Raw genomic sequence first — 115,343 nt, 5'->3', positions numbered from 1 at the left:
AAAGATTTGCATCAAAATAAGCCCAAGCCAGAAACTTGGAATACTTGCGGCAAACATGGCGAGCGTTGTGGCTGCCTGATCAACAAAAGAACCGCGCTTGTATGCTGCATAAATGCCAATCGGCAAGGCAATGACGCAAGCAATGATGATGGAAAATAATGTGAGGAAAAAAGTGGGTTCCGAGCGTTCACTCAAAGCGCTCAAAACCGGTTGATTGAGGAAAATTGACTGGCCGAGATCGCCGCGCATGAGCTGCTCGACATAATAGATATATTGCATGACAAGTGGTTGATCTAACCCCAATTGCGCCCGCAAATCAGCAATATCTGTTTGGGTCGCTTCGGGGCCGAGCATGACGGCTGCCGGATCACCGGGGGTGACGCGCACAATGACAAAAACAATCGTGACGACAAGAAACATCACAATAATCATGCCGATGAAACGCTGGATAATATATCGTATCATATTGGCCTAGCTTAAAATGTACCGGCTGTTTTGATGGTTGCGGGCATTCCGCTAAACCTGAAAAGCCGTTTCAGTGATGAAGTGCAGAAGACACAGAATAAAGTGTTTTTATCCTGTGTCTTTTTATTTGTCGCAGCCGCTAGAGCGCGCGGCTAACAGGCTTCAGCCGTTATTTTTTAAGCGAGACGTTCCAGAAATATGGCCATGGAGCAGGCTCCACGCCTTCCAGCTTTTTCGATTTGGCTGCAACCGCATTGAAGTCTCCGATTTTAATGAACGGTACTTCATCCATCACCACTTTTTGCACATCAGCCCAGAGCTTGATGCGTTTTTCCGGATCGGATTCGGTGTTGAAGGCATTGACCACTTCGCTACGGGCGGGCGTATCCCAATTGCCCGGTGCGCTGGTCGACATCATGCCGATCAGTGACGGCTCCGGCAGGAACGGGCTATGGGTGATATAAATATCCCACAAAGACGGATCACCACGACGCTGTGTCAGGGTTGCCCAATCCACCACTTGCAGATCAACTTTGAAGCCCGCAGCTTTCAGATATTCTGCAGCAACCTGTGCCATTTTATAATGGAATTCATATTGGCGGCTGGTGAGAATACGGACCGGCTCGTCGTTGTAATTAGCCGCTTTCATCAGCTCTGCAGCTTTTTCAGGATTGGCCACATTATAATGACCTTCTACACCGGCATCGGTTGCCCATGCAAAGCTTTCCGGATAGAGCGAGCCGTCCAGCGCATAAAAATCCGTCGAGCCGAAGGCCGCAGCCATCATGTCTTCTTGACCAAGCGATTGTTGGATAGCTTGGCGCAATTCCTTGGACTGGGTGATGCCGTGACCGGAATTAAGCACAAAAACCGGCCAGCCGAATGGCTCAAGCATCACAGGCTCTGATGCAGAAGAGGTTTTCAGCCGGTCATAAGATTCAACCGGAATGGAATCCACATAGTCATATTGACCTGAAATAGCCGCTTCAACACGGGTATTGGCATCAGGCACCGGCACAAAGCGGATTTCATCAACATATTGATGGCGTGCGCCACCATAACCGTCACTCTCACCAGCAGGTGAGGTGTAATCGGCAAAACGTTCCAGCTGGATATACTGGTCGGCTTTACGCTCTTTTAGCTTGTAAGGGCCGGTGCCGATTATGTCTGTCATCGGTTCGGCCTGATGGTCGGCTGGCAAAATGATGGCGGCAGAATTATTGAAAGCGAGCAATGAGACAAGTGGCGCATAGGGATCGCTTAAAGTTATGGTCACAGTCAGCGGATCGGTTACTTCGATGGATTTGATCATGGTGGCGGTCTGCTTGCCGCGTGAAGCGACTTTCGTCCAGCGATCAAGCGAGGCGGCAACATCCTTTGATGTCATATCCGCGCCATTATGAAACTTGACGCCTTCTCGCAATTTGATCGTATAAACTTTACCGTCTTCGCTGATTTCGGGCAAGCTGGCGGCCAGCAATGGCGTGGTTTTCCAGGATTCATCAAAGGTATAAAGCGTTTCAAAAATATGCTGGCTGACAATACCGACGAGATCGGCAGTTGATACCATCGGATCAAGGGTCGGCGGTTCGCCGATAGTAGCAACATTAATAATGCCACCCTTTTCCTGCGCGTAAGAATATGACAGATTTAAAGTGGCGGCACCAATGAATGCGGTACCTACCATTAGTAATGTTTTGAAATTTCGCATGTCCCCTCCCGCTTATTCCATTATTGGAGAATAATTATCTTTATAGTGGAATAATACGATAGGGAAAAAACTTGTCAAGCTGGCTTGTACGCCAAGAAGCGGTGATTTTCGTATCAATCTCATTGCCGAGTAGTGAAAAAAGCCTTGTTTTTCATGCTTTGCGCACTAAAAAACAGTCAAAAATAAACCCTGCTTTTAGTGGATAAAAGCAGGGTTTGTCTTATTTTAAGGTGATTTTTGTCTGATTTTTAAACGCTGATTAGGCGACCTTCCGCGAAGAAAGCATCAAGTTGCCGAAGGTAAGGCGCTATGTCAAAACCGTTTTGTTCAACCCATTCATCATTAAAATAAGTAGAGCGATAGCGGTCGCCATGATCGCAAAGCAGGGTGACAATTGAACCTTTTTCGCCCTTTTTCACCATTTCAGAAATGAGCAATGCACAAGCCCAGATATTGGTGCCGGTGGAGCCACCACAAGCGCGACCAATAATATTGCTGATGGTGCGTTGCGCTGCCAAACTTGCGGCATCGGGGACAGTCACCATGCAATCGACGACATCCGGTATAAAGGATGGCTCGACGCGCGGGCGGCCGATGCCTTCGATAATGGATGAGCAACGGTCGATTTCCATGATGGAGCGGTCGGTAAAATGCTGGTGGAAAATGGAAGCCTCTGGATCAGCTACGCAAAGACGAGTGTCAAGCTGGCGATAGCGGATATAGCGCCCCAAAGTGGCCGATGTGCCACCTGTACCAGCGCCTGTTACAATCCAGCGCGGATTTGGATATTCTTCATGGCTCATCTGATTAAAGATGGATTCAGCAATATTATTATTGCCGCGCCAATCGGTTGCGCGTTCCGCATAAGTGAATTGGTCGATATAATAACCGCCGGTTTCTTCTGCCACTTGTCGTGCTGCATCATAAACGGTTTTGGGATCATCAACCAGATGCGGACGGCCACCGTAAAATTCAATCGCGGCGATTTTTTCTTTTGAGGTGGTGCGCGGCATAACCGCTACAAAAGGCAGGTTGATCATACGCGCAAAATAGGCTTCCGACACAGCCGTGGAGCCGCTTGAGGCTTCAACAATCGTTGTAGTGGGTCCGATTTTTCCGTTGCAGATGGCATAAAGAAACAGCGAGCGTGCCAAACGGTGTTTAAGGCTGCCGGTCGGGTGGCTGGATTCATCTTTTAAATAGAGCGTAATGTCATTGAATTTCGGCAAATCAATACGGATCAGATGTGTGTCGGCTGATCGGTTGAAATCCGCTTCAATTGTTGCAATTGCGCGGTTGCGCCATTCCATACTGCATGGTTGCGGACGGTTACATTGAATGATCTGTCCCAATTCTTATTGCCTCTATATCCAAAATACGGGTTACTTGACGTGAATTGAAATAGATATAATTCAATTTATACGAATTTGTCAAAAATAATAAAATATGAGGTAAATTTTTATCATTTATCTCATGAAGTTAGAAAATTGTATTCGTTTTATGTTTAATAAATAGATTATCATTTCCCGTGGTTGAGCGTTTTTAATACATGGTCGATATCAATCATATTGTTATAAACATGTAAGCCAAAACGAAGCTGGCCGCGCCGCAATGTATGGATGATATTGGCGTTCAACAGTGTCTGGTGGATGTCGTTGATACGCGGATCATGCGAGAAGCCGTGGCCACCTGCATCCAATTCACCACAGGTGATGATGTGGCTTTCTTCGTGATTTTTCTGCGGCATGGAAACCAGCAAGCCTTGCTCAGCCAGTCCTTCACGCAATGTGCGCGCCAAATGAAGGACATGGGCTTCAATTGCCTTGGTGCCGATTTCGTTAAGGAGATTGAGTGAGGCATCGGCTGCATAAGAGGCGGCAAGATTATAACTGCCGACTTCAAAGCGCTTGGCACTGGCATAGAGGTGATATTGATGCTCACCCATGGCAGATGCATCATCGCTGCCAAGATCAACACCTGTGCGTGAGAGATAGGCAGGATTTAAACGATCAAGCCAGTTTTCATTGATATACATGAAGCCGGAACCGTAAAGACCGAGCAGGCCTTTGCTGGTGGAGGTGGCAAAAGCATCTACCGGCTCCTGCGCTAAATCATGGTGCAGAATGCCGGCAGATTGCACACCGTCGATCAGCAGAAAAATATTTCTCTTTTGGCAATATTCTCCAAGCTTTGTAGTATCTGTGCGGTAGCCCGGTGCAAAGCTGACAGAGGCAACTGTTGCAAGGCGGGTGTGCTGATCCATCGCCGCGATCATGGCATCAATATCAATACGCCCGTTGATAGCCGGTACAATCCGCACATCAATGTCGCGTTCGCGCAGACGCAGCCACGGATAAATATTGTTTGGGTGTTCGGCATCGGCGCAGATCACGATATTGTCGCCTGTTTTGAACGGAAATGCCCAGGCAATGGCATTAACCCCATCGGAAACATTGCGGGTGACGGCAACTTCTTCAGTTTTAACCGACATCATTTGCGCAAATTGTATACGGCTGCTTTCGACATAATCCTCATGGTCGGTACGATTGGCGCTGGCCATGGCGAGCTTGTCGAGAAAATTGTCGACTGACTGGCGCACCGGATCGGCCAAAATCATTTTGTCACAAATCGACATATAGGTTTGAGTAGTGAGTGCCGGAAATAAGGCGCGGATTTCTTCGATTTTGGTTGCAGGCATTTTAGACACAGGCATGGGAACGCTCCTGAAGCGGCAATAAGATGTAAAAGCAGACAATCGGCTGGTGTGACGATTAAGGTCGGTTGAAATAGTCCAGTGCCATGGCAACCATTTTGGCGTGATGGGTTAAATGATTGCCGCGGGTGATCGGAAAATAGGCGTCGGGCATAGCAGGATTGCTTTCCAGTACCTCACCATTGGGACGGATTGTGTTGCCGCAACTCCATGCGAAAGAGGCAATTTTCTGCCCCGTACGCGGAAAGGTCAGCACTTCTTCATGGGTCCATGTTTTGGAAAAACCACCAAGAGGCATACCGATATGATGGCACATTTTGTTGTCGCAAAGTTGTGCTGCTACCTGATCAATATGCGAGCCTGCATAAGGCACAGTGAGCATGACGATTTTGCCGGTGAAATGCACTGGAGCAGGCGGTAAAATGCCTGAACCACTTTCGGGTTGATGCGCACATTTGAATGGGATGGCGGCAGTTTTTGCTTTGCCCGCTTTCAGATCATTAAGCACCGTGCCAAGCAACCAGTCGCGTCGCCATCGGCAAGCATTGAGCTGCGCTAGATTAAGATTACCTTCCGCAATGGCGGCATCATCTTCACCCAAAACCGTTGCAATGACGGCTTCGATCGCATCGGAAAGGCGTAAATCGCCAAAGTTGATGCGAATGGGTTGCGAGGATAAATGCTGCAATAAATAGCCGCCGAAATCACCGCCACGCGAACGGGTCGCATCGTAAATGATATTATGTCCCAGATGTTGATGCGTCTGAGCATAAGCCATCAACGCATCAACATCTGTGGTCAGACTTTTGCCGAAACCATGCCATTGGATGATGATTGTATCTTTGGCTTTATCTGTATGAAGCGTGAAGGATGGTGTATCGAGCACTTGCTCGAAACCGTTATAAGGAGATAGCGTTTCTGCCCATTGCCAATGATTGGCGGGCTGATAATCAAGTGTGAGGTTTTGAACCGTACCGATTTTGTCTTCGAATTCTAACGCAAGTGTTGCTGGTTGCAGCCATTCAGGGATCAATCCTGTGCGCCGGATGATTTCATTCGGCATATGGTACCAGTAGAAATGCGGTGTTGAGTAACAAAAATAAGGCTCTGTTAGCGCTACATACTCATCAAAAGAGCGACCATTAATACTGATGAGACGCGCACCGAGTTCTGCACTTTTGTCGGCTTCAAAATTCAAGGCATAGCCGCTTAAGAACACAAATGGCTGATTTGAGGAAAAATCTGTTTTTAACTCGATGCCAACACGCGGTGCATGGTCGGCACGTTTGTCGGTATGGTTGAAGCGTATTCTTGCTTGCAATTCGGCTGGCAGTGGCAGACCGCCCTCAACCGGTTCTACTGACAGATGGCGGTCATGGCGGGTATTGGACAGTTTGGCCAAGGCATACCAAAGCTCCGCCGGTGTGGAAGCGTTGAGAATATCATTGCGATGATGCGCCATATCACGCGCTACATTGATGTCAAACAGCTTGTTTTTTGCCGGTGAGATAGCCTGACGGTGCAGTGTTTTTTCCACCAGATAATCATAAAGATCAGCGCGGTCTTTAATGGTGCCGATGAGATCTTCGGCATGGGTATCGTTCCAACGGGTCATGGAAATCGCCTCCATTTTCATGCCATCACCGGACAGGCAAATTGATGTTCTTCTTGCCCTATCAGTGGCGGAATTGTCTGGGCGCAAGCCGGAACTGCATGGGTGCAGCGAGTGTGGAATGTGCATCCCGACGGCAGATTAAGCGGCGAGGGTACTTCACCTTCAACCGGTTCAAACTGCTGATCGCGGCGGTCGAGTGTCAGCACATTATCAAGCAGCACTTGTGTGTAAGGATGACGCGGATCGGCGAATATTTCTGCGGCATTCCCTTGTTCGACGACACGACCGAGATACATCACAGCCAGACGATCGGCTATATGTTTCAAAACACCCAAATCATGGCTGATGAAAACGTAAGTGAGATCCAGCTTGTCTTTCAGATCAAGAAACAGATTGATGATCTGTGCCTGAATGGAAACATCGAGCGCGGCAATGGATTCATCGCATATTATCATGTCCGGTTGCAGGGCAAGTGCGCGGGCAATGTTGATGCGCTGACGCTGACCACCGGAAAACTGGTGCGGATAGCGGGTCATTGCATCGGCATTAAGGCCGACAATTTCGAGTTGGTTGACGATGAAGTCTTTCAACTCACGCTTTTTCACCAAGCCATGCAAGAGCGGGCCTTCGCCGATCAGGTCTTTGACCTGCATACGTGGATTAAGGGCTGCACCTGAATCCTGAAAAATCATTTGCAGTTTCAGATTGGCAGGCTTGTCGCCGCGCATTACTGGTTTGCCGTGATAGGCAATTTGCCCTTCTGTTGGCTTGATCAAGCCAGCCATGATGCGGCCAAGGGTGCTTTTACCACAGCCGGATTCACCGGCAATGCCGAAAATTTCGCCTTTCCTGACGTGGATATCAACGCCATTGATGGCGCGTACCACTGGACGAGGGCCGCTTTTACGTAATTTGGCACCGATCTTGTCAATCCAGTCTTCCTTGCGGCCAAATTGATGGCACAGGGATTGTACTTCCAAAATCGTTTCGCTTTCAGGTGCGGATTTTATAAAATTCATAATGCAGCTCCTGTTTCCACAGGGTGCCAGCAACGATAAAAACGGCTTTCAGAAAGCCTGGTATCTGCTGGTGTTTCAAGGCATGTGTTATCGGCATATTCGCAGCGCGGACGGAATGGACAACCACGGGGCAAAGCCAGCATAGAAGGGGCATTGCCTGGTATTTGATAAAGACGTTTATTGGCCAAAGTGCTGCTGTGACCCGGTATTGAAGCAATCAAACCCTTGGTGTAAGGATGCAGGGGGCGATCAAGAATGGATGAGACTGAGCCGTATTCGACAATTCTTCCTGCATACATCACGGCAACATTTTGTGCGAGTGCAGCAACAACGGTCAGGTCGTGCGTAATCCATATCCATGCGGTGCCAAATTCACGCGATAGTTTTTGCACTTCAAAAAGAATTTGCGCCTGTGTGGTGACATCCAAAGCGGTGGTCGGTTCATCGGCGATGATCACATCAGGCTCATTGATAAGCGCAATGGCGATAGCAATGCGCTGACGCATACCACCGGAAAACTCATGCGGATAAGCGCTTAAACGACGCTCGGCATCAGGAATGCCAACACGTTGCATCACATTGATGGCACGTTCACGAGCTTCCTGTTTGCTGACTTTTTTATGCGCCAGATAGGTTTCGGTAAGCTGCGTTCCGATGCGCAGGCTCGGATTGAGCGACATCATCGGATCCTGCAAAATCATTGCTACACGGTTACCGCGTAAGTTCCGCATTTGTCGTTCCGACAGGCTGACCAGATCAACGATTTTGTTGTCACGGCCGCAATACTTGATGCTGCCATCAGTAATGCGTCCAGGTTTGTCGATAGCGCGCATGATTGAATAGCCGGTGATGGATTTGCCAGAGCCGGATTCACCGACCAATCCCATCACTTCACCACGCTTGAGCGAAAAGCTGATGCCGTCGACAGCGCGCACTACTCCGGCGCTGGTATCAAACTGGGTTTTAAGATTTTTCACCTGAAGCACAAAGGGTGATGCAGCAGGGGATGCTGAAACTGCTGTCGTCATTTTTTAAGCCTCGGATTGAACATATCGCGCAACTGGTCGGCAATCAGGTTGATTGCAAAAACCGTAATGAGAAGCAGCACACCCGGAAAAACACTGATCCAGTATTTGCCACCCATCAGATAGCCAAATCCATTGGAAATCAGCAGGCCTAATGAAGGCTGCGTAACCGGCATACCAAGCCCAAGGAAGGACAATGAGGCTTCAATGGAAATAGCAGATGCAAGCTGCACCGAGGCAATAACCAGCAATGGCGGCAGACAATTGGGCAGGATATGACGCCAGAGAATGCGGAAGGTCGGGATATGAGCCAGACGTGCCGCCAGCACATATTCGCGGTTGCGTTCCGATAATGCGGTGCCACGCACATTACGGGCAAAATAAGCCCATTGCACAAGAGTGAGCGCCAGTATGGTTTTATCCAGCCCGCGCCCAAAAACAGCCAATAACAGGAGCGCGATCAAAATGGTCGGGAAGCTCATTTGCACATCAACAATGCGCATGATAACCGCATCAACTTTACCGCCGGCATAGGCCGAAATAAGGCCGAGCAACACCCCAATAACAAGCGCCATGGCAAGGCTGCTCCATGCCACCATGAAACTGGAGCGCAAGCCATAGAACATGGCGCTCAGCATATCACGACCATTGGCATCGGTGCCAAGCAGATAATATTGCCCCATGCCACCAACTGAACCGGGGGGCAATTCGGAATCCATAAAATCGACCTGCATTAAATCATAAGGATTTTGCGGCGAAATCAGTGGGGCGAAAATGGCGATAAACAGCAAAATAATAGTGACGACCAAGCCCAGGAGCGCCGTATTGCTGGTGCTGAATTCGCGGAAGAAATTATAAAAGCGTGTGCTTTTGCGCCATTGCTGAAAACGTGACAAAGCGGAACTCGTCATGATGCACGTCCTGTTCCCGCGCGCGGATCAAGCACGATGTAAAGTATATCAACGATGAGATTGATGGTGACGAACATGAAGGTGAAAATCATCATATAGGCAATGACCACAGGACGATCGAGCATATTGATCGAGTCAATCAACAGCTTGCCGATGCCAGGCCATGCAAAAACAGTTTCTGTAATAATCGCACCGGAAACCAGACCGCCGATTTCAAGGCCGATAATGGTGACAATCGGTATCATCACATTGCGCAGAGCATGCACAGTAACGACGCGCCAAGGCGACAGACCTTTGATGCGGGCAAGTTTGACATAATCAAGCAGCATCACTTCCTGCATTCCGGCGCGCCCTAAGCGTAGCATTAGCGCCAGATTACCTGTTGCCAGTGTGACGGCTGGCAAAATGAGGTGGGTGAGCCCGTCCCATGTGAGAAAGCTCCATGCAACACCGTTGATCTCTACCGTTTGGCCGCGTCCGATGGCCGGAAAGACCGCCAATTGCACGGCAAAAACCAACAGCAACATCAGGCCAAGCCAGAAGTTTGGCAGGCTGAAGCCGAAAATCGAGCTGATGGACGCAAATTTACTAAAGCGGCTATCCGGAAATGTTCCTGCCAGAATACCGAGCGGCAAACCGATGCCAACAGAAATGATGATCGAAATCAGTGCCATTTCAAGCGTTGCCGGCAGACGTTGCAGCAGCATAGTGGAAACCGGCAAAGCGGTGACAAAAGATGTACCGAAATCGCCACTGAGCAGACGCCCCATATAGCGCATATATTGAATGTAAAGTGGCTGATCCAGCCCCAGCCGCTCACTGATTTGCTGGATTTCCAGCGCTGTGGTGGATTCATCAGCCAGAACTTCCATCGGGTTCCCGATCATGTAAAGTCCGGCAAATGTGATAAAGCTCAAAGCCAAAAGCGTGATGAGCGACTGTATCAGTCGCCGCGCGATCATCTCGGCCATATTTCCCCCCTGACTGTCGCAGGTATTATTCCCTTATACGGCTTTGTAACCGTATAAGGGATCAGTATTGAAGTCGGATTATTCAGCAGGTGTTGCGAAAATTGCCGACGTCACATTGGCCTTCGACGGAATATATTTCACATTCTTGGACGAAGCCCATGTCGCTTTCGGGCTGTAGAGCGGCAGAATACCGTAATCGCTGATGGTCATCGCCATTGCTTTTTGCAGCATAGCTTCACGCTCTGCGTCATCCATGGTTTCGGAGGCTTTGTTGACCAGCGCATCCATTTCCGGATTCGAATAACGACCACGATTTGACGTGCCGATGCCTTTTTCATGATCACGGGTGCCTGCAATGCCGCGCAATGTATAAGCGGCTTCACCGGTTGAAGTACCCCATGAATGGATCATCTGTGCAAACTGGAAGTCATTGGTTTTTGGAATGAAAACTGCATGTGGCATGGTTTCAATTTCGGTGCGTACACCAATACGTGTCCACATCTGGCCGATAGCCTGTGAGGCGCGCACACGTGATGTGTCGTCGTTGGAGGTGGTGAGTACCACACGGAAACCTTCCGGATAGCCCGCTTCTTTCAAAAGCTCCTTGGCGGCAGCCGGATCATAAGGCTCAATCGGAATTTCCGGATTATAGCCAAAGAGACCTTCAGGCACGAGCTGGCTTGCTGGTAATGCATCGCCGGAAAGGCCACGCTCTACCAAGCTTTTGCGGTCAAGCGCCATGGAAAGCGCCTTACGTACCCGCACGTCAAGCATCGGATTTTTGTCTAAAGGTTTGCCGTTATTATCGCTTACCTGACCTGCAATCGGCTTTTCGTGTTCAACATCAAGTGCCACAAAAACAATACGGTTGGTAGCGGTTGACCAAAGCGCGATATTGGGTGCTTTTTCCAAATTCGCAATGTCGCTGGTCGGAACACTGGTGATAAGATCAACGTCACCGGCAAGAAGTGCGGCAATGCGTGCCGGATCAGAGCTGATAATGCGCTGTGTTACCTTGTCCCAAGCAGGCTTGCCGCCCCAATAATCGTCATAGCTTTCAAACTCGTAAATCTCGCCGATACGGGCATTTTTGAATTTATATGGGCCGGTGCCGATCATGGCTTTACCGGTTACATAGTCCTGTGTGGTTTGGTTTTCGCCGTTTTTACGCGAAATAATCTGCACATCGGCCAGATTGATCGGCAGGTTTGGTGCTGCACCTTTGGTGACGATTTCAAGGGTGTGATCATCAAGCGCTTTATAAGAAACCACATCGGCCAGACGTGCAGTAAAAGGGCTAGGGCTGTCGACGATGGTTGGAATACGCTCAAAGGTGAAGATCACATCATCGACAGTAAATGGTGTGCCGTCATGAAATTTGACGTTTTTACGCAAATTGAAATGCCAGATATTGTCTCCCATATACTCCCAACTTTCGGCCAGAGCCGGAATAGGGCGCATATTCTCGTCTTTCCAGGTCAGCCCCTCAAAAACCTGACCTGTCATCGAGATGTTGGAGCTATTGGCATGAAAATGCGGATCAATCGAGGTTGGTGCGGAGCTCATCCCCATCCGCAAATCCGCAGCCCACGCTGATGCTGTCAACGCACAGCAAGCTACTCCCGCCAATGAGACAGCGCGCATAAAGCGTGTTGCCTTTGTGGTTTGAAGGCGAATTTCGTGATTTTCTATCATGATTTTCTTTCGTTCGCTAGATTCCAACCAGTTTAGTCGTGTTTTTGCAGCACAGGACGTAATGCGCGAATATCGGATAATGTTTCGATATTGAGCACGGTTTCGATAAATTTATCAGTCTCTTGTTTAAGAAGCGGCGACAATAAATCCTGCGCCTTGCGGATAACGTCATTACGATCCATTGGATTTTCAACTACGCCCTTTACTGCATAAGTGCGGCGGCTGACGGTGCGTCCATCTGACAAAACCGCAGTGACAATAGCTTGCCGGATAGGCATCGCAGTTGCCAGTTCATCGCTCGGCAGTAACGACATTTTGCTCTTCATGGCCAGAATAGCCGGATCCAGCAAGCGAGCATAATCATGCGACGTATGGAAGCCAAAACGGCCATCCACCAGCATTAATGCAAGACAATGTTTGCAGTTGATATCCGGCACGCCACGGTCTTCCACGACATCAACCACATGAGACGGTAATTCGATGGTTAGGCTCTCGATGTTACTTAAACGAACACCTTCATGTTCCATCAAATATTCAAGAGAATCGAGTGCAGATTGAATAGGTGAACCCACGCACCATTTTTTGATATTGGTGAGCATCACCTCAAAACGGGTGCCCAATTCACCAATTAGAAAATCGCGATCCGGATTGTCCGAATAGGCATCCATGAAATTGCCGCGGCCTTCAATCACATCGTCGGTGCCGGAAAAACCATGAGCGATCATTGCGGCTGCACTCACGCCATTGCGGGCTGGAAGGCCTGCAAAATGGAAAGCTTTTTCCATATGGTCTTTATCGCGCATCCATACGGCAATACCACCGGTTTGATGCGCAACATTGGAGAAAACATAAGCCATGCGCTTTGCATCAATTTTATAAAGAGCGCCGGCTGCGGCTGCGGCTCCCCATGCGCCTCCAATACTATAAGGGCCATGTCCGCGCGCATAAATATGGTTTGAGCCAAGTGCGATATTCATGCGGGCATAATAATCATAGCCAAGCACCACAGCTTTCAAAAAGTCGCTGCCACTTGATGCATTGGCTTCTGCTGCCGCGAGTGCTGCCGGTACAATGGCACAGCCCGGATGACCGATCGCGGCCGGATGACTGTCGTCGGTTTCATTGGCATGAGCCATGATGCCGTTGACAAGTGCTGCATCAGCCGGATGCAAAAAGCCGTCGGAAGCGACAATGCAGGCAGCTTTATCTGCTGCCTGTGACAGGGTTTTGGAATAAGACAAAGCCATTTCACCCACCGTCAAACGGGCGCCGGTGATCATGGCACAGAATGTATCCAAGATATGATATTTGGCTTTTTCTGCCACTTCGTCAGGGAGCGTATCGCTCAAAGCATTGGCGGCATAGGCACTCATGCGATTGATATAAAAATGCTCGCGATTTTTATCACTGTGTGTCATTAATTCCGGCTTCATATTATACCTGTTATGCTTCACTTGGGTTGGCTTGAGTTTAAGTTCGTAGGCAGAAGCGGAGCAAACGGATTTTTGGAATAGTTATAGTCCGGTTTGGACATCTGGCCGCAGCCGGATGTCAGGGCAGGCATGGTGGGAAGAAAGTAAGGGTGTGGATTTAAGTTGGATTGAAGATTTTCTGGCCGTGGTTGAATGCAAAGGTTTTGCGCGTGCTGCACGTCAACGCAATATTACCCAGTCAGCTTTTTCCAAACGCATTCGATCCCTTGAAAATCATCTGGGCGGCGAGTTGATTGCCCGTAATCGCCAGCCTTTGGAACTCACTGAATTAGGTGAGCAATTCCTCAATGATTGCAAGCCTATCATCATCAGCGTGCGTCGCGCCGAGGAAAACGCGCGTCAATTGCTTGGTCATGATCGCTATTTGCTGAAATTTTCTGGCGCTACCACGCTGGTGCAATCTTTTTATCCGTCATGGATAACCCGCAAAAAAGCGCTGATGCCGGAGATTGTGCCCAATGTTTTATCATCGCGCACCACACCGGAAGATGTGCAGGCACTTGATAGCGGTGAATATGACTTTTTCCTCACCTATCATTCGTCGGGACAGGTTTCTTCGTTTGATTTGGAGCAGTTTGAATATAAGATTTTAGGACCTGAACAAGTGGTGCCGGTTTGTGTGCCTGATAAAGACGGCATAACACCAAGCATCAATTTGGATGATTTGAATGGTGTGGTGCCTTATGTGGCGCGGTTGCCGGGTTCTTATATTGGTAATATTGTTGAAAGCCGCATTGCTGAAAATCATTTGCAGGTCTTGAAAACTTGTCAAGGTACCAATGGCGAAAATCTGCTCGGGCTGGTGTTGGAAGGCAACGGCATTACATGGATGCCTTATGACCGGATTAAAAATTTACTGAGTGATAAGAAACTCGTTCTTGCAGGTGGTGCAAGTTGGACCGTCCCGATTGAAGTTCGCATTTACAAGCGCCTTGGTCGCAGTCGCACTGTGGTGAACAGGTTCTGGGCAAGTATTTCGGAAAACGGTAAAGAATTTCCGATCCAAATTTAAAAATATCTTGTGTGCTACTTTTAAATAAGCAATTTTCGTGCCAAATATGCTTTTGAGTGAAAATATTTTTCAGGAAAGCCGGAGGTTCGATTGTGATTGTATGAAAGCCGGAGTGAAGCTTTATACGAGCCAGCAGCAGACACAGACCCTTGCACCGCAGATGATCCAGTCGGTGCAGGTGTTGCAATACGGCTACGACGAGCTTCAATCTTATATAATCGATCAGGTCGAACGTAATCCACTGCTGGAATTGGCTCCATCAAAGTCTGCAATGCCAAAGATGAATAATGCACCTTTCATACGGAAAGGGACATTATCCGGTTCCGGTAGTCTGCGTTCTATCGAGGAAACACATAGTGTAAGTGTTTCTTTATATGACTATTTACAGCAGCAAGTGATGGCGAGCTTTGATGAGCCGAGTGATCAGCTCATAGCCTCTGAAATTGTCTATTCTATTGAGCCTGATGGTTATTTACGTCGCCCTTGTGAGGAAATCATCGAGCAGTTTCAAACGTCACAACATGAATTTCAACGTATTCTGAAGTGCATACAAGGTTTTGAACCTGTCGGCGTCGGGGCACGTAATTTAGCCGAATGTCTGTATATTCAGTTGCAGGATAAAGAGCAGGTTACCAAGTCAATGCAGATTTTACTGGATAACTTAACCCTGCTGGCAAATCGTCATATGCCGCGATTGGCAAAATTGTGTGGCGTATCCCAAGATGAAATATTGGGCATGGTGCATAAAATCAGAGCACTTAATCCGAAGCCCGGCCTATGTTTTGATGCAACGCCTGCCATCAATATTGTCCCGGATGCTTTTATTCGCGTGAACAACAACAAGGAAATTATAGTTGAATTAAACACGCAAGCTTTACCGCGTGTGTTGGTTGATCGTGTTTATGCCAGCCGGATCAAAGATGTTGGACTTGATGAGGATGAAAAGCAATTTATCAGGGACTGCATGCAGTCGGCGGGGTGGTTGACGCGCAGCCTTGACCAGCGAGCTCGAACAATTTTGAAAGTGATGACGTTCATCGCACGTTACCAGCGTGATTTTTTTATGTCAGGTAATGGCCTTTTACGACCTTTGACCATGCGCGAGGTGGCAGAAGCTATTGATATGCATGAATCAACGATTTCCCGTACTGTTGCGCATAAATATATTATGACGGACAGGGGGCTGTTTGAGATGAAATATTTCTTCTCGAAGGCCATCGCGGCAGGTGCTGGTGAGGATGATTTATCTGCTAAAACCATTCAGCAAAAAATCAAACAGCTGATTGATGGTGAGACTGTCAAGACCATTCTGTCTGATGATGCAATTGCTGAAAGACTAAAGGCGGATGGTATTGAGATTGCCCGTCGAACGGTTGCAAAGTACCGGGAACTGATGAAAATTGCTTCTTCATCACAGCGCCGCTGGCAGAAAAAGCAGAGGGGGAATTAAATTATATGATTTCTTTATTGGTTTCTTGGCGCTAATCTGGGAAAAATGGAAAACCAGCTTGCGGCTCAATATCAAAAATGACCAAAATATCCAGAACCAAGCCTGCAGAAGTCAGGCTTGATGAGTTGATGACAGCGGCTGAAACATTGTTTTTAGCCAAGGGTGTTGATGCAACGACAATAACCGATATTACCGATGCAGCAGGTGTCGGCAAAGGAACTTTCTATCATTATTTTAGCTCGAAAAACGATATGCTTGCGGCTTTGGCCAAGCGCTACACGGAGCGTTTTGTTGAAAGTGTGCAACAGGCAATAGATGCCTGTGAGCCGGACGACTGGTGCTGTAAATTATGTGCATGGATCCATTCGAATGTGGAGACTTATGTCAGAACATATCGCATCCATGATATCGTTTATAATCAGCATCACCATCATGATCGTTCCAATCAGGCGAAAAAAGATATTTTAGACCAATTATCTATGATCATTGGTGGTGGCATTGCAGCTGGTATCTGGAATCCGCCAGAGCCGCGTGTGGTGACGTTGCTGATTTATGCCGGTGTCCATGGCGCGACCGATGATATAATTGCCACGCCACCTAACGACTATAAATTATTTGCTCGGAATTTGGCTGATGCATGTCTTAAAATGCTATCAATGAAATGATGACGCAAAATGATTATTATCTTAATTATGATTTTTATTGTCATATTTTAATTATGTGATAAATTTGTTTCTCCGTTTCTCCGTTTCTCCGTTTCAAACTATTTTAATCCCCTCGCCACACGTCTGAAATGATATGTCACTTTCTTTGATATTGGTGAGAAACAAGCTTTCAAATTTGATTGACCGACGGTCGGTCGATTTACATTTGGCAAGCTTATATTCAGAAGGTTTATTCGATTATGTCACTTAAAGGACGCCCGGTTGCAGTTGCTGCCGTCTATCTGGGGACATTCATGGCAACGCTTGCTATCAGCATTGTAAGCGTTGCATTACCTGCCATTCAGGCCGGATTGCAAACCAGTATGGCTGGTTTGCAATGGGTTGTTGGTGCTTATACATTATGTCTGTCGGCTTTTATGTTATCGGCAGGTCCACTTGCTGACCGCTATGGCCGCAAGCGTGTCTGGCTTGGTGGTGTATCGCTTTTCACTCTTGGTTCTGCCGTTTGTGCCTTTGCTGGCTCTTTAACGGTGCTCATTATAGGCTGTTCGCTGCAAGGTATTGCAGGTGCTCTGGTCATACCGGGCGCTCTTTCAATTTTAACGCAAGCTTATCCCGATCCTGCAGAGCGGGCACATATTATTGGTGGCTGGTCGTCGTTTAGCGCTGTATCGTTGATTTTAGGGCCGATGCTGGGTGGTTTCATGGTAGATCAGGCGGGATGGCCGAGTATTTTTTTACTCAATCTGCCTATCGGGGCGGTTACCTTCGCTTTGGGGTTTATCAGCATTGAAGAAAGTTTAAACCCTGATCATGCGGCACTTGATCCGGCAGGTCAGGTATTAAGCATTGTGTTTTTAGGTAGTTTGACCTTGGGACTTATCAATGCAGGTCAGTCCGGCTGGGCAGCATTTGAAGCTGTTGTGCCGCTTGCTGTGGCTGTTATTGCTTTATGTGCATTTATTTTGGTCGAAATGAATGTAAAGCGTCCGGTTTTGCCGGTTGATTTATTTAAACAACGGCCATTCGCATCTGCAAATTTTGCTTCTTTTGTCCTTGGATTTTCAGGTTATACCAGCCTGTTTTTGTTCTCGTTGTTTTTACAGCGCGGGCAGGGTTGGAGTGCGACCGAAGCGGGTTGGCGTATGGCACCGGTTTTTGCGGCTATGCTGGTGGTTGCCTCATGTTTCGGCACATTGGCCAAGCGTTTTGGCGTCAATCAATTGATGGTTGGCGGTTATGTGCTGATCGGTGTCTCGATGACCGCAATGTTAAGCTTTTCATCCATGACCTCTTATATGACGATTGCCTTATTATTTGCTTTGCTTGGGGTGGGGCTTGGTTTGGCCGTACCGTCAACTGGAGCTGCCGCAATGGCAAGTGCGCCGCGTGAACGCACAGGAACTGCATCAGCTACGATGAATGCTTTGCGTCAGGGCGGCATGACAATCGGAATTGCCTTGCTTGGAACGCTTATGAGCGTCCGAGCAGTCAACGTGCTCGAAAAATCACTAAGTTATCTGGATGTTGGCGATATGCGTGAAAGTGCAGCTTTTGCTATTCGCATGCATGAAAAACCTGCAAATCTTGATGTTGATACAGGTATCTTTAATCAGTTGCTGACAGAGGCGTTAGCTCAAGGGTTTACGCTTGCAGCAATTGTTGCCGGTATTTTGGGCTTCATGGCAGCGTTGATATTGGCTTATTCAACTTATAAAGTCAGAAGCACTGCCGATTAAGAGGACAATCTTATAAAATATCAACGCCCGATCATTGAAATTACATGATCGGGCGTTGTGCCTCACTTAAATGCGGCAATTGCGTTAAACGCTCAATTATATTTCGATAATTTATCTTATCGTGATAGCGTTGCTATATATTTTCTTATGCGCATGTTCTAATCGATTAGTATCATGTTTATATAATGAGCTCATCCTCAGGAATGGAATGCGTTATGGCTGAGAAACAGAAGGTTGTTGTTGTTGGCGCGGGTTTTGCCGGTTTGCAGGCTGTTCATGGTCTCAAAGGTGCAAATGTGGAAATCACTTTGATTGACCGTCGCAATCATCATTTGTTTCAGCCATTACTTTATCAAGTTGCGACCACTGTGTTGGCGACATCAGAAATTGCGTGGCCAATCCGCCATCTTTTTCGGGACCGACCGGAAGTGACAACACTTCTGGATGAAGTTGTCGGCATCGACCGTGAAAATAAACACGTTATTCTGCGTAATAGTGTCAGTGTGCCCTATGACAAGCTGGTTTTAGCAACTGGTGCCCGTCATGCTTATTTTGGCAAAGACGAGTGGGAAACCTTCGCGCCGGGGCTGAAAACATTGGAGGATGCGACCACTATTCGCCGTCGTGTGTTGTTGGCTTTTGAGCAAGCGGAATTGGAGACCGATCCGGAAAAACAGGCCGCACTTTTAACGTTTACTATTATTGGTGCAGGGCCGACAGGCGTTGAAATGGCAGGTATTATTGCTGAATTGGCGCATAGTACTTTGCCGCGTGAATTTCGCCGGATTGATACCAAAAAAGCGGTTGTTCTTTTGGTTGAAGCGGGCGCCCGCGTTTTGCCTACATTTAGTGAAGCACTGTCGGAATATGCACGCTCTGCCTTGCTGAAGCTGGGCGTTACAGTGCGTACCGGCATACCGGTGACTGCTTGTGATGAAGACGGTATTAAAATCGGCGAGGAGTTTATTGCATGCCGCACCATTATTTGGGCAGCAGGTGTGCAGGCATCACCTGCTTCTAAATGGCTCGGTGTTGAAGGTGATCGTGCCGGACGTGTCATTGTGACCAAAGATTTGCGCCTTGAAGGTGAGCCGTCGATATTCGTGGTTGGCGATACGGCGTCAGTGCGATGGGGCGATGATAAGCTGGTGCCGGGGGTTGCGCCAGCCGCGAAACAACAAGGCAGTTTCGTAGCTAAAGCCATTCGTGCCGATCTGGATGGAAAGCCTTTTAACGAGACCTTTAAATACCGCCATCAGGGCAATCTTGCGACTGTTGGTAAAAAGGTTGCCGTAATTGAATTTGGCAATTTCCGCCTAAAAGGTTTGTTGGCATGGTGGATATGGGGGCTTGCCCATATTTACTTCCTGATCGGCACCCGCTCACGTTTGGCTGTTGCATGGAGCTGGTTGTGGATTTATTTGAGCGGCTTGCAAAGTGCACGTTTGATCACACAAAAAGAAACCTTACGTACGCCTGAACAATAATGATAAAAAAGCCTTGAGGCCGTTTCAGCTGCCTCAAGGCTTTTTCTTTTGTCCGATAGAACGGGCGAAATTCATTCAATGTGGACAGGTCGACCGGCACGGTAACCAAGTATAGCCATCACAACGCATAAAATGGTGCAGATGATGAGCGGAACCGACCAGCCACCTGCATATTCGAAGATGAAACCTGCAGCCGGTGGTGCGCCTGCTGCAACCGTGTAGCCGATGCATTGTGCCATGCCGGAAAGTGCTGCGGCTTGTGCAGGATTGCTGGAGCGCAGGCTGATAAAGGCGAGTGCCAGAATGAACGTTGCGCCGCAACCAAAGCCGAAAAGAGCCGACCAAAGAGAAGCCCATTGTGGCAAAATCAAAATGCCGATGAGTGATACAGCGGTCATAAGAGGCAGCATAATGGCAATTGCTTTTTGATCACGGAAGCGTGCCAATACGAGACCAAAAACCAATCCTGGAATGGCCGTTGCAAGCTGCGAAATGCCGTGGAATGAGCCGGCAACAGCTGGTGAAAAACCTGCCTCGATCAACATGGCCGGAAGCCATGTGACAATGACATAATAAACCAGCGAATTAAGACCAAAGAAAAATGTCACTTGCCAAGCGAGTGCTGATTTCCAAATGGGCTTGTCTGTGTGTAGGCTTATTGTTTTTTGTGTTTTATCACTATTGCCGGAAAGTTGGGTCAACCAAACGGCAATTGCTGCAACAGGAAAAATAATGAAGGCGCCCAAAGCCCAGTTCCAGCCGCCATTGAAATGATTGGCAATAGGAATGGCCGCAGCCGAAGCAAGGGCAGCTGCAACACCAGCCGTTACGGAATAAGCACCGGTGATTGAAGCAATCTTGGTTGGAAAATCACGCTTTAACAGGCTTGGCAACAGCACATTGGCAATGGCAATACCGGTGCCGATAATAGCGGTTCCTAAAAACAAATACCAGACTGTTTCAATCATCCGAAGCGCAATGCCGCCGGTAATGAGCATGAGAGCAATGAGAAGGCTGAATTCTAAGCCGAGTTTACGCGCTAAAACAACGGCAAACGGCGAGACAACGGCAAATGCCAGTAGCGGCAATGTCGTGAGAGCGCCTGCTGTGGAAGTGCTGAAGGAAAAATCATCGCGGATCATTTCCAGAACGGGTGCAATACCAGTGATTGGAGCGCGCAAAGTGGTGGCGATCAGCAAGATACCAATCAGCAGGATGAGGGATTGTGACACATAAGTTTTGTTTGTATTCATTTTTTTTATTTCCGTTTTCGTTGTCCCTCTCTAACAAATTGCTTATATAATGAATTTAGATATATTGCCTATTAATATTTAAATCATGCCAAATATGGTCGGATGTTATGGTTTCAAAACGACAAGCAGTGGAATTTGATCCGGATATGAATGATCGTCCGGTCTTGGCTTGGCAGTTGGATTTTAAAGATTATTCGACCGAAATTCCTGTACACCGGCATCGCAAAGGTCAGTTGGTATTGGCATTGCATGGCGCGGTGACGTGTCAGGTGTATAGTGAGCACGATCACAATGGCATGTTGATGGTGCCGCCAAATTGCGGTGTCTGGATACCAGGTGGTGTGGCGCATTGTAATCATGCGACTGCCAATGCGCGGTTGTCTTTTTTATTTGTCGAGCCTAAGGCGGCGGCGATGCCGCAACATTGTTGTACTTTGTCGATCTCACCGATGGTGCGCGAGATGATCCGGCATTTATCGACTGTTTCGCCCGATTATTCAGATGACAGCCATACGGCAAGATTGGTACGGGTATTGTTGGATGAGCTGGTAGAAATGCCGCAAGAAGATTTCTATCTGCCCGTTTCTGATCATCCGAAAATTCGCTTGATTGCGGATCAGTTACGTGAAAATCCGGCTGATCGTGCCACTTTGGGGCAGTGGGCAAAACGGGTGGCTATGAGCGAGCGTTCGCTTGCCCGTTTGATGGTGCAGGAAACAGGATTAACTTTCGGGCGCTGGCGTCAGCAATTGCATCTCATCATTGCGCTGCGAGAGATTTCCGGCGGAACATCAGTTCAGGCAATTGCTGAAATGCTGGGTTATGAATCGCCCACCGCCTTTATTACTATGTTCAAGAAAGCTTTAGGGCAGACGCCTACCCGTTATCTGGCCGTGCTGGAAGGAGATTAACATCTGTTAAGTGTCAGCTTTGCCGCCACTTAACAGATGTAAAATTTATGCCTGTGTTTGCAAGCCAAAAACCGCATCGGCAAGAGCCTTGCCTTCAACACTCAACGGGCAGGCGTGTTTATCACCCATATCTTCGGTTAAAAGCACGCCACAATTATTGATGCCAAGATCATCAAGTTGGTCAGGTGTACCATGACCATATTCCATATGACCACGTCCGATAATGCCGATCACAAGCGCTTGCGGGTTCTCAGCGCAATAATTGGCGATATTACACGCAAATGCACGATCCCATGTTTGTTGCGCGCGTACAAATCGGTCAAACTCAGGAGAGTCCGCTGACTTTCCTTGCATGAATGGCGGACCGCCATTGGTGAGACGCAAAAGATGCTCACGATGTGCCAGACTGGCAGATCGGGCTGGTGTCAGGCCGTCGCGCTCTTCTTCGGCAATCGCATCCCAGCCTTCTTTTCCAACGCGGGTGACGAGATCACGACGGCAATTAAGCGCCAGCATTTTGACCTTAAATTCACGGCAGAAATCAAAAATCGGCATATAGAGATCAGAGGCAAAGCCCCAAACCGTGCCCCATTCCGCTTTTTGCAGGAATGTTTCTTTATCAAGTTTACCTGCTACCCATTCATCAAGAACCGGTTGCAGACGCCGCGGGAACATTTCATAGCCAACTGCCAGATTATCCCGCAAGCCGAGAAGTGAGGCGCAGACATGTAATTGCCAGCGATGAATATCATAACGGTCATGCCGCTCGCCTAAGAGTACCACCTGCTTTTTTGCCATATCCTGCATGACCTGATGGTGGCTGCGGATTTGTCCGTCAGGGCGACGCCATTGCGCGGTGAAATTGCTGATCTCAGTCATGCAAATGCTTCTTTTGTTCCGGAAACAACAAGACCAGTTGATTGGCCATCCGCGTCAAGTGCATAATAATGCAATTGCCCATCTTTCTCTTCAATCCGCCAATCCATCACATGGCCTACTTTCAAATGTAGATGAAAATCCGGTTTCATTACATTGATAAAACCGCGTGAATTACGGATATCCGGCATTTCACCTGTCCATTCTTGTTGAAAGGTAGGGCGTTCCAAAGCAATACGCACAGTTCCTTTATTGCGTTGGGCGGCAGCGAAAGGCTTCAAAGCCGGATCACTATCCTCAACTTCAACTTGATCGCCCATAGAACGGCTATCGGTTTTTGGTGCTAATTCCTCAAGAGCAAAGGATGCAAGTGCTGCATCAAAGGGTTCGGCACCGCCAAAACCGATGACGCTGCCAATAACTTCATCATCTTCAGCCAACAGATCAATGCGCGGATAAACTTTTTCCTGCATGATGGAACTGCGGTCGGCAATCATCGTATGAATGGCATTTAAAGCAATTTTCGAATTGTGCTCATCACCGGTAAAGAAGATCCAATTACCATCAATTATGACATTTTGGACAACACCGATCCGCTCATGCGTTGCGCCGCCATTTTTGGAATTGATCATCAGTTTGCCGATCTGCGGCAATGTTTTGAGTACATCAGCTGGGTTGGCCAGCAATTTGGCACGAATTGGTTGCTCAGTCATTTTATCCTCACGCAAGTTGAAGGGTCGGTGCAGCGCTTTGTTCGTTGCGACTGCGAAAAATTTCAAGATTGATGATGGCATCGGGTTTGAGATTGCCGGGTTCACGGTGGGCAAGTATCACTAGTGTGGTGTGCGGCAATTCATGGCGCAGCATTGTGAGTAATTCGATTTCGGCACTATGATCCAATGCACTGGTGGCCTCATCCATAAACAGCCATTCCGGTTTATTGAGCAGGACACGTGCTAATGCAAAACGCTGCAACTCGCCGCCGGAAAGACCGGTTGGCATGGGGATTTTTCCAAATGGTTGACCATTTTCAGGCAAAAGCTTAGACAAACCGGTTTTATGTAAAGCTTGAGCAATTTCAGCGTCTGTAAATTTTTCCGGTGAATCTGGATAGCAAATAGAGGCTTTCAAACCGCTATTTGGCAGATAGGGTTTCTGTGAGAGGAAAAAAGACGATGCATCGGGATGAAAAATATGCCCCGTAGCACATTGCCATGCACCAGCAATGAGCCGAAGTAATGTTGTTTTGCCTAATCCGGAGTGACCGCGAAGCCAAACAATCGTTCCGCTTTGTATAGTCAGTTCCGGAATATGGAGCAGTTGCTGCTGATCGGGTGTATGCAAAGTTACATCATTTAATGACAAGGTTCTGTTTTGAGCATATTGTCTGCTGACATTTTTCTCTCTGCCTGTCGCCTCAGCTTTTTCAATGAAATTAGAAAGACGGGATACGGCAGAAACCAGTTCGGCAAGTCTTTTATAGCTGAAAATGAACCATGAAAGCGTCGTTGCAACTTGCTGGGAAGCCGTTCCTAATTGCATCAACCCACCAAAGTTGACTGCTCCGGCAAAATATCCAGGCAGCGCCAAAAACATCGGAATACGCAAAATTGTTGTAAAATACGGGCGCGCGAAAAGCCCTAACTGTACTTGTCTGCGAAGCAATAAAAACCAGTTATTGCGGATACCGGAGAATTTTTGATCGAGCAATTCGCGTTCGCTTCGCTCACCATTCATAATAGCAATTTCGGCTGCATTCTGGCGCATATGCGCCATGCCATAACGAAAGTCGGCTTCTTTTTTCTGCTGTTCGACAAAGGTTTCTTTCAAACGGCACCCAAATAAATGGGTAATGAGCGAAGAGAGAAAAACATAAACAAACGGCGCCCAAACCATATAGCGTGGAATGCTGATTTCAAAACCCAAGAGTGTAAATTCCAACGCAAATGTTGCCAGTCCCCAAAGCACAATCGCATAAGAGAATAACCCGATGATGCGGGTGATCAGGTCAATTCCTTCGGATAAAGTGTGGTTGACAAATATTTTGCAATCTTCAGCAATGCGTTGATCGGGATTATCGGGTTTTTCACTTTCGGATTTGAGCGATAAAAACCAATAGGCTTTGTTGTTTAGCCAGATAGAAAGGGTTCTGTTGGTCAGTCGCTCACGCCATCGGATTTCGAGCCAGCCTTTTGCATAAAACTCGAAAAGGTAAATGCCGACATTACCTGCAACGATCATGCCGAATATAGTCAGTTGATTTAATGTTTCTTCTAAATCGCGTTCTTGAACCGCATTATAAAATCCGGCGACCCACTTGATCAATTGAACACCAAGATAAATGCCCAGCATTTCCAGCGCAAAGATAATAGCCAGTAATGACCAGTTGAGCACTTTGCCGGAACCATGATTGCAATAAGTCAGTAATGTCCAAAATTGTTTTATTAATCGCATTGCCGTTGCCAAATAAAATAAGCCGAAGCAACTCATGAGACGCTGCTCCGGTATGGAATTTCAGGTCGGTTTAAAAACGCATTGTCGCGCCAAGCTTGAAAGTACGTCCGGGTTCAACCTGCATTTCCAGTGGATTTGCATTGGCAACAGCTGACGAAGCCGAATTGGCATAATTGGTCAGCGTATTCGGGAAGTAACGTTTGTCAAAAATATTTTCGACGCCGAAATTGAGGTCGATATTCTTTGTCGGCTTCCAGCGCGCATAGGCGTCAAAAACGGCATAACCGGATGGTTTATAGGTATCAGGATCAGCTCGACGGCTTACACCTTTGGCAAAGGTTCCGACAAATTCGGTTTCCAAATTCCAATCTGGAATAAGATAACGCAATCCGAAAACAGCTGTGAGCGGTACAGCGCCGTCAAATGGTGTTTTATCTGCACCAGCTTCCAGGCGCTGATCGCCGCGCATATAAGAGATTGCGGCGTTAAGCATGAGATTGTTATAAATCTCGTATTCGCCGCCAAACTCGACACCCCAAATCTGAACGCTGGAAACGTTGTCGGAGGTGTATTTATCTGATTCGTTTGGCACCGGCTGCAAACCACGAATGAAGTCTTTATAATCCGCATAAAAACCGGAGAAGCTAAAGTAGCCTCGATCATATTCACCGCGCACGCCAAGTTCGTAGCTACGTACGAATTCCGGTTTCAGGTTCGGGTTTGGTACAACCTCTACCATACCGGTGGTGCCGATTGATTGCGACGAAACAAAAAGCTGTTGTGATGTCGGCATCTTGAAGCCTTCACCATAAGAGCCAAAGAGAGAATAGGTATTGTCGAGCTTATAAAGCGCGCCTAAACGTTTGACGAGGCGGGTTTTATCTATTTTTTCAGGTTCAAAACCGTCAATCGGGTTGTAATCATCATCTTTGGTCGGATCGATGGAATAGGTGGCCAGACGTAAACCCGGCGTGATCGTCAGACGATCATCCAGAAGCTTGATTTCATCCTGAACGTAAAAATCGGCACGAACTGTATCAACTTTAGGGAAGTTGAAACCTTGCCGGTTAGCGATGGTAACCGCGCCTGTATTCAGGTTGGTTGTGATATTGGTGCCGTCATAATTTGTTTTGGTAATGTCGCCGGCAAAACCATAAATCAGTTTATGCTCGGTTTGCCCCAAATCAAAGGATGAAGTGAGCTGAATATCGGCTTGAAGAAAATCTTCGCTGTAATTACGGATTTGTTCCCTGCGTTCACGTTTGGCAGGATTGAGCAATGTGTAATTACGAATTTGCTCGCTGGTCATGTCACGTTTTTGCGGAGAGTAGGAAAAGCTCCATTTAACTTCGTCAAGCCACTCGGCTGGCGTTGACCAGCGGTGCTCAATAGCAAAACGCGATCTTTGCATTTCAACAGAACGATCATATCGCTCATTCTCGTAATACAAACTGTGATATGCTGGATTACTTGCATACATAGGATTGGCAGCGCCGGAATCATATTTCTGGTCAACATCGGTTGTGCGACGGAACCATTCTGCCGTCAGTTTCACTTCGTGATCTTCAGTTGGATTCCACTGCAGCTTCATTAAGCCGTTATAAGCACTGACATCCATCGGTTGGGTTTTGTTACAAGGCCAAATGGCTTCACGCGGACAACCCCAGATGCCGCCATCCGCACGCGCTTTTCGCAAATGCGGTTCATCGGCACTCATATGTCCGAAACTCCCGAGTATTTTAAAATCACCTGCCTCAGCAGCGCCTGTAATCTGCTGACGAAAGGATTTGTCGAAACTGTCATAGGCAAGCTTGCTTTCAACCGCCCATGGTTTGGTGCCGTCAAGCAAATCATCGGGGTCAAGAGTACGGAAATACACCACACCGCCCAAAGCATCTGCGCCCCAAAGCACAGAATTGGGGCCACGGGTGATTTCTACCGATTTCATATTGAAAGGGTCTACCAAGTCGCGACTACCATCGGTGATAAATTCCTGAACGCGACCACCATCCACCAGCATCTGAACGCGGTTGCCGCCAACACCACGGATGTTGAAACTATTTAATTGTGCGAATGGATTGGTGAGAGATGTCGTGCGATTAACGTTGACACCTGGCTCATAACGCACCAGATCTTGAATGTCGCGTACCTGATGGCGCTCAAGTGTATCCCGATCAATGATGCTGATCGACATAGGGATATCCAGCAATTTTTTAATCGTGCGCTCAGAGGAGACCGTGATCATCTTGAGATTGATGGCATCGGGATCTTTGTCAGGTTTTGTCTGTTCTGTTTTGGCAGCTGTCTGGTTCGGAACAGATTGTGCTTGTACAGCCGTACAAGCCAAGAAAGCGACAGAAGCGGAAAGTGCTCTCAACCAGCGACGATTGACGGAAGCTTCAGACAAGATTTTTGCCAGCATGATACCCTCGGTATGAGTTTTTGATATCGCTGGCTGGCTTTCAGGCTTGCTGACTAAAAGATGAGTAAAATAGTCAATATTACTAAAGCTGCTGAATTGCAAGGGTTTCAAAACAATAGTGCGGGGATGTGCACATTTATTCTTATAATATCTATTGCCTTGATTTTAATAGAAAAAGCCCCGCTTTGGAGGCGAGGCGTTAAAAAATAATAGGTTCTATTGATTTCATCAATCTTGTGGTCGCATCTTTTGCACGGCAACAGTGATCGGCAGCGCAAATATTCCGCAGATCAAAAGCAGTGCTCCCAATTGTTGCCACCAACCGGCAAAAACCAGACCAAACCCAAGCAGCACATAGTAGAAGAGCCCTAAAACGGCACCGGCAGTGCCCCGGCGATCTCCATAGGCCACAAGGGCTTTGGCCAGAATGTTTGGAATAGCCAATCCATAGGCTAAAACCACCAGCATCACCGGCAATACAAACAGCCAGCTTGCTTGCAGGAGTGTGGTGAGTGCTCCGCCGATCAGCATGAGGCTCGCTGCCAAGATCACCAGATTTTCGCAAGACCAATTGCGCTTTAACAGGCGCTGATTGAGTAATGAGCCAAGTAATACGCCAAAGGCTAGCAAAAGGCCGCTATAACCAAACATTTCAGGGCTAAGATGCAGGCGCTCAAAGTTAAATGGCGCTAGTTGGTAATAACCAAACAAAGCCAGATTAAAGAGCGCAACAAGGCAAGCGGTACGCCAGATAGAGCGGTCACGCATCATCATAGCGAGCGTTTCAAAGAATGGTGCGGGTTGGCTGCGTGTTGTTTGCGTTTCCGGTAATTGGACAGCCGACCACAGCAATAAAAGCAAAGCTAAAGCAGCAAGTCCTGTGAACATGCCTTGATAGCCAAAATTGCTGGTGAGGACTGAGCCTGCCATCATGCCGATTGCCGGACTGACCGCCAACGCGATGCCCATGATGGAAAATACCTGTGCCAGTTTTGCACCATCAAACATATCGCGCATCATGGTTTGTGTGGCCACAGAACCAACGGCGGCACCAAAAGCTGCCAGCATACGGGCAGCCATCAGTATTTTAAAATTGAGGCTGACGAGTGCGAGCAGTGATGCGATAGTGTAGATGAAAAGGCCGAGCAGCATTGTTGGTCTGCGGCCTAAACTGTCGCATAAGCGCCCCCAGACGACTACGCCGATTGCAAAAGCCAGAAAGTAAAACGAAAGCGTTTGTCCGGCCTGTTCGGGTGAGACAGAAAAATTTTGTGCTATTTGTGGCAGCGCAGGGCTGTAGATGGTTTCTGCAATTTGCGGGAACATCATCAAACCTGTCGCAAGCGGAATGGTAAGATTACGTTTCATATCAGTGATGCCTGTCGTGATTTTTAAACTGACATGGCTATGGCTGAAATGAATAAGTCGTGTTACATATATAAAGACTGATAACATCAAAAATGAGACAATCATGGTGTGGTTGAAGCAGGAAGATGCTTTTGATGCTGACAGTATCGGCAATAGTGTTATCGGTATTGCAGCTGATATGGGCAGCCATGATTCCGGCTGGCATCATCACAAAATGGGTCAGTTTTTATTTACCCAAGGCGGCTGTATCACCATTCATTTGCCTGATCGTTTGTGTCTTTTGCCGCCAACACGTCTGGCATGGCTTCCGCCTGATATTCCCCATCGTGCAATTATGACGGAAGCGGTTGATTATCGCTCGGTCTATATTGATGTTTCACTTTATTCGAACTTGCCGGCCCAAGTGGAAGTGATGACGGTAACGCCGCTGTTGCGTGCTGTTTTGGAGCGGATCGCTGTTGCAGATTTTAATACGGATTGGAGCAAGGGCGCCAAAGCCAATATTTTGGCGGTATGTCTTGATGAAGTGGACGCGGCACAACGCGAGCCGATGTTGCTGCCATTGCCATCTGACCGGCGCTTGAGCGGGCTTGATATAGAGCAACTACCACCACCTTTGCAAAAACTGGCCCAGCAAGCCGGAGCCAGCGAAAAAACAATTTTGCGGATTTTTCGTAAAGAAACAGGTATGACTTATCAGCAATGGCGCCAGCAATGGCGCTTGCTCAAAGCGATTGAATTATTGGCATCGGGTGAGACAATCACGTCTGTGGCCTTCGAGTTGGAATTTGCCAGTGATAGCGCCTTTATTGCATTCTTTAAGAAGATGACCGGTTATACGCCACGGATTTATATGCGGTTTTAAGTGTTGATAGTGGTCACGTTTTTATCATCCTCTTGATAAGCGCTGGCAGAAAGCGTAGCAAACCCGGACTGGCTGGTTTATCAGCATAGTATCTGCATACGAGAATAAGGAGAGCTGTTGTGGCTTCAATGACAATTGATATGAATGCATCACAACAGGCAGTTGAACTGGCGATTGAGATCAGCAATCTCTCTCACAGTTATGGCGAAAAGAAAGTTCTCGACAACATCAATTTACAAGTGAAAAAAGGTTCAAGCTTTGCGCTTTTAGGGCCTAATGGTGCTGGCAAAACCACACTTTTGAATATTCTTTGTACCTTGATGAACTTTGATCATGGGCGCGCCTTATTGGATGGCGCAGATGTTGTAAAACAATCGGTTAAAGCGCGTCGCTCCATCGGGGTGGTGTTTCAAACCTCCAGCCTTGATGATCGATTGAGTGCTGATGAAAATCTCGAATTTCATGGCCTTGTTTATGGTATGAGCAAGAAAGAGCGCTGCGAAGCGATGGATGCGGTGCTGGAACTGGTGGAACTGAGCGAATTTCGTGGGAAGATTGTGCGCGAATTTTCCGGCGGTATGCGCCGTCGTCTGGAAATTGCCCGCGCCTTGATGCACAAGCCTGCCATTTTGCTGCTGGATGAGCCCACTGTTGGTTTGGATGCGCAGACACGCCAGCGCATCTGGCGTTATTTGCAGGACATGCAGATCAATGAAGGTCTCACTGTTTTGACCACCACGCATTATATTGAAGAAGTCGAAAGTGCTGATCAGATCTGCATTATCGATCATGGTCGTATTCTGGCTGAAGGCACACCCGAAAGCTTGAAACAGCAATATGGTAAAAGCTGGTTACATGTAACGCCACTGAATAATGATGTGGTTTCTGAAATTAAATCCCGTTTTACCAATGTGCAGGCTTTGACCCATAATCGCTATGCTATTGAAATTCCCGATACGGCAGAACTGAACAAGTTCTTGGAAGAATGCAGCGACCAGATTGAAGAGGCGCGCCTCGATGCGCCGTCACTGGAAAGTGTTTTCCTGTCACTCACAGGACGTGAATTGCGCGATAAGGCATCAGGTGTTCGCATTTCCGAGCAACAGGCCGGCAGACGAGCAGGGCGCCGATGATTTTAAGTCTACGCCTTGCCTTTTTTATTTTGTTTTTAGCAGTTTGGTGGATGATATCCCTCAAAGTGCCGCAGGGCTTGTTTGCCTCGCCGTATGAAACATTACTGGCTGGGCAGAAAATGCTTGTTGAAAAGCGCTTATGGACAGCGCTTCTAGAAAGCATGCGGGTTTATTTCAGCGGCACATTAATTGCAGCACTGGTTGGTATTTTTATCGGCGGCCTGATGGGTAGTTTCCGCACCTTTGGCCGTGCCATTGATGTCTATATCTATGCATTGGCGGCAACGCCGCGCGTGGCCTTTGTGCCTATGATTATCGTGCTGTTGGGTTTGGGTGTTTTTGCCAAAGTGTTTATCGTCTTTTTGGGTGCGGTGATGCCGGTCATCATCAACACTTATAAGGGCGTGCAGCAGGCTGATGAAAATCTGATTGAAATGGCGCGCTCCACTGGCGCAGGGCAGGCACGGATCGTGCGCCATATCATCATTCCAGGTGCAATGCCGTTCATTCTGGCAGGGCTTCGTCTAAGCGCTACTTTGGGGCTGATCAATACGATTGTTGCTGAACTTTATACTGCCGTTTCCGGCCTTGGCGGCTTGCTTAATATTTATGGCAGCAGTTTCCGCATGGCAGAATATTTTGTGGTGGTGATCATTCTTGCGCTTATGGGGGTGGTGGTCAATGAAGGTTTGCGCCTGCTAGAGCAGCGTATGACGCGCTGGCAGGTGTCACGATGATCAATAATTTTGACAATACAGCCTTAGTTTTCATTTGAAAACAGATAGGCAATTCAATCAGATAAATGGAGCATTTTCATGCGCTTTGGTAAATTTGTTGGTATGACGGCTTTGGCAGCGATTGCTATGGCAGGCTCGCATATGCAGGCATTGGCCGAGCCATTTCGTATGATTATCACCGATATGGAAACGCCGCTGGTACCCAATTCAGTCGTCGATCTGGCGCTTAAAGGTGGTTATTTCGAACGCGCTGGTGTGGATGTAGAACTAATCCGCGTGCAGCAGACACCGATGGCATTGGCAGCACTGCAATCCAATGAAGGTGAGATGGCCAATATTGCAACGGAAGCATTGGTGCAATTGGCCGCCCGCGGCACGACGAATTTGCGTGCTGTAACATCGCCGAATAAAGCGCTTCCTTATTTGATTGCTGGTAAAGAAGGTGTAAAATCCATTGAGGATATCAATGGCAAAAGCTTTGGTATTGGCCGCATCGGCAGTCTTGATCATTCACTCAGCACCAAAGTTTTGAGCGGAAAAGGCATTGATACCGAAAAACTAAGCTGGGTTGCGCTCGGTCAGCCAAATATCCGTGCTCAGGCACTAAAAGCCGGTCAGATTGATGCAACGACCATGTCGATTGGCGCGCTTTTGGCTTTGCCGGGATATGAAACTTTGCCGGTTCTTGTCAACGTAGATGACTATTTTGCAGCCGCACCTGTCACCAGCAAGGTTAATGCAGTGACGGTTGAGACTTTGGAAAAGCGCAAGGATGACGTCGAAAAAGTGATTGAAGCTTTGACCCTTGCAGCGCGCGATTTTGCTAAAAATCCTGAAAGCTGGGCAACTGTGATGAAAGAAGCCCGCCCTGATGTGAAGCCTGAGAGCTTTGACGAGCTTGCCAAGGTTTTTGCCAAAAGTTGGACAGTCAATGGCGGCATTCAGAAAGATGAACTGCAATTTACCCAAAACTGGCTTTACCAGACTAAAGAATTTGAAGATCTGCGTCAGGTTGAGCTGAAAGAATGGGTTGATTTTTCGCCAGTTGATGCAGTGCTGAAAAAAATCGGTACGGCGGAAAACCTTGATACGGTTTCCCGTTAAGACGGTTAGGATCACAGGCTAAAGCATGTTGTTAACCCCGCCACATATCGTCATTGAAGCTTTGTCCCATGCGTTTTCTGACAAGAAGACGCGTGCGGGCAATGCCATGCCGGTATTGCAAGATATCAATCTGAGCGTGCGGCGGGGCGAGACAATTGTTTTTCTGGGGCCTTCTGGCTGTGGAAAAACAACACTTTTGCGGTTGATTGCTGGCTTGATCAAACCGGATCAAGGCTCAATATTGGTCAATGGTGCGGCACCGCAAGCAGGTGTCGGCAGTGCGATGATGTTTCAGTCTTTCCGGTTGCTGCCGTGGAAGACTGTGCGCGAAAACATTGCTTTTGCTTTGCCGCATTTAAAGGTGGGTGAACGTATCGCACCGGTTGATAAAGCGCTTGCTCAAGTCGGCTTAACGCGGTTTGCCGATTATTATCCGGCACAATTATCGGGCGGTATGTGCCAGCGTGTGGCATTGGCGCGCGCGCTTGTCGTCGAGCCTGATTTGTTGCTGATGGATGAGCCATTTGCGAGCCTTGATGCGCAATCACGCGAGCTGATGCAGGCAGAAACGTTGCGGTTGACTGAAAAGCAGGTGGCAACTGGCTTTGATGCATCCAATCCGGCGAAGGCGACCTTGCTTTTTGTCACGCATAGCGTTGATGAAGCGCTGATTATGGGTGACAGAATTGTGCTGATGGCGCCACGCCCAGGGCGTATTCATGAAGTGATCGAAGTTCCTTTTGCCCGTCCGCGCTTTATGAATGATCCGCGTGATGCACCGGATTTCATCCAATTGCGTCAGCATTTATGGGCGGCACTACGCGAAATGGTACTCGCTGATCCACAATCAGATTTTTATGGCCGTGGCAATGAAGGCATTGCATCATGGTAGAGTTTTAAAATATCAGACGGTGCTGTTACTGATGAGCAGCATTTTGTCAGGCATGGAACGGGTTTAAGATGAAACAAATACTGCCTTTAATGCGCGGGGTTTACGGCATTTGGCTGCGTGAAGTGATGCGTGCAACACGCGATCGCGGCCAGATGGTGGGTGGTGTTTCACGCCCGATCATATGGCTTCTGGTATTGGGTATTGGCCTAAACCCTTATTTTCGCGGTGAAATTTATGGTGAGGTGCGCTATGTGGTGCCTTACACCTATCTGCAATTCCTGTTTCCGGCCGTGATCGTGCTGAACATTATGTATACTTCTATCCAGTTTGCGGTTTCCGTTATCTGGGATCGTGAATTTGGTTTCTTGCGTGAGGTGTTGGTGTCTCCTATGCCGCGCTGGCTGATCTTGCTTGGTAAAGTGCTGGGCGGCAGTACTGTCGCCACAGGGCATGGTATTCTGGTGTTAATTTTGGCGCGCTTTGCCGACGTGAACCTTTCTTATGATCAGGTGTTTCTCGCTATCGTTTTGATGTTCTTTACATCTTTTAGCCTGACATGTTTCGGTGTGTTGCTGGCTGCACGTGTGCGCAGCTTTGAAGGCTTTGGTGTCTTTTCCAATACAATCATTTTGCCGCTTTATTTCACGTCGTCATCGATTTTTCCGCTTGATCCTTCCTTGAGCCGTACGCAGGCGGTCAGCATGTATCCGGAGTGGTTGGTGATGGTGGTGCGGGCCAATCCGATTACTTATGTGGTTGATGCGCTGCGCGGTGTGTTGATTGATTTCAACCAGTTTACCCCGTGGCTTGGGCCTGCAATTATTGCAGGCATGGCAATTGTGTTCTTTACCCTTGCCCTTCTCGATTTCCGGCGGGCATAAATATGACAAAGAAACCAAGCCGTTGGAAACACTGGCGTAGCACAGTCATCAACCTAGGCACCATTTTCGTATTGCTACTGGCGGTCAGCTTTTTACCGGCTGACACCTCACTATCGCAAATCAAAGCGCGTGGTACATTGAAGTTGTGCGTACCTGCCAGCTATCCGCCCTTTGTGACCGGCAATCCGGAGCATCCGGGCTATGATATTGAATTGGTGCAAGCCATTGCCGATAAACTCGGTGTTCGGTTAGCGATTAATAAAATGGAATCCATCGGGCGTGATTTCAATCCGCGTAACTGGATGATTTCTCGTGGCCAATGCGACATTCTTGCAGGTGGTGTGGCAGATACGCTCAGGACGCGTAATTTCATGCAGACGATTCCAACAGATATTCAGCTCGGCTGGATGCTTCTGTCTCTGGATGGCGTGATCCCACAAAAAGGTGATCAAATCTTTGTTATTCCTGGGAATACAGGGCTGAATCGACTTGAATTGTCTGGATGGTTGCGTAATCAAGGCTTGAACGCTCGGTCAATATCAATGAGGGTAGGTGAAAAACAGGTTGCGCAACAAGTTTTTAAAGCTATTGCTAATGGAGATGTAAAAGGACTTGTGGCAGAAAACTTTACCGCTTGTTCATTGTTGAAAGCTAAAGGCTCTGAAGCAAAAGACGTAAAGGCATCATGGGTTTTCTCGACAAAAGATGAGAACGGTGATGTGGAGCAAGGAAGGACGATGGCTGGTCAAACTTATTCAATGGCGCTCGGTCTGTGGAAAGGCGATGTGACTTTGAAAAGGGCGGTCGAAAAAGCCATAAAAGATTTGGATAAGAACGGGCAGACAACAAAATTACGTGAATTTTATATGGGTAACAGTATTATTTGCGACAATTAGGTGTATTGTATAGTACTTTAGTTTGATAAAAATAAGTCGGGGGACTTCAATAATCGAACGGAGGCGCGGGCGCTGAACTTATAGTTTCAGGCTCTGTAAAAGCCGCGAAATGCTGTGATTGGATGTGAGCAATATTTGTCAAAATATTGTGATCGTTATAAAATAAGCATGCTCGGTAAAAGCAGGAATTTCTTTAAGGGAAATTTTTGACTTTATCGAGATTTAAGAAAGCTGTCAGACAGCGGGCGCGAATGCCCTGATGTTTGAAAGTTTTCTCAAATGGAAGAGATCTATCAGGTGTGAAGGCAATTTGCCTGAATGCCGGATATTAAAGTTGAGTGGCGGATAACACCTGTTGTTCAAGAGATATATCACTGAATGCACCTAGGTGCGGGAGGGTATTTTGATAAGACAAAAAATAGTCGGCATGACCGCAGCATTAGCTGTTGGTTTTGGCCTTGCCGCCATAGCACCGGCTGCCGCAGCCGGTTTTACGGAAGAGCAAGCAATCGCTGGCAAAAAGGCTTATGACGCAAACTGTGCGCAGTGCCATGGTTTTAAACTGGAAGGCCCTGATGCTCCTGGTCTGGCTGGACAGGACATTATGGCTAACTGGGATACCGCTGGCGGCCTTTTTGACTTCATCTCTGTTGCGATGCCACCGGTGGCACCGGGCAAGCTTGGCGATGAAGCTTACCTGAACATCATTGCTTACATCATGTCCTATAATGGCGCAGAACCAGGCGACGAGCCAATGGTAAATGATGAAGAGAAGCTTGAAGCGATCAGCCTTGTTGCTGAAACTGCTGCTGGTTCCATCGGCGGTGGTTCTGTTGCAGATGCCGGTCCGGCTGCTGATACAAATGTTCCGCAGGCATTTACTTGGGGCACACAGCTTCCAGGTGGTCCTGAGCCGGTTGCTAAAAAAGAACCTGCCGGTTCATCAGTGCCGCAAGCATTTACATGGGGCAAGGAGCTTCCGACCCGCTAATTGATATTTTGGTCGTAAGCTTCCTCTACCGTAATTTATCCTGATAGGAGAATTCCTTTGAAAATCAATCTGAGAACCTCGCTTCTTGCTGCCGGTACCATTTTGATGGCAATCACTGGCGCAGCAATTGCACAGGACGCACGTCCTTATAAGCCGGTTACCGATGAAATGTTGCTCAACCCGCCAGCTGCTGAATGGCTGCAGTGGCGCGGTACCTATGACAATCACGGTTACAGCCCGCTTGATAAAATCAATAAAGACACTGTCAAAGACCTGCAGCTTGCTTGGGCATGGCCAATGGCTGAAGCCGGTATTCAGGAAACTGTTCCGCTCATTCATGACGGCATCATGTTTTTGCAGACCAGCAATGCTGTTGTTGAAGCATTGGATGCTAAAACCGGTGATCTGATCTGGCAGTACCGCCATGTTGCAACAGAACTGCCGCAGGCATGGAGCTATCAGGCTAACCAGGCTCGCCGTCAGAAAAACTCGATTGCACTGACCGGTGACAAGGTCGTTTTGACCACTCCTGATGCAAAAATCGTTGTGCTGAACGCAGCAGATGGTAAAGTTGTATGGGAAAAAGAAGTTCTGGACGTGATGAAGGGTTATTCCTACACCGTCGGACCTTTGATCGTTAAAGACAAGATCATCAGCGCGATTTCCGGTTGCTCGATTGCCGGTACTGCAGGTGGTTGCTACATCATGGCTCACGACCTGAACACCGGTGAAGAACTGTGGCGTTTCAACACCATTGATGATCCGAACAACCCAGAACAGCAGAAGAGCTGGGGCGTTGTTCCACCAGAAAACCGCTGGGGTGGTACACCTTGGGCAACCGGTTCTTATGACCCACGTACCAATATGACATTCTGGGGCGTTGGTATGCCTGGCCCATATGCCGAGTTGATCCGTGGTTCTGGTGATGGCTCTGTGCTTTACACCAACTCCACCGTTGCTCTTGATGTTGATACTGGTGAGCTGAAGTGGTACTTCCAGCATCTGCCACGCGACAACTGGGATTTGGACAGCCCGTTTGAACGCGTTCTGGTTGATCAGGAAATCGACGGCAAAATGCATCATATGCTGGTTTCCGTACCAGGCAAGAACGGTATTGCTTTCGCTCTTGATCGCGACACCGGTAAATACCTCTGGTCGAAAGAAACCATCGTTCAGAACGTCGTCAAGTCAATCGACAAAGACGGTACAGTTCATCTGGACGAAAGCCTGATCCCAAGTGCTGTTGGCGAAGGTGCAATGATTTGCTCTTCCGTTTCCGGTGGTAAATTGTGGCAGGCAGGTGCTTACAGCCCGCTGACCAAGTCATTCTTCGTTCCATTGACCGAAGCATGTAACACGGTAACTCCGACCCAATCCGAGTTTACAGCTGGTAACGCTGTTGGTTCGGTTAAATTCGGCCCACGTGTTCTGCCGGAAGGTATCAAGGAAGCTGGTTTGATGCAGGCTCTGGATATCAACCCTACACAGGGTGAATCCAAGTGGCAGTTCCGCAGCCGTCCATCAATGACTTCTTCGGTTCTGGCAACCGGCGGTGGTCTGGTATTTGGTGGTGACGCAGCTCGCTTCGTCAAGGCATGGGATCAGGTAACCGGTGATGTTGTTTGGGAACAGCGCCTGAACGCACCAATCGGTGGTTCACCAGTCACTTATGAAATCGATGGTGAGCAGTATCTGGTTGTTCCAACCGGTTACTCGAATGCTGCAAGCTCGATTTCTTCAGCATTCCCAGAAACTCCGCTGCCATCCGGTGCCGGTAACTCGATCTTCGTTTACAAGCTGCCAGCAGCCAAGTAATCGAAAACGATCTTAAAAAAGAGAAAAGGGCTTCGGCCCTTTTCTTGTTTTGACGTCAAATCAGGATAAAAATTATGCGCCAGTTGATCAAATCATTACGCAGCAGCATTTGCAGTCTTATGCTCGTAACTACGATGACGATACCGGTTTTAGCTCAAACCTCTGGCATTCCTGAAGAGCTGCTGAATAACAGCCGCCGCCAGAAAGGCGACAGTCTTGTTTTTTGCAATGATGCCAATAGTCGGCTACGCGATTTTGATCGCGATGTTGCACAGGCGATTGCTGATGCATTGTTTTTGAAAGCTGATTTTAAAGAAGGCTTTGGCGGTTTTCCGCTTAGCGGTGACGGATTTTTGCAAGAATTACAAATTGCAATGACCAATGATTGCGATGTGATGATGGGATTGTCTGTGCAGGAAGAATCCGCTTTTCCTGATTGGGCAGCAATGACCCGTCCCTATGTTTCACTGCCTTATGTGATGGCAGTTAATAATAAAGAGTGGAAGAGTCTTTCGGACATTCCTTTCGATCGGATGCTAGGCACTGCCATGCAGAGCATGGGCGAGATGGTTTATATCACATGGGCGCAACAACAACCGGAAGCAAAACGCTGGGTGCGCTTGCCTTATGCCGACATGGATTTGATGGTAAAGCGTTTGAATGATGAACGTTTGGCCGGTATTTTGCTTTGGCAGCCTACCTATGCGCAATTGAAAAAAAACAATCCGGAAGCCAAAGAATTGCATCCGGTTGATTTAAAACCATTACCAATCACTCACACCAAGGTTGGCGCTCTGGTGGATGCGCGTGACAGTTTCTTAAGAACAGAAATTGATCAGGCGATCGATGCTTTGGCTGCCGATGGTACGATTGCAAAAATCATGGAAAAATATGGCTATGAAGGCGTGGCTGGAGACAGCCACTAACCACTAAACTTTCTTTTATGACAATAAAAAACAGCCCTTATCGGGGCTGTTTTTTCTTATATAAGCCGCAGCGTTTTGAGTAAATTACTGGTATCCGGAAACCAGCCAAGGATGAGAATAATGATCATAAGGCTTAAACAAAACGGCTCAAATTTAATGAGTTTTGTTTCACTTTTTGGCAGGATTATGCGCCATAGATTGCCGGCTAAAAAGCCTGGAAGCGGAATGAGGCTTAATAATACCAGCCCCAGCATTTGCTCTTGAATTACCTGCACACTGTAAAGCACATAATAACCGCTGGTCCGTGACAATGCTTGGTGAATGTAAGGACGCAGAATATCAAGCAGCGGAATAGTAATAATCGCTACCGCACTTCCGATCAGGATAATGAGCAAAATGCGCAGCATTTGAGAAGCTTTTTTGGCTGTTGACAGACGGATCGGTCGGATCCAGCCATGGCTGAATAAAACCGCCATGGCCAAACCGCCATAGGAAATATTGACGGCCGGATTAAGTGATAAATGACCTTCGTTTTGTGGACGTTTATCATCTAGCCATTTGGCAAGTACGGATATCCAAGCGCCATAAAAGGCAGTGACGACGAGCATCATGAGAAGACGGGTGACAAACTGATGCACAGTCAGGTCATTGAGAATATTCACGTAAATTCACCTGAAATTTATTAAAATGCAATGCAGACCAAAGGCTGCCAGTTACGACTGATGGCTGTAGCTATAACATGGGAAATCAAGCATTTGAAATAGCCCAGCCGGTGCGGTCATGTCTATCCGTCATTATTTATTATACAGGCACAACGAAGCTTTGTTTAACCGTTTGGCTCAAGACGTCGGTTTTTAGATTTTGCACGCCTTCAATCTGGCTTAAAGATTCTGACTGGAAACGTCGGTAATCTTCAAGATCAGCGGCAACGACCCGAATAATGACGTCATAATCGCCAAGCATGAAATAGCATTCAAGCACTTGTGGCAATTTTTTAATCTCGTCTGCGAAGTGCTTCAGGCTTTTCTCATCTTGTTTATCGAGTTTGATGCGGGTAAAAAAGGTCAATCCTTTATTGACCTTAGCCGGATTGAGCACGGCTACATAGCGGTCAATCACACCGGCCTCTTCCAATAATTTGACGCGGCGTAAACAAGGCGAAGGTGACAAGCCAACCTCGCGCGCTAAATCATTATTGGCGATGCGTCCGTCTCTTTGCAATACACGCAGAATCTTCTTGTCGGTCTCATCTAGTCGCATTGGCGTAAAGTTCCAATTTTAAAATACCAATTGATATTTACTGCTATAAATATCTTTTACAAGTCCATAATAGCTATGAAATTGCTTTGATAATGGATTATCTTGCTATTAAAGATCACTCATTCAGTCAGAATATTATGGATATTTCGCATAGCTTTGTAGCGCCGGACAGTAAAGCAGTTTGGCGATCGGAATTCTGGCGCGGTATGACAACCGGCATACCGGTGTTGCTGGGCGTTGTGCCTTATGCTTTGGTGCTGGGTGCGCAAGCTGCTCAAAAAGGTCTGACCGTTGCAGAAGTGCCCTTGATGACAGGGCTTAACTTTGCCGGCGGTTCGGAGTTTGCGGCTATTCAGCTCTGGACATCGCCACCACATATTTTGCTGATTGTCGCCATTACTTTTTTGGTCAATAGCCGTCACTTGTTGATGGGCGCAGCTTTGGCTCCATTTATCAAGCACTTGCCGAAGCGAAAAGCACTGGCTGCGTTGTTTTTGATGTGTGATGAAAGCTGGGCACTGGGTCTTGACGACGCACGAAAGCGCAAGTCACAAGGTTTTATGACGCCTTTCAGTATGCCGTTTTATTTAGGTGTGGCACTGCCGCTTTATATTATGTGGGTGCTGTTTACTTTGCTTGGGGCAGGTTTTGGCCCAATGATGGGTGACCTACGTGTTTATGGCCTTGATATGGCATTTCCGGCGGTGTTTCTGGTGCTTCTTGCCGGTATGTGGAAAGGTTTTGCCGCAGCACGGCCTTGGCTTGTGAGCCTTGTCGTGGCGGCAGGTGTTTATTTGACATTACCCGGCGCTTGGTATGTCGCAGCAGGTGCCGTCTCCGGCTTGTTGGCCGCTTATTTTTTGGCAGAAAAAGAATGATTGATCCGATTGTTGCCGTTACCATTTTTCTGATGGCAGGTGTTACTTATCTCACCCGTATTGGTGGCTATGTGTTGCTTCGCAATCGTGTTTTAAGCAAACGCGCAATGGCGGTGATGGAAGCCGCACCGGGTTGTGTGCTGATTTCAGTTATTGCGCCGGATTTTGTTTCTAATAATCCGGCGGATTTACTGGCATTGGCTATCACTATTTTTGCAGCAACCCGTTTTTCGATGCTGCCGACAGTGATAATCGGCATTATTTCGGCGGGTATTTGTCGCGCACTGATTGGTTGATAGTTTTAAGGGTACTTTGAAAGTGCCCTTAAATTTCACATTCCCAATGCTGCACGGGATGTTTTGCGTCCGCTTTCAATCAGATCACGGGTATATTGCTGCTGCGGATTGCTGAAAATATTTTCAACTGTTCCCTGTTCGACGATTTTGCCGCGGCGCATGACGATGACGCGGTTGCAGATCTCTTTAATCACCGCCAGATCATGCGAAATAAAGAGATAAGTCAGGTCAAGCTCGCGGCGCAGTTCCTGTAAAAACTCCAGCACCTGTGCCTGTACTGAAACGTCAAGTGCCGATGTCGGCTCATCGAGGATCAAGAGTTTCGGATTAAGGGCAACAGCACGGGCAATACAAATTCGCTGCTTCTGTCCGCCCGATAATTCATGCGGATAGCGATATTTGAAATTGCGCGGCAATTGCACAATATCCAAAAGCCTGTCGACTTGTGTTTCAATCTCATGCCGCTTCAATTTCGATTGCAGGCGCAATGGCTCACCAATCGCATCGGCAATATTGTGACGGCCATTGAGTGCTGAATGCGGGTTTTGGAACACAAGCTGCATATGACGACGCATCAGACGCATATCTTCTTGGCCTAATTGACAGATGTTTTTGTCGTCAAAAAACACATCGCCCGATGTGGGTTCAACAAGGCGCAGGATGAGACGGGCAAGGGTCGATTTGCCAGAACCGGATTCACCGACAATGCCGACGATTTCGCCTTTATTGGCGTGAATGCTCACACCACCAACAGCAGCAAATTCACCGCCATCTTTCAGCTTATAGATCTTCTTAAGATTGCTTACCTGCAAAAGCGGTTTTGCATCCGATTCCGCAGTGGTTACAGTTGTCGTAATCGGATTATTGATATCCGGCATCGCTGCCAGCAAGCGCTTGGTATAATCATCTTGCGGATTGGTCAGGATGTCATTCGTCAAACCCTGCTCGACAATTTCCCCCTTATACATCACAGCACAGCGCTTGGCGACGGTGGCGATAGCCCCCATATCATGGCTGATCATGATGACAGTAAGATTGAGCTTTTTAACCAGTTCATTAATCAGATCAAGCACTTGAGCCTGAACGGTCACATCGAGCGCTGTGGTCGGCTCATCGGCAATGAGCAGATCCGGCTTGCCGCATAGTGCCATCGCAATCAGAATCCGTTGACGCATGCCGCCGGACAATTGATGCGGATAGCTGTTAAAGACGCGTTCCGGTTCCGGAATGCCGACTTGCGCGAGCAATTCAAGCGTTGTGTCTTTGCGTTGCTGTTTGCTGGACTGTGTGCCGCCTGCCGCTTTTTCATGCGCTCGCATCACATCGCCGATTTGTTGACCAACGGTGAAAAGCGGATTGAGATAGGTCATTGGATCTTGAAAGATCATGGAAATACGAGTGCCGCGAATTTTGCGCCAGCCTCTATTATCCAGACCGATGAGGTCGATATTATCGAAACGCATTGAACCGTTTTTGACTTCAGAGCGTTTCGGCCCGATACCTAAAACTGTCCGCATCAGCACGGTTTTGCCCGAGCCACTTTCGCCGACAATACCAAGCGTATCGCCGCGATAAACATCCAGATTGATGTTTTTGAGGATTGGCAACGAGCCGTCAAATGTTCCGATATTCAGGCTGAAATCCTGAATTTTCAATAATAATTCACTCATCTTTCGCGGCTCCGCGGGTCGAGAATATCACGCAGGCCATCGCCCAGCAGATTAAAGCCTAGTACGGTCAGGAAAATAGCGGCGCCAGGGAAGAAGGAATACCACCACCAATCCGGCATATAGCTGCGGGCAATTGAAATCATCGCGCCCCATTCCGGTGAAGGCGGGCGTGCGCCAAGGCCGATAAAACCCAAACCGGCCGCAGACAAAATTGCCATGCCCATATCCATGCTCATTTTGACAATGATCGGTGAAAGGCAATTGGGCAGAATATGGTGCCATAAAATCCACGGTGTTTTCGCACCGATGGAACGAGCGGATTCCACAAACAATTCTTCTTTCACGGAAAGCGTTTTTGCTTCCACCAAACGCACATAACCAGGCCACCAGACAATCGCCAAAGCGATGAGGCAATTGGTAAGGCTTGCGCCAAGGGCGGCCACAATGGCCAATGCGAGTGCGAGACCCGGAACAGCAAGGAAAAGCTCTGTCACACGCATGATGACAGCGCGCACCCAGCCACCTTTATAGCCGGCGATAATGCCGAGCGGAATGCCGATCAGCGCGCCAAGACCGGTGATGACAATACCGATCCAGAGACTCGTTCGCGCGCCGATGATGACGCGGGAGAAAATATCTGCCCCCATTTCATCTGTGCCGAACCAGTGTTCAGCACTTGGCTGCAGCAGGCGTTGGCTCATATGCACTGCACCGGCTGCATCTTCCGGATAAGGCACCAGCCATTGGCCAAATGCTGCTAAAAACAAAAATAGCAGTACTAAAGCCAAGCCAAGCATGGAGGAAAAGCTGGAGCGGAACATATGCGCATAGAGACGCCATTGGCGGATCTGGCTTGCGTGTTTCTCGCGAAAACTCAATTTGTTTTGCGCCTGAGGTGAGGTGTTTACAGAAGGCGTATTCATCATGCTTTCCTCAAACGTGGATCAATCCATGCATATGCCAGATCAACTAAAGTGTTCGCTACTACGAAGAAGAAAGCGATAATCAGGGTGACACCGACAACCGGCTTGAAATCGGATGCGAGAGCGGAAGAAACCGCATAAAGACCAATGCCCGGCCAGTCGAAAACGGTTTCAACCAGAACGGTTGAACCCAACATCCAGCCAAAGCGTAAACCAATCATGGCAAGCGTTGGCAGCAGCGCGTTTTTAAGCGCGTAAATGGCAATGATACGTTTTGACGAAATGCCATGCGCACGGGCGGCAACAATATAATCGGATTGCAGCACTTCCACCATTTCCGCGCGGTTGACGCGCAGGATCGAGGCAAGACAAGGAAAGGAGAGAACAAAGGCAGGCAGCAAAATATGTTTGAGTGCCACAACAAATGTTGAAAATTGTCCGGCGATCAAACTATCGACCAGCAGCATACCAGTGACTGTTTCAGGCGGGCGGGTAACAAGCGGTAATTGACCGGAAACCGGCAACCAGCCAAGATCGACCGCAAAGAAAAGCTGCAATAAAATACCAAACCAAAAGGCAGGCAGCGCCACACCGGAAATGGAAAAAATACGGGTGGTATGATCAAGCGGTCCGTCCTTATAGACGGCTGATAGAATACCAAATGGCACACCGATCAGCACACCAAACATCATGGCGACAAGCACCAGTTCCAGCGTCGCGGGCGCATAGCGCAGCAATTCATCCATAACCGGACGGGTAGTGACGATGGACTGACCAAGATCGCCCTTCATTAAACCGCCCATATAGACGACAAATTGTTCGGTCACCGGTTTGTCGAGCCCGTATTCCACTCGGATGGTTTCCACCATGTCTTCCGTGGCATTAGGGCCGGCAACCAGACGTGCAGGATCACCGGGGGCAATATTCGTAATGACAAAAGTGAGCGCCGCCACCCCTATCATCGTGAATATCAGCGTCATTATTTTTCGTAAGGTAAATGATAACATGGCATTTCCCGGTTGACCGGCAACAAACAGCAAACTGTCGGTACCGTTGAGCGTATGCAGAAATTTTACACACGACCTTTTACTTAACACATTGTTTTTTATTTTCATGGTGAAGCCTTCAGTTTGCTCCACCATGAAATAATCCGATGCAACTATAACCGATGGGGACGGTCACAATCTTGATGCATCAGCTTTGACCGGTATTATTGTTCTTTGATCCACAAAGGATAAAGGTCAACTTCACCGGTAAAATGCACAGGGCTAAACTTGAAATCCTGCAAATAGTCCTGATGTGCCCAGCGTCGATTTTGCAGCATGCCGAATACTTCCGGCTGATCGGCAACGATCTGGGTTTGTATGTCTGCATAAAGCTTGGCGCGTTCATCCCAGCTGGTGCTGGCGCGGGCCTGATCAATTTTCTTGGCCACTTCCGGATTGTCATAGAATGACATCGCGTAATACTGACCCCAGCTGTTTGGATGATACTGATAGGCGACAGCATCCGGATCGGTTGAAATTGGTGTTGTGTAAACAGAGGTCATTGCTGGCGCTGTTTCTACCTTTGCACCATTGGCCACCATGTTCGGCCATTGCTCTGGCTGGATTTCGACAGTGATGTTGAGCTCTTTAAGGTTCTCCATCAATACAAGGCCAATACGGCGGGCTTCTTCAAGGCCGGCCACATGCACATAGGGCAGGGTGATACCACCATCCGGATAGGCAGATTTGGCCAGATATTCTTTGGCCTTTACCATATCACGTCGCGGCATGCCTTCCACTGCAATATGGCCTTTCATAGCATCCGGCAACGGGCTGGTTTCAAGCGATGCATCACCATTATAAATCTGCACCAGCGCATCATAATCCATAGCATAGGCAATGGCTTTACGTAAGTTGATGTCGGCAGTCGGGCCTTTCTGCGTGTTGAATTTGATGCCAAAAGTGGTCATGCCTTTGTGATTCTGAATAGTGATATTCGGAATACGTGCCACCTGCACATAATCGTCGGAGGTCAGACCTTCGGCAATATCCACTTCACCACGCTGCAAGGCGGCTTTTTGTGCGGCAGGTTCACGGATGATTTTGTAGATCACACCGGCAGGGCGATTTTCACCTTGCGGCCAGCCACGCCAATAATCGGCGTTCGCTTTTAATGAATAAAGAACATTCGGCTCCCAGCGATCCATCGTGAAGGGGCCGGAGCCTGCTTCATTATCAGTCAGCCATTTCTGGCCGTAATCGCCATCCACTTCATTGGCTTTCACCTGATTTGGATTGACAATATACCACCAAGGCAGGAAGGAGATGAACGGCGCATAAGGCGCATCGAGTTCAAATTTGACCGTATGCGCGTCAACAACAGTGATGCCCTCCGGCTTGAGGAAATCTTTCAGCATCCATGCGATGCCTTTGTTGAGCTTTAACCCGCGCTCGAATGAATAACGCACGGCTTCCGCATCAACCGGATCGCCATTGTGGAATTTTGCATTGTCTGCAAGATGGAATGTCCATGTTTTGCCGTCTTCGCTCACATCCCAGCTTTTGGCCAGCCACGGCTTGATTTCTGCCGGATCGCCTTCATATTTCAGCAATGCATCATAGAAACCTTGCTGCACCATACGTGTTGACCAGTCATAGCGCACATGCGGATCAAGCACCGGAATAGCCTGACGACCGGCAAAGACGATGATGTTGCCATCTTCGGTGCGCTCAAAAGCATTTGCTGGTGTCAGCATGGCGGTAGAGGCCAAAAGCCCCGCAAAAACCGTGTATCGGATCAGTTTTTCTAACATCAGAATTCCCCTTTTATCCATGGTTTTAAAAAATAACGGAACAGGCAGCGCTTAGATCATCTGGCGGATAGTGCTGGAGACAATGCGGCGGGACAAAAGCACTGGCGCTTTGCAAGACGAGCGGGCGCGCTCAAGCATTGCACCCGAATAGCCCATGCAATGCATGATAATGAGGCTGCAATCACTAAGCTCGGCAGCCTTCTTTTCGATGTCGCCACCGGCATAGGGTGACGCGGCAACCAATTTGGTTTTGCCTGAAAAAACATGGCGCTCGTGGAAATCATTGATCTGACGCTCAAGCGGCAGGATGACACCCAAAGCGCCGTCATCGGTGAGTGCCGCAACAGTTGCATCAACAATGCGCTGTGCCTCGACAACGAGGGTTTTTTTCAAAGGTACTATATGCGTACCGGTGCAAAGCAGTACAATCAGATTGAAACCCTGATTGTCGATTGTTTGCAGGATCAGATTAAGCCGTTCTTCGGTTAGTTTTTTGGATGTGACAATCTCGACGCCGCTTTTGAGACGTGTTGCAAAAGAATGCTCACCCTCTTGCGCATGAAGTGCGTTGAGTTCCGCGTCATTTAAACCATCCAATACGCCGAATTCCTGGCATGTTACCTCAACGCCATTTAATCCGGCGGTAATGTCGGCCATCATTTCCGGCACAATATCAATACGCGGCGTCTGCCCGATTGTTACAAAAGCAATGCGAAAAGACTTCACCATGATTTCCTCACCATTCACTACCCATCCCTGAATAAGCAAGAGTAATGCGCGTGAAGGCTGTTTCTCTATAGGGTTATTCCCCTATATGGAGTTTTTTATGCAGGAAATTGCGCTACGCGCTCGGTGAAAAAGAATCAGTGTGATGGCACACTGATTGAAAATCATAGGAAATATCACATTTTTAAGCGTGGCCGGATGTGATCACCAAGCGGATAAGCGCATTGGAAGAGGAGACTTCCATCTTGCTTAAAACATTAGAACGGTGAATTTCCACGGTCTTCGGGCTGATATCCAGCTGTCGGGCAATCGCTTTGTTGGAAAGACCTTCGGCAACCAAAGACATTACCTGTCGTTCACGCGGGGTAAGACGGGCAAGTTTTTCTGAAAATTCTTGTGTGACCCCCGGTAAAACAATCGTTTGTGTTTGATAAAGTAGCAGTCTGATTGCGCTTGATACAATACGGCGTGCCAAAATCACTGGTTTGCCGCTGGCACGAGCAACGACTGCACGATCAGCCTCAGTGTAAGCCACTGAATTTAAAACAATAATATCTGTGTCTGCCAGATCAATCAGAGCTGCAGCCAATTGGCCGCGATCATTGTCGCGCGCATGGCTTGCCACGATTTTATAATCGACAAGAGCCGGAATATCGAACTCCTGCAATTGGCGCTCCAATGGCATGATGATGCCGACGGTCGAACCTTGTGCAGCCAGCGAAATAATCGCCGATTCAATGGCGCGTTGGGAGTTGACGGTCGGGCAATTACTTTCAAAATCGCGGAAAAGGCCGGTCGATAAAATGGCGACCAGATCATATTCTCCGGGGCGGAATTCAGCGACGATTTTGGCCATTCTTTCGCTGATAGCAGATTTAGAGAGCACAATATTAGAGCCATCGGCAAGTCGGGTGACTATGCTCGCTTCATCGCCTTTAACAGCAAATGCTTCAATTTCTGCCGCTGACAGATTGTCGAGCGCCCCGATTTCCAGTGTTTCCAATGGTACATCAAGGTTTTGCATCATTTCTTCGATCAGGTCGTGGCGCGGCGATTGGCCGACAGTGACAAACATGATGCGACGAAGCATTTTTTCCGACTGTTCTTTGGAGCCGTTTTTAACGGATGGCACCAGATATTCTCCTCAAACTCCCGATTGTATCACGGATATTCTCTGATTCTCGCGCAATTCTACACTCTTATAGGGGTGGTTCCCTATAGGCACGCATTAACTTCGAAGGCTAGTGTTAAATATATTTTTCGGAGGGAAGCATGATCCGTGATTTTGACGAAACAGAAATTGATCCGCTGGCAACCGGCGCGTGGATCTTGGGAACTGGTGGCGGCGGCAGCCCTTATTTAGCACAGTTGAACCTCAAAAAACTGTATAAAGAGGGTAAGCGCTGCAAGCTTATCGATCCGGCAGCGCTTGATGATAATGACGCCGTGGCGGTTGTGTCCAAAATGGGCGCACCTTTGGTTGGTCAGGAGCGTCTGGTTGATCCGGCGCATCTGGCGCGTGCCATGCGTTTGATGGAAGATTATACCGGCCGTAAATTCCGCGCTGTAATGAGCGTTGAAATTGGTGGCGGTAATGCTTTGTCACCTTTCCTGGCGGCAGCCCATCTCGACATTCCGGTGGTGGATGCCGATGCGATGGGGCGCGCCTATCCGGAAGCGCAGATGACTAGTTTTGCGATCGGCGATTTGTCGATGTATCCGCTGACATTGGTCGATTGCCGTGACAATGAAGCCATTGTTGCGAAGGCTGCTTCCTGGAAGTGGATGGAACGTATTTCGCGTAAAATTTGTACCGAAGTGGGTTCCACATCCGCGACCTGTAAGGCTCCGCGTACCGGCCGTGAAGTGAAAGACTGGGGTGTGCTCAACACGGTTACCAAGGCTGTCGCTTTGGGACGCGTTGTTGCTGAGGCGCGTAGCAAACACGAAGATCCGGTAGCTGCCGTTTTGGCGCATGAAGGCGGCAAACTGCTGTTCAAAGGCAAGGTCTGCGACGTGGACCGCACCACAACAGGCGGTTTCTTACGTGGTTCAGCCAAAATCGAAGGGCTGGACAATGATAAAGATTCCATATTTGAACTGAGCTTTCAGAACGAATGGGCGGTTGCATTCCGTGACAATCAGCCGATTGCCATGACACCCGATCTAATTTGCTTGCTGGACACTGTTTCAGGCGAAGCAATTGGTACAGAAACCGTTCGCTACGGCCAGCGCGTTACAGCCATTGCACTGCCTGCGCCGGATGTTTTGTGCACGCCTAAAGGCTTGGAACATGTAGGCCCGCGTGCATTTGGTTATGACATTGACTTTAAATCGGTATTTGGATCATGAAGCGCATAGGTATTGACGTTGGCGGCACCAATACGGATGCCGTACTCATCGATGGTGATACAGTTATCTCCACCATCAAATTTCCAACCACCGCTGATGTTATGCATGGCGTGGTCAATGCGATCAATAAAGTGATGGCAGACCAACCGGCAGATGCAAAGCCGGTTGATGCGGTGATGATAGGCACCACGCATTTTACCAATGCTGTTGTTGAACGTAGCCGTTTGGAGCGCGTGGCTGCCATTCGTATTGCCATGCCGGCAGGGGCATCTTTGCCGCCGATGGTCGACTGGCCGGAAGAGTTGCGTGACGAGGTTAATCCTTTATCTTTTATGGTGGAAGGCGGTCATGAATATGATGGTCGTCCGCTCGTACCGCTGGATAAAAAAGCCATTCGCGAAGCTGCGAAAAAAATCCGCGATGCCGGTATTACATCGGTTGGTATTACAGCGCTTTTCTCGCCACTTACCACTGAGTGTGAAGATGAAGCTGCGGAAATCGTGCGCTCTATTATCCCAGATGTGCGCGTTACCTGCTCCAACACGCTTGGGCGTATCGGTCTTCTGGAACGTGAAAACGTCACATTGCTCAATGCCGCTTTGCAAGGTCTTGGCCAACGCACCATTGACTCATTCGGTAAAGCACTGGTGGAAGCTGGGATTAGCGCTCCATTCTATCTGACCCAAAATGACGGTACTGTTGTATTGGCGGAGGTGGCAGCCGCCAATCCGGTTTATAGTTTTGCCTCCGGCCCGACCAATTCCATGCGTGGGGCTGCATTCCTCACCGGCTTGAAAGAAGCCATGGTGATTGACGTTGGCGGCACCACGTCTGATGTTGGCTGTCTGATTAACGGCTTCCCGCGTGAGGCCAATAATGTGGTGGAAGTTGGCGGCGTCCGCACACTTTTCCGCATGCCGGATTTGCTGCCATTTGCTTTGGGCGGCGGCACGATCATCAATCCGGAAACCGGTCAGGTTGGCCCGCGCAGTGTCGGCTATCGTATTACCGAAAAAGCATTGGTTTTTGGTGGTGATGTGCTGACGGCCACTGATATTGCTGTGGCTGCGGGTCTCGTGGAAATTGGCGACCGTGATCGTGTCAAGCATCTTGATCAGAGTTTTGTTCAAACGACATTGAAGCGCATCAACACAATGGTTGAAGACAATGTCGACCGCATGAAAACCTCGGCTGAAAACGTCAATGTGATTGCCGTTGGTGGCGGTGCATTCCTGATCCCTGAAAAGATCAAGGGCGTGAGCGAAGTGTTAAGTGTTGAACATGCCGGCATTGCCAATGCACTTGGTGCTGCGATGGCGCAGGTTTCTGGCGAAGTGGATCAGGTTTTCTCAGGTCTTAGCCGTGAAGAAGCACTGGCAGAGGCTGAAAAACTGGCGCGTGAGCGTGCGATTGAAGCAGGTGCCGCACCAGACAGCATTGATCTGCTGGATACCGAAGATATTCCGATTGCTTATTTGCCGGGCGATGCCCGTCGCGTCCGCGTTAAAGTGGTAGGCAATATCACGCTTTAATAGGCTAAAATGAAAAGCCCCCGTTGTTAAACGGGGGCTTTTGCTTATTTCAACAGACTTCTATCACTGGAAATGAATGATCGTTTTCACTCAGTTGTTGCTTTGATTGTCACCTTTTCCAGCAAGCTCAGCGGGTTTTGTGTTGCTGCGAACGCTTCAAATGCGCCAATACCTTTTTCATTTTTCGACTTGATCGAGAGTGTGAAAATATTCGGATTGGCGATGAAACGGTTCAATGTTTCTACAACCTCTTGAATTTGCTGATTTTTACCAGCAAATTCAGCTGCAAACATGGCAATCATCAGAGTCGTGAGCTGGCGTGCTTCTTCTTCGGTTGAACCATTTTCAAGTGCGGCTAATTTAAACGCTTTGTTGATCATGCCCTCATCATGGATACGAAGGTTGATTTCTTTAGCCTTCAATCCAAGAGCTGCAACTTGCATCATAACCTTGTCACCGGAGAAAAACTCGCGTGACATGTTGCCCATCACACCTGACAGCGTAAATGATCCAAGATTTTCACCCTTGTAGGAAATATCTTTGATGAGTAGCGATTCACTTGGCTCATCCCAGACAATATGGGTGTTGGATGAAATGTTTACATTGTCCAGACCGAGTTCGCGCAGTTTGAGTGCGAAGTTATCCTGAATCTCCTGTAACGGAATATTCACACCGTCATAGCCGATTTGAATATCTGTCGGTATGCCATTGACTGGTTTGAGGAAGGAAAAGATCGCGTTTTTCATTTTAAATTTAACGCGTGTCGGTGCGGCAGATAATACTGTATCGACTTCCGGCTCATCAGTCATTTCTTCAATGACGTTTTCGCCATCGTCTTCATCATCCTGTTGCGTGACTTCTTCATTTCCGGCTTGAGCTTCGGAGTTAGGCTTGATTATTTCAGCCGCATCATCTTGATCATTGCCCTCATCAGGTGTGATGGCAGTATCAGGTGTATCCTCGATACCTTCTAATTCTCCCTCATCGATCGTTTCGCCTTCATCCATCTGGTCGGATTCTGTATTTGGCAGATCAATATCCAAGCCATTTAAACGGAAAGTGCCAATGGTCGGCATCAGCGTCGTAAATGGAAATTTATCGATTTCGTCGGTTGGGACATCAATAAGCTTTTTACCGGCTTCAAGTGTGGCAGCATAGTCGAAACCATCCCATGTGAATCCGTCCATGCGGAAATAATCGGTTTCGGTGCCGATTTTCAAACCTTTGAGCGCCATATCAAAGGCCTGTTTGTCGAAATTCATCGTGACATTGGCAATGGTAGCGGAAGGCTTGGTTTCATCAATTGGTGTGATGTTGATATCAATGAGTTCGACATCACCTTTGCCCATAATCTCGTAAATTTTAATAATATTACGGAATAGTTCGCGGCGCTCATCATCACTTAGATCGTCGATATTTTCAACCGAGCCCATGTCTTGCATAATTTGCCAGAACGGAACTTCCGGCAGACGCATGGAGAAACCGGCACTTTTAATTTCGTTGATTGTCGCTGTTGCTTCCGGCAGTTTGAACGAAATATTTTTGGTTGAATAGGTCCCTTGAATAGGCTTGAGCTCATTGTTGGCTGGGTCAGCCTTTTCAGTATAAAAACGGGTCATGAAGGCGGCATCAATATCTTTGCCATCCGTTGTACCAATAAGAACAGACATTGGCTCTTTGTTGACGGAGCCGTCATCTTTAGGCACTGAAACGGTCATATCCACTTGAGCCGCTTCAAGTTGCATGGAGGCTATCTGGCCGTTTTTCACATCATTCAATGTGAGATTTTTATATAAAGTCTTTTGCTTTGTATCGAGGAAATTTTGCTCGAACTGTATTTCGGAGACATGAATTTTTTTAGCTGAAAAGCGCTCTACTCTTTCTGCCGGTGTCAGTTTGCTGCTGCCACCAAAAAGTTCGGATAAGACTTGTTTGTTGAAATTGGCATCATCAATTTGAAGCTGGGGAATAGTGATTTTGAACTGAGCGGTTTCAGTCGTAATGCCGGTGGCATCTGCTTTTCCGGTCAAGAATAAAAATTGCGGGCGGCCGTCGAATGTCGCAATATTAATGGTCTGGTCGTTTTTGAGCGGCAAGGTTACATTTTTAAGATGAATATTGCCGAAAAAATCAGCGGAAACCGTTTCCGCTTTACCACCACGTTTTTCAATCTGCTGACGAATATTATTTTGTAAATTATATTTGTAACCGGTTACACCGGCACCAGCCACAACGATGATTGCTACAGTGGTCCACAGAAGCGCTTTGCGCCCTTTTCCGCGAGCGGGTTGAGACTGATCTGACATTGAAACCTCTAAAATCTGCATTTATCATAATTTGCTAAATTGATTAAGCAGTCGCTGCTTTAGTCGCAAGTAAAAAAACATGTCGGTTTGTGTTTATTCGATGCTGATCGAAAAAACTAAACCGGTTGTTGAAATGAATAATAATAGCCGCGCTGATTTAACTCTTGTCTTTGATCAATCTTATCGAGGCTTTTTGTTGGAGATACAAAGCCTTGATTGATCATTGGTGACTTGCAGGATTAAATGGGTTCGATTAGACCTTGTTTGCCGGTTTCCATTGGGAATCAAAAGGGAATCCGACATCGCAAAATGATGAAACGGAACTGCCCCCGCAACTGTAGGCGATGAGCGTGCAGCAACAAGTCACTGTGATGAAAATCATGGGAAGACGTTGCACGTGACGATCCGCCAGTCAGGAGACCTGCCGGCAAAAAACTGTAACGCGGCCCGGACGGGGTGTCCGGGGGGGTGTCGTATGATTTTTGCCACAAGACGCAATAGTGCGTCCGCCATAGCCAGCTTAGAGATAACAGTCGACAAGGCTGCTTTTTACCTATGCTATTGCACCGGCATTCCCTCCCTGTTTTCCGGTCGCCTCACCAACCGGAGACGTACATGTTTCACAAGAGACTGATTGCAGCAGCACTGACAGCTGTCTGTTTTACATTGCCGGCCAAGGCCGAAACCAGCTATCCGCTGAGCCTCAACAATTGCGGCGTTGACCTGCGCTTTGAAGCAGCGCCGAAAAGCACCGTCAGTATCGGTCAGGCAGCAACAGAAATTCTTTATTCTCTGGGTCTTGGTGATAAGGTTCTTGGAACCGGCGTCTGGTTCACCGATGTTTTGCCTGAATATAAATCGCTCAATGACGGCATTGAGCGCCTTGCCGACAATGATCCGAGTTTTGAAGCAATTGTTGCCAAAAAACCTGAAATGGTAACGGTTCAATATGAGTGGCATATCGGCCCGCAGGGTATTATTGCCACCCGCGAACATTTCAATGATATCGGTATTCCAACCTATATTCTGGCAACCGATTGTATGAATAAAGACAATAGTGTTGGTTCGGATGGTACCCGTTCCGATATGTTCAAAATTGACAATGTCTATGCGAGCATTAACGAGCTTTCGCAGATTTTCAACGTGCCGGAAAAAGGCGAAGAGCTGGTTGCAAGCCTGAAAGCGCGTGAAGCAGCAGCGGCAGAAAAAGCAAAATCCTTAGGCCTTGCCGATGCGTCTGCATTGTTCTGGTTCTCTTCGGCAGAAATGGATGTTGATCCATATGTCGCTGGTAGCAAAGGTGCACCTGCCTATATGATGGAAAAGCTTAATCTTCGTAATGTCATTGAAAGTGACGAAGAATGGCCGACTGTCAGCTGGGAGACCATTGCCCGTGCTAATCCGACGGTGATTGTCATCGCTGAAATGTCACGCCGTCGTTTCCCGGCCGATGATGTTGAAAAGAAACTGGAATTCTTGAAGAATGATCCGGTTGCCAGCCAGATGGATGCGGTCAAGAATGGTCATATTATTGTTTTGAACGGTCATGCGATGGATCCTTCCATCCGTAATGTGGCAGCTGTTGAATTTTTGGCAGAAAAACTGGCCGGATTTGACCTGAAATGATTGTAACGACAGCCTCCGGCACCTTTGGCCGCACTGCAATGGTGTGGAAAATCTTTCTTTGGACTGTGCTGGGGGCTGGCGCTTTGATGCTGGCCATCCTCATCGGTGTGGTCATTGGTGAAACGCCATTGCCGCTGGATACAGTGACAGCGGTGTTTGCCAATAATCTGTGGGGCGCCACCCATGAGGTTGACCGGATCGATCAGGGTATTATTTGGTCTTATCGCTTGCCACGCACACTGGTGGCAGCGGCTTGCGGTGCAGGTTTGGCGCTTTCCGGTGTTGTGCTGCAATCTTTGGTACGTAATGCTTTGGCCGATCCCTATCTTTTAGGGGTTTCGGCAGGCGCATCCACCGGTGCCGTTGCCGTAACGGTACTTGGTATCGGCGGCGGCATGATTGGTATTTCCGTTGGTGCTTTCAGTGGTGCAGCTTTGGCTTTTTTACTGGTGGTAGCACTGGCGAAAGCGGCTGGTGGCGGATCGGTGCAGCTTGTTTTGGCAGGGATTGCCGGATCGCAGCTTTTTAATGCACTGACGTCTTTTTTTATTGCAAAATCGGCAAATGCTGAACAAGCACGCGGCATCATGTTTTGGCTGCTTGGCAACTTATCGGGAGTGCGTTGGCCGGATGTAACTTTGGCTGTGCCCGCTGCTTTTTTCGGTTTTTTGGTTTGCCTGTGGTTTATACGTGCCATGGACGCCTTCACTTTCGGCGCATCCTCTGCTGCCTCTTTAGGTATTGCCGTGAGACGTGTGCAGATCATGCTGATTGGTGCGACGACGATTATGACGGCAACTATGGTGAGCCTGGTTGGTTCCATTGGCTTTGTCGGGCTGGTTATTCCTCATGCCATGCGTTTTGTAGTCGGCCCCCGTCATGGAAGACTGGTTCCGGCTTCTGCTTTGGCGGGTGCGGTTTTCTTGATTGCAGCCGATATTGCCTCGCGCACCCTGATATCAGGACAGGTGGTGCCGATCGGGGTTGTGACCGCGCTTGTCGGTGCACCCGGTTTTGCGCTGATTTTAATCAGTAACCGGAGGCGGACATGAGATTAAGCGCTGAAAATCTCGGTTGGACGACCAAGGGCAAAACGATTGTTGCGGATGTCTCTATTGATATTCAACCGGGAGAAAGTTTTGGTCTGATTGGGCCAAATGGCTCCGGTAAATCGACCCTGTTGCGATTGCTGGCTGGCTTGGTACCACGCGCGCAAGGCAAGGTGATACTAGACGGGCAATCTATTCAGCGGCTTTCAAGGCGTGAAATAGCACAGCATATTGCCGTCGTTGAACAAATTGCCGAAACCACGGAAGCACTGCTGGTGCGTGATGTCGTTGAACTTGGGCGCACACCTTGGCTTTCGGCACTTGCCCCTTTCGGCACGCAAGATCGCGTAATCGTTAACGAGGCACTTGCAGCGGTTGATATGTGCCACATGGTTGACCAGGATTGGGCAACACTTTCCGGCGGGGAGAGACAGCGTGTCCATATTGCGCGTGCGCTGGCGCAGCGCCCGCGTCTTCTCATTCTTGATGAGCCGACAAACCATCTGGACATTCATCATCAATTAGCCCTCTTGCGCTTGGTTAGTTCTTTGCCGGTCACTGTGGTGATGGCCCTGCATGACCTTAATCAGGCAATGCAATGTGACCGTTTGGCAGTCATGGATAAAGGCCGCATGATTGCATGTGGTGCACCGGCAGAAGTGCTGACGCCTGAACGTATCTCGGGCATTTTTCGTGTTGGTGCCCGTCCGCTCCATGATTGTACCGATGACAGTATGATTTTTCGTTTCCACCATTTAGAGGAACAGAACTGATGAAATTCATTGCCGCTTTGTTGATGGGACTGGTTGTAACACCTGCACTCGCCGAAACATGGGAAGTGAAAATGTATAACCGCAATGAGCATGGTTCGATGATTTATGAGCCGGAATATTTGAAAATTGCACCCGGTGACTCTGTCAAATTCGTCAAGTCACATCCGGGCCATAATGCGGCAACCATTGACGGTATGATTCCGGAAGGTGCAGAGCCGTTTAAGTCAAAAATCAATGAAGAAAATTTTACCATCAGCCTGCCTGTCGAAGGTAGCTATGCGATTAAATGTTCACCGCATTACGGCATGGGCATGGTGATGCTGATTGAAGTGGGTGAAAATGCGCCGGCTCCTGTTTTGGCGGACGATATGCCCAAGCGTGCGCGTGAGCGGTTTGAAAAAATTATTGCTGGGAACCGCTCCTAATGAGCAGTAATTATGACCTGATCGAAGATATTCGCGATTACTGGTCACGTCGTTCAAAAACATTCGATCTGGCATTTGGCCATAAGATTGCAGATGGTTTGGAGGCTGATGCTTGGGCACAGCCTATCCGTGATCATTTAGGCGAACCGCCTTTACGGGTTTTGGAACTTGCCTGCGGAACCGGTGAGGTGACGAAGCTTGTTCATGGCCTTGGTCATGATGTGACGGCGATTGATTTTTCTGAAGATATGCTGGCCGTTGCTCGTGCCAAACATGCAGGCAAAGAAAACTTGCGCTTTCTTCTGGCCGATGCCGGTCAAACAATGGAACCGGCAGATAGCTATGATGCTATTTTATGCCGGCATCTGGTCTGGACACTGGTGGAACCGGAAGTTGCTTTTGCTGACTGGTTCCGGATTTTGCGTTCAGGTGGCAAATTATTGATTTATGATGGTGATTGGGCAAAGCCGAAGCCGTCTGGTCACTGGGCTGCGTGGCTGTTGGGAATCTGGGATCGTTTGTCACCCGATGATTATTATGATGGTGCCATCAGTGAGCGACACGCTACAATTATGGATCGGTTGCCCTTTGGTGACGGCTTGACCGCAGAACGTCTTATTCCGCTGCTTGAGGCTGCCGGATTTCATATCAAGTGTCAGTTGTCTCATGAGCCGATTGCCCGTGCACAGAGACGCACATGCGGTTTGCGTAATAACTTGCGCACACGTGTTTACAATCGCTTTATTCTGTTGGCCGAGAAACTTTAATTTTGAAGAGCGGTATTGTTTATTTGGAAAACATTGGATGACCATCAAATGTTTCACAATGACATTGTGAAAACCAATTGCGATTGGCTATGAGTAGTCAACCCTGTTTTGCTACTGGAGTGTTCAATGAAGTCTGATATCGAAATCGCTCGCGCTGCTCATAAATTACCCATCACCGAGATTGCTGCGAAGCTTGATCTCGTGACAGATGATTTTTTGCCTTATGGTCATGATAAAGCAAAGCTGACACATGATGTAGTCAACCGATTAAAAAGCAAGCCGCGCGGCAAACTTGTTTTGGTAACATCCATTAACCCGACACCTGCGGGTGAAGGCAAAACGACGACATCTGTCGGGTTGGGCGATGCACTAAACAGAATGGGCAAAAAGGCTGTCATTTGTCTGCGTGAACCAAGCTTGGGGCCTAACTTCGGCATGAAAGGTGGTGCTGCGGGTGGCGGCTATTCGCAAGTTATTCCGATGGAAGATATCAACCTGCATTTCACCGGTGATTTTCATGCGATCAGTAGCGCCAATAATTTGCTCGCAGCGATGATCGATAATCATATCCATTGGGGAAATGATCTAAAATTTGATACGCGCCGTGTCACATGGCGTCGTGTGGTTGACATGAACGATCGCGCTTTGCGTGATATCACGGTTGCATTAGGCGGCCCTGCCAATGGATATCCGCGCGAAACCGGTTTTGATATTTCTGTGGCCTCTGAAGTGATGGCCATTCTTTGTCTTGCCGAAGATTTGGCGGATTTAAAAGCGCGCTTGGCACGTATCATTGTTGGTTACAATTTGGATAAACAGCCGATTACCGCCGCCGACCTTAAAGCAGATGGTGCAATGACGTCATTGCTGAAAGATGCTTTGCAACCAAATCTGGTGCAGACAATTGAGAATAATCCGGTATTGATCCACGGCGGACCATTTGCCAATATTGCGCATGGTTGCAATAGTGTGATTGCAACCAAAGCTGCGTTGGCGCTGGGCGATTATGTCGTTACGGAAGCAGGCTTCGGCGCTGATCTTGGGGCAGAGAAATTCTTCAATATCAAATGCCGGAAAGCAGGTTTGAGTCCTGATGTTGTTGTAGTGGTTGCTACAATCCGTGCCCTGAAAATGAATGGCGGCATGGCCAAGAGTGAGCTTGGTGTCGAAGATACGCAAGCATTGAAAAACGGCAGTGTTAATCTTGTCCGGCATGTTCAAAATGTGCAAAAATTCGGTTTACCGGTTGTGGTGGCTATCAACCATTTTGCAACAGACACGGATGCAGAAACTGCACTTTTGAAGGAAATTTGTGACGATTTGGGTGTCAAAGCTATCTTGTGCCGTCATTTTTCTGAAGGTGGGGCAGGTGCGGAAGTTTTGGCGCATGAAGTTGCCCAATTGGCCGATAATAATCACGACACATTAAACTTACTATACGAAGATCATTTGCCTTTATGGGAAAAAATCCAAGTAGTGGCCCGTGAAATTTATGGCGCAGCTGATGTCAGTGCGGATGCTTCTGTGCTGAAGCAATTGGAGCAGTGGCAGAATGCGGGTTTTGGCAACTTGCCGGTTTGCATGGCCAAGACGCAATATAGTTTTTCAGCGGATCCCACCTTATTAGGCGCACCTTCCGGACATATAATTCCTGTCAGGGAAGTAAAATTATCAGCTGGTGCAGGATTTATTGTGGTCATTTGCGGAAGCATCATGACGATGCCGGGGCTTCCGCGTGTGCCAGCTGCTGAACATATCGGCTTGAATGCAGAGAATGAAATTCAAGGTCTGTCTTAATAACCATCTTGAATATTAATTACCCAAGGGATGATGGATTTTCATCCTAAATGTTAAGCAAAGAACTGCAGTGATCACCCAAGCCGGACTACAGGCTTGGGCGATTTTTATTTTTCTTGCATGATTTTGCGTCTCTGCCAGTAACGGTTGCGCAGGCGTGGTGCTATAATCCACGAAATGAACGGGGTAATCAGAAAACTTAAGATAATGACTGCCGGTAACAAATATTTTGCTTCTTCTGAAAGTTCCGGCACCGACAAGACGATTACTGCTCCGATACCAAAAAGAACGGCACTAACCATCACGCTTAATGCGGCCGCAATCTGAAATCTGACTGATGTCATTTTCTCCTCCTTTTTAAAACTTAAAGGTCAGGATGAGTTATTTTTTCTCCGCTGATTTTTTATGTTTGGCACGTCCGGAGCCACCTGGTTTTTTACCCCCGCCATCTTGTTTGTTGACGGTTGCCCATGCAATCCTTTCGGCTTCTTTTTCCGGAGTGCCGTCTTTTTCATATCCTTCGGCTATATGTTCTGCTTTGCGTTTTTGCTTGTCCGTATATTTGGACTTGTCACTGCGTTCCATTGTCTTCTCCTATATCTAAGTTGAATGACAAACGCTCTGTAAAGGTAACGGCGGGCAAAGCTTATTGGTTCCGGATAAAATAAATTCAAAATTCAATTCACAAAATAATTCTAATATATCAAAGACTTGATGAAACGATCCAGGTGCAGAAGCATTTACTTTATGTACGTCATAACAATGATCGACAAGATGGAGAATGAACATGCGCCGTATTCTTATTGCAACTTTCGCAACTGCCGCCCTGATGTCTTTTGCAACTGCACAAACCGTCACTACAACAGAAACAGAAGTTTTTGTTACTGCGCAAACCGCCATTCTCATCTGCACACAACTGATCGTCGTTGCCGGATTGATTTCGACGGGGCAATTCTTGAGAGAAGATCAAGAGCTTCGCCCTTTCTGCCTTCTGCTATAAAATCCGCTAGAAGCACCCACTCACGCCATGAGCGGTCTGTGTAAGCTTCGTTGTCGCCACCGTTTCGGCGGCTTTCTAGCTCGTGGTCAAGCTGCGTCGTGGATATTTCATCTATGTAGTCGATAGCGTCAAAATCGATACAAGCCATTACCGACCTCCCGTATTTTCATAAGGCAGTCAGAGCCAATGAATTGTGCTTCTTCTGGCGTGATGTAGCCGGAGCTTTGCTCACGTTTAGCCATAAGAATTTGTGCAAAGGCTCTTGAAATGAATTTACCTCGATGGTTGGCAGTCATTGGCTTGCCTGAGTACGCCATCCACTTACGAATGCCTTCTCATGCCATTTTCATGGCTTTTGACTGGGTAGAGTAATCACGGGGGCGCTTTGCAGGCCGCGCTGCATCCGTGGCAGTAACCCTTTGTGCGCCCGTTAAATCTGTGTGTGCAATCTGCAAAGCTGATCATTCAGGTAAACCAATCACATCAACCACGAAAAAGGTCTGTGTATTGGATGAGGCAGACGGTATGCATCTGCCTCATATGGTGGCTTATCTCAAGTGCGGGCTGACATCGCTAATAAAGCTTTACGGAATTTAAAAAAGAACATAGCGTGACTCATTAAAGAACTTGACGGGAACATGATTTAATGTCACTCTACATAACACTGGGTAATCCGATTTGAAAGGCAGCTTAACAGCTGCTTTTTGTTTAGTACTGTGACATTTCAATTATAAATATATTTGACGACATAAGAATTGGATTGCTATGTAGTTTTTATGATTATATGTCCAGAAACCCCTGAAGATATACAAAATATTCGTGATTTAGTCACTTCGGCTTTTGAAGATGCCCCACATAGCGACAGGACAGAAGCATTTATTGTTGACGGCCTGAGAGAAGCTGGCGCATTAACAATTTCACTTGTAGTTGTTCAAGCTGATCGGATTGTAGGACACGTTGCGTTCTCGCCGGTGGCAATCGAAGGGGCTGGGGCAGGGTGGTATGGCCTTGGGCCAGTTGCTGTACATCCTGATTACCAGAAAACAGGCATTGGCACTAAGCTTATTGAAGCTGGTCTGGCAAAGTTGAAGGCACTGTCTGCTTCAGGATGTGTGGTTCTGGGTGATCCGCAGTATTACGCAAGATTTAACTTTAAGTGCGACCCGGCTTTGGTTTTCCGGGGTGCACCTGTTGAATACTTCCAGTGCTTGGATTTCACTAATGAACCAAGACACGGCACAGTCTTTTATCACGAAGCTTTTTATGGGGCTTAAGCCAGTTTATAAAATTTGATTGTATGATAACGGTCTTGCACTGGCTGAGTGATGATGAAAGAACAAGACCTTAGGCAAGATATGAGAGAGGCAGCTTAAAGGCTGCCTTTTCGCATTATGCATTAATGCGGAAGAATTGAATTAATACGATTTACCAAGTCATCTAACTCAAATCTAATGGCTTCGATTTCTTTTTCGTGTTCTGATTTGTGAATGTGGTCTTCAATCTTTGCCTTAATCTCATCGATCTTGACTTTGATGTGTTCCACTTCGGTTTTGATGATATGTGCCATTAGTTATCCCTTCAAATAGCGAATTATGCGCTGAATTTACACAATGGATTTGTATAAGCAAACAATACAGGGACGCACCTTAAGGAAATACGAGGTGTGGATTATTACTTATCTTCGCCATTAGACTAACAGTAGGTCAACGCCCTTTGAATGTGTCTGTTATGGTTTAGCTCGAAGAAGGTAAATTGAAGTCACAATCGGAGACGGTGCGTCAGAGAAACAGCCACTAAATTGGCGTGATGATTTCGCACTGATCAATGAACCGGAAGAACAAGATTTTGAATGGGCAGATGCTCGAAACGAACGGCGCAGACAGAAATACGCCGAAAGGCAGAAGGCAGCTTAATTGTTAAATCCCACCGTAGCTAATTGCCCATACTGCATATAGTAGGGTTACAAGCCAAGATATAATAATCGCATAATCTATGATCTTTTCCATCGTGAGCGAATAGCTGAGCACTCAAGAAGCGGCAATTATCCTAAAGGATGACACTTTAACAAAACCTGCCACGCCCCGGCGCACCAAGGTGGGTTGCTTAATAGCGGCGGCGCCTTTAGCTCGACTATCAGAAACTTGATAAGAATCATCCTATATGTAAGATACTTAGTGCTTGGCAGTATTGCCGAGCTTTTTGTGTAACTATCAGATTTAGGAGGTTCTTATGAAATTCGCCATGAATACATTTGATAGCCCCAATCGTGATGGTGCGCGGGTTAAAGCCAGAGAGCTTACAAAAATCTACACTACTCCGCAAATCCCGGTTGTGGAGATAGCAGAGATGAACGGTGTCAATGTTGTTTTCTCTGATATGGGAAAGTTTGCTGAAAAGGTAGCTGACTTACTCGATTTTCGTTCCAAACGGATTTACGTAAATGTAGCTGACCGACCTCAAAGGCAGAGGTTTACTGTCGCCCATGAGTTAGGGCATTGGATATTACATAGAGAGGCTTTCGAGAAAAACCCCAAGGCTTACCCAGTTCTTCCACGGTTTCAAGCTGTTGAACGTAGCAATGCTTTTGAGCAAGACGTGAATGCTTTCGCTTCGGAAGTTCCTCGTCCCTAAGCACTTCTTACGCCTGTAGCCAAAGCTCCCGTATCTATGCTTGCTGATATTTTCGATGTTAGCAAAACTATGATGGAGATACGACTACAATATGCTTGATGATACGGCGTCTCAAACCGTAAAACATCTGAGCCTACCATAGACGATATTCTCAAAGAGATAACTCGCTTTGGTGAGCCTGTGCCTACAAACCGTCCTGAAGCGATTGATGATGTAGTCCGGGAAAGAGAGTGGGCTGATGATGAATTAGCGTGCGCTAAACTGTCAGCCTTTCAAAATCACCATGATAGCAAAAAGAAGTGGTCGGATTTGGCTGGTGGGATTTTACTTCATATGCTTGGCTGCTTCCTATTCTGCTGGTGCAGAATTTTGCACAAATTGTTGGTCTAGCGATTGTGATTGTAAAGGCATTATTTGGGTCTTTCAAAAAATAGTGTCCTGCCTGTTCTGTAGCCGTCAGTAGTAATCTCTAGCCCTGCCTAGTGCGGGGTTTTTGTTTAGAGAAGGGCAGGTGCTTAAACACCCACCTCAATCTCATGTCGCGCGGCTTGCGCTAAGAATGATGAGCGCGTTAAACCACGGTCTTTTGCAACACTGTCGATTGCTTTAAGAATGCCACGTTCAAATGTGACATTCACTCGCATGACTGCGTTATCGTCTTCGATGAGGGGTACAGATACGAGATAAGCGCCTTCGGCTAATTCAGCGCGCACATCGTCACGAGCTAAGATGTCGGCATGACTGGACGCCTCAGGCAAAGTTTCATCCTCAGCATAAAGCTGCAAGGCTTCAATTGCGTTCTTTACGATATCTTCAGCTTCGTCAGACGCAGAAAAGACATTTGGTAGATCAGGAAACTGAATACCATAGGCGCTATCTGCATCTTTATGTACCAATGCGAAATAGTGTTTCATTTGGTTTTCCTCTTATGTGGAGCTTTGCTAAAACAATGATTATTGCGGTTAAGGGGCTGGTTATTCCCAGCCCGCTTGTTTCGCTATCGCCTTTGCCGTTCCAATCGGAAGGTCTTTCTTAGGGTGGGGAATTATGATTGTAACTTCCCCTTTTCTGAACTTGTGGTGAGAACCTTTCACCGATATTAATTCAAACCCTTCGCTTTCTAGGCGTTTAATAATCTTCTTACTGTCTCGTAGCATCAGCCCTCTGCGCTTCTTAATGTGTATATAAATACACAACAACGGGTATGCAGTCAATAGTGGTGTGTAAAATAATACACATAAACTAGGATAATTATGACTGCTGACATCATAGACTTCACGGGCACCACTACACTGGACATAGACCCAGATCGTATTTTGCAAAGCGCAGTTGGCCAGATGGAGCAGGTCGTTATCATTGGTTGGGATAAAGACGGGCAGACATTCACTACGCATGAAGTGATTAATGGGAAGCGGGTTAAAGTCCAAGATAGTTTCCGACAGTTTTCCAGCCCCTCTGATAGCGTCTCCGGCTACGCTGATTTTCTGAGTTCGAATAAACGTTATCAACCAATGCTTCAGGCTCAAGGACTTGATGCTCAGGTGGCAGCGCTCGGGCGTTCAAACCAGAGCTGATCGCTTCAGCTGGTGGTTTGCTTTCAGGGCTTGGCGGTATGGCCGCTGGATCATCGCCAATTCAGTGGGCGCTTGCCATTATCATGGTTGGGGCTTTTGGTATCGGTGTTTATTTCCTGATTAAACGCATGCAGGAACAATCTGCATGAGGCTCACACTTCAACACATCACCGGCGCGATTATCGGAGGGCCAGTTTCAGGCCTCTTTTTTTATGCGCTTGGGGTTCATGACGGCAAACAACAGGCCGCGCTTAAAGCTGCCGAGGCAATTAATCAGGCAATCCAGAACAGGGCAGGGATTAATGAAACAATCAACAATATGGATGCTGAGCGTCTCTGTGTTGAGCTTGGCGGGGTGCGCGACCAGTGCGAGCAATTGCGCGGGATGGCAGAAGATCAGCCTTAAGCCTGAAACGGCTGTCTATGTGGCAAGCAATGATAAGCAGGCTGGCAAAGCGATTGCCGGTCACAATGCATATGGAAATAAGGTGGGGTGCTGGTGATGGACGATCCATTGACACCATACGGTCTAAAGGTATCGGTGGCGGTGTGCTTAGAGCGCTTTCGCATAAAAACTATACATTCCGCGAGGTCATTGCGTCACCGGTGTGTGGTGTGCTTGCGGCAGGATACCTGACGGAGCCATTCGTTCATTATTTGAGGGCTGTACACTTCCCACTCCCGCCAGATGATGGGAGCAATGTCGCTATGCATGCGGGGGCGTTCCTAGTAGGTGTGTGTGGTATGTGGATCAGCGATGCTGTCTTTGAGTTGATCAGCAGGCGCTTGAAAAGCGATAAAAATTAATAATAGGTTCATTGAACCTAAAGGCCGCTACTTATAGTACTGGTCTTATTCATTTAAGTCTTTGATTTTATGGAGGATCGAATGGTGGGCGTAATAGGGATTGAACCTATGACCCCTACAATGTCAATGTAGTGCTCTCCCGCTGAGCTATACGCCCATTCGATGAAGCGCATACACCATATCAAGATGCGCTCGTCAATGCCTTTTGTGTATAAAAGTTGTTTTTTTAGCGTGTCTTTTCAAAGGCGTGGAAAAAACACGCTGTTTTTTCACTAATCAAGCAGCAATCAGCATCTTTTCGATTTCAATCACCAAATCACGCAGGTGGAAAGGTTTGGAAAGTACCTTTGCATCTTTTGGTGCATCCGAATCGGGGTTAAGCGCAACAGCTGCAAAACCGGTGATGAACATCACTTTCAGATCCGGATCGATTTCGGTCGCACGACGCGCTAACTCGATACCGTCCATTTCCGGCATGACAATGTCGGTCAGAAGAAGAGAAAAAGGCTCTTCGCGCAAGCGCTCGTAAGCGCTGGCACCATTGTCAAAGTGGGTTACATGATAGCCGGCCTTTTCCAGTGCTTTCACCAGAAAGCGGCGCATATCATTGTCGTCTTCAGCAAGAAGGATTCTCTTCATTGGTCCGTCCGAGTGTCATGTCGTTTCAGGCTTATGCTTTTGGGGGCGTACACCTGTTGCGACTCAATAGCTTTTGCCGTCTAGCAAACCCTTTTTAGGTAAATATGGAATGAATTTTCGTTAAAACAACGTCAAAAACTTTAAAAATTGCTACATAATGTCGAGTTTTGACGAAAATATGATGGAAAATTGAAAGTGCAAAGCTTGTTAGGATCAGATAAATATTCCTAAAATCGACAAGCTGTTTTCAAGATGTGCGCAGGATAACCGATCACTTGGCTGAATATGATGATTTTTTAATGACACCGGCATTCGATGTTTTGGCACCAGCCGAACAGCGCATTCCGTTCGTTTTTAATTCACCTCACAGCGGTTCGCATTATCCTGACAGTTTTCTTGATGCGTCTGCGCTTGATCGTTTGACCATCCGCTCATCTGAAGATTGCTATGTGGATGAGCTTTATGCATCGGCGGTTTTGTTGGGAGCACCAATGTTAAGGGCGCGTTTTCCACGCGCTTATCTCGATGTGAACCGTGAAGCCTATGAGCTGGATCAGCGGATGTTTTTTGAAGCAGTACCAGCTTATGCCAATACGCATTCAGCACGTGTTGCAGGTGGTCTGGGCACCGTTCCACGGCTTGTGGGGGAGGGGCGGATGATTTATCAGGGCAAAATACCGCTGCAATCCGCACTCGACCGGATCGAAAAACTTTATAAACCCTATCATGCACAATTGCGTCAATTGCTGGATAAAACACGTGACAAATTCGGTTATGCCGTGCTGATCGATTGTCATTCGATGCCGGCAGGTTTGGAGCAGCCCAATGGACGACGGGCAGATTTTATTATTGGCGACCGCTTTGGCCGTGCCTGTCATATCGGCTTGGCGGCTGCAACTATCGATCTTTTGCAAAATTATGGTTTTGATGTTGCCTATAACAAGCCTTACGCGGGTGGTTTTATCACCGAACATTATGGCAAGCCCGCCGAAAATATTCACGCATTGCAATTAGAATTGAACCGCAGTCTTTATATGAATGAAAAGACGCTTGAAAAGCTTGTCAGTTTTGATCTGTTACGTCGTGATTTGTATAGTTTTTTAAGTGATTTGACGGCATTGCCGGACAGTGCTTTGGGCTATACGCAACTAGCCGCGGAATAGGATTTATTCGCCGGTGGCAAATGTAAACATCTTTGTATAAATCAACAGAGATTTGTAGTTATGCAGGGAGAGCGGGTTTGCTTATTGATCAGGCATTTTTTCAAAAATTGGCAGATGTAGCCGCAGCCGAAAGCTTGCCGCGGTTTCGTCAGTTTAATGAAATTGATAATAAATATACGGTTGGCTTCGATCCGGTAACGGAAGCGGACCGCGCGGCAGAGCGTGCAATTCGTGCAGTCATTAGCGAAGAATTTCCTGATCACGGTATTTTGGGCGAAGAATATGGCGCGCATAATACCGATCACAGCCATGTCTGGGTTATTGATCCGATTGATGGAACGCGTGCTTTTATTTCCGGTTTGCCGGTATGGGGAACATTGGTGGGGCTGACAATTGATGGTGATGCCAAGGCCGGAATGATGTCACAGCCATTTACAGGTGAACTTTATTTCAGTGATGGAAGGGGCGCTTATCTCAGTCATGGTTCGGCTCCTTTGCGAGTATTGAAAACCCGTCAAACGAAGAATTTGAAAGAAGCGACACTATTCACCACCACTCCGTCGCTTTTTAAAGATAAAAAACATGCTGGCTTCAAGCGCTTGCAACAAGAGGCACAGCTGACACGTTATGGTGTGGATTGCTATGCTTTTGCCATGCTGGCGTCAGGTTTTGCTGATGTGGTGATTGAAACGGGGCTGCAACCTTATGATATTGTTGCTCTTATTCCAATTATTGAGCAGGCAGGCGGCGTGATTAGCCACATTGACGGGGGGCCAGCTGAAGCTGGCGGCGATGTGATTGCTGCCGCAACCCATGAACTTTATGAAGCAGCTATTGCGACTTATCTTGGCTGATGATCGGCTTGTTTTGGGCGTCGGGAATAAAAGCATCGAACGCCGCCCAAAATTGCTGTCGGTAATGATCATCTTCCTGCATCAACTCGTGACGGGCGCCATCAATCGTGATGAAAGACGCTCCACGGATTTTACGGGCATAATCTTGTGCAGCTCTGCTGGAGACGATTGTATCGCCACCAGCCAAAATGAAAAGCGTTGGTATTTTCGGGGAGGTCAGATTTTTCGGACGATTTAATTGGTGAATGGCATGTAGTGCATTGAAAACCCAAGTAAAAGTGGGGCCAGCCAGTCCGAGTGTCGGATGGTTATAAATGATCTTCTGATTGCGCTCGTAGCGTATTTGATCGCTAGTGAGAATATTACCGGAAAATTCACGCTTATTGCCTGGGGGAATTCCACGTTTGGCATAGGTTTTGCCGAAGCCAGAAAATGTCATCAAACGGCTCAAGCGGCGCAAGTTTTTTTCGGACAATTTGTTGCCTGGAAAGCCTAATAAAGGTGCGGCGAGCACAACGCGGTCAATATACGGTATAAGATGCGGCATGGCTGAAAGTGTGATCAAACCACCTGCAGAATGCGCGAGGATATAATAGGGTGGCGGGCATTCGTTTAAAACGATTGAATGGATAAATTGCTCCAGATCATCGGTATAATCTTTGAAGCGGCGCACAAAGCCACGGTTTTTATCTTTGATGAGTCGGTCGGAATGTCCCTGACCCCTCCAATCCATGGTTGCGACATGAAAGCCGCGCATATGCAAATCATCGATGGTTTCGTAATATTTTTCAATACACTCATTGCGCCCGTGCAGCAGAATGACTGTGCCACGATTGTGCTGCGGATGCGAAGGCACCAAGGCGTAACGCAATTTTTTATGATCTTTGCTGGTTAAAAACCCGGCCTGAAACTGTTGTGGTTTCAGATTGTCGCTGGTCTCGAATAAAATCTCGTCGGCTTTTTCATGTGTATCTGGTTGGGCGGAGGTGGTCACATGAAGGCCTTTCAGGGAACAAACTGATATAATTCAATATTTATATAGGAAAGATATTATGGTTGCAGTGGTTAAAAAATTAAGTTTGAGAGAATGTTAGCGTGTTTTTATAAAAAATAAACCGGAGCGGATGAAAAAAACCAACCGCTCCGGTTTGTATATTGCCCATATAAGGGACGTTATCCGGGCAATATTAATTTATGTGCGGGTAAAGTGCGGACGACCGATATAACGCTGGCCGACAATTTTACCGCTGCGGGAATTGACGATGAGCATAACCTGACGACCTTTGTTATTATGGGCACGTACATAATATTCATCGCGTTGCTGACGAATATTGTGTGTGCGATAGCCTTGGCGATGCAGCATTCTTTTAATTTCGCCCGGCTTCATCATCTGATTGCGGTAGTTGTGCGGCGGTTTTTTCCAATCATGGCGCGGGCTGTGGCGGCCACGATCGTTCCATGAAGAATGAACTTTAACGGTTAGTTCGTTAGCCGGCGCAGCTGCCGCAGGAAGCGATATGCCGGTGACGATGGTTGCAAGGGTTGCCAGAGTAATAAGCGCTTTTTTCATCTTCAATTTCCTTCAACTTCAAATTTCAATGCCCTGGATATTGAGGGAGGCGTGGTTATTTTGTTGATGATGCCAATATAAAAGATGCTGCCTGAACGAAATCAGAAGTCCTTGTTCATTTCATATTCATACGGATTGCGGCCGTTAAAGTGGTCAAAAAAAGCTAAAAAACTTCAAATAAAAAGTCTTGAAAAGGAGAAATATGGTTCCCACATCTGGATTGTAGCCGCCACATAAGGGGCTGCCGGCAATAAGAATTCGCCATATCGGGGGTTCTGCCGCCATTAACGCAACTTTGTCGCTCTTAAGGAGGGCTTTATTCATGCGTCATGTAGATTTTTCTCCATTGTACCGTTCCACTGTCGGTTTTGACCGCCTGTTTTCAATGTTTGATTCCTTGGCTCAGCCAACAGAAGGTGCGCAGAGCTATCCGCCTTATAATATCGAGCGGACTGGCGAAAATAATTACCGCATCACCATGGCGGTGGCCGGTTTCTCCGAAAATGAGCTTGAAATTGAAGCTCACCGCAACCAGTTGACCATAAAGGGCCAAAAGTCTGAAGAAGAAGGTGATAATACCAGCGAAGTTCTTTATCGCGGTATTGCATCCCGTGCTTTTGAACGCCGGTTCCAGCTTGCTGATTTCGTAGAAATTTCGGGTGCCAGCCTGAAAAACGGTCTGCTTCATATTGATCTGATCCGGGAAATTCCTGAACAGATGAAACCGCGTAAAATTGAGGTGACACAAGCTTCATCCAATGGTACGCAGATTGAAGCGAATGTGAATGCTTCGAAGCACTAATTTGTATTAAAGAGGAGCCCCGATGGCTGATAGCCATCGGGGCTTTTTTTATCTGTGTTTTAGGTTCAGGCGATTAAAGCACCAAACCGGTCAATTTCTTCTTCGGTGTTGGCAAAGCTGGTGACAAATCGGGCGAAAATTTCGCCTTCACTTATTTTGTCTGCTTCTGAATGCGGCGGGTTCCAATCGTAAAAAATGGCACCTGCCTTTTGCAAACGGTCATAAGTGGTTTGTTTCATGATCGCAAAAACTTCGTTGGCCTGCGGCTTCCATGCCAAGCGAACCTGCGATGATGCATCAATATGAGCGGCCAGTTTTTGTGCAAGCTTATTGGAATGACGCGCCAAATCCAGCCACAGATCATCTTGCAAATAGGCATCAAATTGTGCCGCGATGAAACGGGTTTTGGAGAAGAGCTGTGCTGCACGTTTGCGGATAAACGGCAGATCCTTAGCGCGGTCCGGATTCATGAACACAAGAGCTTCGGCGCACCAGCAACCATTTTTCGTGCCGCCAAATGAGACAATATCAACCCCTTGACGCCATGTCATGTCTGCAGGAGATATGTCAAGTGAAACAAGCGCATTGGCAAAGCGTGCACCATCCATATGCAATGGTAGATTATGTGTTTTACAAATGGATGAGAGTTCTGCAATTTGATCAAGTGAATAGAGTGTGCCGACCTCGGTCGCCTGTGTGAACGTTACCGCCATCGGCTGTCCGGCATGAATGAAAGCCGGATTGAACCGCTTCAGTTCTTTACGCAATTTGGACGGATCAATACGACCATTGGCACCATCAACAGGATGTAAACGGGCACCACCAGTGAAATATTCCGGTGCGCCGCATTCATCTTCAATCACATGGGCTTCGCGGTGGCATAAGGTGACACCGCCCGGACGGTTGACGCTTGCCAGTGCCAGTGAGTTGGAAGCAGTGCCGGTGCCGACAAAATAAACCGCCACTTCGCGTTCAAACAGTTCATTGAAACGCTGCTCTACTTTTTTGTCGAGTTCGCTTGTGCCATAGGCGGCGGCAAAACCACCTGCATGTTGGGCGAGACTTTCTGCAATGGTCGGGTGAGCGCCTGCCCAGTTATCGGATGCAAAATGCAAGATGGTCTCCATTCATATAAGGCCAGATGTGATGAAGCTGTTATGCCTTTGCAATGAAGAGCCGTCCAGAGCTTCCCGAAACTTATGATCATTTATTTGTGGTGGAGCGGAAATAATCGGCACGATCAGGATAGGGGCTGTAAGATTTTTCCGGCTTAACGGGATTAAGTGTGGCGGAGGCAGGCGCTGCACCAAGCAAAACACCGCTTTGATCTGCAGCGTAATCTCGCAAACTCACCGCTGGCAGGCGATTAATACGTGAAACTAAGCCAATACCGGTTTCAGTGGTTGCTGAGGCGTTTGGCTCACTTTGTTGTTCAGTCACACTTAAAATTTTACGCAACGGTTTTTCAACATAAAAGGCTAGTTTTCTTTTGCCTGCCGAAGTGAAACCTATGCCGTCGGTGCTGCGTAATTGTGCATCCTGTCCGTTGATATCAAGTCCGGTTATCGTGGCATTACCATCTTCGCCGGTAAAACCAGCCCAAACATCAATAAAACTGGCACCCGATTGCTCGGCTGTGCGGCGGTAAACTTCATTAAGTGCCAGCATATTTTTGGACATGGCGCGCGAAACATATGGTGGCTGTCCCACCCAAATCAGCGGATAACCGGCGCCTTTTACTGTTTTGATAAAATTATCAATGCGCGCCTGATAGTCAGCTGTCCACTCATCACTTAAAAAGGGATGGATTTTGCCATTTGTGGTAATGATCTGGCGATCATTGGCACCGATCATCATCACGACGGCTGCAGGTTTTTCCTGCTCCAATAGCGCCGCAATTGATTGGTTCCAATCATAATAGTCCTGCCGGACAAAACCGGAGGAGCCATTGGACAAATCGCTGATGCGCACGGATGGATTATCATTAAAAGCTTCTGTCAAACCATCGGCAAGGCCTGAGCTTGAAAAATCACCCAGTATCAGAACATTGTTGGCATCATCGAGTTTCTGTACAAGATGCTTGGGCAATGGAACAGGTATAGGGATCCGTGCCGGCGAAGGTTTGCGCGGGGCAGGCGGAATTGGTTTTCGGACTGGTGCCTGACGCTGCGGGGTGGCCTGTCTCGGTGCAGGTGGTTCTGGTGGAGCCGCTTTTTTCTCACCAAAAAGCATATCAAACAAAGTTTTAGGCTGTGCTGCAGCACTTTGCGGTAATAGCAGGACAGCCATAAGCCCCGCCGACAAAAGATAAGTCAGCGGGGCTTTTTTAACAGTTAATTTGCTTGATAGACACATGGCGTTTTAACGTCTGCGCAAAACGTTCAAGACCTCTTTGCTCGGGTGGCCGTCAGCACTCAAACCGTTGCGTTTTTGAAAGGCTTCAATTGCCGCGCGAGAGCCGGAGCCGATTTTGCCATCAATTTTGCCATCATAATAGCCAAGGGCTTTGAGATGGTTTTGCAATTCTTCGCGCTCGTTCATGGTGATCGGGGTAAATGGACGATTCCAGTCGCGTACCAATCCCTGATAACCACCAATACGATCCGCCAAAAGGCCGACAGCCAGTGCATATTTATCAGCATTATTATAACGTTTGATAACGTTGAAGTTTTTACCCATCAAGAAAACCGGGCCTTCACGACCGTCCAAAACGCGCAAAGTTACGCTTTCGTTCGGGCGTGGGAAAGGGCGTCCATTGGCGCGCTTGACACCAAGTTTCTCCCATTCTGAAACAGTCAGCGAGCCTGCCGGGAACTTGCGGCCAGCTGGCAGGATAACTTCATAGCCCCATGTCTGACCTGTTTGCCAGCCATTACGGGCGAGCAAATTGGCAGCGGTACCCAAAGCATCAGGTACAGAGTTCCAGATATCACGTTTGCCATTGCCATCCATATCGACCGCATAGGCTTGATAGCTGGTCGGGATAAATTGGGTGTGGCCTAACGCACCTGCCCATGAGCCGGTCAGATGTTTGCGGGAGATATCACCAGTCTGCAAAATTTTCATTGCAGCAATCAGCTGCGTACGACCGAATTTGGCGCGCTTTGGATCTGCATAAGCAAGGGTTGCCAGTGAGCGGATTGTGTCCATCATCACATCGTCACGTTTGAGAATTTCACCGTAATTACTTTCCATTGACCAGATGGCAAGCAAGACATTCTTATCAACGCCGAAACGTTGTTCAATCCGTTGTAACCATGGCCCCCATTTGCGTGCCATTGCCTGACCGGTTGCAACTGAATGCTCGTTGACGCGATTATCGATGTAATTCCAGATCGGATCGACAAATTCAGGTTGATAGCGGGCTTTACGCAAAACTTCCGGATCGGGTGCTGTAACACCGGCAAATGCCTGATCATAAACACGGGCGTTTACACCGTTTTGAATGGCTGTATTGCGAAAACTTGCAACCCATTGACGGAACTTAGCGTCGGCTGATGCAGGCGCAGTTGATAAACCCATCAACAGAGCAAGCACTGCAGAAGAGAGCGCAATCTTGGTTTTCGAAATTGTCTTCACTGTGAATGGAAATCGCAGCATAGTTCTGTGTTTCCCTTCTCTTTTAGGGGGCTTTCAAATGGATGAAGCCTGAATGGCTCCATTTTAACAGATTTTAACATGTGCTGGTTAGCATTTAGTTTACCATGCACCAGTAATTCGAAAATATTGAGACTTTAAGGTATCAAAATGGATGCCAAGCAAAAATGTTAAAGATGCATATTTAAAGTGATGGATTGTAGCCTTTTATATTAAATAGTGGAAACCTTTGTATTATAAGCTAAACAAAGAAAATGTTGTTATTTATAAAGAACTGAGGAGTGGCATGAGTTCAGTGAAAAAAATCCGTAAAGCTGTTTTTCCGGTAGCAGGTTTGGGGACGCGCTTTTTGCCTGCAACCAAATCAATTCCGAAAGAAATGCTGACGGTTGTTGATAAACCGGTCATTCAATATGTGGTTGATGAAGCTCGTGAAGCCGGTATTGAACATCTGATATTTGTTACCGGCCGCAACAAAGCAGTTATCGAAGATTATTTCGATGCCCAAGTTGAACTTTATACAACGCTGCAAGAACGCGGTAAAACGGCGGAGCTGGAGCATATGCGACAGTTGCAGCCGCAACCGGGTACGACAAGTTTTACCCGTCAACAGGTACCTTTAGGTCTTGGCCATGCCGTTTGGTGTGCGCGCGAATTGGTTGGTAACGAGCCTTTTGCGCTGCTTCTGCCGGATATGGTGATGCAATCCGAACGCGGTTGCCTTGCTGATATGGTGGCTCTCTATGAACAAACCGGCGGCAACATCATTGCCGTGCAGGAATGTGATCCGAAAGATGCGCATAAATATGGTATCGTCGGACAGGGCGAGAGCGTTGCGAACGGTTTTGAGATTACCAAAATGGTTGAAAAACCGGCAAAAGGCACTGCGCCTTCCAATCTTTACATCAATGGTCGTTATATTTTGCAGCCTGAAATCTTTGATCTGCTCAGCAAGCAGGAAAAGGGTGCCGGCAATGAAATTCAGCTGACCGATGCGATGTTGAAACTGGCGGATGAACAAAAGTTCTACGGCTTTAATTATCAGGGGCTGACTTTTGACTGCGGCTCAAAAGAAGGTTTTATCGAAGCCAATGTGGCTTTCGCTTTGTGGCGCAATGATATCCGTCCGAATGTGGAATATTCAATTGAGCACTTGCTGAAAACAATCAAAGCAAGATAAAATCTTACTATGAAATGCATATAAAAAAGGGGCCTTAAAAGCCCCTTTTTTATTATTTGAAGTCGGTCAGTTAGCCGCTTTGAATTTGGCAACTGACAAGAAAGTGACGGCTTGACCACTGAAGCTGTTTACACGCTCTGTGGATGGAATGTCACGTTGGAAACCTGCAGTGTAAACCATGGCGGGCGCTTCACGCATGGCGTCATTACGCAAAACCGGATTGGTAACAGGGACGGCATTGGCAACGGATTCAGTTGACATAGCCAGTTGCGAAACAGGTGCTGTCGCCGGCTGAACAATGGCTGCTTTGTTGGCCTTGGCTCTGTTGCCGTTTGGCTTGGCTGATTTTGCAGTCGTGCGTGACTTGGTGTCGAGGCTTGCGACCTGAACATTATTCTTCGGAGCTGTATTCGCAGCCACCACAGGAGTTGGTACCGGTGCCTGTGCAGGTGGCGCTGCAACTGGTTTTGATGCCGGTATTATTTGGGCCGTTGCAAAATCATCGTCAGCTGGCGGCGCAATCAGTTCGCCTTGTGCGGCGATAGCTGCAAGTTGCTGGCTGGCAGCACGAGGCGTTGGTGCTGCATTTGCGGCTGCGGTCTGCTCGTTTTTGAGAAGGTCGGCAATCGCATCACTATTCGATGCAGACGCCATTTGCATTTCACCAGAAAGACTTGCCGGACGACTTGCAGGAACGGGAACGAAGCCTGCGAGCATGGTGGGTGCCGCATCAGCAACGGGGGCTTGCGTATCAGTTGCAGCTGCCATCGCAATTGCATCTTCAACGGCGCTTGCCGGACGGCGTGCCGGTACGGGAATAATGCTGTGTGCGACAGCGGTGTTTTGTGTTTCCGCAGGTGCTGCGGCAATTGCAAATGGAATATTGTCAGGTTCGGCAGGCAGTGCCGGAGCGGTTGGGACAGCAGCAACGGGTGCTGCTGGTCGCGGAGCTACTACCGGAAGCGGGACATTACGCGTCGGCAGCGCAGCGATCAAAGGTTCTGCCGGTGCCGGAGCCGGTGCTGTTGCCGGTACGGCAGTCGGTACTGAAGGGCGTGGTGCTGCTGTTGCCGGACGGCGTGCCGGAGTTGCGGCGCGGATATTGTCGTCATTGACGTCTTCTTCTTCATCTGCACCGCCGCCAAACAAGGCGCCGAATAAAGTGGCACTGCGTTTTTTGGATGGAGCAGCACTGGCAACAACAATATCGCCGCCGGAAGATTTACGACGCTCGACTTCAGCCAAAGCTTGCTTGTAGCCTGGCAGGGGCTTGCCGTCGGACGGAATATGAACGGTTTTCCCATCCGGGAAGAGAGCCAGCAATTCCTTGCGGCTCATGCGTGGCCACGCACGAACACCGCCCACGTCCAGATGGATGAAAGGCGAACCGGACTTTGGATAGTATCCAACGCCACCAATTTGATAACGCATGCCTAATTGGCGCAGTTTTGTCAGTGGAACACCGGAGATAAAGAAGTCCATAGCTTTACCACGGGTATGTTGGCTGTTTTCAGCCACACCACTCGTGGTAGAACGCAACATTTTGTTGGTTGCAGGAGAACGATAGGCCGAGACAACCGTAATATAATTGGAAGAACCGGTCCCTTTATAAACTTGCCATACGAGATCGAACAGACGCGGGTCCATTTTCGTTGGCTCATTACGGCGCCAGTCACGCAAAAACACATTAAGCTTTTGCAGGCCTTCTTTCAGGTAGCGGCCATCTTTTTTAAATGTGATTTCGGCGCGCTCGCCGGTATGCACATAATAAAGTTTCAGACTACGGGTTTCTGCCGAGGCGACATTGGGCATCATAACTGTTGTAGCAGTAACCGCGAAAGCTGCACCTGCAATAATGCAGCGCAGGAACTTTGCTTTGATGCGGTTATATCCCGTTTTGATAATCAAGGTGCTGTCCATCAATTCGTATAGCCTTACCGTTCTTTCAGTCGGATCACTGACTAGTATCGGATTTATTGGTTAATGGAGGCTTAGTGAACATCAATTGCGTTGGTACTATGGCGAAAAAGACACAGTTCAGCATCTCTTTTTGCCATGCTTAACAAAGTATTAACAGGATTTCGCCGCAATTTACCAGTGTTTTTGCCTAAAATGTCATGATTTACAGGATTCAATTTATTAAAATGCAAAACTAAGATCGACAGCGTCAAATGTGTTTCAGATCAAAAAAAATAGGTATTGACGTCATGTCGTTTTAGCGAATCACTTGGGCGATGATTAATTTTACACAATAAACCAACGAAGCAGTGTAAGGTTTGAAGCGCAAAATGGCTTTATTTGCCAGAATCGAAATGGATGACAGGAGACCCTCAATGAGCGGTGCAAACAGTAAACTCGGCACTTTACCTGAATGGAATCTGGATGATCTTTATAAAGGTCCTGATGCGCCGGAACTGTCCCGCGATATTGAAAAATGTTTCACCGATGCAAAAGCGTTTGAAAAGCGTTGGCCCGGAAAACTGAATGAAGAATTGATGAAGCCAAATGGTGGTGATTTTGCCCAGAGCATTGAGGCTTATGAAAATTTAAGCGAATTGATGGGGCGTATCGGCTCTTATGTCGGCCTTTATTATTATGGCGATACCAGTGATGCGAACCGCGCCAAGCTTTATGGTGATGTGCAGCAGAAATTGACCGACGCCAGTACGCCTTTGATTTTCTACACATTGGAACTGAACCGCATTGATGATGCAGTGCTGGATGCAGCGATTGAAAATAATCCGGCCATTGGTCATTATCGACCTTGGTTGGTCGACTTGCGTAAAGATAAACCATATCAGTTGGAAGACCGTATTGAACATTTGCTGCATGAAAAGTCAGTGACCGGTTACAGCGCATGGAACCGTTTGTTTGATGAAACCATGTCGTCTTTGCGCTTTGAGGTGAATGGTCAGGAATTGGCGATCGAGCCGACCTTGAACATGTTGCAAGATGCTGATGGTGCGGTTCGTAAGGCGGCCTCTGATGCTTTGGCAAAAACTTTTGCCGCCAATATGCGTATTTTTACGCTCATTACCAACACGCTGGCCAAAGATAAGGAAATCTCTGACCGCTGGCGCGGCTTTGAAGATATTGCCGACAGCCGCCATCTGGCCAACCGTGTCGAGCGTGAAGTGGTGGATGCTTTGACACAGGCAGTCACGGATGCTTATCCGCGCATTTCACATCGTTATTATGCTTTGAAAGCCAAATGGCTTGGTCTTGAAAGACTTGAAAACTGGGATCGCAATGCGCCGCTGCCGGAAACCCCGCAAGCGCTGATCAGTTGGGATGAAGCGCGTGAAACCGTGCTTTCTGCCTATCGTGGTTTTGCGCCGGAAATGGCGGATATTGCACAAGAGTTTTTTGATAAAAACTGGATTGATGCGCCGGTGCGTGCAGGCAAGGCGCCGGGTGCTTTTGCACATCCGACTGTTCCTTCCGCCCATCCATATGTGTTGCTCAATTATATGGGCAAACCACGTGATGTGATGACGTTGGCACATGAACTTGGTCACGGCGTGCATCAGGTTCTGGCAGCCCGTCAGGGCGCGTTGATGGCGTCCACACCGTTGACATTGGCAGAAACGGCTTCTGTATTTGGTGAAATGCTGACTTTCCGCTCACTGCTAACTAAAACCACCGATAAGCGTGAGCGCAAAGCCATGCTGGCGCAAAAAGCCGAAGATATGATCAACACGGTTGTGCGCCAGATTGCGTTTTATCAGTTTGAGCGTCGCGTCCATACCGAGCGCGCACAAGGTGAATTAACGGCCGGGCGTATCGGTGAAATCTGGGTGGAAATTCAGCATGAAAGCTTGGGCGATGCTGTTCATATCAATCCGGGCTATGAAACTTTCTGGACATATATTCCGCATTTCATCCATTCACCGTTCTATGTTTATGCTTATGCGTTCGGCGATTGCTTGGTAAACTCGCTTTATGCGGTTTATCAAAATGCCGAAGAAGGTTTCCAGCAAAAATATTTTGATCTGTTGAAGGCTGGTGGCACCAAACATCATAGTGAGTTGCTGGCACCTTTCGGCCTTGATGCGAGTGATCCGGATTTCTGGCAGAAGGGTTTATCAGTCATTGAATCCATCATCGACGAATTGGAAGCAATGGAAGACTAAGCGGCCAGAAGTTGTTTTAAACATGAGCTGTTTTAAATGATCAACGATGCCGTTATTCTTTTCGCAGATGAGAAAAAGGGCCGCGAAATGTCTTTCGCGGCTCCTCTTTATATCATTGAAGCCAATGAACCGCATGCGTTTGAGGCAGCTTTTCAAGCCTGTCAGCAAGCTCATGATGACGGGTTATGGCTTGCAGGATTTTTGTCTTATGAAGCGGGCTATTTATTAGAGCCGCAATTGCGCAAAAGCCTTCCCGAAGGGCGTAAAGCGCCGCTTTTGTCTTTTGGGGTGTTTGAAAAGCCGGTCGAAGCGCCTTTGGCGCAGAACGATGCTGCCGCGCGCATTTATAATTTTCAACCGCAATGGAATCTGGATGAATATCGCCAAAATTTCAATAAATTACAGTCTCATTTGCGCGCTGGTGATTGCTATCAAGGCAATCTGACTTTTCCGATCAAAGCGCAGTGGGAAGGTGATCCATATGCGCTTTTCCTGGCGCTTGCTAAACGCCAGCAGGTCGGCCATGCAAGCTATTGCAATTTCGGGGCATCTAGCCGTGTGCCGATTATTCTTTCGCGTTCGCCTGAACTGTTTTTCGAGGTAGATAAGGACGGATGGATTGAAACACATCCGATGAAAGGAACGTCGCCTCGGGGTAAAACGCCTGAAGAAGATGATTATTGGCGTGATTTTTTAAAAAATGATCCGAAAAATCAAACCGAAAACCGGATGATTGTTGATTTGCTGCGCAACGATATTTCATTGATCAGCGAGACCGGAACGCTTCATGTGCCGGAACTTTTTGCCGTGCAGCGTTTTGAAACCGTGCATCAGATGATCAGCCGTGTGCGGGCGCGGTTGAAACCGGATTTAAGTTTGGGTGCTATTTTTGCGGCACTTTTCCCATGCGGCTCTATCACCGGCGCGCCTAAAATCAGTGTGATGCGGATATTACAAGGCTTGGAGCGCACACCGCGGGATATTTATTGCGGCTCACTTGGCTGGATTGCGCCATCAGGCGAGATGCGTTTCAATGTGGCGATCAGAACCATATCGCTCTTTGACGGTGGACAGGCTATTCTCAATGTCGGAGGCGGCGTTATCTTGGATTCAACCGCAGAGGAGGAATATGCAGAATGTCTGTTGAAAGCCCGCTACGCGACCGATCATCAACCACTGAAATGACACCAGCTTTTCAGCTCATAGAAACCTTGCGCTATGAGCCGGATACAGATTTTCTGCGGCTGGATTTGCATCTGGAGCGGTTGGAAAATTCGGCGCGCGCATTAGGTTTTCCGTTTGACATCAATGCTGTGCGTCAGCAATTGGCGGCAAAAGGGCAGGGCGTCAAAGCTTTGCGTGTGCGTTTGACGCTTGATCCGGAAGGCGTGATTGATATTGAAACATCGTCCTATGAGGCTTTGCCTGCAAACACTATTTGGCGGCTCGGCATTGCCAAAACACGACTTCGTCATGATGATCCCTTGCTGAAACATAAAACGACGCGGCGTGAATTATATGTGGCAGCACGCGAAGAATTTTCACGCGATGAGGTGGATGAGGTATTGCTGTTCAATGATCTGGAGCAATTGTGCGAGGGCACCATTACAACGGTCTTTTTGGATAAAGGTGATAAAGTTTGCGTTACACCTGATATATGTTGCGGGTTGTTATCCGGTATTTTGCGTGAAGAATTGTTGCGTAAAAAGATTGTCAGCGAAGCTGTGCTTGGGCTTGATGATGTGCTAAATGCTCATCATATTTTCGTCGGTAATTCTTTGCGTGGTATGATAAAAGCAGACTTGTCTTCACGTTTTGTGCGTTTATAAGGCTTTGAAGGCTGCGATAAAACTGCAACACTCATGTGCTTGATAAAAAAGAGCTCTTGTTTTGCAATGGATTTGATACCATCAACATAATGAAGATTTTTTCGGGAGAGCTTAACATGAACCGCTTCCGCACTATTGCAACACTGGCCGCGTTGGGCTTGTCCTTGGCAGCTTGTGAAACATCGGGACCTAATTTTGGCGGCGGCGGTATCGCTCCGCAAGTGACACCAGCTGGCATTGACGGCAATTGGGTTGATGCCAACGGCATTACATCCAGCTTCAATAGCGGTGTTTTCATCACCCGCACCACTGACACTAACGAAAAACTGGCTGAGGGCAGCTATCGTTATCAGTCGCCGCGTTTGGTCGAAATTGAAATGCGTTCGCTGGTACGCGGTACTGTTTCCAAGGTCAATTGTGCAATGGTTTCGCAAAATCAGCTGAATTGCACATCATCGGCAGGTGCGCAGTTCTCGTTGCAGCGTCGTGCTTGATTTTCATGAGCCTTGACCGATGGTTTTATCAAGCCGCTCTGGGAAAGAGCGGCTTTTTCATTGGCTAAGTGTTTAAACATTTGCTTATTTAGTCGTTCAGTTTAGGACGGTATTGAAATTTGTCCGGATTTGTCTAGTTTTCGGGCAATACAGGAGACAGACAATGCGCGTGAATGATTTAGCTTATACCAATCCGGATATCGAACAGGTGCCGCCGCCTAAAGTGGGTGTATTGCTGGTTAATCTGGGCACACCGGATGGTACTGATTATAAGCCCATGCGCCGTTATCTGGCTGAATTTCTGACCGATAAGCGTGTCATTGAATGGCCGCGCGCGATCTGGTTGCCGATTCTTTATGGCATTGTGTTGATGACACGTCCGAAAAAATCCGGCGCTTTATATGCCCGTATTTGGAATCGTGAAAAGAATGAATCGCCGCTGCGCACCTATACACGTTCGCAAAGCGAGAAACTGGCAGAGGCGCTCAAAGATCACGACAACGTGATTGTTGATTGGGCAATGCGTTATGGTCAGCCGTCGATTGAAACAGTGACTGACAGATTGCTGGCGCAAGGTTGTGAGCGGATTGTGATGTTTCCGCTCTATCCGCAATATTCGGCGACCACCACTGCAACGGTCAATGACAAGTTCTTTGAAGTGTTGATGAAAAAGCGCTTCATGCCTGCTGTGCGAATTGTGCCTACATATCAGACCGAGCCGGTTTATATTGAAGCCTTGGCACGTTCGATTGAAAAACATGTCGCCAGCCTCGATTTCGAGCCTGAGGTGATTTTGGCATCCTATCACGGTATTCCGCAAAGCTATGCCAAAAAGGGCGATCCTTATCCGGAACAGTGCTATGAAACTTCACGTTTATTGCAGGCACGTTTGGGTTATGATGATAAAAAATTCCGCAGCACTTTCCAGTCGCGTTTTGGGCCTGAAGAATGGTTGCAGCCATATACTGATGAAACCGTCATTAATCTTGCCAAGCAAGGTGTTAAGTCAATGGCTGTGTTTAATCCGGGTTTTGTGGTAGATTGTCTTGAGACTGTGGATGAGATCGGCAATGAAGCAGCCGAAGAATTTCATGAAAATGGCGGCGTCAATTTCAGCCATATTCCGTGCCTCAATGACACCGTAGACGGTATGAAAGTGATTGAGACGCTGGTGCGCCGTGAATTGCAGGGCTGGGTATAAGCTGCAAATGATATTTTTTTGGCACGTTGCGTGCCTGTTTTAAAAAGGTTTTACGATGACAGGTTTTGATATCGTATTGGTTATTCTTGGGTTCTTGGTGCTGATAACGCTGTTTGCAGGCGTCAAAACCGTGCCTCAAGGTTATCATTTTACTGTGCTGCGGTTTGGCCGTTATACCCGCACGCTTGCCCCGGGGCTTAACCTGATCGTACCTTTTTTTGATCGTATCGGTGCCAAGCTCAATATGATGGAGCAGGTATTGGATGTGCCGACACAGGAAGTTATCACCCGTGATAATGCGACAGTGAGCGTTGATGGTGTGGCCTTCTATCAGATCCTTAATGCCGCGCAGGCAGCCTATGAAGTTTCTGATTTGAACTATGCCATTTTGAACCTCACCATGACCAATATCCGTACGGTTATGGGGTCGATGGATCTTGATGAATTGCTCTCCAACCGCGACACGATCAATGAACGTTTGTTGCATGTGGTGGATGATGCGGCGCATTCATGGGGCATTAAAATGACCCGCGTCGAGATCAAAGATATCAATCCGCCGAAAGACCTGATTGAATCTATGGGGCGCCAGATGAAGGCGGAGCGCGATAAACGTGCGCAGGTGCTGGAAGCTGAAGGTGACCGCAATGCGCAGATCTTGCGTGCGGAAGGCTTGAAGCAGGCGCAGATTCTGCAGGCTGAAGGCAAGCGTGAAGCAGCATGGCGCGAAGCGGAAGCCCGCGAGCGTCTTGCGGAGGCCGAAGCCAAGGCCACTACGCTTGTTTCTGACGCGATTGCCGAAGGTAATGTGCAGGCAATTAACTATTTCATCGCGCAGAAATATACTGAAGCTTTGATCGAAATCGGCAGTGCGAAGAATAACAAGATCGTGATGATGCCGTTGGAAGCAAGCTCGCTGATCGGTTCGCTGGGTGGTATCGGCGCGATTGCCAAGGAAGTTTTTGGTTCCGGCAGCGATGACAATGCGGGTGATCATGCGCCTCAGCGCAACCGCTCGGTTCCAACGACGGGTAAAAAATAAGCCGTCAACTGAAAGTAGGGGGGCAGAGGATGATTGTAAATTTGATTGCACAATCAGGCCATTGGAGCTGGATTGTTCTTGGCCTTATTCTGCTCGTTCTGGAAGTGTTATTACCGGGAATTTTTCTGGTATGGTTTGGCGCTGCTGCTCTTGTTACCGGCACATTGGTGCTGTTGCTTGGCAGTGCGCTCGGGCTTGGCTGGCAGGTACAACTTGTCGTTTTTCTGGTTTTGTCGGTTACTTTTCCGCTGATCGGGCGCCGTTTTTTTGGTTCCAGCAAGCGTGAAGTTGATGAACCATTGCTTAACCGGCGCGGCGATCAATTGATCGGCCAGCGTGCTGTCTTGATTGAAGCTATTGTCAACGGTCACGGCCGCCTGAAAATCAATGATACGATTTGGCGTGTCAATGGCGATGATATGCCGGTTGGTACATCGGTGCTGATTACCGGTTTCGATCAGGGTACTTTAGTGGTGGAAGCACTGGCCTAAAGCTTGAAGAAGATAATGAAAAGCCCGGAATTGACCGGGCTTTTTTGTTTTATGCGGCTTTGATACGTAATAAATCGTGGAAATGAATAACGCCGACAGGGCGGTTTTCTTCTGTCACAATCAATACACTGATATTGTGCTCTTCCAACAGGCTCATTGCGCTGCTGACTAATGTTCTCGGGCTTACCGTTTTGGGTGAGCGGGTCATCACATCATCAACGCTGAGTTCAGACAGATTACGATGCAAATTTCGTGCCAGATCACCTTCGGTGACAATACCGGCCAACAACCCGTCTTGATCAAGTACCGCCACACAGCCAAAACGCTTGTGTGAGAGAACTTTCATCGCTTCCGGCATCAAAGTGCCGAGCGGAACGGTCGGGACACGATCGCCTTTATGCATCACTTCGCTGACATGGGTCAGGCTTGCACCCAGCGAGCCGCCTGGATGGAAGGTACGGAAATCGCCGGGGGTGAAGTTGCGTGCTTCGAGCAGTGCAACTGCCAAGGCATCACCAATGGCAAGCTGCATCAAGGTTGATGTGGTTGGTGCCAATCCATGCGGGCAGGCTTCGGTAACGCGCGGCATTAAAAGACAAGTGGTTGCGGCACGGCCAAGGGCTGAATCTTCACCGGCTGTTATTGCAACCAGAGGAATACGATAGCGGGAGGCAAATTGCACAACGCCTTTAAGCTCTGCTGTTTCACCTGACCATGAAAGGGCGAGGATCACATCATCTGAGCTGATCATGCCGAGATCGCCGTGATTGGCTTCAGCAGAATGGACAAAAAAGGCAGCTGTACCGGTGGAGGCAAATGTTGCCGCCAGTTTGGAACCGACATGGCCGCTCTTGCCGATGCCGGTTACGATAAGACGCCCTTTGCTGGCGCCAATGACCCTGACAGCTTCGGCAAAGGGTGCCGCGAGGCCGTTTTGCAACGCATTTTCAAGCGCCGACAAACCGTTTTTCTCGGTGTTCAGGGTTCTTAATGCGGAAGCAAGAGCTGCCTCGGCATCGTCTTTAACGGAAGGTCTGATCAAGTCTTGCATGGTGTGAACCGATAAGCTTTTCGTGTCTGTTTGTCCAATGATAAAGCATGACACAATTGCACGAATTTGTGTGAACTACCGTGAGCTACATAGGTCTTTCTAAAGATGTATATCAAATAACATATTCAATTTATTATTAAAATCATTAAGGCATGGAAGCCTCATCAACTAAATATTAACCATAAAGAGTTAGATCTTATAAACCATGAATTGACTGGTTTGTAGAATACTTTGATGGTTGAGACGCTAAAAAACAATGCAATTTCAAGTCGTTCAGTGTGCAGTTTGCCACTGAAGCGGCTTTTATTTATCTTGTTTTTTGCACTGAATACAGGGCAGGCTTTTGCTCAAACAGCACAGCAAGCCGCAGAAGAGCCAAGCTTTTGGGTAAGTACCAAGGCGGCGCGCTTTATCCAAAATGAGGATGAAGAGCTAAACCGAGCAACTCGTGAAAACCTGCCGCAAGAACCGGAGCAGGGTTCGGGCGGGCGACCGGAGACTGATCCTTATGCGGCACTTGGTATCCGCAGCGGTAGTTTCATTTTGCGCCCCACACTTGAGCAGGGTTTGCGCGTCACCAGCAATGCCAATAATAGCAGTACGGGTAGAAGTGCGGTTCTATCTGAAACACAATTACGTCTGGGTATTCAAACGGATTTATCGCGCCATGCTGCCTTTTTCAACCTGTCAGGAAACTGGGTGAAAAACATCTCCGGTGATCATGTGTCGGAGCCGTTTTTATTCATCAACAGTGGTTTGCGATTGGATATTGATAGCTTAAGCCGTCTGGACTTAGGCTTTGATTATATGTTGCGCCGCGAAAGTGCTTCCAGTCCGAATAGCTTGGCCATTGCGGATGAAAACCCGCTTTTGCATACACTTACCGGCAAAATAGGCTTCCAAAGGGAAGGTGCTTTGCTTTTCGGTCGTGCAGATGCACAATTTGACCGTAACATTTATGGTGATGCAGATTTGATTGGTGGGGGAACCATCAGCCAAAGCGATCGTAATAATAATTATGTCAGTGCGAAGCTTCGGGGCGGTTTTCAAGTGTCGGCGGCGCTCAAACCTTTTGTCGAAGTGGAAGCGGGTAAACGCTTCTATGATGACAAATATGACCATAACGGCTTTCAGCGTAGCGGTGATCAATATTCTGTCAATGCGGGGTTGATGTTTGATATGGGCGAAAAATTCAACGGTGAGTTTTCCGTTGGTTATTTACGGGCGCAATTGGATGATGATCGTCTGCGTAATATCGACGGATTGGCATTCAATGCTTTGGTGAATTGGTCGCCGCAGCGCGGCACGGATGTGGCGCTCAATGCCCGTACCCTTGTGGAAGGGGCGACAGCTGCCAATGTCAGTGGCTCGCTGCTTTATCTGGCAAATTTGGAAGTAAAGCATCAAGTGCGCTCCAACCTGATGCTAACGGCAGGGCTGGATACGCGCATACGTGATAATAAAGACAATACCGGTTTTGATTATACCTATGGCGCACAAATTGGTGCCACTTACTCGATCAATCGCCTTGTAGCGCTGAATGCGCGATTGCGTCATGAACAAATGAGGAGTGATCTGGCATCGCGGGAGTATAAATCAAACAGCATTTATGTCGGTATAAAATTGCAGCGATAAAAAAGCCCTGAAGGTTCAGGGCTTTTCTGTTGGTTTAAGTTTTCAGCTTGCAGGCATCGCTTGCAAGCTTTGTGATGGCATCCCACTCACCGGCTTCAACCAGATTTTGCGGTGCGACCCAAGAACCACCAACACAGACAACATTCGGCAGACTTAAATAATTGTTGGCATTGGCAAGGCTGATGCCGCCGGTCGGGCAGAAAGAAAGATCAGCTAGAGGTGATGACATTGCTTTCAAAAAGGCAGCACCACCGGATTGTTCGGCGGGGAAGAATTTCAAATAGCGGTAGCCTTCATCACGAAGGCTCAACATTTCGCCTGGTGTAATGGCGGCGGGCAATAAAGGCACGGCGCTGTCATTGGCAGCATCAAGAATATTGCGGCTAACTCCGGGGCTGACGATAAAACGTGAACCGGCGGCAACCGCATCTTGATAATTTTTAGCGTCCAGAATAGTGCCTGCACCGACAATGGCTTCCGGCACTTCATCAGCAACGGCTTTGATTGCTTGCAACGCGGCACGGGTGCGCAGTGTAATTTCAATGGCAGGCAGACCACCCTTAGCAAGCGCACGCGCAAGCGGAACGGCATGTTCTGCTTTATCGATGAGCAAAACCGGAATGACCGGTTGGCCTGTAAGTACTGGCTTGAGAAGATCGATCTTTTGAGACATGTGAGCTCCGGTGGTTATGAACTGTTCCGCATCTGTAATTTTTTTATAAAACGATTTAAATGGCGGGAATGGGTTTGTCTACACTGATACTGGCTCCCGTGTGCGGCATTTCATGGGCAAGGCGGATTTTCCAGCCGAACCATGCTGATTCAAGCTTCATGTCATACTGGTTTTTGGCATAATTGGGCCCGTTATAACGTTTGGCAAAATGCGGCCAGTTTTGACTGTGCAGAGTTTCTTTCAAATTAGATTTGAGAATGAAGCGTGTCATTAGCATGATTTGCCCCGAGACGGAGCGGCGAGCGAGCGTGACCATCTCGTCAATGGTTGTAAAACCGAACCATTGCCAATGTGCGCCATCACTTGCCCCAAACCCCAAGAAGTGGATTCCAAGGCGGCTTTACGGTTGATTTTTACGGCACGACCCAACAAATCCCATCGGGCAGTTTGGCTGGAAGGGTTACGGATTGTTCCGGCAGTTGGATGGGCCAAACCTTGCGCGCGTGCCTGATCACGTATCGCTCCTGTCAGTCTTCGGTCAAAATAATGGCCTTCAAAATGAATGGCGGGCTCGGCTTTGCCATTGACCGGATAGGACGTTCTCCCGCCTGATTCAATTTCGGCAACAGCCAGCAAAGCAGCCGGATCAAGCTGATGTTTAAAAGCAATTGTCAGAACTGCCTTGATCGTCTCATTATTAAACATGCAATGCTCCTTTTCTTGGCGTAAAAAGACCATTGTCGCCGATCCAGGCGCTTGGGGGATAAATGTGCGCTTGAAAATTGTGCTTTTCAGCGCTACGTCAGGAACAGAAAAAGCATGTTTCTGCTGATGGAATATGACTATTGATTAAAATCAATGCGTTAGAGATATTTTGCGACAATGAAGAATATCTGGCTCATAACTTGCATTTAAAAATCGAACTGGCACTGAAAAATATGAACACGTCTGCACCCGTTTTTACCGTTGCCGCACTCTATCGATTTGCGAAACTGCCGCAATTTGAAGCGTTGCGCGAACCTTTGACTGAGTTGTGCAACAAGCACGATGTCAGAGGCACGCTGCTATTGGCAAGTGAAGGCATCAACGGAACCGTGGCAGGTACGCAAGAAGGCATTGCCGCGCTGATTGATTATATCGAGGCCATTCCGGAGCTTAAAGGTCTGGAATTGAAATATTCCACCGCCAGCAAACTGCCTTTCTATCGCTTGAAAATTAAGCTGAAGCGTGAAATCGTAACCATGGGTGTGGAAGGTATCGATCCGCTGCAAAGCGTCGGTACCTATGTTGCGGCAAAAGATTGGAATGATCTGATCAGCGATGAGAACACCATTCTCGTTGATACGCGCAATGATTATGAATATGCAATCGGCACTTTTGAAGGTGCGATTGACCCGTGCACCACAACATTCCGCGAATTTCCGGAATGGGTGGAGCAACATCGTGATGAGCTGGAGGGCAAAAAAATTGCGATGTTCTGCACGGGCGGTATCCGCTGCGAAAAAGCAACTGCTTTTGTCAAAGGCTTGGGTTTCGATGATGTTTACCACCTCAAAGGCGGCATTTTGAAATATCTGGAAGATATTCCGGCGGAAGAAAGCAAGTGGGAAGGCGAATGTTTCGTTTTCGATGAACGCGTGTCTGTTGGACATGGTTTGGTCGAAGGCGACATTGAACTTTGCCGTGCTTGCCGCCGTCCGGTCACGGCTGAGGATAAGTTGTCGCCTAAATTCCAGCACGGCATTTCATGCGAAATTTGCTATGATGAGCGCACTGATGAAGATCGCGCACGTTATGCCGAGCGCGAAAAACAAATCATGCTGGCGAAAAAATATGGTCGCGCCCGCCATATCGGCAGTTAAGGTAAGTTTTTATCTGCGCCATTGCTAATAAAATCAAAGCTCCCTTCGGGGAGCTTTTTTTGTTTGTTGAAGTGAAAATTATATGTTTAATTCATTATATCCGTCAGAATATAACGATGGTCAATCATGATTATGGGAGGAGGCACGTTTGAGGGTGCTTCTGAGGTGGAGATCAATGAAGAAAATTTTATTCAGCTGTGCGGTTGCATTATCTTGTTTGGTGACATCATTGGCATATGCCACAGAACAGGTGACTGTTTTTGCGGCAGCCAGCATGAAAGATGTGATTGAAGAAGCTGCCAAACAATTCAAAGAAAAAGACGGCATAGATGTGGTGTCTTCTTTTGCGTCATCTTCGGTTTTGGCCAAGCAGATTGAAGCCGGAGCGCCAGCATCGATTTTTATCTCTGCCGATCTCGATTGGATGGATTACGTGCAAGAGCACAAGTTGATTGACGATGGATCGCGTGTGGTGATTGCAGGCAATGCGCTGGTTATAGCCGCCCAAAAAGACAAAGCCGAAAGTGATCTGGAAAAGCTGTTGGGTGCGCGTTTTGCCATGGGTGACCCTTCCAATGTGCCAGCCGGTAAATATGGCAAGGCTGCACTTGAACACTTAAACATGTGGAGCAAAGTGGAAGGCAATGCCGTTTTTACTGAAAATGTGCGTGTTGCATTGCAATATGTCAGCCGTGACGAGGTTAATGCCGCGATTGTTTATGCATCCGACCGCGCAGTCGTCGCTGATTTGGTGGAAGCTTATCGCTTTCCGGCCGACAGCCATCAACCTATTCTTTATCCGGCTGCATTGATTAAAGGTGCAGGCGATGAAGCGAAAGCTTTTCTGGCATTTTTGGAAAGTGATGCCGGACAAGCCATCATCGCCGACAAGGGTTTTGTAAAGGCGGCTGAGACAAAATAGTGAACCTTTCTCCACAAGACTGGCAGATTATCGCCCTTTCGCTCAGGATCGCTTTTACTGCGATCCTGTTCGCATTGCCGCTGGCTTTCATTGTTGCCTGGGTTTTGGCACGGTTTAATTTTCCGGGTAAAAGCTTTGTACAGGCATTGGTTACCATGCCATTGGTTTTGCCGCCGGTGGTCACAGGCTATCTGCTGCTGATTTTATTTGGCAGCAAGGGTGCCCTTGGCGCACCTTTGCAGGAATGGTTGGGGGTAAGCTTTTCATTCCGTTGGACGGGGGCAGCATTGGCTGCCGGTACGATGGCATTTCCTTTACTTGTGCGCCCGATCCGCTTGTCGATTGAGAACTTGGACAGAGGCTTGGAAGAAGCAGCCCGCACTTTGGGGGCAAGTTGGTTGATGAGTTTCTGCACCGTCACTTTGCCAGCGCTCTTGCCCGGTATTATCGCTGGTGCCGTGCTGGGTTTTGCTAAAGCGCTTGGCGAATTTGGCGCAACCATTACATTTGTCTCCAACATTCCGGGGCAAACGCAAACGCTATCTCTGGCAATTTACTCACTGTTGCAATCGCCAAGCGGTGATAGCGCTGCTGTGAAGCTCATTTTGGTTTCGGCAGTTCTTTCGATTGTCGCGGTGATTTTGTCGGAATGGTTGCAACGTAAATTGTCTGGTCAAACTGCGGCAGGTGAAAAATGACGGGCCTTGTTGTTTCGCTCACCGGCTATAATGGTGCTTTTCCGGTGACCGCGCATTTTACCGCTGACCAAGGAGTGACGGCTTTATTTGGTCACTCGGGTGCAGGTAAAACCACCTTGCTGAAGATGATCTCGGGTACGTTGCGCCCCACAACAGGACGGATTGCCATTGGAGATCATGTGCTGTTCGATAAAGATAAAGGCATTTTTTTGCCCCCTGAAAAACGTCGCATTGGCTATGTTTTTCAGGATGCACGCCTTTTCCCCAATATGTCGGTGGCTAAAAACCTGACTTATGCACAATGGGCAGGCAAAAGGCGCGCGTCGCGCTCGTTCGATGATATCGTCGGACTGCTGGGCTTGGAACAATTGCTCAGCCGCAAGCCGACCCATTTGTCGGGTGGCGAGCGACAGCGCGTGGCTATCGGTCGTGCGCTTTTGTCTGATCCGGCACTTTTGCTGCTGGATGAACCTCTATCATCGCTTGACCGGATGCGACGGCAGGAAATTTTACCTTATCTGGAAATGCTGCGCGATGAAAGCGGCGTACCGATTGTCTATGTCAGCCATGAAATTGATGAAGTCGCACGCTTGGCCGATACTTTGGTTCTGCTTTCTGCCGGCCATGTTGTTGCCAGCGGGCCAGTGGCCGAAGTTTTCCCGCTGATTGATAATCAGGGTGACGGCACTGGCGTGTTGTTGGAAGGCACAGTGACGGACTATGATGTAGCTTACCAAATCGCGACGATTGATCTGAATGGAACGCCATTTCAGATTACCGATCAAGGGGTTGAAAAGGGGATGCGCCTGCGCTTACGCGTGCGGGCGCGCGATGTTTCGATCTCGCTGGAAAAGCCGCAAAATTTAAGTATCCGCAACATACTGCCGGTGAAAATCACGGCAATTAATGACGAAAGCGGCTCTTTTGCGTATCTCACACTTTCCTATGCTGGACAGCAAATGGGAGCAAGATTGACGCGTAAATCCGTGGCTGATTTGTCATTGCAAGTAGGCGATGATGTCTATGCCATGGTGAAAGCCATTTCAGTTGATAGAACCGCATTGCGTTAATGCGGTTTTATTGCTCCATTGATATAATAGCTGGAGCATAGAAAATGACTGATCTAACGAACTGGACGCCACGGGAATATCCGCAACGACTTATTCTGGACGGACGATATGTGCGTTTGGAGCCTTTGGACACCGAGCGACATGGCGATCAGCTTTATGCTGCATCGTCGGTTGCTGATGTCGATCAGCGTTTTCGTTACTTGTTTGACGAGCCACCCGCAAGTCGTGAAGATTTTACGCCTTGGTTGGAAAAAAGTGCAGCCAGTACCACAACGCTATTTTTTGCCGTGATTGACAAGAAAACCGGCTTGGTTGCAGGGCGTCAGGCTTTGATGCGGATTGAACCGCAATATGGCGTTATTGAAATCGGCAATATTTATTGGGGGCCAGCAATTTCGCGCCAACGCGCGGCGACGGAAGCGCAATTTTTGTTCATGCAATATGTGTTCGATGGTTTGGGTTATCGTCGTTATGAGTGGAAATGTAACAACAATAACGAGCCATCCAAACGCGCAGCACTGCGTTTTGGCTTTACGTTTGAAGGTATATTTCGCCAACATATGGTTGCCAAAGGTCTGAACCGGGATTCGGCTTGGTTCTCCATCATCGACAGTGAATGGCCAGCTTTGAAACGAGCTTATCAGGGATGGCTCAATCCGGATAATTTTGATGAAACTGGCGTTCAGCTTCGTAAACTTGATAGTTTCATTGCTGATGAGAAGGGCGCTTGAAGAAGAGGCTTGCTCTGGCTCACACAATCATGCAAGAAAATGGCAGGCTAAGTTAAATGCAGAGCCTGCCATATAGGTATCTGCTTGACGCATGATTTTATGCCTTTGCTGCAGGAGAGATAATGAATAAGCAAAATACTGGCAAAGTGCAGCAGGCTGACAAGGCAAAACCTGAATGGCGCGGGCCAGCCATTGCTGCGGCCTGTATCATGTTTGGTTTTGCGTTTTTTGGTTATTTATTGCCGCCGATCATGCTGTGGCTTGGTGAATATTCACTGGTGGCGGCAGCTGTTTTTGCGGTCATTTTTGTCTTGGCATTTTTTGGAGTGTTCTGGCTGCGTGCCTGCAACCAGAAAGGCTTATAATTTACCCGATGAGTGCGGCTGCAAAAAGCAACGCACCTACAAGCGTAATGAGTAGTGCAGCACCAACTTCAATCAGCGCCTGTACGCGGTAAGACATGGCTTTATGTCCTGCCAGTTTCAGCACAACATTTTTAGCGGTGACTGCTAAAGTTGCCAGCGCTGCTACGGTCAAGAATGTGCCTAAGGCCATAGCAAAAACCGAAATCAAACCGCCCACCACCAAGCCGTTTAAAACGGCAAAAGTCAGCACGATCAATGCGCCGGAGCAGGGGCGTAAACCAACAGCCATAATCGCTGACCAAGCGGTTTTCCAGTTGAAGTCGCCGCTTAATTGCGACGGGTCAGCCATATGAGCATGGCCGCAAGCAGCGCAATTCATTTCACTGCCGACAAAGGCATGATCAAAACCGGTTTGCTGTGCTTTGCTGGCACTGTAATTGAGGCGAACCGGTTTTGACGTGCCAAAGCTTGGTTTTTGTGCAGCATTTGAGAGGCTGCTGGTGGCAATGGTGGCTTGAGGAGCAGTGATAACGGTGCTGACAGTTTGCGGCTTGCCTTTAATCAGTGCAGGTAATTTCCGACACAGTAACCAGAAGCCAAACAGCATGATAAGGCCGAAACTGGCGACTTCCATGAAACGTGCCGTATCATTGATGCTGATACCGGTACCGCGAAGTACAAACCAGCCAAGGCTTACGACAAATATCGCCATGAGCGCCTGCAAAAGCGATGATATAAAAGACAGCAAAATGCCACGGCGCAGAGCGGTTTCATTGGCAATCATATAAGAGGAAATCACCGCTTTACCGTGGCCGGGGCCAGCTGCATGAAACACGCCGTAAAGGAATGAAATGCCGATAAGAATATGCGCGTTCCACGGGCTTTCACGCATGGCTTTCAAAGCGTTGGTCATGGCCAGATAAAAGCTGCGTTGTTGTTCATTAAGCCATAAAATCAGGTGGGCGAAAGGGCCGGTCGGTCTTAATGCAACTTCATTGCTGCCGATGCCAAGCGATGATTGCGCCAGTGCATAATGGGTAGATGCCAGCAGGATAAGCAGGCCTAAGGTATAAAGCATTCGTTTCTGCGGCATTACTTCTTGGCTCCGCAGCTTAATTCTAAACGGGTGGCGAATATTTTTGACATATCTGTCCCCATCGGATCATTAAAGAAGGCATCGGTGAGCGTGCCTTGGTTTTGTGCCAGTGCTTCATCCGGATCAGGGCGGATGACTTGCGATTTGCAACCTGAAGGCAAGCCGTCCACATGCAAATCTTCATCGGTGAGAAAATCAATGGCTGTATAGAAAGTCGGGTCATAAACACCGAAGCTGACAATATGGCCTGATTTTATGTTGAGTGGCTGTGCCGGTTTGGTTTCAAAAAGTATCAACAATTGATTATCAACAAAATCAGCACGCAAATGTGACGGTTCACTCATTTTGACATCTTTGCCGTCATCCAGAACGGTCTGGAAATAGTTGAACTCTTTCAAGGAGTCGCCAATGGTTTTCGATAGCTCATTCAACTCGCCCTGATCGAGAATGAGATCGCCGTTTTTATCAAATTCCATCAAGACGGTGCTGGAAAACAGATCATCAAAACGCCAGACGTGGGCAAGACGCTCGACAGCTCCGTTTTTATCCAGAGTAAGTTCCAGCCGCGCATCAGCAAAAACATGCGGATGTGCTGAGGCCTCATCTGTCATAAAAGTGCATGACAAAGCGAAGACGGTCAATCCAGCACAAAAATGCTTTAAATGTGCGTTTCGCAAAGAAAATTGGAGCATTGGGAAATCCTGAAAGAATGCGCAGCATCAAACGTTGCGAAGGCGGCAGAAGTGAGGCTGTTGCAGCAAATAGGTTTAAGCCGCATGCAGTCTTTTTTGTCCTATAATTTGCCTGAAAATGCTTCACACTTTGCGGGAGGCTCCCTCATTATGCTCTTTGAACCATTGGCTTAAAAAATCTACCAAGGCACGCACTTTGGCCGGTAAATATCGTTTGTGGGAATAAACGACATAAATCCCGCCATCAGTGAGCATAAATTCATCAAGCACCGACACCAATGTGCCCTTAGTGATTTCCTCTTCGGCCACAAAAGCCGGCAGTGAGCAAAAACCCAAACCACGAAGCCCGGCATGTTTGGTGCTGATCGGACTGTTGACCTCCAACGGGCCGCTGACCGAAACGGCCACAGCCGAACCATCCGGATTGCGGAAATACCAATTGTTACGTGAACGGCTATTGGTATCAATAATGCAAGGGCGGCTGGCTAGATCTATCGGTCGTTCCGGTCTGCCAACACGCTCGATGAGTTCGGGCGAGCCGCAAAGGACGGTGTGAAATGGTGCCAGTTTTTTGGCGATCAATGACGAATCTTGCAAACGAGTGATACGGATTGCCAGATCGAAACCTTCCTCGACCAAATCGACAAAACGGTCGTCCAAGCTGACATCTAATGTAATCTCCGGATGTGCCAAGCAAAATTCGATGAGAGACTGGCCGATTACTGCATCGGCAAATGTGCGCGGAGCTGAAAGTTTGATGCGTCCGCGGGCATCGCCGCTGCTTTCAGAAACAGCATCTTGCAGGTTTTCAATGTCGCGGATGATTTCCACCGCACGGTGATAATAAGTATGTCCTGCTTCGGTTAACGAAAACTGGCGTGTGGTACGGTTAAGCAAACGTGCGCCCAATTCGTCTTCCAATTCGCGCACATATTTGGAAAGCAGTGCTTTGGAACGGCCAATTTTGCGGGCGGCGGCAGAAAAACCTTCTGCCTCTACAACATCAATAAATGCCCGCATACGGGTGAGAGTGTCCATCAATGGCTCCTGTTATGAGGCTTTAACGTGTAGAATTTGTTTGGCCAGCGCGATCAGCGCCATGTCACTGTTGCGTGGGCCGATCAAAGCAATGCCAAAAGGCGCGTCATCGACGGTACTTAATGGCAAAGTGATTTGTGGCAATCCTGAGAGGCCGGACAAGCATAAAAGTTGCAACGCCTGCTCGCGGTAAATTTGCTGCTGTTCATAGGGTTCTTGGCTTAATGGTGCAATGCCCGGGACAGTGGGCAGCACCAGCACACCGTCATCACCTAAGATATCTTCAAACTCTGCGGTAAAGCGGCTGCGTCTTACCTGTTGCGCGGCAACATCCTGCGCACTGACATTGGCACCATAGGCAAAGCGCTCTGCCACGCCTTTGCTTAAATGTTTGTCGCCTGATGAAATCCATTCGCCATGACTTGCCCAAGCTTCAGCGCCCTGAATTTGGCGGAAGCAGAGATAGAGCTCATCTAGTGAACTGGTCGGTTGGGCGGCGGGTTTGAGGGTGGTGAATTGGTCACGAACAGTTGTAAACATGGTGCGATAAGCATCTGCTGATTGCTGATTGAGCAAAAGCTGCTCCAAAATCGGCATGAAGAAAAGCTTGGTCAGCACTGTTTGATGCTGGTCTTGACCAAGAAGTGCAGCGCTGACTTTTTCATAAAGGTCGATATCCTTGGCAAACCAGCCGACCGTATCAAGTGACGGCGCAAGCGGCATGGCACCTTTTTTGGAAATACGGCCATGCGTTGTGCGCAAACCAATCAAACCACAAAATGCAGCAGGTGCGCGGATTGAGCCGCCAGTATCCGAACCCAATGCAATATCTGCAAGGCCACCTGCAACGGCCGCTGCCGAGCCGGAGGAAGAGCCACCGGTCACGCGCGACGGGACAGCCGGATTAATTGGATGTGGGAAATGATCATTTTGCCCCATCAATGAAAAGGCCAATTCATCGGTTTGGGTTTTGCCGATAAATTTCGCACCCTGATCGAGCAGGAGCTGTACGCAGGCTGCATTATTGGTGGCTGGTTTTGATTCCGCCTGTTTTGCCGAATTGCCACAACCGGTGATCAGTCCCTTGACATCAAATATATCTTTAACGGCGAGTGTTGTTCCTGAAAGGGAACCGTGAGCGGCGTTGGCAACGTCCGCAGAATTCGTATTGACGAACGCATTATAAGGATCAGAGACCGCCATTGTTCACTTTCCATCAAAAAAGCACTGCTCTTGTTCATTCTACAGCCGATTTTATGCAGGAGGGAAGCGATAAATATAGAAATATTATAGGTTTTTTATGATGGTTTATCGTTTTTTGAGACTTATTTGCATCAGTGCGAAATGTTAAAAAAATTAATTTCATTAACCGGATATTTGCCATTGAATGGTCATGATTTTTCTCTTATATCGCAATTGCCCAAAGTCGCACGTGCCTGTGGGTGTCCGCCGGTCCTCAAATGGTGAGGGAAAATCGGTATGGTACCTGGACCTAACCGCTCCAGTTGATCTGATGGCCAACCGCCAGATCAAGGACATCTTGAAGCAACGACGGTGCGGGCCTTTCTGGTGTCTTTCGGCTGTCCAAAAGTCGGGAACTCAAAGAGGCACACCTTCATTGCCGGTAGTGCGGAAGCGGTCAACTCTTCCAATCCAAGGCAGACAAAGCGGAATAACGCTTCACGGCGTTGTCCCATCATCGCTATGAACTTTCACATGATTTCAGTGTCTCCAAAGGCTGGTCTCGTGCGGAAGATTTCATACTTACTTTGTCCCTTTGTGAAGCGGTGCGCTGAAAAACGCCCGCATGGGAGTTTGTACTATGGCTACACAGCGTATCATTGATTTCCTCGACACCCGCCGCCCTGAAGGTCCATGCCTCGTGCTGGACTTGGATGTTGTGCGCGAAAATTATTTAAGCTTTGAAAAAGCTCTGCCGGAATCCCGTATTTTTTATGCAGTCAAAGCAAATCCGGCACCAGAAGTCTTGCGTCTTCTGGCATCCCTTGGTTCATGTTTTGACACAGCCTCGGTTGCAGAAGTTGAAATGGCACTGGATGCAGGAGCAACAGCTGACCGTATTTCTTATGGCAATACCATCAAGAAAGAACGCGATATTGCCCGCGCTTTTGCTCATGGCGTTAATCTCTTCGCTGTCGATTGCGTTGAAGAAGTAGAAAAAATTGCCCGTGCCGCCCCCGGTTCACGCGTATTTTGCCGCGTTTTGACCGATGGTGAAGGTGCTGAATGGCCGCTGTCACGCAAATTTGGTTGCGTACCTGCCATGGCGGTCGATGTGTTGCGCACTGCAAAAGAGCTCGGCCTTGATGCTTATGGCGTTTCGTTCCATGTGGGTTCACAGCAGACAGATTTGAGCTCATGGGATCGCGCTTTGGCCGACACCTCCATGGTGTTCCGCGAATTGGCTAAAGAGGGTGTGAACCTTCGCATGGTTAATATGGGCGGTGGCTTCCCCACCCGTTATTTGAACGATGTACCAACCGCGCAAGCCTATGGCATGGCGATTTTTGATGCTTTGAGCAAATATTTCGGCAATCGTTTGCCGGAAACCATTATCGAACCAGGCCGTGGCATGGTTGGTAATGCGGGCGTTATCAAAGCGGAAGTTGTGCTGGTTTCGCGCAAAGCCGACAATGACAATGTGCGCTGGGTTTACCTCGACATTGGCAAATTCGGTGGTTTGGCTGAAACCATGGATGAAGCGATCCGCTACCAGATCGTGACATCACGTGATGGTGATGAAATGCAGCCATGCGTATTGGCAGGGCCGACCTGCGACAGTGCGGATGTGATGTATGAAAAGAACCCGTATCCGCTGCCGGTTTCATTGTCGATCGGTGATGAGGTGCTCATTGAAGGAACGGGAGCCTACACCACCACTTATTCGGCCGTTGCTTTCAACGGTTTTGAGCCGCTTCGCTCTTATGTAATTTAAAAAACAAGCCGCCTGAGACACAATCAGGCGGCTTTTTTCTTGGGTGCTTTTGTAATTTGTAAATTGAACAAAATATCAGCGCGGCATATATGTAAGCCTGAATTGATCAAGATAGCTGATGCGGATTTTGTATTTACGTTTAAGCTAATATGATCATTGGCCTGCATAATGCTTTAGGCTATATCGCCAAGTAATTTTACGAATGACAGAAGGACAGATCATGGAAAAAGCCGATATTGGCATGGTTGGACTTGGCGTGATGGGTTCTAACCTCGCACTGAATATTGCCGAAAAAGGTTTCCGCGTTGCGGCTTATGATCGTGATCCGGTCGTTGTGCAGCAGTTTTATAAAAATGCCGGTGCATTGAGCGATAAAATCATTCCTTGTGAAACATTTGAGGCGCTGGTGGAAAACACCCGTAAACCGCGCCCGTTCATCTTTTTAATTAAAGCTGGCCAGCCGGTTGATGATGAAAGCGCGCGTTTGCGCCTTCTGCTCGACAGGCAAGATATCATTATCGATTCCGGCAACTCCGATTACCGCGATACGGTTCGTCGTCTCAAAGAACTTGGTCCAAATGATCCGACCTTTGTTGGTATGGGCATTTCCGGCGGTGCCGAAGGTGCGCGTCATGGTGCATCGATGATGGTGGGCGGCACAGAAGCAGCCTATGAGCGTATTGCGCCGATTCTAAATGCTGTTGCTGCACAATATCAAGGTGAAGCATGTGTTGCCTTGATGGGGCCGGATGGTGCCGGTCATTTTGTCAAAACCATTCATAATGGTATTGAATATGCCGATATGCAGATGATTGCCGAAATTTATGGCGTGCTGCGTGATGGCCTCGGCCTTTCAGCACCTGCAATCGGTGATATTTTTGCCAAGTGGAATAACGGCCCACTTAATTCTTATCTGATTGAAATCACTGCTGAAGTGCTGCGCACACAGGATCCGGAATCCGGTCAGGCGATGGTGGATATCATTCTCGATTCTGCCGGTCAAAAAGGTACCGGACGCTGGGCTGCTATCGAAGCACAGATGATGGGTGTTCCGGCATCTGCTATTGAAGCAGCCGTTGGTGCGCGTGCGGTTTCGTCTATGCGCACTGAACGTGCTTTGGCTGAAAAGACGTATGGTGTCTCAGATCATTCCGTTCAATTGGAAGATCAGGCGATTTTTATTGATCAGCTTGAACAGGCATTGCTGGCCGGTAAAATCGCTGCTTATGCGCAGGGTTTTGTGGTGATGCAAGCGGCTTCGAAAGAGCATGGCTGGAATATTCCGTTGGCGACAGTTGCCCGTATTTGGCGCGCCGGTTGTATCATCCGTTCGCAGTTCTTGGATGATATTGCCAAAGCCTTTGATGAAGACGAAGCAGATAATCTGCTGCTGACTTCGGTTTTCGTTGAGAAAATGAAGGCTTCATCGGGTGCTTTGCGTCAGGTGGTGGCAAAAGCGGCGTTGAGCGAATTGCCGATGCCGGCCTTGAGTGCGGCTTTGAGCTATTTTGATAGTTTCAAACAGTCTCGCGGAACAGCCAATCTCATTCAGGCGCAGCGCGATTTCTTTGGTGCACATGGTTTTGAACGTCTTGATAAAAAAGGCGATTTCCATGGTCCTTGGGGCGCGTGAAGTAAAAAATCCTGAAATTAAAAAAGCCGCTGGGATTTTCAGCGGCTTTTTTGTTAATTTTGCAAAATGAGAAGATCATGCGCGGCGAAGGAGACCTTCACTTTGTCGCCACGTTTTGGCGGAGCAATCGCTGGATCGTTGAAACTATCCAGTGACAATTGATTCTGATTGAGCTTCACGCGCGTTCTGATAACCGAGCCCAAAAAATGCACATCTTCGATGGTAGCCGAGACAGTCACATCCTCCGGGTTTTTATTGTTCAACCGAATGGCTTCCGGACGTAGCGCTAAAGTCACGGGTGCTTTATCGGCCACACCGGTAATTGGCTGAGGTAATGTAATGAGATTTCCATCCAGATTGATCTGGTTGGCTAAGAGATTCTCCACATGGCCTTCCAGCATATTGAGCGTGCCGACAAAGGACGCCACAAAACGGGTGGAGGGTTGATTATAGATCTCGAAAGGTGTGCCGACCTGATCAGCTTTCCCTTCATGCATCACTACGATTCGATCAGAAATCGACAGTGCTTCTTCCTGATCGTGGGTGACGAAGATTGTAGTAATGCCGAGCTTTTGCTGAATGGCGCGAATCTCTTCGCGCAATGAAACACGGATTTTTGCATCTAGCGCAGAAAGAGGTTCATCCAGTAGCAGTACTTGCGGCTTGGTTGCCAAAGCACGGGCGAGTGCCACACGTTGCTGCTGACCACCCGACATCTGATACGGATAGCGGTCGGCCAGATGTTCCAAGCGGATGAGGCTCAGCATTTCTTTGACCGTGGCATCGCGTTCTTGTTTGGACTTACCGGCAATGCGCAGACCAAAGGCCACATTTTGCGCAACCGTCATATTTGGAAACAGCGCATAAGCCTGAAACACCATACCGATATTGCGTTGGTTGGGTTTGAGATCAACCACATCCTTGCCGTCAATTTCGATCATGCCACGGTCAGGCGTTTCAAAACCGGCAATCATGCGTAAAACAGTGGTTTTACCGCAGCCCGAAGGACCCAAAAAGGAGACAAACTCACCCTTTTCAACGGCGAGGCTGAAATCATGCACTACCGTGTTGGTGCCAAAGCTTTTTTGTAAGTTTTTTAAATTTAAAAAGGCCATGAGATGAATTACCCGCCCGTGGTTTTGAATTTGTTGAGGCGCGAGACAAGCTGGATCAATGCCATGCTTGCCCATGTTATGCCAAATGCAATAATGGCGAGTGCTGATGGTTCATAGGCGCGGTTGGCGCCGACAAGTTGCAGATATGGCCCAAAAGCCGGACGGTTGAGAAGAGAGGCAAGCGTAAATTCGCCGATCACAATCGCAAAAGTAATGAAAGCACCGCTCATCACGCCGGAAAGCACATTGGGGAAGATAATCCGGAACATGATGGTCGGCAGTTTTGCCCCCATGCTTTCGGCGGCTTCCGTTAAAGTGCGTACATCAATGGTGCGCATGGCGGTATCAATGGCGCGGTACATATAAGGCAACGACAAAGTGACATAGCCGAACATCAACAACAGGTCCGTTGCTTGTGTCGAGGCGGTAAATGGCAGCCATGATGACGAGTTATAAATACGCAAATAACCGAAGACGATGACGATGGCCGGAATGACCAATGGCATCAGCGTGATGAATTCGATCACAGGGCGCAGTTTCGGCAAACGCAGACGCACCCAATAGGCGGTTGGTACCACCAGCAAAATGCCGAAGATGATGGTCATGATGGCTAACAGAATCGAATAGCCGAAGGTTGCCTGAAAATTGGGGTCGGTGAAAACAACGCGGTAAGCATCAAAAGAATATTCACCGCGACGCATACGTAGCGAAAATTCAAAGGTGCCGATCAGTGGCACCAGAAAATAAATAGCACCGATCAGAAAGGCTATCCATGCACCGATGCGCTGCGGGGTGAAATAGCGGGTCTTTTTCATCGCTGCCACCTTTCCGCACGCATACGCAACCAAATATAAAGCAGGTTGGAAATGCCGGTAATGACAATCATGCCGAGTGCCAGCGCGTAGCCTAAGTTTTGGTTATGCAGCACATCCCCGCGAATCTGTGCGTAAAGCATGATTGGCACGATGTTCAGCGTCGAGCCGGTAAGGGCATAAGCCGTGGCAATGGCGCCAAAAGCATTGGCAAACAGTAAAAGCGATGTGCCGAGCAGACTTGGCCAGAGGATCGGAAAGGCCACCATGCGCCAATATTGCAGCTGGTTGGCACCTAAAATGGAAGCAGCTTCGCGCCATTCTTTTTTCAAACCATCAAGCGCAGGGGTGAGAATCAGCACCATCAGAGGGATTTGGAAAAACAGATAGGTGAGGGTGAGGCCGAAGAAGCTTAAAAGGTTGAAGCCGGTGCCATAAAGATTGAAACCGAACCACTCTCGTAAAAGGATAGTGACAAAACCTGTGCGGCCAAGTGTTGCCAGAAATGCGAAAGCCAGCGGCACACCGGCAAAGTTGGATGCAACACCGGAGAAAGTTAAAACTGTCGGACGCAGCCATTTGGGCAAATTGCCAAGCACAATGGCCCAGGCCAGAAAGAAACCAATAATCGCACCACCCAATGCGGAGGCAAAGCTGATTTTGATCGACACCCAATAGGCGCTTAAAATATTGGCCTGAAACAGATCGATAATATTCTGGAAAGTGAAATTGCCTTGCCCGTCCTGAAAGGCACCGACAACCAGAAACATTGTCGGCCAGAGCAAAAATAAAATGGCAAAAAGGAAAAAAGGCGCAACTCCGACCCAAGCAAAAGAAAGTTTTCGTTTGCGTCTTGGTACTGCTGCCGGCTCGTCGTCAAGATAATTGTTGCTGATTGCGGTCATGCTGTTCTTTTAAGAGAAATCCTGCGGCTTGAAAAGACAAGCCGCAGGACATGTGGTTTAGCAAATATTATTGTACGTTGGCACCGACAACGCTATCCCAGCTTTTGGTGATAACGGCCTGTGATTTTTCCAACTCTTCCAGTGAAGGGAAGACAGCTTTTTCGTAAGCTTCTGCTGGTGGCAGCTTGTCGAGCAGGTCCTGTGGGATTTTGCCTTCTTTAGCCAGCGCGTTAAAGCGAATCGGGTGGCAATAGCCTTTCAGGTAACCGATCTGACCTTCATCAGAATAAAGATGTTCCATCCAGAGTTTGGCTGCATTTGGATGTGGTGCATAGGCGCTAATGCCCTGTACGTAAACACCTGCTACAACGCCACTTTTTGGAATGATAACTTCAACTTCGGGATTGCCGTTCAATGTGTCACGGTCGGCCAAAGCGTTGTAATCCCAACGGATAACAATCGGGGTTGAGCCTTGCGCCAGAGAAGCGGCTTTACCGATTACCGGTACGAAATTTCCGGCTTTATTGACATCGCGGAAAAATTCCAGACCTTTCTGGGCTGCATCTTCACCAGGCTCTGCGCCAAGCGACAGGCCGGCAGCATAAACGCTTAAGATTGCCTGCGTTGAGGCACGCGGATCGCCGGAATGGGCAACTGCATTGGCAAATTCAGGCTTCAGCAGGTCAGCCCAATCTTGTGGCGCATCTTGGATGATGTCTTTGTTTACTTCAAAAGCCAGCACGCCATAATAGTCACCATACCAATAGCCTTCGGCATCTTTGGCATCATCGGGAATCGAATCCCATGTGGACACTTTATAAGGCTGCAATAAACCATCCGCTTTAGCGGTGGTGCCGAAGGTGAAGCCGACGTCGATCACGTCCGGAGCCTGCGGGCCTTTATTGTCTTTATTGGCTTTGATAGCTTCAATTTCATCGCCTGAGCCCGCATCAGGGTTCAGTTCGTTGACTTTAATGCCGTATTTATCTTTGAAACTCTGAATAATTTCGCCATAGCCGCACCAGTCGTGGGGCAGGGCGATTGTGGTGAGCTCACCTTCGGCTTTCGCCGCAGCAATCAGTTCTTCAGATGGTGCGGATGCCGCGATGGACACACCCGCAACTGCAATTGCAGTCGATAATGACAATAAACGCGCTGTATGAGACAACATAGTTAAACTCCCTGTTCAGGCTTGAGTTTTATGGCGCTGGTATGATTCCAATGCTCATATTTAATCCGATAATCACGCTGCATGACACCTGAATGACATTTTTCATAAATGCATTGCGGTTGCATGAAGGGCACCGGATAAACCCAAGGCTGTCGGAAAGTGAACCATGTTTTTACGAAGTTAGCAATCAGGCTTTAGTCGTCAAAACGGCCGGTGAAGCACCGGCCACACTGATTTTATGGCAGTTTTTTTAATGTCCACCGCCGCCACCGGCTGCTTTATCTGGTTTCCTGGCCAATAAACAAAGGACAGCCAATCCGCTAAACAGCACAGTTAAGATGTGGAAAACATCAATAAAAGACAAAAGTGTTGCCTGCTGGTGCACCATGCCGCTGATTTTTGAAAGTGCAATGGTCGGGCCATCTAATCCGGCTGCATTAAATTTGGCGGTCAAATTGGCCAACATATCTTCGGCTTCACGGTCGCCCCAGCGGATATGTTCAGCAAGGCGTTGATAATGCATGGCATTACGATCGGTCAGGATAGTATTGATGACTGCCAAACCAACTGCACCCCCCAAATTTCGGGTGAGGTTAAAGAGGCCGGCCGCATTTTTCAACCGTGACGGGGGCAGTGTACCCATCGCGAGATTGTTGATCGGCACCATACAAATCATCAACGAGCAGCCACGCAAGATTTGGGGCAGCAATAATTCATAAAAATCCCAGTCGGCAGTCAGGCCCGTCACCAACCATGTGCCTGCGCCAAAGCCGATGAAGCCGATCATCATCATATAACGCGGATCCATCTTGTTGGATAGAAAGCCAGCCAATGGCGCTGTCATAAACATGGCGAGACCAGAGACAAACAGTGCTTCACCGATCATCAGAGAATCATAGCCACGCACCCGCCCGAGATAGAGCGGGTAGAGATAGGTCAGGCCGTAAAGACCCACGCCCATTACAAAGGAAAACAGTGAACCGAAGGCAAAATTGACATTTTTAAAGGCGCGCAGATCGACAATGGGCTCTTGTGCGGTGAAGGCGCGATAGAAGAAGATGACGGCACCGATTGTCAGCACAATGGACATGACAAAAATAGTCTTGTCGTCCAGCCAGTCGTTGCGCGGGCCTTCTTCCAGCACATATTCAAGCGAACCGAGAAAAGCGGCCATACCGGCTAAGCCCCACCAATCAAATTTAGACAGAAGCGATTTGTCGCCTTTGTCGAAGTCGATTAGTTTCCATGCGGCTACTGCCACGATAATACCCGGAATAACATTGACCAAAAACAGCCAGTGCCATGAAAATGTGTGGCTGAGATAGCCGCCGATTGTTGGCCCGACCGTTGGCGCCATTGTGGCAACAAGGCCGATCATCGGGGACACAATCGAGCGTTTGGATGGTGGAAAGATTGTAAAGGCTGCGGCAAAGACGCTTGGGATCATGCCTCCGCCGATGAAGCCTTGCAGCGCCCGGTAGACGATCATCTGTTCAATATTGGTGGCAGTCGCACACAGAACACTGGCAAAGGTAAAACCAGCGGCAGACAATGTGAACAGCACACGGGTGGATATCAGCCGTCCCAAGAAACCTGACAGCGGAATCATAATGACTTCAGCTATCAGATAGGAGGTCTGCACCCATGATATTTCATCAGAACTGGCACCAAGACCGGCCTGAATTTCGGCGAGCGATGCCGAGACGATCTGAATATCAAGGATTGCCATAAACATCCCGAAAACCATCGCCAGAAAGGCAATGGCTTTTTTAGGATCAATGCGATCATCAGCAACAGGCAATGATCCGGCGGTTATATCGGCGGCCATAATGACGCGCTCCGTTCAGGCTTTAAAAATCAACAAACAGGTTTATTGTGCTGGTGATGTGCGGGTGTCGATATCGACTACCACGCTCAGACCCGCACGCAGATTTCCTGATGCGAGGGCTTCAGCCGGAATAGTGACACGCACTGGCACACGCTGCACAACCTTGGTGAAATTACCCGTCGCATTTTCCGGCGGCAGCAGCGAGAAAACTGCACCCGATGCCGGTGCGATAGAGGCAACTGTGCCTTCAAATGTCTGGTCTTTCAGCGCATCAATGGTGATGTGAGCGGTTTCACCGCCATGGATTTGGGAAAGTTGCGTTTCTTTGAAATTGGCTTCGATATAAAGCTCATTGACCGGAACAAGAGCTGCAATGCGCTGGCCAGCATTGACCAGATCACCTGTCTTGGCCGAAAGATTGCCGATAACACCATCAAATGGTGCTTTCAAAGTGGTGAAGGCCAGATCACGTTCTGCCTTGTCGCGGGCAAGCTCCAAAGAACGGGTGGTGCTTTCAGCTTCTTTATATTGCGCTTCCAGAACATGGATATTGGCTTTGGCGGCAGCAATGGTCGCCTCTGCACTGGCAACATTGGCCTGCGCCTGATCCAATGCCGATGTTGCATTATCGAGATCAGAATTGGAAGCGATGCGGGTGCTGTGCAATTGGCGGGTACGTTCCATCGCGGATTTGGCGTTGGTCAGCACGGCCTCTGCGGAAAGCTTGCCAGCTTCTGCTTGCTTCAAACTGGCTTTGGCAGCAAGTGTCTGGGCATCAATACGCAGCAAAGTTTGTTTTTGCGTTTCAAGTTTTGCATTGGTTTCATCCAGTGCAATGCGATAATCGCCATCCTCCAGGATGAAAACCGGATCGCCTGCTTTAACCGATTGGTTGGCATGTACCGGAATTTTTTCAATATATCCGCTGACTTTCGGCGCGATTGCAGCGATATCACCCTGAATATAAGCGTCATCGGTGGATACCATGAAGCGGCCTACTATCCACCAGTTATAACCATACCAACCGCTTATGCCTAAAGCAGCCAATACCAAAACAGGCAGCACAATGCGTTTGCCTGCACCCTGTTTCTTTTGTTCTGAAACATGGGCGCCGGTCGGTGGAGCAGATTTTTGGTTTTCCAAATGATCAGGCTGCTTGGTCTGATCTGCTGTAACATCTGGAAAAGGTCGGATTTCAGCGGCCTCGGTTGTGGTAGATGCTGATGATTGAGCCGTCATTGGGGGAGCCTCTTCAAGAGGTAGGTAATTAATGAGTTGCGATATAAGGATGCATATTGATTGAACTCACGGGTTCGATGTTGACATAAGGCATAGCAGCCCTCATATCAAGAGAAATCGAACCGGCGGGTTCTAAAAACTTGTGTAATGATTGTCGCAAGACTAAAGGATAGGCTTGCCCTCAAGAGAGAACGACATGTGTGAAAAGCCGGAGCACCTAGCTGAAACAGATGACAGCAGTAAAATATCGATGACATATGGCAGCCGGCACGGTGCGGGTCAGGATCCGGTCAAACGTGCGCAAATTTTAGCTGGTGCCCAAAAGATTTTTTTCAATAAAAGCTTTGAAGCGGCAAGTATGAACGATATTGCGCGTCAAGCCGGTGTTTCAAAGGGCACACTTTACGTTTACTTTGCTGATAAAGACGCTCTGTTTGAGGCGATTTGTTATGAATATCGCCGTGATATGTTTTCGGAACTGGCGGGGATTTTAGAAAACGGCCCTTATAACAAAGAACGGATCATTATTTTCGGAACCGTGATCGCGCAGCGCTTTTTGGCAGAATCCGCGGTGAGTGCACAACGGATTGTATTGGGGATACGTGACAGAAATCCGGATGTGACTTGCAGCTTTTATCAAAGCGGCCCCAAACATATGTTGGAAAAGCTGGCGCATTATCTTGAGCATCTTGTCGAATTAAAACAATTGCAAATTGCGGATACACATCTGGCCGCTTGCCAGCTGGTTGATTTGTTTTTTGCCGGTCTTTATCGCCCGCGTTTGTTCGGGGTGATCACTGAGGAAGAGGCTTTGCAGCGCATAGAATATAATGTGAAAAATGCTGTCGATTTATTCTTCAAAGGGTATGCCGTAGAATAATGATTGATATGTTTCACCATTTATTTAAACTTATTTAAAGCTCCCACATAATAGGGAGCAATATATTTATGTATAGTTGATGGTGAGTGCTTGATTATGACTATCATGATTTTACCCATTATTATTTTCCCGGTTAAAAATGCATGTTTCTTCTTTTTTTCTTTTCAATTTACTCATTTTAAGTCATAAAACATAGGTTATTTTAGCGATAGCTTATCTAAAGTGTTGCTAACTGACAAAAAATTATGCCTTTAAGGTTCCGCCCATCCTCCCAGGCGTTTGGCCGAGTGAAGTGGTAGCGGTTTGACCATGATAAATTTTGCATGTGCTGATCGTGTGCTGCTTTTAGCAAGGATAATTATTATGAAATATGATTTGGTTCACTTCCCGAATTTCAAGGACACTTTTTTTGGACAGAAGTTCAAGGGTGATATTTTAACGGAATTGCAGCGTATAAAACTAAATACAGGATGCAAACATATTGTGCATGCCTTTTGTAACTGTGCATTTGAGGGGACTAAAATTGCTGACAGCGACATCACTGTTGTCGCAACAGTGCCAGCCACTTGGGTGGCGCGTTATTCGGCAAAAAATTATTTTGCTGTGGATCCGCTTTTTAATGACAATATCCCTGTGGTGACAGGGGACGGATGTGATTTAGTGCAGGATATGTCGTTAGTGGCTAGTGACAATCCGGCGGCAAGCGCCATGTATAAAGATGCCACCAAACATGGGATCGGATCCTTATTTATCGCTGTATCGACACTATATTCCAACGGTATTTCAGGTTGTTCTTCTTTTTCGTTTGATGAAACGGAAGAAAACAGATGTGATTTTGTAGTCCGCATGAGGCCTGTTCTTTTGGAGGCCAGCCGTCAGCTACACGCTATATCAGCAGGTGAAGGCACTGTGCAATCACCACAGGCAGCTTTGCTGACGGCGCGTGAAATTGAATGTTTGACATGGGCGGCTATTGGTAAAACCGATGGTGAAATTGCCGAGATTTTGTCTATTGCCCGTTGGACGGTGGTGACTTATTTGCAAAATGCCAAGATCAAGCTTGGTTGTTCAAACCGGACGGCAGCAGTGGCTGCGGCTTTGACATTAGGGATTATTAAAGAACCTGAAGTGTCACACCTGATCTAAAATTGATGAAAAGAGCGGTTGATGTTTTTCGCAACCGCTCTTCAATGGTTCAAGCCGCAGCCTGACATTGTGCACAAAGGCCACGGAGTTCCAATGTAGTTTTGGCCGGTTTAAAACCGTGTTGGCTACCCCATTGGCGCACCCGGTCTTCAATCAGCGGATCAGCAAATTCATCTACTTGCCCGCATTTTTCACAAATTGCAAAAGCGGTGATGCCGTGTGCGGAACAATGTGGATCGGCACAGGCTACAAAAGCATTCAGGCTTTCCACACGATGCACCATGCCAAATTCCAGCAATTTATCGAGCGCTCGATAAATTTGCAGTGGTGCGCGAATACCATCATCGCGCAACTGATCTAAAATTGTATAGGCACTAAGCGGGGCTTCGGCCTTGCGCAGAACGTCAAAAACAAGAGATTGATTGCGCGTCAACTCGGTTTCAGCATGATGATGATGTGCACTCATTGTTTTTATATCCGTTTCAACATTTTTTTGTTTAATGATAGCAGGCTTAGCACGAAAATGCCAAATGCCGCCACCACGATCGATGGTCCGGACGGTGTATCATAATGGAGTGATCCGAAAAGTCCTGCGGTGACCGCCAGTGATCCGACAACTGAGGCGATAATAGCCATTTTTTCGGGTGTTGTTGCGAAGCGGCGTGCTGTGGCCGCCGGTATGATCAGCATAGCAGTGATGAGCAGAATCCCTACGATTTTCATGGCGATAGCAATCACGACGGCCAGCAAAATCATGAAAACGGTTTGCGACAGATCAGGGTTCATGCCTTCGGCGCGGGCCAGATCTTCATTGACGGTTGAGGCCAAAAGCGGCCGCCAGAGAAAAGCCAGAATAGCAAGCACGACAGCGCCGCCACCATAGATAAATAAAATGTCTGTTCTTGAGACGGACAGAATATCACCGAACAAGAATGACATCAGGTCAACACGCACCCATGTCATGAAGGCAACAATGACAAGCCCAAGCGCTAATGTGGAATGGGAAAGAATACCGAGCAAGGAATCAGATGAAAGACTTTGCTTGCGTTGCAACAGCAGTAAAACAACCGAGATTGATAGCGCGACCAAAAACACACCGAGAATCATATTAATGTTGAAAAATAAAGCAAGCGCCACACCAAGCAAGGCAGAGTGAGACATGGTATCGCCAAAATAAGCCATGCGGCGCCAGATGATGAAGCAACCAAGGGGGCCGGTGGTAATGGCAAGGCCGATACCGGCAATAAGGGCGCGGGTGAAAAAATCGTCAAGCATGGTGCCCGCCTTTGTGATTATGGTGCCCGTCTTCATGATGACAGTTGTCGGTTATGGTGCCGTCTGTATGCAAAACACGCCCGTCGGCCAGATGGGTATGGTCATGCTGATGTTGATAAACGGCTAACGGCAGAGCAGCACGCGCTCCGAACAGCCGCATATAATCGGGACTGGCGCTGACTTCTTCCGGCGTGCCACTGCAGCATATATGTCCGTTGAGACATAAAACGCGGTCTGTTGCTGCCATGACCAAATGCAGATCATGGCTGATCAGCAAAATAGCGCAGCCTGTCTCGTCCCGTATTTTTTGGATCAATTCATAGAGTACGGCTTCACCGTTGAAATCGACCCCTTGTACCGGCTCGTCCAGCACCAGAATATTCGGGTTTCTGGCAATGGCGCGTGCAATCAGGGCGCGCTGCAATTCACCTCCGGAGAGATTAACAATCTGGGCTTTTAAAAGATGTGCAATGCCGACACGTTCGAGCGCTTTCAAACTCTCTTTTTTACTGACCTTTGCGGTAAGCGTCATCAAACGCTCAACCGATAAAGGGAGCGTTCGATCAAGATTGAGCTTTTGCGGCACATAGCCAATACGGACATTAGACTGATGGGATACAAAACCTTCATCTGGCTTGATAATATGCAAAGCCATCTTGGCTGTCGTGCTTTTGCCCGAACCATTGGGGCCGATAAGCGTTACAATCTCTCCGGCACTGACAGTGAGATTGATATTGCGTACCAGCCAGCGGCCATCACGAAAAACGCCCGCATCTTTAAGCTCTATCAAAGGATGCTCGGCATGCTTTGCTGTGCTTTTATTTATGATTTGGTTGGCAGGGGGCATAAATTTTATCCAAAAATGGCTTGCGCGCTTCAATTCGTGACGTTATAGCATTACATCGAATTGTTATACAATAACATATGTCAATTTAATGATGGTAGTCATATCTTTTCAAGAGGTTTATAATGAGCTTTATGCGTAAAATTTTAATGGCGTCGGTTTTGTGCGCATCAAGTGCTTTGGCGGTGCAGCCGGTCTACGCTTTAACAGATACGGATGTTGTCGTTTCAATTAAGCCGCTGCATTCGCTGGTCGCGGCAGTGATGAAAGATGTGGCGGTTCCGCAGCTCATTGTGAAGGGGGCGGGCTCCGGTCATACTTACAGTTTAAAGCCATCGGACGCCAATATGCTGGAAAATGCCAAGGTAGTTTTCTGGACAGGGCCTTCTATGGAAATGTTCTTGAGCAAGCCGCTCGAAACGCTGGGTAAGAAGGCCGAGCAAATCCAGCTTGGCGAAGTGGACGGCTTGACCAAATATGATTTCCGCGAAGGTGGCGCTTTTGAAGGCCACGATCATGGTGATCACGGAGATCATGGCCATGATCACCATGATCATTCCCATGGTTATGATGCGCATTTATGGCTCGATCCGGCCAATGGCGAAGTCATGGTTGAGCAAATTGCCAATGTTTTGAGTGAAGCCGATCCGGCCAATGCCAAAACATATAAAGCCAATGCTGAAAGCTACAAAGAGCGTATTGCAAAACTGGATACGCAACTCGGCCAAGAACTTGAAAGTGTCAAGGGCAAACCATTTGTTGTTTTCCATGACGCTTATCAGTATTTCGAAAAGCGCTATGCTTTAAATACGGTTGGTTCGATCACGGTGAGTCCGGAAAACGCGCCAGGCGCTGCACGTATTAAAGAGATACATGATAAGATTGCAGGTCTTGATGCAGTTTGCGTTTTTTCGGAGCCACAATTTGAGTCGCGTTTGGTGCATACGGTTATTGACGGTACACCAGCCAAAACGGGCGTTCTTGATCCGTTGGGCGCAGAGTTAGAAGACGGCCCAGAGCTTTATCTCAATTTATTGCGCAATCTGGCCGCTTCATTGAAGACATGCCTTAATTAATCAAGGCGGCAATCGCTGGATTGGCGCTTTGCTCTAAAGTGCGATTGTCGAGAACATCGGCAATCGCTTTACGAACATCCAGCATAACGTGGCGAACTTCGCAAAACTCTTCATTACAATCATCGCAAGGTCGATAATCGGTTTTACTCGCACATGATATCGGTGCCAGTGCTCCATCAAGCACACGTATTATATTGCCGATATGAATTTCACTGGCAGGACGCGCCAGACAAAAGCCGCCGCCTTTCCCTTTGCGGCTGTTAACAAAGCCGGCATTGCGCAATTCCGTTAAGATATTATCCAGAAATTTTCGCGGGATTTGGTGTTTGGTGGCAATCTCACCAACCGATACCAGAGTTTCTTGTTCTGAAGTGGCCAGATGGATCATGGCTTTCAGGCCATATTTCCCTTTTTTTGTTAGCATTGCACTGGACTCCCTTATAATACCCGCAATTTCAGGATTAGGTGCAATAAGCCTCGGGTACAAGCCCCCCTTATATATAAGGAAGTCGTTCCGCTCCTGATTAGGGATAAATAACGGGTGATTTCGATTCCTTGATTGGTTGTGGTTTTGTGTTTCGATTTGGTTAATTTTGTTCGTTTTCCCTGTTGAAAAGAAAATTGTAATTTTTGTAAAATTGTCGTTGACAGTTTTAGATTGGTTGCCCTATAAGGCGAACAACGAGGGCGGCGGCGCTGCTAGCGGCAGACAGCTTCGTCCTTGAGAGTGATTGATTGGTTGAAAGATTGATTGGTTATTCGGCGGTGAGATTGGAGAAATCCGGTTTTATTGTTTTGAGAAAATTATTTGCTAAGTAAATGATTTTCTTGCAAGTTTTCGCTTGACAGTGATTGCTTGAGGGGTTAGAAGCCCCAGACGATTTCGGGCCACTTGGAAGCCTTCGGGTTTGAGGGTGGTGAGATTGCCGGACGGTTGAGCGAAGCGCTTGA

The 115,343-nt window shown here is 48.0% G+C and carries 107 protein-coding genes, 1 tRNA gene, 3 pseudogenes and 1 riboswitch (1 of these 112 running past the window's edge); of the genes and pseudogenes, 54 read left to right on the top strand and 57 right to left on the bottom strand.

What is annotated here, in order from left to right:
- From JNC77_RS10140 to JNC77_RS10090, 11 genes are all read right to left on the bottom strand, one after another.
- Window positions 1–465, bottom strand: the 5' portion of a protein-coding gene (locus JNC77_RS10140) for an ABC transporter permease (protein ID WP_374832062.1). The gene continues 477 nt to the left of window position 1, outside the view; the window shows 465 of its 942 coding nt (coding positions 1–465); its start codon is at window positions 463–465; its stop codon lies off the left edge, out of view.
- Between the two features lie 169 nt (window positions 466–634).
- Window positions 635–2,152 carry an ABC transporter substrate-binding protein gene (locus tag JNC77_RS10135; RefSeq protein ID WP_374832169.1) on the bottom strand — a complete coding sequence of 506 codons (1,518 nt, stop codon included), beginning with the start codon at window positions 2,150–2,152 and terminating at the stop codon, window positions 635–637.
- A gap of 272 nt (window positions 2,153–2,424) precedes the next feature.
- Window positions 2,425–3,486 (bottom strand): PLP-dependent cysteine synthase family protein, encoded by a 1,062-nt coding sequence (locus JNC77_RS10130; protein WP_374832167.1) that lies wholly within the window; start codon window positions 3,484–3,486, stop codon window positions 2,425–2,427.
- Window positions 3,487–3,695: 209 nt separating this feature from the next.
- Window positions 3,696–4,889, bottom strand: a complete 1,194-nt coding sequence (locus JNC77_RS10125) for an aminotransferase class V-fold PLP-dependent enzyme (protein WP_374832061.1) — start codon at window positions 4,887–4,889, stop codon at window positions 3,696–3,698.
- A gap of 58 nt (window positions 4,890–4,947) precedes the next feature.
- Window positions 4,948–6,504: a hypothetical protein gene (locus JNC77_RS10120; RefSeq protein WP_374832059.1), complete on the bottom strand. Its 1,557-nt coding sequence runs from the start codon at window positions 6,502–6,504 to the stop codon at window positions 4,948–4,950.
- A gap of 17 nt (window positions 6,505–6,521) precedes the next feature.
- Window positions 6,522–7,523, bottom strand: coding sequence for an ABC transporter ATP-binding protein (locus JNC77_RS10115; protein ID WP_374832057.1), 1,002 nt, complete (start codon window positions 7,521–7,523; stop codon window positions 6,522–6,524).
- Window positions 7,520–8,551, bottom strand: coding sequence for an ABC transporter ATP-binding protein (locus JNC77_RS10110; protein ID WP_374832055.1), 1,032 nt, complete (start codon window positions 8,549–8,551; stop codon window positions 7,520–7,522). The genes JNC77_RS10115 and JNC77_RS10110 overlap by 4 nt, the downstream gene beginning before the upstream one ends.
- Entirely contained in the window at window positions 8,548–9,459 is a 912-nt protein-coding gene (locus JNC77_RS10105; RefSeq protein ID WP_374832053.1) for an ABC transporter permease, read from the bottom strand. Before JNC77_RS10105 ends, JNC77_RS10110 begins: the two co-directional genes overlap by 4 nt.
- Window positions 9,456–10,430 carry an ABC transporter permease gene (locus tag JNC77_RS10100; RefSeq protein WP_374832051.1) on the bottom strand — a complete coding sequence of 325 codons (975 nt, stop codon included), beginning with the start codon at window positions 10,428–10,430 and terminating at the stop codon, window positions 9,456–9,458. The genes JNC77_RS10105 and JNC77_RS10100 overlap by 4 nt, the downstream gene beginning before the upstream one ends.
- 78 nt (window positions 10,431–10,508) lie before the next feature.
- Window positions 10,509–12,002 carry an ABC transporter substrate-binding protein gene (locus JNC77_RS10095; RefSeq protein WP_374832049.1) on the bottom strand — a complete coding sequence of 498 codons (1,494 nt, stop codon included), beginning with the start codon at window positions 12,000–12,002 and terminating at the stop codon, window positions 10,509–10,511.
- Window positions 12,003–12,157: 155 nt separating this feature from the next.
- Window positions 12,158–13,543: an MmgE/PrpD family protein gene (locus tag JNC77_RS10090; protein WP_374832047.1), complete on the bottom strand. Its 1,386-nt coding sequence runs from the start codon at window positions 13,541–13,543 to the stop codon at window positions 12,158–12,160.
- 130 nt (window positions 13,544–13,673) lie between these two features.
- Here JNC77_RS10090 and JNC77_RS10085 point away from each other — a divergent pair, with 130 nt between their 5' ends.
- The 5 genes from JNC77_RS10085 to JNC77_RS10065 all read left to right on the top strand — a co-directional run bounded on the left by JNC77_RS10085 (window position 13,674) and on the right by JNC77_RS10065 (window position 19,971).
- Window positions 13,674–14,630, top strand: a complete 957-nt coding sequence (locus JNC77_RS10085; protein WP_374832045.1) for a LysR family transcriptional regulator — start codon at window positions 13,674–13,676, stop codon at window positions 14,628–14,630.
- A gap of 46 nt (window positions 14,631–14,676) precedes the next feature.
- Window positions 14,677–16,080, top strand: a complete 1,404-nt coding sequence (gene rpoN / locus JNC77_RS10080; RefSeq protein WP_374832165.1) for an RNA polymerase factor sigma-54 — start codon at window positions 14,677–14,679, stop codon at window positions 16,078–16,080.
- Between the two features lie 77 nt (window positions 16,081–16,157).
- The gene (locus tag JNC77_RS10075; RefSeq protein WP_374832043.1) at window positions 16,158–16,745 is read left to right on the top strand and encodes a TetR/AcrR family transcriptional regulator; all 588 of its coding nucleotides are present in this window, start codon (window positions 16,158–16,160) and stop codon (window positions 16,743–16,745) included.
- A gap of 239 nt (window positions 16,746–16,984) precedes the next feature.
- The gene (locus tag JNC77_RS10070) at window positions 16,985–18,484 is read left to right on the top strand and encodes a DHA2 family efflux MFS transporter permease subunit (RefSeq protein WP_374832041.1); all 1,500 of its coding nucleotides are present in this window, start codon (window positions 16,985–16,987) and stop codon (window positions 18,482–18,484) included.
- A gap of 215 nt (window positions 18,485–18,699) precedes the next feature.
- Window positions 18,700–19,971 carry an NAD(P)/FAD-dependent oxidoreductase gene (locus JNC77_RS10065; protein ID WP_374832039.1) on the top strand — a complete coding sequence of 424 codons (1,272 nt, stop codon included), beginning with the start codon at window positions 18,700–18,702 and terminating at the stop codon, window positions 19,969–19,971.
- 71 nt (window positions 19,972–20,042) lie between these two features.
- On the opposite strand, the gene JNC77_RS10060 is transcribed toward JNC77_RS10065, so the two are convergent.
- Window positions 20,043–21,224, bottom strand: a complete 1,182-nt coding sequence (locus JNC77_RS10060; protein ID WP_374832037.1) for an MFS transporter — start codon at window positions 21,222–21,224, stop codon at window positions 20,043–20,045.
- Window positions 21,225–21,331: 107 nt separating this feature from the next.
- Between JNC77_RS10060 and JNC77_RS10055 the strand changes: the two genes are divergently transcribed.
- Window positions 21,332–22,135, top strand: coding sequence for an AraC family transcriptional regulator (locus JNC77_RS10055; protein ID WP_374832035.1), 804 nt, complete (start codon window positions 21,332–21,334; stop codon window positions 22,133–22,135).
- A gap of 45 nt (window positions 22,136–22,180) precedes the next feature.
- Here the strand turns inward: JNC77_RS10055 and JNC77_RS10050 are convergent, their stop codons facing one another.
- The 5 genes from JNC77_RS10050 to JNC77_RS10030 form a co-directional block, all read right to left on the bottom strand.
- Window positions 22,181–23,014 (bottom strand): ChaN family lipoprotein, encoded by an 834-nt coding sequence (locus JNC77_RS10050; RefSeq protein WP_374832033.1) that lies wholly within the window; start codon window positions 23,012–23,014, stop codon window positions 22,181–22,183.
- Entirely contained in the window at window positions 23,011–23,724 is a 714-nt protein-coding gene (locus tag JNC77_RS10045) for a hypothetical protein (protein WP_374832031.1), read from the bottom strand. Before JNC77_RS10045 ends, JNC77_RS10050 begins: the two co-directional genes overlap by 4 nt.
- 7 nt (window positions 23,725–23,731) lie before the next feature.
- The gene (locus JNC77_RS10040) at window positions 23,732–25,465 is read right to left on the bottom strand and encodes an ABC transporter ATP-binding protein/permease (protein ID WP_374832029.1); all 1,734 of its coding nucleotides are present in this window, start codon (window positions 25,463–25,465) and stop codon (window positions 23,732–23,734) included.
- 70 nt (window positions 25,466–25,535) lie between these two features.
- Entirely contained in the window at window positions 25,536–27,887 is a 2,352-nt protein-coding gene (locus tag JNC77_RS10035) for a TonB-dependent hemoglobin/transferrin/lactoferrin family receptor (RefSeq protein WP_374832027.1), read from the bottom strand.
- A gap of 228 nt (window positions 27,888–28,115) precedes the next feature.
- Window positions 28,116–29,255: a multidrug effflux MFS transporter gene (locus JNC77_RS10030; RefSeq protein WP_374832025.1), complete on the bottom strand. Its 1,140-nt coding sequence runs from the start codon at window positions 29,253–29,255 to the stop codon at window positions 28,116–28,118.
- 103 nt (window positions 29,256–29,358) lie between these two features.
- Here JNC77_RS10030 and JNC77_RS10025 point away from each other — a divergent pair, with 103 nt between their 5' ends.
- From JNC77_RS10025 to JNC77_RS09980, 10 genes are all read left to right on the top strand, one after another.
- Window positions 29,359–30,120, top strand: coding sequence for an AraC family transcriptional regulator (locus tag JNC77_RS10025; RefSeq protein ID WP_374832023.1), 762 nt, complete (start codon window positions 29,359–29,361; stop codon window positions 30,118–30,120).
- Window positions 30,121–30,248: 128 nt separating this feature from the next.
- On the top strand, window positions 30,249–31,253 hold the full coding sequence (locus tag JNC77_RS10020) for an ABC transporter ATP-binding protein (RefSeq protein WP_374832163.1): 1,005 nt from the start codon (window positions 30,249–30,251) through the stop codon (window positions 31,251–31,253).
- Window positions 31,254–31,303: 50 nt separating this feature from the next.
- On the top strand, window positions 31,304–31,990 hold the full coding sequence (locus JNC77_RS10015; protein ID WP_374832021.1) for an ABC transporter permease: 687 nt from the start codon (window positions 31,304–31,306) through the stop codon (window positions 31,988–31,990).
- 78 nt (window positions 31,991–32,068) lie between these two features.
- Complete coding sequence (locus tag JNC77_RS10010) at window positions 32,069–33,094, top strand: ABC transporter substrate-binding protein (RefSeq protein ID WP_374832019.1); 1,026 nt, start codon at window positions 32,069–32,071, stop codon at window positions 33,092–33,094.
- Between the two features lie 25 nt (window positions 33,095–33,119).
- Window positions 33,120–33,986, top strand: coding sequence for an ABC transporter ATP-binding protein (locus tag JNC77_RS10005; protein ID WP_374832017.1), 867 nt, complete (start codon window positions 33,120–33,122; stop codon window positions 33,984–33,986).
- 68 nt (window positions 33,987–34,054) lie between these two features.
- Window positions 34,055–34,867: an ABC transporter permease gene (locus JNC77_RS10000; protein WP_374832015.1), complete on the top strand. Its 813-nt coding sequence runs from the start codon at window positions 34,055–34,057 to the stop codon at window positions 34,865–34,867.
- Window positions 34,868–34,869: 2 nt separating this feature from the next.
- The gene (locus JNC77_RS09995; protein WP_374832013.1) at window positions 34,870–35,763 is read left to right on the top strand and encodes a substrate-binding periplasmic protein; all 894 of its coding nucleotides are present in this window, start codon (window positions 34,870–34,872) and stop codon (window positions 35,761–35,763) included.
- A 403-nt stretch (window positions 35,764–36,166) separates the two neighbouring features.
- Window positions 36,167–36,754: a c-type cytochrome gene (locus tag JNC77_RS09990; RefSeq protein WP_374832011.1), complete on the top strand. Its 588-nt coding sequence runs from the start codon at window positions 36,167–36,169 to the stop codon at window positions 36,752–36,754.
- Between the two features lie 57 nt (window positions 36,755–36,811).
- A complete protein-coding gene (locus JNC77_RS09985; protein WP_374832009.1) occupies window positions 36,812–38,569 on the top strand; it encodes a pyrroloquinoline quinone-dependent dehydrogenase in 1,758 nt (585 codons plus the stop codon).
- Window positions 38,570–38,643: 74 nt separating this feature from the next.
- Window positions 38,644–39,495, top strand: coding sequence for a substrate-binding periplasmic protein (locus tag JNC77_RS09980; RefSeq protein ID WP_374832007.1), 852 nt, complete (start codon window positions 38,644–38,646; stop codon window positions 39,493–39,495).
- A gap of 56 nt (window positions 39,496–39,551) precedes the next feature.
- On the opposite strand, the gene JNC77_RS09975 is transcribed toward JNC77_RS09980, so the two are convergent.
- Window positions 39,552–40,157: a hypothetical protein gene (locus JNC77_RS09975; RefSeq protein WP_374832005.1), complete on the bottom strand. Its 606-nt coding sequence runs from the start codon at window positions 40,155–40,157 to the stop codon at window positions 39,552–39,554.
- A gap of 139 nt (window positions 40,158–40,296) precedes the next feature.
- A complete protein-coding gene (locus tag JNC77_RS09970) occupies window positions 40,297–40,755 on the bottom strand; it encodes an Lrp/AsnC family transcriptional regulator (protein WP_374832003.1) in 459 nt (152 codons plus the stop codon).
- Window positions 40,756–40,892: 137 nt separating this feature from the next.
- Here JNC77_RS09970 and JNC77_RS09965 point away from each other — a divergent pair, with 137 nt between their 5' ends.
- Both JNC77_RS09965 and JNC77_RS09960 read left to right on the top strand, forming a co-directional pair.
- A complete protein-coding gene (locus tag JNC77_RS09965; RefSeq protein ID WP_374832161.1) occupies window positions 40,893–41,633 on the top strand; it encodes an AzlC family ABC transporter permease in 741 nt (246 codons plus the stop codon).
- Window positions 41,630–41,929, top strand: a complete 300-nt coding sequence (locus tag JNC77_RS09960) for a branched-chain amino acid transport AzlD family protein (RefSeq protein ID WP_374832001.1) — start codon at window positions 41,630–41,632, stop codon at window positions 41,927–41,929. The genes JNC77_RS09965 and JNC77_RS09960 overlap by 4 nt, the downstream gene beginning before the upstream one ends.
- A gap of 35 nt (window positions 41,930–41,964) precedes the next feature.
- Here the strand turns inward: JNC77_RS09960 and JNC77_RS09955 are convergent, their stop codons facing one another.
- The 6 genes from JNC77_RS09955 to JNC77_RS09930 all read right to left on the bottom strand — a co-directional run bounded on the left by JNC77_RS09955 (window position 41,965) and on the right by JNC77_RS09930 (window position 49,180).
- On the bottom strand, window positions 41,965–43,599 hold the full coding sequence (locus JNC77_RS09955) for an ABC transporter ATP-binding protein (protein ID WP_374831999.1): 1,635 nt from the start codon (window positions 43,597–43,599) through the stop codon (window positions 41,965–41,967).
- On the bottom strand, window positions 43,596–44,522 hold the full coding sequence (locus JNC77_RS09950) for an ABC transporter permease (RefSeq protein WP_374831997.1): 927 nt from the start codon (window positions 44,520–44,522) through the stop codon (window positions 43,596–43,598). The genes JNC77_RS09955 and JNC77_RS09950 overlap by 4 nt, the downstream gene beginning before the upstream one ends.
- Complete coding sequence (locus tag JNC77_RS09945; protein WP_374831996.1) at window positions 44,522–45,529, bottom strand: ABC transporter permease; 1,008 nt, start codon at window positions 45,527–45,529, stop codon at window positions 44,522–44,524. Before JNC77_RS09945 ends, JNC77_RS09950 begins: the two co-directional genes overlap by 1 nt.
- A gap of 203 nt (window positions 45,530–45,732) precedes the next feature.
- Window positions 45,733–47,322: an ABC transporter substrate-binding protein gene (locus tag JNC77_RS09940; RefSeq protein WP_374831994.1), complete on the bottom strand. Its 1,590-nt coding sequence runs from the start codon at window positions 47,320–47,322 to the stop codon at window positions 45,733–45,735.
- Window positions 47,323–47,373: 51 nt separating this feature from the next.
- Complete coding sequence (locus JNC77_RS09935) at window positions 47,374–48,051, bottom strand: AroM family protein (RefSeq protein WP_374831992.1); 678 nt, start codon at window positions 48,049–48,051, stop codon at window positions 47,374–47,376.
- A gap of 181 nt (window positions 48,052–48,232) precedes the next feature.
- The gene (locus JNC77_RS09930; RefSeq protein ID WP_374831990.1) at window positions 48,233–49,180 is read right to left on the bottom strand and encodes an AroM family protein; all 948 of its coding nucleotides are present in this window, start codon (window positions 49,178–49,180) and stop codon (window positions 48,233–48,235) included.
- Window positions 49,181–49,320: 140 nt separating this feature from the next.
- Between JNC77_RS09930 and JNC77_RS09925 the strand changes: the two genes are divergently transcribed.
- Both JNC77_RS09925 and JNC77_RS09920 read left to right on the top strand, forming a co-directional pair.
- Window positions 49,321–50,400, top strand: coding sequence for an S-methyl thiohydantoin desulfurase family protein (locus JNC77_RS09925; protein WP_374831988.1), 1,080 nt, complete (start codon window positions 49,321–49,323; stop codon window positions 50,398–50,400).
- On the top strand, window positions 50,397–51,932 hold the full coding sequence (locus JNC77_RS09920) for a hydantoinase/oxoprolinase N-terminal domain-containing protein (protein WP_374831986.1): 1,536 nt from the start codon (window positions 50,397–50,399) through the stop codon (window positions 51,930–51,932). Before JNC77_RS09925 ends, JNC77_RS09920 begins: the two co-directional genes overlap by 4 nt.
- Before the next feature lie 86 nt (window positions 51,933–52,018).
- Here JNC77_RS09920 and JNC77_RS09915 read toward each other — a convergent pair whose 3' ends face one another.
- Entirely contained in the window at window positions 52,019–54,238 is a 2,220-nt protein-coding gene (locus tag JNC77_RS09915; RefSeq protein WP_374831984.1) for an aq_1923 C-terminal domain, read from the bottom strand.
- Between the two features lie 251 nt (window positions 54,239–54,489).
- A riboswitch (cobalamin riboswitch) is annotated at window positions 54,490–54,681 on the top strand.
- A gap of 172 nt (window positions 54,682–54,853) precedes the next feature.
- On the opposite strand from JNC77_RS09915, the gene JNC77_RS09910 reads away from it, so the two are divergent.
- The 6 genes from JNC77_RS09910 to JNC77_RS09885 all read left to right on the top strand — a co-directional run bounded on the left by JNC77_RS09910 (window position 54,854) and on the right by JNC77_RS09885 (window position 60,675).
- The gene (locus JNC77_RS09910) at window positions 54,854–55,864 is read left to right on the top strand and encodes an ABC transporter substrate-binding protein (protein WP_374831982.1); all 1,011 of its coding nucleotides are present in this window, start codon (window positions 54,854–54,856) and stop codon (window positions 55,862–55,864) included.
- Between the two features lie 38 nt (window positions 55,865–55,902).
- Window positions 55,903–56,916: a FecCD family ABC transporter permease gene (locus JNC77_RS09905; protein ID WP_461667940.1), complete on the top strand. Its 1,014-nt coding sequence runs from the start codon at window positions 55,903–55,905 to the stop codon at window positions 56,914–56,916.
- Window positions 56,913–57,686: an ABC transporter ATP-binding protein gene (locus JNC77_RS09900; protein WP_374831980.1), complete on the top strand. Its 774-nt coding sequence runs from the start codon at window positions 56,913–56,915 to the stop codon at window positions 57,684–57,686. Before JNC77_RS09905 ends, JNC77_RS09900 begins: the two co-directional genes overlap by 4 nt.
- Complete coding sequence (locus JNC77_RS09895) at window positions 57,686–58,111, top strand: pseudoazurin (RefSeq protein ID WP_374831978.1); 426 nt, start codon at window positions 57,686–57,688, stop codon at window positions 58,109–58,111. Before JNC77_RS09900 ends, JNC77_RS09895 begins: the two co-directional genes overlap by 1 nt.
- Entirely contained in the window at window positions 58,111–58,878 is a 768-nt protein-coding gene (locus JNC77_RS09890; protein WP_374831976.1) for a class I SAM-dependent methyltransferase, read from the top strand. The genes JNC77_RS09895 and JNC77_RS09890 overlap by 1 nt, the downstream gene beginning before the upstream one ends.
- A gap of 126 nt (window positions 58,879–59,004) precedes the next feature.
- On the top strand, window positions 59,005–60,675 hold the full coding sequence (locus JNC77_RS09885) for a formate--tetrahydrofolate ligase (protein WP_374831974.1): 1,671 nt from the start codon (window positions 59,005–59,007) through the stop codon (window positions 60,673–60,675).
- 107 nt (window positions 60,676–60,782) lie between these two features.
- Here the strand turns inward: JNC77_RS09885 and JNC77_RS09880 are convergent, their stop codons facing one another.
- Both JNC77_RS09880 and JNC77_RS09875 read right to left on the bottom strand, forming a co-directional pair.
- The gene (locus JNC77_RS09880; protein WP_374831972.1) at window positions 60,783–61,019 is read right to left on the bottom strand and encodes a hypothetical protein; all 237 of its coding nucleotides are present in this window, start codon (window positions 61,017–61,019) and stop codon (window positions 60,783–60,785) included.
- A 64-nt stretch (window positions 61,020–61,083) separates the two neighbouring features.
- A pseudogene (locus JNC77_RS09875) lies at window positions 61,084–61,260 on the bottom strand (plasmid stabilization protein); the annotation flags it as partial.
- Between the two features lie 202 nt (window positions 61,261–61,462).
- Here JNC77_RS09875 and JNC77_RS09870 point away from each other — a divergent pair.
- The gene (locus tag JNC77_RS09870) at window positions 61,463–61,675 is read left to right on the top strand and encodes a hypothetical protein (RefSeq protein WP_374831970.1); all 213 of its coding nucleotides are present in this window, start codon (window positions 61,463–61,465) and stop codon (window positions 61,673–61,675) included.
- 128 nt (window positions 61,676–61,803) lie between these two features.
- On the opposite strand, the gene JNC77_RS09865 is transcribed toward JNC77_RS09870, so the two are convergent.
- The gene (locus tag JNC77_RS09865) at window positions 61,804–61,971 is read right to left on the bottom strand and encodes a hypothetical protein (RefSeq protein ID WP_374831968.1); all 168 of its coding nucleotides are present in this window, start codon (window positions 61,969–61,971) and stop codon (window positions 61,804–61,806) included.
- A gap of 459 nt (window positions 61,972–62,430) precedes the next feature.
- Between JNC77_RS09865 and JNC77_RS09860 the strand changes: the two genes are divergently transcribed.
- Window positions 62,431–62,949, top strand: a complete 519-nt coding sequence (locus JNC77_RS09860; protein ID WP_374831966.1) for a GNAT family N-acetyltransferase — start codon at window positions 62,431–62,433, stop codon at window positions 62,947–62,949.
- A gap of 122 nt (window positions 62,950–63,071) precedes the next feature.
- Here the strand turns inward: JNC77_RS09860 and JNC77_RS09855 are convergent, their stop codons facing one another.
- Entirely contained in the window at window positions 63,072–63,242 is a 171-nt protein-coding gene (locus JNC77_RS09855; RefSeq protein ID WP_374831964.1) for a hypothetical protein, read from the bottom strand.
- A gap of 662 nt (window positions 63,243–63,904) precedes the next feature.
- Here JNC77_RS09855 and JNC77_RS09850 point away from each other — a divergent pair.
- A complete protein-coding gene (locus JNC77_RS09850) occupies window positions 63,905–64,306 on the top strand; it encodes an ImmA/IrrE family metallo-endopeptidase (protein ID WP_374831962.1) in 402 nt (133 codons plus the stop codon).
- A gap of 515 nt (window positions 64,307–64,821) precedes the next feature.
- Here the strand turns inward: JNC77_RS09850 and JNC77_RS09845 are convergent.
- Window positions 64,822–65,220: a type II toxin-antitoxin system HicB family antitoxin gene (locus tag JNC77_RS09845; protein ID WP_374831960.1), complete on the bottom strand. Its 399-nt coding sequence runs from the start codon at window positions 65,218–65,220 to the stop codon at window positions 64,822–64,824.
- A 60-nt stretch (window positions 65,221–65,280) separates the two neighbouring features.
- Window positions 65,281–65,463 (bottom strand): type II toxin-antitoxin system HicA family toxin, encoded by a 183-nt coding sequence (locus JNC77_RS09840; protein ID WP_374831958.1) that lies wholly within the window; start codon window positions 65,461–65,463, stop codon window positions 65,281–65,283.
- A 216-nt stretch (window positions 65,464–65,679) separates the two neighbouring features.
- Here JNC77_RS09840 and JNC77_RS09835 point away from each other — a divergent pair.
- A pseudogene (locus JNC77_RS09835) lies at window positions 65,680–65,868 on the top strand (glucosaminidase domain-containing protein); the annotation flags it as partial.
- 157 nt (window positions 65,869–66,025) lie between these two features.
- Window positions 66,026–66,286: a hypothetical protein gene (locus tag JNC77_RS09830; RefSeq protein WP_374831956.1), complete on the top strand. Its 261-nt coding sequence runs from the start codon at window positions 66,026–66,028 to the stop codon at window positions 66,284–66,286.
- A 483-nt stretch (window positions 66,287–66,769) separates the two neighbouring features.
- Here the strand turns inward: JNC77_RS09830 and JNC77_RS09825 are convergent.
- Both JNC77_RS09825 and cpdR read right to left on the bottom strand, forming a co-directional pair.
- A tRNA-Val gene (locus tag JNC77_RS09825) sits at window positions 66,770–66,844 on the bottom strand.
- 119 nt (window positions 66,845–66,963) lie between these two features.
- A complete protein-coding gene (gene cpdR / locus JNC77_RS09820) occupies window positions 66,964–67,326 on the bottom strand; it encodes a cell cycle two-component system response regulator CpdR (protein WP_374831954.1) in 363 nt (120 codons plus the stop codon).
- A gap of 299 nt (window positions 67,327–67,625) precedes the next feature.
- Here cpdR and JNC77_RS09815 point away from each other — a divergent pair, with 299 nt between their 5' ends.
- Window positions 67,626–68,489, top strand: a complete 864-nt coding sequence (locus JNC77_RS09815; RefSeq protein WP_374831952.1) for an N-formylglutamate amidohydrolase — start codon at window positions 67,626–67,628, stop codon at window positions 68,487–68,489.
- A 77-nt stretch (window positions 68,490–68,566) separates the two neighbouring features.
- Window positions 68,567–69,343 (top strand): histidinol-phosphatase, encoded by a 777-nt coding sequence (gene hisN / locus JNC77_RS09810; RefSeq protein ID WP_374831950.1) that lies wholly within the window; start codon window positions 68,567–68,569, stop codon window positions 69,341–69,343.
- Here hisN and JNC77_RS09805 read toward each other — a convergent pair.
- Both JNC77_RS09805 and JNC77_RS09800 read right to left on the bottom strand, forming a co-directional pair.
- The gene (locus tag JNC77_RS09805; RefSeq protein WP_374831949.1) at window positions 69,321–70,337 is read right to left on the bottom strand and encodes an alpha/beta fold hydrolase; all 1,017 of its coding nucleotides are present in this window, start codon (window positions 70,335–70,337) and stop codon (window positions 69,321–69,323) included. The two genes, hisN and JNC77_RS09805, sit on opposite strands and share 23 nt — an antisense overlap.
- A 198-nt stretch (window positions 70,338–70,535) precedes the next feature.
- On the bottom strand, window positions 70,536–70,913 hold the full coding sequence (locus JNC77_RS09800; protein ID WP_374831947.1) for a hypothetical protein: 378 nt from the start codon (window positions 70,911–70,913) through the stop codon (window positions 70,536–70,538).
- A 322-nt stretch (window positions 70,914–71,235) separates the two neighbouring features.
- Here JNC77_RS09800 and JNC77_RS09795 point away from each other — a divergent pair, with 322 nt between their 5' ends.
- Window positions 71,236–71,715 (top strand): Hsp20 family protein, encoded by a 480-nt coding sequence (locus tag JNC77_RS09795; RefSeq protein ID WP_374831945.1) that lies wholly within the window; start codon window positions 71,236–71,238, stop codon window positions 71,713–71,715.
- A 65-nt stretch (window positions 71,716–71,780) separates the two neighbouring features.
- On the opposite strand, the gene JNC77_RS09790 is transcribed toward JNC77_RS09795, so the two are convergent.
- The 3 genes from JNC77_RS09790 to JNC77_RS09780 all read right to left on the bottom strand — a co-directional run bounded on the left by JNC77_RS09790 (window position 71,781) and on the right by JNC77_RS09780 (window position 75,315).
- The gene (locus tag JNC77_RS09790) at window positions 71,781–72,830 is read right to left on the bottom strand and encodes a threonine aldolase family protein (RefSeq protein WP_374831943.1); all 1,050 of its coding nucleotides are present in this window, start codon (window positions 72,828–72,830) and stop codon (window positions 71,781–71,783) included.
- Window positions 72,831–72,918: 88 nt separating this feature from the next.
- Window positions 72,919–74,004, bottom strand: a complete 1,086-nt coding sequence (locus tag JNC77_RS09785) for an SGNH/GDSL hydrolase family protein (protein WP_374831941.1) — start codon at window positions 74,002–74,004, stop codon at window positions 72,919–72,921.
- A 72-nt stretch (window positions 74,005–74,076) separates the two neighbouring features.
- Complete coding sequence (locus JNC77_RS09780) at window positions 74,077–75,315, bottom strand: lytic murein transglycosylase (protein ID WP_374831939.1); 1,239 nt, start codon at window positions 75,313–75,315, stop codon at window positions 74,077–74,079.
- A gap of 283 nt (window positions 75,316–75,598) precedes the next feature.
- On the opposite strand from JNC77_RS09780, the gene galU reads away from it, so the two are divergent.
- Complete coding sequence (galU, locus tag JNC77_RS09775; protein WP_374831937.1) at window positions 75,599–76,492, top strand: UTP--glucose-1-phosphate uridylyltransferase GalU; 894 nt, start codon at window positions 75,599–75,601, stop codon at window positions 76,490–76,492.
- Between the two features lie 66 nt (window positions 76,493–76,558).
- Here the strand turns inward: galU and JNC77_RS09770 are convergent, their stop codons facing one another.
- Entirely contained in the window at window positions 76,559–78,307 is a 1,749-nt protein-coding gene (locus JNC77_RS09770; protein WP_374832157.1) for a peptidoglycan L,D-endopeptidase MepK, read from the bottom strand.
- 518 nt (window positions 78,308–78,825) lie between these two features.
- Between JNC77_RS09770 and JNC77_RS09765 the strand changes: the two genes are divergently transcribed.
- The 7 genes from JNC77_RS09765 (at window position 78,826) to JNC77_RS09735 (ending at window position 85,679) form a co-directional block, all read left to right on the top strand.
- Window positions 78,826–80,625 (top strand): M3 family oligoendopeptidase, encoded by a 1,800-nt coding sequence (locus tag JNC77_RS09765; RefSeq protein ID WP_374831935.1) that lies wholly within the window; start codon window positions 78,826–78,828, stop codon window positions 80,623–80,625.
- Window positions 80,626–80,661: 36 nt separating this feature from the next.
- Window positions 80,662–81,810 (top strand): aminodeoxychorismate synthase component I, encoded by a 1,149-nt coding sequence (locus JNC77_RS09760; RefSeq protein WP_374831933.1) that lies wholly within the window; start codon window positions 80,662–80,664, stop codon window positions 81,808–81,810.
- Window positions 81,762–82,454, top strand: coding sequence for an aminotransferase class IV family protein (locus tag JNC77_RS09755; RefSeq protein WP_374831931.1), 693 nt, complete (start codon window positions 81,762–81,764; stop codon window positions 82,452–82,454). The genes JNC77_RS09760 and JNC77_RS09755 overlap by 49 nt, the downstream gene beginning before the upstream one ends.
- A gap of 116 nt (window positions 82,455–82,570) precedes the next feature.
- Window positions 82,571–82,948, top strand: a complete 378-nt coding sequence (gene omp10 / locus JNC77_RS09750; RefSeq protein ID WP_374831929.1) for an outer membrane lipoprotein Omp10 — start codon at window positions 82,571–82,573, stop codon at window positions 82,946–82,948.
- A gap of 163 nt (window positions 82,949–83,111) precedes the next feature.
- On the top strand, window positions 83,112–84,149 hold the full coding sequence (gene hemH / locus JNC77_RS09745) for a ferrochelatase (protein WP_374831927.1): 1,038 nt from the start codon (window positions 83,112–83,114) through the stop codon (window positions 84,147–84,149).
- 55 nt (window positions 84,150–84,204) lie between these two features.
- Complete coding sequence (locus JNC77_RS09740) at window positions 84,205–85,188, top strand: SPFH domain-containing protein (protein WP_374831925.1); 984 nt, start codon at window positions 84,205–84,207, stop codon at window positions 85,186–85,188.
- Window positions 85,189–85,217: 29 nt separating this feature from the next.
- Complete coding sequence (locus tag JNC77_RS09735; protein WP_374831923.1) at window positions 85,218–85,679, top strand: NfeD family protein; 462 nt, start codon at window positions 85,218–85,220, stop codon at window positions 85,677–85,679.
- Between the two features lie 49 nt (window positions 85,680–85,728).
- Here the strand turns inward: JNC77_RS09735 and JNC77_RS09730 are convergent, their stop codons facing one another.
- Window positions 85,729–86,730: a KpsF/GutQ family sugar-phosphate isomerase gene (locus JNC77_RS09730; RefSeq protein WP_374831921.1), complete on the bottom strand. Its 1,002-nt coding sequence runs from the start codon at window positions 86,728–86,730 to the stop codon at window positions 85,729–85,731.
- A gap of 234 nt (window positions 86,731–86,964) precedes the next feature.
- On the opposite strand from JNC77_RS09730, the gene JNC77_RS09725 reads away from it, so the two are divergent.
- Complete coding sequence (locus tag JNC77_RS09725) at window positions 86,965–88,365, top strand: outer membrane beta-barrel protein (protein ID WP_374831919.1); 1,401 nt, start codon at window positions 86,965–86,967, stop codon at window positions 88,363–88,365.
- A 34-nt stretch (window positions 88,366–88,399) separates the two neighbouring features.
- Here JNC77_RS09725 and JNC77_RS09720 read toward each other — a convergent pair whose 3' ends face one another.
- Together JNC77_RS09720 and JNC77_RS09715 are read right to left on the bottom strand one after the other, a co-directional pair.
- The gene (locus JNC77_RS09720; protein ID WP_374831917.1) at window positions 88,400–89,038 is read right to left on the bottom strand and encodes a 2-dehydro-3-deoxy-phosphogluconate aldolase; all 639 of its coding nucleotides are present in this window, start codon (window positions 89,036–89,038) and stop codon (window positions 88,400–88,402) included.
- Between the two features lie 55 nt (window positions 89,039–89,093).
- Window positions 89,094–89,743, bottom strand: a pseudogene (locus JNC77_RS09715) (N-acetylmuramidase family protein).
- 233 nt (window positions 89,744–89,976) lie between these two features.
- Here JNC77_RS09715 and trhO point away from each other — a divergent pair.
- From trhO to JNC77_RS09685, 6 genes are all read left to right on the top strand, one after another.
- A complete protein-coding gene (gene trhO, locus JNC77_RS09710) occupies window positions 89,977–90,900 on the top strand; it encodes an oxygen-dependent tRNA uridine(34) hydroxylase TrhO (protein ID WP_374832155.1) in 924 nt (307 codons plus the stop codon).
- 175 nt (window positions 90,901–91,075) lie between these two features.
- Entirely contained in the window at window positions 91,076–91,822 is a 747-nt protein-coding gene (modA, locus tag JNC77_RS09705) for a molybdate ABC transporter substrate-binding protein (RefSeq protein ID WP_374831915.1), read from the top strand.
- Window positions 91,819–92,520, top strand: a complete 702-nt coding sequence (gene modB, locus JNC77_RS09700) for a molybdate ABC transporter permease subunit (protein ID WP_374832153.1) — start codon at window positions 91,819–91,821, stop codon at window positions 92,518–92,520. The genes modA and modB overlap by 4 nt, the downstream gene beginning before the upstream one ends.
- Window positions 92,517–93,590: a molybdenum ABC transporter ATP-binding protein gene (modC, locus tag JNC77_RS09695; protein WP_374831913.1), complete on the top strand. Its 1,074-nt coding sequence runs from the start codon at window positions 92,517–92,519 to the stop codon at window positions 93,588–93,590. Before modB ends, modC begins: the two co-directional genes overlap by 4 nt.
- A 44-nt stretch (window positions 93,591–93,634) precedes the next feature.
- On the top strand, window positions 93,635–94,321 hold the full coding sequence (locus JNC77_RS09690; protein WP_374831911.1) for a GNAT family N-acetyltransferase: 687 nt from the start codon (window positions 93,635–93,637) through the stop codon (window positions 94,319–94,321).
- A gap of 122 nt (window positions 94,322–94,443) precedes the next feature.
- Window positions 94,444–94,686 (top strand): hypothetical protein, encoded by a 243-nt coding sequence (locus tag JNC77_RS09685; RefSeq protein WP_374831909.1) that lies wholly within the window; start codon window positions 94,444–94,446, stop codon window positions 94,684–94,686.
- Window position 94,687: 1 nt separating this feature from the next.
- Here the strand turns inward: JNC77_RS09685 and JNC77_RS09680 are convergent, their stop codons facing one another.
- The 4 genes from JNC77_RS09680 to JNC77_RS09665 form a co-directional block, all read right to left on the bottom strand.
- Window positions 94,688–95,764 carry a nickel/cobalt transporter gene (locus tag JNC77_RS09680; protein WP_374832151.1) on the bottom strand — a complete coding sequence of 359 codons (1,077 nt, stop codon included), beginning with the start codon at window positions 95,762–95,764 and terminating at the stop codon, window positions 94,688–94,690.
- A 14-nt stretch (window positions 95,765–95,778) separates the two neighbouring features.
- Window positions 95,779–96,474 carry a DUF1007 family protein gene (locus JNC77_RS09675; protein ID WP_374831907.1) on the bottom strand — a complete coding sequence of 232 codons (696 nt, stop codon included), beginning with the start codon at window positions 96,472–96,474 and terminating at the stop codon, window positions 95,779–95,781.
- Window positions 96,475–96,597: 123 nt separating this feature from the next.
- Window positions 96,598–97,512 carry a LysR family transcriptional regulator gene (locus tag JNC77_RS09670; RefSeq protein WP_374831905.1) on the bottom strand — a complete coding sequence of 305 codons (915 nt, stop codon included), beginning with the start codon at window positions 97,510–97,512 and terminating at the stop codon, window positions 96,598–96,600.
- 12 nt (window positions 97,513–97,524) lie between these two features.
- The gene (locus tag JNC77_RS09665) at window positions 97,525–98,715 is read right to left on the bottom strand and encodes an amidase (RefSeq protein WP_374831903.1); all 1,191 of its coding nucleotides are present in this window, start codon (window positions 98,713–98,715) and stop codon (window positions 97,525–97,527) included.
- Window positions 98,716–99,334: 619 nt separating this feature from the next.
- On the opposite strand from JNC77_RS09665, the gene JNC77_RS09660 reads away from it, so the two are divergent.
- The gene (locus JNC77_RS09660; protein ID WP_374831901.1) at window positions 99,335–100,468 is read left to right on the top strand and encodes a type III PLP-dependent enzyme; all 1,134 of its coding nucleotides are present in this window, start codon (window positions 99,335–99,337) and stop codon (window positions 100,466–100,468) included.
- A 220-nt stretch (window positions 100,469–100,688) separates the two neighbouring features.
- Window positions 100,689–102,101, top strand: coding sequence for an NADP-dependent phosphogluconate dehydrogenase (gene gnd, locus JNC77_RS09655; RefSeq protein ID WP_374831899.1), 1,413 nt, complete (start codon window positions 100,689–100,691; stop codon window positions 102,099–102,101).
- 53 nt (window positions 102,102–102,154) lie between these two features.
- Here the strand turns inward: gnd and JNC77_RS09650 are convergent, their stop codons facing one another.
- The 6 genes from JNC77_RS09650 to JNC77_RS09625 all read right to left on the bottom strand — a co-directional run bounded on the left by JNC77_RS09650 (window position 102,155) and on the right by JNC77_RS09625 (window position 109,171).
- A complete protein-coding gene (locus JNC77_RS09650) occupies window positions 102,155–103,216 on the bottom strand; it encodes an ABC transporter ATP-binding protein (RefSeq protein WP_374831896.1) in 1,062 nt (353 codons plus the stop codon).
- Window positions 103,217–103,224: 8 nt separating this feature from the next.
- Window positions 103,225–104,031 (bottom strand): ABC transporter permease, encoded by an 807-nt coding sequence (locus JNC77_RS09645; RefSeq protein WP_374831894.1) that lies wholly within the window; start codon window positions 104,029–104,031, stop codon window positions 103,225–103,227.
- A complete protein-coding gene (locus tag JNC77_RS09640; RefSeq protein ID WP_374831892.1) occupies window positions 104,028–104,933 on the bottom strand; it encodes an ABC transporter permease in 906 nt (301 codons plus the stop codon). The genes JNC77_RS09645 and JNC77_RS09640 overlap by 4 nt, the downstream gene beginning before the upstream one ends.
- Before the next feature lie 67 nt (window positions 104,934–105,000).
- Window positions 105,001–106,104, bottom strand: a complete 1,104-nt coding sequence (locus JNC77_RS09635; protein ID WP_374831890.1) for an ABC transporter substrate-binding protein — start codon at window positions 106,102–106,104, stop codon at window positions 105,001–105,003.
- 250 nt (window positions 106,105–106,354) lie between these two features.
- Window positions 106,355–107,932 carry a DHA2 family efflux MFS transporter permease subunit gene (locus JNC77_RS09630; RefSeq protein ID WP_374831888.1) on the bottom strand — a complete coding sequence of 526 codons (1,578 nt, stop codon included), beginning with the start codon at window positions 107,930–107,932 and terminating at the stop codon, window positions 106,355–106,357.
- A 42-nt stretch (window positions 107,933–107,974) separates the two neighbouring features.
- Window positions 107,975–109,171, bottom strand: a complete 1,197-nt coding sequence (locus JNC77_RS09625; RefSeq protein ID WP_374831886.1) for an HlyD family secretion protein — start codon at window positions 109,169–109,171, stop codon at window positions 107,975–107,977.
- Window positions 109,172–109,421: 250 nt separating this feature from the next.
- Between JNC77_RS09625 and JNC77_RS09620 the strand changes: the two genes are divergently transcribed.
- Both JNC77_RS09620 and JNC77_RS09615 read left to right on the top strand, forming a co-directional pair.
- Window positions 109,422–110,051: a TetR/AcrR family transcriptional regulator gene (locus JNC77_RS09620; protein ID WP_374831884.1), complete on the top strand. Its 630-nt coding sequence runs from the start codon at window positions 109,422–109,424 to the stop codon at window positions 110,049–110,051.
- Window positions 110,052–110,414: 363 nt separating this feature from the next.
- On the top strand, window positions 110,415–111,197 hold the full coding sequence (locus tag JNC77_RS09615) for a helix-turn-helix transcriptional regulator (protein WP_374831882.1): 783 nt from the start codon (window positions 110,415–110,417) through the stop codon (window positions 111,195–111,197).
- A 49-nt stretch (window positions 111,198–111,246) separates the two neighbouring features.
- On the opposite strand, the gene JNC77_RS09610 is transcribed toward JNC77_RS09615, so the two are convergent.
- The 3 genes from JNC77_RS09610 to znuC are packed head-to-tail and all read right to left on the bottom strand — an operon-like array spanning window position 111,247 to window position 113,319.
- On the bottom strand, window positions 111,247–111,663 hold the full coding sequence (locus tag JNC77_RS09610) for a Fur family transcriptional regulator (protein WP_374831880.1): 417 nt from the start codon (window positions 111,661–111,663) through the stop codon (window positions 111,247–111,249).
- A gap of 5 nt (window positions 111,664–111,668) precedes the next feature.
- On the bottom strand, window positions 111,669–112,508 hold the full coding sequence (gene znuB, locus JNC77_RS09605) for a zinc ABC transporter permease subunit ZnuB (RefSeq protein WP_374831878.1): 840 nt from the start codon (window positions 112,506–112,508) through the stop codon (window positions 111,669–111,671).
- Window positions 112,465–113,319 carry a zinc ABC transporter ATP-binding protein ZnuC gene (gene znuC, locus JNC77_RS09600; protein WP_374831876.1) on the bottom strand — a complete coding sequence of 285 codons (855 nt, stop codon included), beginning with the start codon at window positions 113,317–113,319 and terminating at the stop codon, window positions 112,465–112,467. The genes znuB and znuC overlap by 44 nt, the downstream gene beginning before the upstream one ends.
- 122 nt (window positions 113,320–113,441) lie before the next feature.
- Between znuC and JNC77_RS09595 the strand changes: the two genes are divergently transcribed.
- Window positions 113,442–114,392, top strand: a complete 951-nt coding sequence (locus JNC77_RS09595) for a zinc ABC transporter substrate-binding protein (RefSeq protein WP_374831874.1) — start codon at window positions 113,442–113,444, stop codon at window positions 114,390–114,392.
- On the opposite strand, the gene JNC77_RS09590 is transcribed toward JNC77_RS09595, so the two are convergent.
- Window positions 114,385–114,816 (bottom strand): RrF2 family transcriptional regulator, encoded by a 432-nt coding sequence (locus JNC77_RS09590; RefSeq protein WP_374831872.1) that lies wholly within the window; start codon window positions 114,814–114,816, stop codon window positions 114,385–114,387. The two genes, JNC77_RS09595 and JNC77_RS09590, sit on opposite strands and share 8 nt — an antisense overlap.
- Window positions 114,817–115,343: the final 527 nt, after the last annotated feature.

This window comes from Paenochrobactrum pullorum, assembly GCF_041929845.1.
Taxonomy (GTDB): Bacteria; Pseudomonadota; Alphaproteobacteria; order Rhizobiales; family Rhizobiaceae; genus Paenochrobactrum; species Paenochrobactrum pullorum.
This window is presented reverse-complemented; position numbering and strand designations above follow the sequence as displayed.

Bases quoted from the DNA above. Each gene is read 5' to 3' on its own strand.
- JNC77_RS10135 (WP_374832169.1), bottom strand. From the start codon at position 2,152: ATGGTAGGTACCGCATTCATTGGTGCCGCCACTTTAAATCTGTCATAT.
- JNC77_RS10130 (WP_374832167.1), bottom strand. From the start codon at position 3,486: ATGGAATGGCGCAACCGCGCAATTGCAACAATTGAAGCGGATTTCAAC.
- JNC77_RS10125 (WP_374832061.1), bottom strand. From the start codon at position 4,889: ATGCCTGTGTCTAAAATGCCTGCAACCAAAATCGAAGAAATCCGCGCC.
- JNC77_RS10120 (WP_374832059.1), bottom strand. From the start codon at position 6,504: ATGACCCGTTGGAACGATACCCATGCCGAAGATCTCATCGGCACCATT.
- JNC77_RS10115 (WP_374832057.1), bottom strand. From the start codon at position 7,523: ATGAATTTTATAAAATCCGCACCTGAAAGCGAAACGATTTTGGAAGTA.
- JNC77_RS10110 (WP_374832055.1), bottom strand. From the start codon at position 8,551: ATGACGACAGCAGTTTCAGCATCCCCTGCTGCATCACCCTTTGTGCTT.
- JNC77_RS10105 (WP_374832053.1), bottom strand. From the start codon at position 9,459: ATGACGAGTTCCGCTTTGTCACGTTTTCAGCAATGGCGCAAAAGCACA.
- JNC77_RS10100 (WP_374832051.1), bottom strand. From the start codon at position 10,430: ATGGCCGAGATGATCGCGCGGCGACTGATACAGTCGCTCATCACGCTT.
- JNC77_RS10095 (WP_374832049.1), bottom strand. From the start codon at position 12,002: ATGGGGATGAGCTCCGCACCAACCTCGATTGATCCGCATTTTCATGCC.
- JNC77_RS10090 (WP_374832047.1), bottom strand. From the start codon at position 13,543: ATGACACACAGTGATAAAAATCGCGAGCATTTTTATATCAATCGCATG.
- JNC77_RS10085 (WP_374832045.1), top strand. From the start codon at position 13,674: ATGTCAGGGCAGGCATGGTGGGAAGAAAGTAAGGGTGTGGATTTAAGT.
- rpoN (WP_374832165.1), top strand. From the start codon at position 14,677: ATGCTTTTGAGTGAAAATATTTTTCAGGAAAGCCGGAGGTTCGATTGT.
- JNC77_RS10075 (WP_374832043.1), top strand. From the start codon at position 16,158: ATGACCAAAATATCCAGAACCAAGCCTGCAGAAGTCAGGCTTGATGAG.
- JNC77_RS10070 (WP_374832041.1), top strand. From the start codon at position 16,985: ATGTCACTTAAAGGACGCCCGGTTGCAGTTGCTGCCGTCTATCTGGGG.
- JNC77_RS10065 (WP_374832039.1), top strand. From the start codon at position 18,700: ATGGCTGAGAAACAGAAGGTTGTTGTTGTTGGCGCGGGTTTTGCCGGT.
- JNC77_RS10060 (WP_374832037.1), bottom strand. From the start codon at position 21,224: ATGAATACAAACAAAACTTATGTGTCACAATCCCTCATCCTGCTGATT.
- JNC77_RS10055 (WP_374832035.1), top strand. From the start codon at position 21,332: ATGGTTTCAAAACGACAAGCAGTGGAATTTGATCCGGATATGAATGAT.
- JNC77_RS10050 (WP_374832033.1), bottom strand. From the start codon at position 23,014: ATGACTGAGATCAGCAATTTCACCGCGCAATGGCGTCGCCCTGACGGA.
- JNC77_RS10045 (WP_374832031.1), bottom strand. From the start codon at position 23,724: ATGACTGAGCAACCAATTCGTGCCAAATTGCTGGCCAACCCAGCTGAT.
- JNC77_RS10040 (WP_374832029.1), bottom strand. From the start codon at position 25,465: ATGCGATTAATAAAACAATTTTGGACATTACTGACTTATTGCAATCAT.
- JNC77_RS10035 (WP_374832027.1), bottom strand. From the start codon at position 27,887: ATGCTGGCAAAAATCTTGTCTGAAGCTTCCGTCAATCGTCGCTGGTTG.
- JNC77_RS10030 (WP_374832025.1), bottom strand. From the start codon at position 29,255: ATGAAACGTAATCTTACCATTCCGCTTGCGACAGGTTTGATGATGTTC.
- JNC77_RS10025 (WP_374832023.1), top strand. From the start codon at position 29,359: ATGGTGTGGTTGAAGCAGGAAGATGCTTTTGATGCTGACAGTATCGGC.
- JNC77_RS10020 (WP_374832163.1), top strand. From the start codon at position 30,249: ATGACAATTGATATGAATGCATCACAACAGGCAGTTGAACTGGCGATT.
- JNC77_RS10015 (WP_374832021.1), top strand. From the start codon at position 31,304: ATGATATCCCTCAAAGTGCCGCAGGGCTTGTTTGCCTCGCCGTATGAA.
- JNC77_RS10010 (WP_374832019.1), top strand. From the start codon at position 32,069: ATGCGCTTTGGTAAATTTGTTGGTATGACGGCTTTGGCAGCGATTGCT.
- JNC77_RS10005 (WP_374832017.1), top strand. From the start codon at position 33,120: ATGTTGTTAACCCCGCCACATATCGTCATTGAAGCTTTGTCCCATGCG.
- JNC77_RS10000 (WP_374832015.1), top strand. From the start codon at position 34,055: ATGAAACAAATACTGCCTTTAATGCGCGGGGTTTACGGCATTTGGCTG.
- JNC77_RS09995 (WP_374832013.1), top strand. From the start codon at position 34,870: ATGACAAAGAAACCAAGCCGTTGGAAACACTGGCGTAGCACAGTCATC.
- JNC77_RS09980 (WP_374832007.1), top strand. From the start codon at position 38,644: ATGCGCCAGTTGATCAAATCATTACGCAGCAGCATTTGCAGTCTTATG.
- JNC77_RS09970 (WP_374832003.1), bottom strand. From the start codon at position 40,755: ATGCGACTAGATGAGACCGACAAGAAGATTCTGCGTGTATTGCAAAGA.
- JNC77_RS09965 (WP_374832161.1), top strand. From the start codon at position 40,893: ATGGATATTTCGCATAGCTTTGTAGCGCCGGACAGTAAAGCAGTTTGG.
- JNC77_RS09960 (WP_374832001.1), top strand. From the start codon at position 41,630: ATGATTGATCCGATTGTTGCCGTTACCATTTTTCTGATGGCAGGTGTT.
- JNC77_RS09955 (WP_374831999.1), bottom strand. From the start codon at position 43,599: ATGAGTGAATTATTATTGAAAATTCAGGATTTCAGCCTGAATATCGGA.
- JNC77_RS09950 (WP_374831997.1), bottom strand. From the start codon at position 44,522: ATGAATACGCCTTCTGTAAACACCTCACCTCAGGCGCAAAACAAATTG.
- JNC77_RS09945 (WP_374831996.1), bottom strand. From the start codon at position 45,529: ATGTTATCATTTACCTTACGAAAAATAATGACGCTGATATTCACGATG.
- JNC77_RS09940 (WP_374831994.1), bottom strand. From the start codon at position 47,322: ATGTTAGAAAAACTGATCCGATACACGGTTTTTGCGGGGCTTTTGGCC.
- JNC77_RS09935 (WP_374831992.1), bottom strand. From the start codon at position 48,051: ATGGTGAAGTCTTTTCGCATTGCTTTTGTAACAATCGGGCAGACGCCG.
- JNC77_RS09925 (WP_374831988.1), top strand. From the start codon at position 49,321: ATGATCCGTGATTTTGACGAAACAGAAATTGATCCGCTGGCAACCGGC.
- JNC77_RS09920 (WP_374831986.1), top strand. From the start codon at position 50,397: ATGAAGCGCATAGGTATTGACGTTGGCGGCACCAATACGGATGCCGTA.
- JNC77_RS09915 (WP_374831984.1), bottom strand. From the start codon at position 54,238: ATGTCAGATCAGTCTCAACCCGCTCGCGGAAAAGGGCGCAAAGCGCTT.
- JNC77_RS09910 (WP_374831982.1), top strand. From the start codon at position 54,854: ATGTTTCACAAGAGACTGATTGCAGCAGCACTGACAGCTGTCTGTTTT.
- JNC77_RS09905 (WP_461667940.1), top strand. From the start codon at position 55,903: ATGGTGTGGAAAATCTTTCTTTGGACTGTGCTGGGGGCTGGCGCTTTG.
- JNC77_RS09900 (WP_374831980.1), top strand. From the start codon at position 56,913: ATGAGATTAAGCGCTGAAAATCTCGGTTGGACGACCAAGGGCAAAACG.
- JNC77_RS09895 (WP_374831978.1), top strand. From the start codon at position 57,686: ATGAAATTCATTGCCGCTTTGTTGATGGGACTGGTTGTAACACCTGCA.
- JNC77_RS09890 (WP_374831976.1), top strand. From the start codon at position 58,111: ATGAGCAGTAATTATGACCTGATCGAAGATATTCGCGATTACTGGTCA.
- JNC77_RS09885 (WP_374831974.1), top strand. From the start codon at position 59,005: ATGAAGTCTGATATCGAAATCGCTCGCGCTGCTCATAAATTACCCATC.
- JNC77_RS09880 (WP_374831972.1), bottom strand. From the start codon at position 61,019: ATGACATCAGTCAGATTTCAGATTGCGGCCGCATTAAGCGTGATGGTT.
- JNC77_RS09870 (WP_374831970.1), top strand. From the start codon at position 61,463: ATGCGCCGTATTCTTATTGCAACTTTCGCAACTGCCGCCCTGATGTCT.
- JNC77_RS09865 (WP_374831968.1), bottom strand. From the start codon at position 61,971: ATGACTGCCAACCATCGAGGTAAATTCATTTCAAGAGCCTTTGCACAA.
- JNC77_RS09855 (WP_374831964.1), bottom strand. From the start codon at position 63,242: ATGGCACATATCATCAAAACCGAAGTGGAACACATCAAAGTCAAGATC.
- JNC77_RS09850 (WP_374831962.1), top strand. From the start codon at position 63,905: ATGAAATTCGCCATGAATACATTTGATAGCCCCAATCGTGATGGTGCG.
- JNC77_RS09845 (WP_374831960.1), bottom strand. From the start codon at position 65,220: ATGAAACACTATTTCGCATTGGTACATAAAGATGCAGATAGCGCCTAT.
- JNC77_RS09840 (WP_374831958.1), bottom strand. From the start codon at position 65,463: ATGCTACGAGACAGTAAGAAGATTATTAAACGCCTAGAAAGCGAAGGG.
- JNC77_RS09830 (WP_374831956.1), top strand. From the start codon at position 66,026: ATGAGGCTCACACTTCAACACATCACCGGCGCGATTATCGGAGGGCCA.
- cpdR (WP_374831954.1), bottom strand. From the start codon at position 67,326: ATGAAGAGAATCCTTCTTGCTGAAGACGACAATGATATGCGCCGCTTT.
- JNC77_RS09815 (WP_374831952.1), top strand. From the start codon at position 67,626: ATGACACCGGCATTCGATGTTTTGGCACCAGCCGAACAGCGCATTCCG.
- JNC77_RS09800 (WP_374831947.1), bottom strand. From the start codon at position 70,913: ATGAAAAAAGCGCTTATTACTCTGGCAACCCTTGCAACCATCGTCACC.
- JNC77_RS09795 (WP_374831945.1), top strand. From the start codon at position 71,236: ATGCGTCATGTAGATTTTTCTCCATTGTACCGTTCCACTGTCGGTTTT.
- JNC77_RS09785 (WP_374831941.1), bottom strand. From the start codon at position 74,004: ATGGCTGTCCTGCTATTACCGCAAAGTGCTGCAGCACAGCCTAAAACT.
- JNC77_RS09780 (WP_374831939.1), bottom strand. From the start codon at position 75,315: ATGCTGCGATTTCCATTCACAGTGAAGACAATTTCGAAAACCAAGATT.
- galU (WP_374831937.1), top strand. From the start codon at position 75,599: ATGAGTTCAGTGAAAAAAATCCGTAAAGCTGTTTTTCCGGTAGCAGGT.
- JNC77_RS09770 (WP_374832157.1), bottom strand. From the start codon at position 78,307: ATGATGCCCAATGTCGCCTCGGCAGAAACCCGTAGTCTGAAACTTTAT.
- JNC77_RS09765 (WP_374831935.1), top strand. From the start codon at position 78,826: ATGAGCGGTGCAAACAGTAAACTCGGCACTTTACCTGAATGGAATCTG.
- JNC77_RS09760 (WP_374831933.1), top strand. From the start codon at position 80,662: ATGATCAACGATGCCGTTATTCTTTTCGCAGATGAGAAAAAGGGCCGC.
- JNC77_RS09755 (WP_374831931.1), top strand. From the start codon at position 81,762: ATGTCTGTTGAAAGCCCGCTACGCGACCGATCATCAACCACTGAAATG.
- omp10 (WP_374831929.1), top strand. From the start codon at position 82,571: ATGAACCGCTTCCGCACTATTGCAACACTGGCCGCGTTGGGCTTGTCC.
- hemH (WP_374831927.1), top strand. From the start codon at position 83,112: ATGCGCGTGAATGATTTAGCTTATACCAATCCGGATATCGAACAGGTG.
- JNC77_RS09740 (WP_374831925.1), top strand. From the start codon at position 84,205: ATGACAGGTTTTGATATCGTATTGGTTATTCTTGGGTTCTTGGTGCTG.
- JNC77_RS09735 (WP_374831923.1), top strand. From the start codon at position 85,218: ATGATTGTAAATTTGATTGCACAATCAGGCCATTGGAGCTGGATTGTT.
- JNC77_RS09730 (WP_374831921.1), bottom strand. From the start codon at position 86,730: ATGCAAGACTTGATCAGACCTTCCGTTAAAGACGATGCCGAGGCAGCT.
- JNC77_RS09725 (WP_374831919.1), top strand. From the start codon at position 86,965: ATGGTTGAGACGCTAAAAAACAATGCAATTTCAAGTCGTTCAGTGTGC.
- JNC77_RS09720 (WP_374831917.1), bottom strand. From the start codon at position 89,038: ATGTCTCAAAAGATCGATCTTCTCAAGCCAGTACTTACAGGCCAACCG.
- trhO (WP_374832155.1), top strand. From the start codon at position 89,977: ATGAACACGTCTGCACCCGTTTTTACCGTTGCCGCACTCTATCGATTT.
- modA (WP_374831915.1), top strand. From the start codon at position 91,076: ATGAAGAAAATTTTATTCAGCTGTGCGGTTGCATTATCTTGTTTGGTG.
- modC (WP_374831913.1), top strand. From the start codon at position 92,517: ATGACGGGCCTTGTTGTTTCGCTCACCGGCTATAATGGTGCTTTTCCG.
- JNC77_RS09690 (WP_374831911.1), top strand. From the start codon at position 93,635: ATGACTGATCTAACGAACTGGACGCCACGGGAATATCCGCAACGACTT.
- JNC77_RS09685 (WP_374831909.1), top strand. From the start codon at position 94,444: ATGAATAAGCAAAATACTGGCAAAGTGCAGCAGGCTGACAAGGCAAAA.
- JNC77_RS09680 (WP_374832151.1), bottom strand. From the start codon at position 95,764: ATGCTTTATACCTTAGGCCTGCTTATCCTGCTGGCATCTACCCATTAT.
- JNC77_RS09675 (WP_374831907.1), bottom strand. From the start codon at position 96,474: ATGCTCCAATTTTCTTTGCGAAACGCACATTTAAAGCATTTTTGTGCT.
- JNC77_RS09670 (WP_374831905.1), bottom strand. From the start codon at position 97,512: ATGGACACTCTCACCCGTATGCGGGCATTTATTGATGTTGTAGAGGCA.
- JNC77_RS09665 (WP_374831903.1), bottom strand. From the start codon at position 98,715: ATGGCGGTCTCTGATCCTTATAATGCGTTCGTCAATACGAATTCTGCG.
- JNC77_RS09660 (WP_374831901.1), top strand. From the start codon at position 99,335: ATGGCTACACAGCGTATCATTGATTTCCTCGACACCCGCCGCCCTGAA.
- gnd (WP_374831899.1), top strand. From the start codon at position 100,689: ATGGAAAAAGCCGATATTGGCATGGTTGGACTTGGCGTGATGGGTTCT.
- JNC77_RS09650 (WP_374831896.1), bottom strand. From the start codon at position 103,216: ATGGCCTTTTTAAATTTAAAAAACTTACAAAAAAGCTTTGGCACCAAC.
- JNC77_RS09645 (WP_374831894.1), bottom strand. From the start codon at position 104,031: ATGAAAAAGACCCGCTATTTCACCCCGCAGCGCATCGGTGCATGGATA.
- JNC77_RS09640 (WP_374831892.1), bottom strand. From the start codon at position 104,933: ATGACCGCAATCAGCAACAATTATCTTGACGACGAGCCGGCAGCAGTA.
- JNC77_RS09635 (WP_374831890.1), bottom strand. From the start codon at position 106,104: ATGTTGTCTCATACAGCGCGTTTATTGTCATTATCGACTGCAATTGCA.
- JNC77_RS09630 (WP_374831888.1), bottom strand. From the start codon at position 107,932: ATGGCCGCCGATATAACCGCCGGATCATTGCCTGTTGCTGATGATCGC.
- JNC77_RS09625 (WP_374831886.1), bottom strand. From the start codon at position 109,171: ATGACGGCTCAATCATCAGCATCTACCACAACCGAGGCCGCTGAAATC.
- JNC77_RS09620 (WP_374831884.1), top strand. From the start codon at position 109,422: ATGACATATGGCAGCCGGCACGGTGCGGGTCAGGATCCGGTCAAACGT.
- JNC77_RS09615 (WP_374831882.1), top strand. From the start codon at position 110,415: ATGAAATATGATTTGGTTCACTTCCCGAATTTCAAGGACACTTTTTTT.
- JNC77_RS09610 (WP_374831880.1), bottom strand. From the start codon at position 111,663: ATGAGTGCACATCATCATCATGCTGAAACCGAGTTGACGCGCAATCAA.
- znuB (WP_374831878.1), bottom strand. From the start codon at position 112,508: ATGAAGACGGGCACCATAATCACAAAGGCGGGCACCATGCTTGACGAT.
- znuC (WP_374831876.1), bottom strand. From the start codon at position 113,319: ATGCCCCCTGCCAACCAAATCATAAATAAAAGCACAGCAAAGCATGCC.
- JNC77_RS09595 (WP_374831874.1), top strand. From the start codon at position 113,442: ATGAGCTTTATGCGTAAAATTTTAATGGCGTCGGTTTTGTGCGCATCA.
- JNC77_RS09590 (WP_374831872.1), bottom strand. From the start codon at position 114,816: ATGCTAACAAAAAAAGGGAAATATGGCCTGAAAGCCATGATCCATCTG.